General features: G+C 69.6%; 107 protein-coding genes and 1 pseudogene (1 of these 108 cut by a window edge). 74 read left to right on the forward strand and 34 right to left on the reverse strand.

The annotated features are described in order from the left end of the window. Positions 1-207 precede the first annotated feature (207 nt). The 3 genes from ACZ5ZX_RS23820 (at position 208) to ACZ5ZX_RS23830 (ending at position 2,709) form a co-directional block, all read left to right on the forward strand. Positions 208-969, forward strand: a complete 762-nt coding sequence (locus ACZ5ZX_RS23820; protein WP_465504197.1) for an isocitrate lyase/PEP mutase family protein — start codon at positions 208-210, stop codon at positions 967-969. Between the two features lie 11 nt (positions 970-980). Further along, on the forward strand, positions 981-2,000 hold the full coding sequence (locus ACZ5ZX_RS23825) for an aminotransferase class V-fold PLP-dependent enzyme (protein ID WP_465504198.1): 1,020 nt from the start codon (positions 981-983) through the stop codon (positions 1,998-2,000). 88 nt (positions 2,001-2,088) lie between these two features. Beyond that, positions 2,089-2,709 carry a hypothetical protein gene (locus tag ACZ5ZX_RS23830; protein ID WP_465504199.1) on the forward strand — a complete coding sequence of 207 codons (621 nt, stop codon included), beginning with the start codon at positions 2,089-2,091 and terminating at the stop codon, positions 2,707-2,709. Between the two features lie 562 nt (positions 2,710-3,271). Here ACZ5ZX_RS23830 and ACZ5ZX_RS23835 read toward each other — a convergent pair. Next, the gene (locus ACZ5ZX_RS23835; protein ID WP_465504200.1) at positions 3,272-4,210 is read right to left on the reverse strand and encodes a ferritin-like domain-containing protein; all 939 of its coding nucleotides are present in this window, start codon (positions 4,208-4,210) and stop codon (positions 3,272-3,274) included. A 135-nt stretch (positions 4,211-4,345) separates the two neighbouring features. Between ACZ5ZX_RS23835 and rimP the strand changes: the two genes are divergently transcribed. The 8 genes from rimP (at position 4,346) to ACZ5ZX_RS23875 (ending at position 11,411) form a co-directional block, all read left to right on the forward strand. After that, positions 4,346-4,885 (forward strand): ribosome maturation factor RimP, encoded by a 540-nt coding sequence (gene rimP / locus ACZ5ZX_RS23840; RefSeq protein WP_465504201.1) that lies wholly within the window; start codon positions 4,346-4,348, stop codon positions 4,883-4,885. After that, positions 4,882-5,922 (forward strand): transcription termination factor NusA, encoded by a 1,041-nt coding sequence (gene nusA, locus ACZ5ZX_RS23845; RefSeq protein WP_465504202.1) that lies wholly within the window; start codon positions 4,882-4,884, stop codon positions 5,920-5,922. Before rimP ends, nusA begins: the two co-directional genes overlap by 4 nt. 131 nt (positions 5,923-6,053) lie before the next feature. Beyond that, positions 6,054-6,305, forward strand: a complete 252-nt coding sequence (locus ACZ5ZX_RS23850) for a YlxR family protein (protein WP_465504450.1) — start codon at positions 6,054-6,056, stop codon at positions 6,303-6,305. A gap of 86 nt (positions 6,306-6,391) precedes the next feature. Then, complete coding sequence (gene infB, locus ACZ5ZX_RS23855) at positions 6,392-9,418, forward strand: translation initiation factor IF-2 (RefSeq protein ID WP_465504203.1); 3,027 nt, start codon at positions 6,392-6,394, stop codon at positions 9,416-9,418. Between the two features lie 72 nt (positions 9,419-9,490). After that, positions 9,491-9,784 carry a DUF503 domain-containing protein gene (locus ACZ5ZX_RS23860; RefSeq protein ID WP_465497744.1) on the forward strand — a complete coding sequence of 98 codons (294 nt, stop codon included), beginning with the start codon at positions 9,491-9,493 and terminating at the stop codon, positions 9,782-9,784. A gap of 29 nt (positions 9,785-9,813) precedes the next feature. Then, positions 9,814-10,290, forward strand: coding sequence for a 30S ribosome-binding factor RbfA (gene rbfA / locus ACZ5ZX_RS23865; protein WP_465504204.1), 477 nt, complete (start codon positions 9,814-9,816; stop codon positions 10,288-10,290). Further along, entirely contained in the window at positions 10,271-11,137 is an 867-nt protein-coding gene (locus ACZ5ZX_RS23870) for an alpha/beta hydrolase (RefSeq protein WP_465504205.1), read from the forward strand. Before rbfA ends, ACZ5ZX_RS23870 begins: the two co-directional genes overlap by 20 nt. 19 nt (positions 11,138-11,156) lie before the next feature. Continuing rightward, on the forward strand, positions 11,157-11,411 hold the full coding sequence (locus tag ACZ5ZX_RS23875) for a hypothetical protein (protein WP_465504206.1): 255 nt from the start codon (positions 11,157-11,159) through the stop codon (positions 11,409-11,411). Positions 11,412-11,931: 520 nt separating this feature from the next. Here the strand turns inward: ACZ5ZX_RS23875 and ACZ5ZX_RS23880 are convergent. Further along, complete coding sequence (locus ACZ5ZX_RS23880) at positions 11,932-12,975, reverse strand: TRM11 family SAM-dependent methyltransferase (protein ID WP_465504207.1); 1,044 nt, start codon at positions 12,973-12,975, stop codon at positions 11,932-11,934. 40 nt (positions 12,976-13,015) lie between these two features. Between ACZ5ZX_RS23880 and ACZ5ZX_RS23885 the strand changes: the two genes are divergently transcribed. Both ACZ5ZX_RS23885 and ACZ5ZX_RS23890 read left to right on the forward strand, forming a co-directional pair. Next, positions 13,016-14,014: a DHH family phosphoesterase gene (locus ACZ5ZX_RS23885; RefSeq protein ID WP_465504451.1), complete on the forward strand. Its 999-nt coding sequence runs from the start codon at positions 13,016-13,018 to the stop codon at positions 14,012-14,014. 56 nt (positions 14,015-14,070) lie between these two features. Beyond that, positions 14,071-15,261 carry a preprotein translocase subunit SecY gene (locus tag ACZ5ZX_RS23890; protein ID WP_465504208.1) on the forward strand — a complete coding sequence of 397 codons (1,191 nt, stop codon included), beginning with the start codon at positions 14,071-14,073 and terminating at the stop codon, positions 15,259-15,261. A gap of 44 nt (positions 15,262-15,305) precedes the next feature. Here the strand turns inward: ACZ5ZX_RS23890 and ACZ5ZX_RS23895 are convergent, their stop codons facing one another. Continuing rightward, complete coding sequence (locus ACZ5ZX_RS23895; protein ID WP_465504209.1) at positions 15,306-16,646, reverse strand: FG-GAP repeat domain-containing protein; 1,341 nt, start codon at positions 16,644-16,646, stop codon at positions 15,306-15,308. Between the two features lie 36 nt (positions 16,647-16,682). Continuing rightward, on the reverse strand, positions 16,683-17,993 hold the full coding sequence (locus ACZ5ZX_RS23900) for an FG-GAP repeat domain-containing protein (RefSeq protein ID WP_465504210.1): 1,311 nt from the start codon (positions 17,991-17,993) through the stop codon (positions 16,683-16,685). A 126-nt stretch (positions 17,994-18,119) separates the two neighbouring features. Here ACZ5ZX_RS23900 and ACZ5ZX_RS23905 point away from each other — a divergent pair, with 126 nt between their 5' ends. The 13 genes from ACZ5ZX_RS23905 to ACZ5ZX_RS23965 all read left to right on the forward strand — a co-directional run bounded on the left by ACZ5ZX_RS23905 (position 18,120) and on the right by ACZ5ZX_RS23965 (position 33,619). Beyond that, positions 18,120-21,137 carry an AfsR/SARP family transcriptional regulator gene (locus ACZ5ZX_RS23905; RefSeq protein WP_465504211.1) on the forward strand — a complete coding sequence of 1,006 codons (3,018 nt, stop codon included), beginning with the start codon at positions 18,120-18,122 and terminating at the stop codon, positions 21,135-21,137. 25 nt (positions 21,138-21,162) lie between these two features. Continuing rightward, on the forward strand, positions 21,163-21,843 hold the full coding sequence (locus ACZ5ZX_RS23910) for a M15 family metallopeptidase (protein ID WP_465504212.1): 681 nt from the start codon (positions 21,163-21,165) through the stop codon (positions 21,841-21,843). A gap of 10 nt (positions 21,844-21,853) precedes the next feature. Further along, entirely contained in the window at positions 21,854-23,182 is a 1,329-nt protein-coding gene (locus tag ACZ5ZX_RS23915; protein WP_465504213.1) for an MATE family efflux transporter, read from the forward strand. Positions 23,183-23,426: 244 nt separating this feature from the next. Further along, positions 23,427-24,737, forward strand: coding sequence for an MFS transporter (locus ACZ5ZX_RS23920; protein ID WP_465504214.1), 1,311 nt, complete (start codon positions 23,427-23,429; stop codon positions 24,735-24,737). Positions 24,738-24,857: 120 nt separating this feature from the next. Beyond that, complete coding sequence (gene truB / locus ACZ5ZX_RS23925; RefSeq protein WP_465504215.1) at positions 24,858-25,781, forward strand: tRNA pseudouridine(55) synthase TruB; 924 nt, start codon at positions 24,858-24,860, stop codon at positions 25,779-25,781. 215 nt (positions 25,782-25,996) lie between these two features. Continuing rightward, positions 25,997-26,959 carry a bifunctional riboflavin kinase/FAD synthetase gene (locus tag ACZ5ZX_RS23930; protein WP_465504216.1) on the forward strand — a complete coding sequence of 321 codons (963 nt, stop codon included), beginning with the start codon at positions 25,997-25,999 and terminating at the stop codon, positions 26,957-26,959. Between the two features lie 114 nt (positions 26,960-27,073). Beyond that, complete coding sequence (locus ACZ5ZX_RS23935; protein ID WP_037304358.1) at positions 27,074-27,553, forward strand: helix-turn-helix domain-containing protein; 480 nt, start codon at positions 27,074-27,076, stop codon at positions 27,551-27,553. After that, complete coding sequence (thpR, locus tag ACZ5ZX_RS23940) at positions 27,553-28,062, forward strand: RNA 2',3'-cyclic phosphodiesterase (protein ID WP_465504217.1); 510 nt, start codon at positions 27,553-27,555, stop codon at positions 28,060-28,062. Before ACZ5ZX_RS23935 ends, thpR begins: the two co-directional genes overlap by 1 nt. Before the next feature lie 128 nt (positions 28,063-28,190). Continuing rightward, complete coding sequence (rpsO, locus tag ACZ5ZX_RS23945; protein WP_003084034.1) at positions 28,191-28,460, forward strand: 30S ribosomal protein S15; 270 nt, start codon at positions 28,191-28,193, stop codon at positions 28,458-28,460. A 252-nt stretch (positions 28,461-28,712) separates the two neighbouring features. After that, positions 28,713-30,968 carry a polyribonucleotide nucleotidyltransferase gene (locus ACZ5ZX_RS23950; RefSeq protein WP_465504218.1) on the forward strand — a complete coding sequence of 752 codons (2,256 nt, stop codon included), beginning with the start codon at positions 28,713-28,715 and terminating at the stop codon, positions 30,966-30,968. Positions 30,969-31,062: 94 nt separating this feature from the next. After that, entirely contained in the window at positions 31,063-32,430 is a 1,368-nt protein-coding gene (locus ACZ5ZX_RS23955; RefSeq protein WP_044854134.1) for a M16 family metallopeptidase, read from the forward strand. Further along, positions 32,427-33,173, forward strand: a complete 747-nt coding sequence (gene dapB / locus ACZ5ZX_RS23960; protein WP_465504219.1) for a 4-hydroxy-tetrahydrodipicolinate reductase — start codon at positions 32,427-32,429, stop codon at positions 33,171-33,173. The genes ACZ5ZX_RS23955 and dapB overlap by 4 nt, the downstream gene beginning before the upstream one ends. Continuing rightward, entirely contained in the window at positions 33,170-33,619 is a 450-nt protein-coding gene (locus tag ACZ5ZX_RS23965) for a tetratricopeptide repeat protein (RefSeq protein WP_465504220.1), read from the forward strand. The genes dapB and ACZ5ZX_RS23965 overlap by 4 nt, the downstream gene beginning before the upstream one ends. A 346-nt stretch (positions 33,620-33,965) precedes the next feature. Here the strand turns inward: ACZ5ZX_RS23965 and ACZ5ZX_RS23970 are convergent, their stop codons facing one another. Then, positions 33,966-34,619: a GNAT family N-acetyltransferase gene (locus ACZ5ZX_RS23970; protein ID WP_465504221.1), complete on the reverse strand. Its 654-nt coding sequence runs from the start codon at positions 34,617-34,619 to the stop codon at positions 33,966-33,968. A gap of 52 nt (positions 34,620-34,671) precedes the next feature. Beyond that, a complete protein-coding gene (locus ACZ5ZX_RS23975) occupies positions 34,672-35,193 on the reverse strand; it encodes a hypothetical protein (protein ID WP_465504222.1) in 522 nt (173 codons plus the stop codon). 139 nt (positions 35,194-35,332) lie between these two features. On the opposite strand from ACZ5ZX_RS23975, the pseudogene ACZ5ZX_RS23980 reads away from it, so the two are divergent. After that, positions 35,333-35,800 (forward strand): annotated as a pseudogene (locus ACZ5ZX_RS23980) (GtrA family protein); the annotation flags it as partial. 18 nt (positions 35,801-35,818) lie between these two features. Here ACZ5ZX_RS23980 and ACZ5ZX_RS23985 read toward each other — a convergent pair. Beyond that, positions 35,819-36,379 carry a GNAT family N-acetyltransferase gene (locus ACZ5ZX_RS23985; RefSeq protein WP_465504223.1) on the reverse strand — a complete coding sequence of 187 codons (561 nt, stop codon included), beginning with the start codon at positions 36,377-36,379 and terminating at the stop codon, positions 35,819-35,821. Positions 36,380-36,438: 59 nt separating this feature from the next. On the opposite strand from ACZ5ZX_RS23985, the gene ACZ5ZX_RS23990 reads away from it, so the two are divergent. Next, entirely contained in the window at positions 36,439-37,659 is a 1,221-nt protein-coding gene (locus tag ACZ5ZX_RS23990; protein ID WP_465504224.1) for a winged helix-turn-helix domain-containing protein, read from the forward strand. Between the two features lie 272 nt (positions 37,660-37,931). Continuing rightward, complete coding sequence (locus ACZ5ZX_RS23995) at positions 37,932-38,417, forward strand: HAD domain-containing protein (RefSeq protein ID WP_465504225.1); 486 nt, start codon at positions 37,932-37,934, stop codon at positions 38,415-38,417. Between the two features lie 74 nt (positions 38,418-38,491). Here the strand turns inward: ACZ5ZX_RS23995 and ACZ5ZX_RS24000 are convergent, their stop codons facing one another. Together ACZ5ZX_RS24000 and ACZ5ZX_RS24005 are read right to left on the reverse strand one after the other, a co-directional pair. After that, positions 38,492-39,400 carry a DUF4097 family beta strand repeat-containing protein gene (locus tag ACZ5ZX_RS24000; RefSeq protein WP_465504226.1) on the reverse strand — a complete coding sequence of 303 codons (909 nt, stop codon included), beginning with the start codon at positions 39,398-39,400 and terminating at the stop codon, positions 38,492-38,494. Positions 39,401-39,411: 11 nt separating this feature from the next. Beyond that, positions 39,412-39,936 carry a toxin-antitoxin system HicB family antitoxin gene (locus ACZ5ZX_RS24005; protein WP_465504227.1) on the reverse strand — a complete coding sequence of 175 codons (525 nt, stop codon included), beginning with the start codon at positions 39,934-39,936 and terminating at the stop codon, positions 39,412-39,414. A 133-nt stretch (positions 39,937-40,069) separates the two neighbouring features. On the opposite strand from ACZ5ZX_RS24005, the gene thyX reads away from it, so the two are divergent. The 6 genes from thyX to ACZ5ZX_RS24035 all read left to right on the forward strand — a co-directional run bounded on the left by thyX (position 40,070) and on the right by ACZ5ZX_RS24035 (position 46,542). Next, complete coding sequence (thyX, locus tag ACZ5ZX_RS24010) at positions 40,070-40,822, forward strand: FAD-dependent thymidylate synthase (protein ID WP_034312167.1); 753 nt, start codon at positions 40,070-40,072, stop codon at positions 40,820-40,822. Then, positions 40,822-41,214, forward strand: a complete 393-nt coding sequence (locus ACZ5ZX_RS24015; protein ID WP_465504228.1) for an ACT domain-containing protein — start codon at positions 40,822-40,824, stop codon at positions 41,212-41,214. Before thyX ends, ACZ5ZX_RS24015 begins: the two co-directional genes overlap by 1 nt. A gap of 82 nt (positions 41,215-41,296) precedes the next feature. Next, complete coding sequence (locus tag ACZ5ZX_RS24020) at positions 41,297-42,802, forward strand: serine/threonine-protein kinase (RefSeq protein WP_465504229.1); 1,506 nt, start codon at positions 41,297-41,299, stop codon at positions 42,800-42,802. 110 nt (positions 42,803-42,912) lie between these two features. Then, a complete protein-coding gene (gene dapA, locus ACZ5ZX_RS24025) occupies positions 42,913-43,926 on the forward strand; it encodes a 4-hydroxy-tetrahydrodipicolinate synthase (protein WP_465504230.1) in 1,014 nt (337 codons plus the stop codon). A 5-nt stretch (positions 43,927-43,931) separates the two neighbouring features. Then, entirely contained in the window at positions 43,932-45,620 is a 1,689-nt protein-coding gene (locus tag ACZ5ZX_RS24030; protein WP_465504452.1) for a ribonuclease J, read from the forward strand. A gap of 85 nt (positions 45,621-45,705) precedes the next feature. Then, entirely contained in the window at positions 45,706-46,542 is an 837-nt protein-coding gene (locus ACZ5ZX_RS24035) for a pentapeptide repeat-containing protein (protein WP_465504231.1), read from the forward strand. Between the two features lie 449 nt (positions 46,543-46,991). Here ACZ5ZX_RS24035 and ACZ5ZX_RS24040 read toward each other — a convergent pair whose 3' ends face one another. Further along, the gene (locus tag ACZ5ZX_RS24040; RefSeq protein WP_465504232.1) at positions 46,992-48,377 is read right to left on the reverse strand and encodes an amino acid permease; all 1,386 of its coding nucleotides are present in this window, start codon (positions 48,375-48,377) and stop codon (positions 46,992-46,994) included. A 152-nt stretch (positions 48,378-48,529) separates the two neighbouring features. Here ACZ5ZX_RS24040 and ACZ5ZX_RS24045 point away from each other — a divergent pair, with 152 nt between their 5' ends. Next, the gene (locus ACZ5ZX_RS24045) at positions 48,530-49,117 is read left to right on the forward strand and encodes a DUF305 domain-containing protein (RefSeq protein ID WP_465504233.1); all 588 of its coding nucleotides are present in this window, start codon (positions 48,530-48,532) and stop codon (positions 49,115-49,117) included. Here ACZ5ZX_RS24045 and ACZ5ZX_RS24050 read toward each other — a convergent pair. The 7 genes from ACZ5ZX_RS24050 to ACZ5ZX_RS24080 form a co-directional block, all read right to left on the reverse strand. Further along, positions 49,094-50,062: an EamA family transporter gene (locus ACZ5ZX_RS24050; RefSeq protein ID WP_465504234.1), complete on the reverse strand. Its 969-nt coding sequence runs from the start codon at positions 50,060-50,062 to the stop codon at positions 49,094-49,096. The genes ACZ5ZX_RS24045 and ACZ5ZX_RS24050 overlap by 24 nt on opposite strands. 61 nt (positions 50,063-50,123) lie before the next feature. Next, positions 50,124-50,669 carry a hypothetical protein gene (locus ACZ5ZX_RS24055; RefSeq protein WP_465504235.1) on the reverse strand — a complete coding sequence of 182 codons (546 nt, stop codon included), beginning with the start codon at positions 50,667-50,669 and terminating at the stop codon, positions 50,124-50,126. Continuing rightward, entirely contained in the window at positions 50,666-52,204 is a 1,539-nt protein-coding gene (locus ACZ5ZX_RS24060; RefSeq protein ID WP_465504236.1) for an alpha/beta hydrolase, read from the reverse strand. Before ACZ5ZX_RS24060 ends, ACZ5ZX_RS24055 begins: the two co-directional genes overlap by 4 nt. Continuing rightward, a complete protein-coding gene (locus ACZ5ZX_RS24065; RefSeq protein ID WP_465504237.1) occupies positions 52,204-52,509 on the reverse strand; it encodes a hypothetical protein in 306 nt (101 codons plus the stop codon). The genes ACZ5ZX_RS24060 and ACZ5ZX_RS24065 overlap by 1 nt, the downstream gene beginning before the upstream one ends. 70 nt (positions 52,510-52,579) lie before the next feature. Then, on the reverse strand, positions 52,580-53,194 hold the full coding sequence (wrbA, locus tag ACZ5ZX_RS24070; RefSeq protein ID WP_465504238.1) for an NAD(P)H:quinone oxidoreductase: 615 nt from the start codon (positions 53,192-53,194) through the stop codon (positions 52,580-52,582). 48 nt (positions 53,195-53,242) lie between these two features. After that, positions 53,243-54,052, reverse strand: a complete 810-nt coding sequence (locus ACZ5ZX_RS24075) for a lysophospholipid acyltransferase family protein (RefSeq protein ID WP_465504239.1) — start codon at positions 54,050-54,052, stop codon at positions 53,243-53,245. Positions 54,053-54,166: 114 nt separating this feature from the next. Beyond that, positions 54,167-54,361, reverse strand: a complete 195-nt coding sequence (locus tag ACZ5ZX_RS24080; RefSeq protein ID WP_465491065.1) for a hypothetical protein — start codon at positions 54,359-54,361, stop codon at positions 54,167-54,169. On the opposite strand from ACZ5ZX_RS24080, the gene ACZ5ZX_RS24085 reads away from it, so the two are divergent. The 4 genes from ACZ5ZX_RS24085 (at position 54,351) to ACZ5ZX_RS24100 (ending at position 59,099) form a co-directional block, all read left to right on the forward strand. Beyond that, positions 54,351-56,687, forward strand: coding sequence for an FtsK/SpoIIIE family DNA translocase (locus ACZ5ZX_RS24085; RefSeq protein WP_465504240.1), 2,337 nt, complete (start codon positions 54,351-54,353; stop codon positions 56,685-56,687). The genes ACZ5ZX_RS24080 and ACZ5ZX_RS24085 overlap by 11 nt on opposite strands. An 84-nt stretch (positions 56,688-56,771) precedes the next feature. Further along, positions 56,772-58,013 (forward strand): AAA family ATPase, encoded by a 1,242-nt coding sequence (locus tag ACZ5ZX_RS24090; RefSeq protein ID WP_465504241.1) that lies wholly within the window; start codon positions 56,772-56,774, stop codon positions 58,011-58,013. Further along, positions 58,010-58,585, forward strand: a complete 576-nt coding sequence (locus ACZ5ZX_RS24095) for an RloB family protein (protein ID WP_465504242.1) — start codon at positions 58,010-58,012, stop codon at positions 58,583-58,585. Before ACZ5ZX_RS24090 ends, ACZ5ZX_RS24095 begins: the two co-directional genes overlap by 4 nt. A gap of 43 nt (positions 58,586-58,628) precedes the next feature. Continuing rightward, the gene (locus ACZ5ZX_RS24100; RefSeq protein ID WP_465504243.1) at positions 58,629-59,099 is read left to right on the forward strand and encodes a hypothetical protein; all 471 of its coding nucleotides are present in this window, start codon (positions 58,629-58,631) and stop codon (positions 59,097-59,099) included. 202 nt (positions 59,100-59,301) lie between these two features. Here the strand turns inward: ACZ5ZX_RS24100 and ACZ5ZX_RS24105 are convergent, their stop codons facing one another. Together ACZ5ZX_RS24105 and ACZ5ZX_RS24110 are read right to left on the reverse strand one after the other, a co-directional pair. Continuing rightward, positions 59,302-59,943: a nitroreductase family protein gene (locus ACZ5ZX_RS24105; RefSeq protein ID WP_465504244.1), complete on the reverse strand. Its 642-nt coding sequence runs from the start codon at positions 59,941-59,943 to the stop codon at positions 59,302-59,304. 43 nt (positions 59,944-59,986) lie between these two features. Further along, positions 59,987-60,514 carry an amino-acid N-acetyltransferase gene (locus ACZ5ZX_RS24110; RefSeq protein ID WP_465504245.1) on the reverse strand — a complete coding sequence of 176 codons (528 nt, stop codon included), beginning with the start codon at positions 60,512-60,514 and terminating at the stop codon, positions 59,987-59,989. An 88-nt stretch (positions 60,515-60,602) separates the two neighbouring features. On the opposite strand from ACZ5ZX_RS24110, the gene rimO reads away from it, so the two are divergent. The 7 genes from rimO (at position 60,603) to ACZ5ZX_RS24145 (ending at position 68,009) form a co-directional block, all read left to right on the forward strand. Next, positions 60,603-62,051 carry a 30S ribosomal protein S12 methylthiotransferase RimO gene (rimO, locus tag ACZ5ZX_RS24115; RefSeq protein WP_465504246.1) on the forward strand — a complete coding sequence of 483 codons (1,449 nt, stop codon included), beginning with the start codon at positions 60,603-60,605 and terminating at the stop codon, positions 62,049-62,051. After that, entirely contained in the window at positions 62,048-62,695 is a 648-nt protein-coding gene (gene pgsA, locus ACZ5ZX_RS24120; RefSeq protein ID WP_465504247.1) for a CDP-diacylglycerol--glycerol-3-phosphate 3-phosphatidyltransferase, read from the forward strand. Before rimO ends, pgsA begins: the two co-directional genes overlap by 4 nt. A 14-nt stretch (positions 62,696-62,709) precedes the next feature. After that, positions 62,710-63,156 carry a CinA family protein gene (locus tag ACZ5ZX_RS24125; RefSeq protein WP_465504248.1) on the forward strand — a complete coding sequence of 149 codons (447 nt, stop codon included), beginning with the start codon at positions 62,710-62,712 and terminating at the stop codon, positions 63,154-63,156. A gap of 101 nt (positions 63,157-63,257) precedes the next feature. Further along, entirely contained in the window at positions 63,258-63,713 is a 456-nt protein-coding gene (locus tag ACZ5ZX_RS24130) for a helix-turn-helix domain-containing protein (protein WP_465504249.1), read from the forward strand. A 413-nt stretch (positions 63,714-64,126) separates the two neighbouring features. Beyond that, on the forward strand, positions 64,127-64,972 hold the full coding sequence (locus tag ACZ5ZX_RS24135) for a PspA/IM30 family protein (RefSeq protein ID WP_465504250.1): 846 nt from the start codon (positions 64,127-64,129) through the stop codon (positions 64,970-64,972). A 75-nt stretch (positions 64,973-65,047) separates the two neighbouring features. Next, on the forward strand, positions 65,048-66,055 hold the full coding sequence (pspM, locus tag ACZ5ZX_RS24140) for a phage shock envelope stress response protein PspM (protein ID WP_465504251.1): 1,008 nt from the start codon (positions 65,048-65,050) through the stop codon (positions 66,053-66,055). 316 nt (positions 66,056-66,371) lie between these two features. Then, on the forward strand, positions 66,372-68,009 hold the full coding sequence (locus ACZ5ZX_RS24145) for an amidase family protein (RefSeq protein ID WP_465504252.1): 1,638 nt from the start codon (positions 66,372-66,374) through the stop codon (positions 68,007-68,009). Here ACZ5ZX_RS24145 and ACZ5ZX_RS24150 read toward each other — a convergent pair. The 5 genes from ACZ5ZX_RS24150 to ACZ5ZX_RS24170 form a co-directional block, all read right to left on the reverse strand. After that, entirely contained in the window at positions 67,969-69,018 is a 1,050-nt protein-coding gene (locus ACZ5ZX_RS24150; RefSeq protein WP_465504253.1) for a quinone-dependent dihydroorotate dehydrogenase, read from the reverse strand. The genes ACZ5ZX_RS24145 and ACZ5ZX_RS24150 overlap by 41 nt on opposite strands. Before the next feature lie 23 nt (positions 69,019-69,041). After that, positions 69,042-69,602 (reverse strand): GNAT family N-acetyltransferase, encoded by a 561-nt coding sequence (locus ACZ5ZX_RS24155; RefSeq protein WP_465504254.1) that lies wholly within the window; start codon positions 69,600-69,602, stop codon positions 69,042-69,044. 380 nt (positions 69,603-69,982) lie between these two features. Further along, positions 69,983-71,032, reverse strand: a complete 1,050-nt coding sequence (gene add / locus ACZ5ZX_RS24160; protein WP_465504255.1) for an adenosine deaminase — start codon at positions 71,030-71,032, stop codon at positions 69,983-69,985. A gap of 127 nt (positions 71,033-71,159) precedes the next feature. Then, the gene (locus ACZ5ZX_RS24165) at positions 71,160-71,963 is read right to left on the reverse strand and encodes a DNA-formamidopyrimidine glycosylase family protein (protein ID WP_465504256.1); all 804 of its coding nucleotides are present in this window, start codon (positions 71,961-71,963) and stop codon (positions 71,160-71,162) included. Between the two features lie 5 nt (positions 71,964-71,968). After that, a complete protein-coding gene (locus ACZ5ZX_RS24170) occupies positions 71,969-72,832 on the reverse strand; it encodes a ParA family protein (RefSeq protein ID WP_465504257.1) in 864 nt (287 codons plus the stop codon). A gap of 111 nt (positions 72,833-72,943) precedes the next feature. On the opposite strand from ACZ5ZX_RS24170, the gene ACZ5ZX_RS24175 reads away from it, so the two are divergent. The 3 genes from ACZ5ZX_RS24175 to ACZ5ZX_RS24185 all read left to right on the forward strand — a co-directional run bounded on the left by ACZ5ZX_RS24175 (position 72,944) and on the right by ACZ5ZX_RS24185 (position 76,034). After that, positions 72,944-73,675, forward strand: coding sequence for a methyltransferase domain-containing protein (locus ACZ5ZX_RS24175; protein WP_465504258.1), 732 nt, complete (start codon positions 72,944-72,946; stop codon positions 73,673-73,675). A gap of 527 nt (positions 73,676-74,202) precedes the next feature. Next, positions 74,203-75,420 (forward strand): DNA polymerase IV, encoded by a 1,218-nt coding sequence (gene dinB / locus ACZ5ZX_RS24180; RefSeq protein ID WP_465504453.1) that lies wholly within the window; start codon positions 74,203-74,205, stop codon positions 75,418-75,420. A 197-nt stretch (positions 75,421-75,617) separates the two neighbouring features. Beyond that, on the forward strand, positions 75,618-76,034 hold the full coding sequence (locus ACZ5ZX_RS24185) for a DUF3040 domain-containing protein (protein ID WP_465504259.1): 417 nt from the start codon (positions 75,618-75,620) through the stop codon (positions 76,032-76,034). A gap of 804 nt (positions 76,035-76,838) precedes the next feature. On the opposite strand, the gene ACZ5ZX_RS24190 is transcribed toward ACZ5ZX_RS24185, so the two are convergent. The 3 genes from ACZ5ZX_RS24190 to ACZ5ZX_RS24200 are packed head-to-tail and all read right to left on the reverse strand — an operon-like array spanning position 76,839 to position 81,746. Next, a complete protein-coding gene (locus ACZ5ZX_RS24190) occupies positions 76,839-79,361 on the reverse strand; it encodes a transglutaminase TgpA family protein (RefSeq protein WP_465504260.1) in 2,523 nt (840 codons plus the stop codon). Then, positions 79,358-80,632, reverse strand: coding sequence for a DUF58 domain-containing protein (locus ACZ5ZX_RS24195; RefSeq protein ID WP_465504261.1), 1,275 nt, complete (start codon positions 80,630-80,632; stop codon positions 79,358-79,360). Before ACZ5ZX_RS24195 ends, ACZ5ZX_RS24190 begins: the two co-directional genes overlap by 4 nt. A 19-nt stretch (positions 80,633-80,651) precedes the next feature. Then, positions 80,652-81,746, reverse strand: coding sequence for an AAA family ATPase (locus ACZ5ZX_RS24200; protein ID WP_465504262.1), 1,095 nt, complete (start codon positions 81,744-81,746; stop codon positions 80,652-80,654). Positions 81,747-82,030: 284 nt separating this feature from the next. Between ACZ5ZX_RS24200 and ACZ5ZX_RS24205 the strand changes: the two genes are divergently transcribed. From ACZ5ZX_RS24205 to ACZ5ZX_RS24305, 21 genes are all read left to right on the forward strand, one after another. Then, a complete protein-coding gene (locus tag ACZ5ZX_RS24205) occupies positions 82,031-82,384 on the forward strand; it encodes a hypothetical protein (RefSeq protein WP_037304290.1) in 354 nt (117 codons plus the stop codon). A gap of 4 nt (positions 82,385-82,388) precedes the next feature. Beyond that, the gene (locus ACZ5ZX_RS24210) at positions 82,389-82,934 is read left to right on the forward strand and encodes a DUF3558 domain-containing protein (protein WP_465504263.1); all 546 of its coding nucleotides are present in this window, start codon (positions 82,389-82,391) and stop codon (positions 82,932-82,934) included. A gap of 10 nt (positions 82,935-82,944) precedes the next feature. Continuing rightward, positions 82,945-83,523 (forward strand): PPE domain-containing protein, encoded by a 579-nt coding sequence (locus tag ACZ5ZX_RS24215; RefSeq protein WP_465504264.1) that lies wholly within the window; start codon positions 82,945-82,947, stop codon positions 83,521-83,523. Further along, complete coding sequence (locus ACZ5ZX_RS24220) at positions 83,520-84,272, forward strand: ESX secretion-associated protein EspG (RefSeq protein WP_465504265.1); 753 nt, start codon at positions 83,520-83,522, stop codon at positions 84,270-84,272. Before ACZ5ZX_RS24215 ends, ACZ5ZX_RS24220 begins: the two co-directional genes overlap by 4 nt. Before the next feature lie 36 nt (positions 84,273-84,308). After that, positions 84,309-84,848, forward strand: a complete 540-nt coding sequence (locus ACZ5ZX_RS24225; RefSeq protein WP_465504266.1) for a YbaB/EbfC family nucleoid-associated protein — start codon at positions 84,309-84,311, stop codon at positions 84,846-84,848. Then, positions 84,845-85,168 (forward strand): type VII secretion target, encoded by a 324-nt coding sequence (locus ACZ5ZX_RS24230; protein WP_465504267.1) that lies wholly within the window; start codon positions 84,845-84,847, stop codon positions 85,166-85,168. Before ACZ5ZX_RS24225 ends, ACZ5ZX_RS24230 begins: the two co-directional genes overlap by 4 nt. Next, a complete protein-coding gene (locus ACZ5ZX_RS24235; RefSeq protein WP_465504268.1) occupies positions 85,165-86,304 on the forward strand; it encodes a WXG100 family type VII secretion target in 1,140 nt (379 codons plus the stop codon). The genes ACZ5ZX_RS24230 and ACZ5ZX_RS24235 overlap by 4 nt, the downstream gene beginning before the upstream one ends. Next, positions 86,297-86,890, forward strand: coding sequence for a hypothetical protein (locus ACZ5ZX_RS24240; protein ID WP_465504269.1), 594 nt, complete (start codon positions 86,297-86,299; stop codon positions 86,888-86,890). The genes ACZ5ZX_RS24235 and ACZ5ZX_RS24240 overlap by 8 nt, the downstream gene beginning before the upstream one ends. Next, entirely contained in the window at positions 86,890-87,480 is a 591-nt protein-coding gene (locus ACZ5ZX_RS24245) for a hypothetical protein (protein WP_465504270.1), read from the forward strand. The genes ACZ5ZX_RS24240 and ACZ5ZX_RS24245 overlap by 1 nt, the downstream gene beginning before the upstream one ends. 421 nt (positions 87,481-87,901) lie before the next feature. Further along, positions 87,902-88,333, forward strand: a complete 432-nt coding sequence (gene mraZ, locus ACZ5ZX_RS24250; RefSeq protein WP_005156436.1) for a division/cell wall cluster transcriptional repressor MraZ — start codon at positions 87,902-87,904, stop codon at positions 88,331-88,333. Positions 88,334-88,537: 204 nt separating this feature from the next. Then, complete coding sequence (rsmH, locus tag ACZ5ZX_RS24255) at positions 88,538-89,497, forward strand: 16S rRNA (cytosine(1402)-N(4))-methyltransferase RsmH (protein ID WP_465504271.1); 960 nt, start codon at positions 88,538-88,540, stop codon at positions 89,495-89,497. Beyond that, a complete protein-coding gene (gene ftsL, locus ACZ5ZX_RS24260) occupies positions 89,494-90,201 on the forward strand; it encodes a cell division protein FtsL (protein ID WP_465504272.1) in 708 nt (235 codons plus the stop codon). The genes rsmH and ftsL overlap by 4 nt, the downstream gene beginning before the upstream one ends. After that, complete coding sequence (locus ACZ5ZX_RS24265) at positions 90,201-92,129, forward strand: peptidoglycan D,D-transpeptidase FtsI family protein (RefSeq protein ID WP_465504273.1); 1,929 nt, start codon at positions 90,201-90,203, stop codon at positions 92,127-92,129. The genes ftsL and ACZ5ZX_RS24265 overlap by 1 nt, the downstream gene beginning before the upstream one ends. Before the next feature lie 484 nt (positions 92,130-92,613). Beyond that, the gene (locus ACZ5ZX_RS24270) at positions 92,614-94,119 is read left to right on the forward strand and encodes a UDP-N-acetylmuramoyl-L-alanyl-D-glutamate--2,6-diaminopimelate ligase (RefSeq protein WP_465504454.1); all 1,506 of its coding nucleotides are present in this window, start codon (positions 92,614-92,616) and stop codon (positions 94,117-94,119) included. After that, a complete protein-coding gene (locus ACZ5ZX_RS24275; protein WP_465504274.1) occupies positions 94,116-95,648 on the forward strand; it encodes a UDP-N-acetylmuramoyl-tripeptide--D-alanyl-D-alanine ligase in 1,533 nt (510 codons plus the stop codon). Before ACZ5ZX_RS24270 ends, ACZ5ZX_RS24275 begins: the two co-directional genes overlap by 4 nt. Next, entirely contained in the window at positions 95,645-96,730 is a 1,086-nt protein-coding gene (mraY, locus tag ACZ5ZX_RS24280; protein ID WP_037304276.1) for a phospho-N-acetylmuramoyl-pentapeptide-transferase, read from the forward strand. Before ACZ5ZX_RS24275 ends, mraY begins: the two co-directional genes overlap by 4 nt. Positions 96,731-96,733: 3 nt before the next feature. Further along, positions 96,734-98,137 carry a UDP-N-acetylmuramoyl-L-alanine--D-glutamate ligase gene (gene murD / locus ACZ5ZX_RS24285; protein WP_465504275.1) on the forward strand — a complete coding sequence of 468 codons (1,404 nt, stop codon included), beginning with the start codon at positions 96,734-96,736 and terminating at the stop codon, positions 98,135-98,137. Next, positions 98,124-99,605, forward strand: coding sequence for a putative lipid II flippase FtsW (ftsW, locus tag ACZ5ZX_RS24290; protein ID WP_465504276.1), 1,482 nt, complete (start codon positions 98,124-98,126; stop codon positions 99,603-99,605). Before murD ends, ftsW begins: the two co-directional genes overlap by 14 nt. Continuing rightward, positions 99,602-100,726, forward strand: a complete 1,125-nt coding sequence (gene murG / locus ACZ5ZX_RS24295) for an undecaprenyldiphospho-muramoylpentapeptide beta-N-acetylglucosaminyltransferase (protein ID WP_037304270.1) — start codon at positions 99,602-99,604, stop codon at positions 100,724-100,726. Before ftsW ends, murG begins: the two co-directional genes overlap by 4 nt. Then, positions 100,719-102,128 carry a UDP-N-acetylmuramate--L-alanine ligase gene (murC, locus tag ACZ5ZX_RS24300; RefSeq protein WP_465504277.1) on the forward strand — a complete coding sequence of 470 codons (1,410 nt, stop codon included), beginning with the start codon at positions 100,719-100,721 and terminating at the stop codon, positions 102,126-102,128. Before murG ends, murC begins: the two co-directional genes overlap by 8 nt. Before the next feature lie 178 nt (positions 102,129-102,306). After that, complete coding sequence (locus tag ACZ5ZX_RS24305) at positions 102,307-103,134, forward strand: cell division protein FtsQ/DivIB (protein ID WP_465504278.1); 828 nt, start codon at positions 102,307-102,309, stop codon at positions 103,132-103,134. A gap of 13 nt (positions 103,135-103,147) precedes the next feature. On the opposite strand, the gene ACZ5ZX_RS24310 is transcribed toward ACZ5ZX_RS24305, so the two are convergent. Then, the gene (locus ACZ5ZX_RS24310) at positions 103,148-103,891 is read right to left on the reverse strand and encodes a TetR/AcrR family transcriptional regulator (protein WP_465504279.1); all 744 of its coding nucleotides are present in this window, start codon (positions 103,889-103,891) and stop codon (positions 103,148-103,150) included. 95 nt (positions 103,892-103,986) lie between these two features. Between ACZ5ZX_RS24310 and ACZ5ZX_RS24315 the strand changes: the two genes are divergently transcribed. Beyond that, positions 103,987-104,820 carry an NAD(P)H-binding protein gene (locus tag ACZ5ZX_RS24315; protein ID WP_465504280.1) on the forward strand — a complete coding sequence of 278 codons (834 nt, stop codon included), beginning with the start codon at positions 103,987-103,989 and terminating at the stop codon, positions 104,818-104,820. 123 nt (positions 104,821-104,943) lie between these two features. On the opposite strand, the gene ACZ5ZX_RS24320 is transcribed toward ACZ5ZX_RS24315, so the two are convergent. Together ACZ5ZX_RS24320 and pknB are read right to left on the reverse strand one after the other, a co-directional pair. Further along, positions 104,944-105,747 carry a hypothetical protein gene (locus tag ACZ5ZX_RS24320; RefSeq protein WP_465504455.1) on the reverse strand — a complete coding sequence of 268 codons (804 nt, stop codon included), beginning with the start codon at positions 105,745-105,747 and terminating at the stop codon, positions 104,944-104,946. 118 nt (positions 105,748-105,865) lie between these two features. Continuing rightward, on the reverse strand, positions 105,866-107,938 hold the full coding sequence (gene pknB, locus ACZ5ZX_RS24325) for a Stk1 family PASTA domain-containing Ser/Thr kinase (RefSeq protein WP_465504281.1): 2,073 nt from the start codon (positions 107,936-107,938) through the stop codon (positions 105,866-105,868). Between the two features lie 185 nt (positions 107,939-108,123). On the opposite strand from pknB, the gene ACZ5ZX_RS24330 reads away from it, so the two are divergent. Then, positions 108,124-108,492, forward strand: coding sequence for an Rv2175c family DNA-binding protein (locus ACZ5ZX_RS24330; protein ID WP_465504282.1), 369 nt, complete (start codon positions 108,124-108,126; stop codon positions 108,490-108,492). On the opposite strand, the gene ACZ5ZX_RS24335 is transcribed toward ACZ5ZX_RS24330, so the two are convergent. Further along, positions 108,461-109,639: an MFS transporter gene (locus ACZ5ZX_RS24335; RefSeq protein WP_465504283.1), complete on the reverse strand. Its 1,179-nt coding sequence runs from the start codon at positions 109,637-109,639 to the stop codon at positions 108,461-108,463. The two genes, ACZ5ZX_RS24330 and ACZ5ZX_RS24335, sit on opposite strands and share 32 nt — an antisense overlap. A gap of 22 nt (positions 109,640-109,661) precedes the next feature. Between ACZ5ZX_RS24335 and ACZ5ZX_RS24340 the strand changes: the two genes are divergently transcribed. Then, entirely contained in the window at positions 109,662-110,213 is a 552-nt protein-coding gene (locus tag ACZ5ZX_RS24340; protein ID WP_465504284.1) for a CGNR zinc finger domain-containing protein, read from the forward strand. A gap of 68 nt (positions 110,214-110,281) precedes the next feature. Here the strand turns inward: ACZ5ZX_RS24340 and ACZ5ZX_RS24345 are convergent, their stop codons facing one another. The 3 genes in view from ACZ5ZX_RS24345 to crtI are tightly spaced (each overlapping or abutting the next) and all read right to left on the reverse strand, a layout consistent with a single transcriptional unit that may run on beyond the window. Further along, positions 110,282-111,067, reverse strand: coding sequence for an LLM class F420-dependent oxidoreductase (locus tag ACZ5ZX_RS24345; RefSeq protein WP_465504285.1), 786 nt, complete (start codon positions 111,065-111,067; stop codon positions 110,282-110,284). After that, entirely contained in the window at positions 111,064-111,993 is a 930-nt protein-coding gene (locus ACZ5ZX_RS24350) for a phytoene/squalene synthase family protein (RefSeq protein WP_465504286.1), read from the reverse strand. The genes ACZ5ZX_RS24345 and ACZ5ZX_RS24350 overlap by 4 nt, the downstream gene beginning before the upstream one ends. Beyond that, positions 111,990-113,398: the 3' portion of a phytoene desaturase family protein gene (gene crtI, locus ACZ5ZX_RS24355; RefSeq protein ID WP_465504287.1), read on the reverse strand. It continues 67 nt past the right edge of the window; only the last 1,409 of its 1,476 coding nucleotides appear in the window; the start codon falls outside the window, past its right edge — the gene reads right to left on this strand; it ends in the stop codon at positions 111,990-111,992. The genes ACZ5ZX_RS24350 and crtI overlap by 4 nt, the downstream gene beginning before the upstream one ends.

The raw sequence follows: 113,398 nt of genomic DNA on the forward strand, positions 1-113,398 counted from the left end.
GCGGCAAGCTCGTCATACGACGGACGCTCACTCCCGGACACCCGGCAATCATCGCAGAACAACGATCACCGGATGACCAGGACCTGACTAGTTACCCCGAATCGCCACTCACGACCACCTGTACCGAACGGCCACCGGCACCTAGCGCCTTCGGCCGGACCCAACACTTCGGCAGTCACCGAAGCGTCCACTGGCTACCGTCAGGACATGACCGCCTTCGCCGCACTGCACGTCCCCGGTTCCCCGCTGCTCCTGCCGAACGTCTGGGAGTTCGGCGCGGCCGCCTTCCTGGCCGCGCAAGGCTTCCCGGCACTCGGCACGACGAGCCTCGGGGTCTCGGCCGCCGAGGGCGAGCCGGATGGTGCCCCGTCCTCCAAGGACGCCACCGTCCGCCTGGCGCGGCGGCTGACCGCGCTGGACACGCTCATCAGCGTCGACGTCGCCGAAGGCTTCAGTGACGACCCGGGCGAAGTGGGGGCGCTCGCCGCGGAACTCGCCGAAGCGGGCGTCGTGGGCATCAACCTCGAAGACGCCCTGGGCGACCCCGTGCGGCACGCGGCCAAGATCACGGCGGCCAAGGAACGCGCTCCCGGGCTTTTCGTCAACGCGCGTACCGACACCCACTGGCTGGGGCAGCCCGACATCGACGCCGCCATCGGCCGCTGTCAGTCCTATGTGGACGCCGGCGCCGACGGGGTGTTCGTGCCCGGTCTCGCCGGACCCGCCGACGTCGAGCGGCTGGTCGAGGCCGTCGGCGTACCGGTGAACCTGCTGTTCCTTCCCGGCCGGGTCACCGTCGCGGGCCTGGCCGGGCTCGGCGTCGCGCGGATCAGCCTCGGCTCCCTGCCGTATCGGATGGCGTTGGCCGCCACGCTGCGCACCGTGGAAGTCGTCCGCGATGGCGGCGAACTCCCGCTGACGCCGCCGTCCTACGACGATGTCGTGAGGCTGCTCCCGGAAAATCACTAATCTCTCCAGGTATGCAGAGCTTCGGCGCCGAATTCGCCTGTCCTCCCGGATATCTGAACACCCCCAGCATCGGCATCCCGCCGTCGCACGCGGCCGACGCGGTGGCGGAAGCGGTCGAGAAGTGGCGGCGCGGCGAGGCCCGCCCGTCGGACTTCGACGAGCCCGTCGCGCGCACCCGGGCGGGGTTCGGCGCGCTGATCGGGGTCCCGGCGGACCGGGTCGCGATCGGGGCGACGGTCTCGCAGCTGATCGCGAACGTGGCGGCCGGACTGCCCGACGGCGCCGGCGTGCTGGTCGCCGCGAACGATTTCACCAGCGTCACCTTCCCGTTCGCGGCTCAGGCACATCGCGGGGTGAAGGTCACCGAAGTCCCGCTGGCCGAGCTGACCGAGCGCGTCGAGGGGCACGACCTCGTCGCGGTCAGCGTCGTCCAGTCCGCGGACGGCGCCCGGATCGACCTCGACAGGCTCCGCGCCGCGGCCGAGGCGGCGGACACGGCGGTCCTGCTCGACGCCACCCAGGCCGCCGGGTGGCAGCCGCTCGAGCTGGACTGGGCCGACTGGGTCGTCGCCGCCGGTTACAAATGGCTGCTCGCGCCGCGCGGGGCCGCGTGGCTGGCCGCGCATCCGCGGGTGCTGGAGCGGGCGGTGCCGGTCGCCGCGAACTGGTACGCGGGGGAAGACCGCTGGCAGACCGTCTACGGCCTCCCGCTGAGGCTCGCCGAGGGCACTCGGTCACTCGACCTGTCCCCGGCCTGGCTCGCGTTCGTCGGCGCCGCCGTCTCGCTGGACTACCTCGGCACCTTGGACCTCGAAGCCGTCCGCGCGCACTGCGTGGGGCTCGCCGACTCGCTCCTCGAAGCGCTCGGCTCACCCGGTCAGGGGAGTGCGATCGTCTCGCTCGACGCTGACGCCGGCAGGGTGAAGGAAGCCGGCATCGTGGCCGGTACCCGGGCCGGACGGCAGCGATTCGGGTTCCATCTCTACAACACCGCTGACGACGTCGAACAGGTGATAAGCACGTTCAGGTGAACCGCCCGAGGCCGGTGAACTACCGTATGACCCCGTGGTTGGTGCGCAATTTACCCCGGGAGCGACGGAAACGGCCCGGCTTCAGCCGGTGCGACCGGCAGGGCCGGGTGGGCCGCCGCCCGCGCCGAAGCCGCCGAGGGACACCAAGGCCCTGGCGCTGAAGGGCGCCGCGCTGGTCGCGATCGCGGTCGTGTCGTCCCTGCTCTGGTGGCTGATCCGGCACGAGCCGGAGACGACTCCCGTCGCGGATACGCCGGCGAAGAGCGGCCAGTTCCAGTACACGCTGGTCGAGGGCCCGCAGGTCACCACCGACTGCGCGAGCAAGTCCTACGGCGACACCAAGGATTTCTTCACCCAGACGCCCTGCACGCGGCTGTCGCGGGCGCTGTACACGACCGAGACCGGCGGGCAGAAGGCGCTGGTGTCGGTCGTCCTGGTCACCATGCCCGGCGAGGTCACCGCGACCCAGCTCAAGGCGCTCACCGACAAGGACGGCACGGGCAACGTGTCCGACCTGGTGCGCGACGGCACCTTCAAGGGGCAGGGCGCCCCGAAGATCTCGGGACAGGACGCGGCCTACGACTCCCACGTCACCGGGCCGGAGGTGGCCATCGTGCTGGCCGGTTTCTACAACAAGCACAAGGACAAGCCGGTGCTGGAGCGGATCGCGACCGACGCTTTGCGGCTTTCGGGGGACCTGCGCCGCTGAGCCGGTACCTGCGGTGGGTGGGTCCGGCAGCGGTCGGGCCGTGAAGGACTCCTTGAGGGACTCAAAGTCCCTCAAAGTTCCCCTCACCCGCCCCCGGGCGGCCGTCGCGAGCCTCAGCGGCACCACCAGTCACAACGGCTGCGCGTGAAGGCCCCCTTCCCTCGGCTCAGCCGAGGGAAGGGGGCCTTCACGCGCTCCCGCCGCGAGCCAGGCCGCAGGCCACGCGCAGGTACCTGAGAGAGGGTGTCGTTCTAACGACACTTACCGCTCACGGCCAGGTTGACCCCGCTCCCTTGCGACCTGATCAAGCCCCGTCCGCCTTGCCGAAGGGTGAACGCCACCCGCAACCTGGCGCCGGGTGTGAGGGGGCTGAAGGGGCCTTTCCCCTCATCTCACGCGGCGAAGGGCGCTTTCCCCACATGCGACGGGAGGGAAGGCGCCCTTCAACCCCGAGCCATGACCAGGTAGGAAAGGCTGCAATGAAAGGTCCTTTCCTCGCAAATTTTGCAAGGAAAGGACCTTTCATTGCACGCGTGGTGAGCCCGAAGCTGCGCGAAGAGGCTTACGTCGTCTGGCCCGGCATGGCGATCGCCACCGGCTTCGCCCCGAACTCCGCCCGCCAAGCCGTCCCGCGCCGCGCCGACCCGATCAGCGCGTTCAACGCCGTCGCCCGCAGGGTCGTGTCGTCGGTCCGGTCGATCACGCCGAGCCAAGCCGCCGTCGCGTCCGATTCGGCCGTCGCCACCAGCTCCATCGCCGAGTTCGCGTCGGTCACCGGTTTCGGCGGCACGTACGCGGCCTCCGGGCCCGCGGGGGGCTGGCCCGCCGCGGAAAGCATCCGTTCGCAGACGTCCCGCCGCTTGACGTGCTCGGCCGAGCCCCGCGCCACCGCGCCGCTGAAGGCCGCCGGAAGGTACGCGCTCACCAGGCCGTACACCCAGATCGCGGCGTGCTCGGCGGCCAGCGCCTGCTGCACGGCCTCCGTCGCCTCCTGGTTCAGCGGGGGACCGGCGGGCACCGTGACGGGGCCGGCGTCGTCACCCCGGCCGAGCTGGTCCGAACTCTGCTGCAGCGCCGCGCAGCCCGCCGCGATGGAGGCGACCATCCCCGCGCGGTAGCGGGGCAGCGAAGGCACGAGGCCCTCGGCCTGCTTGCGGGCCTGCGCGATCCGTTCCTTGAGCCCGTCCAAGGACGACGGCGCGTTCTCGGCCGGGCCGGACTGCGTCGGCTTCGGCCGGTTGAGCCGGTCCACCTCGGTCTTGAGCGCCGCCGCGTGCGCCGCCCGCGCCGTCGCGACCGCTTCGGCTTCGGCGCCGGTCAGCGCTTTCGCGCCCGCCACGTCGGACTCCGCGGCGCTCAGCAGCGGGGCCAGTGGATCCGGGCTTTCGTCGTACCCTGGGGAGCAGGCGGCCGCCAACGGCACGGCCAGCGCGGCCAGCGCTCCCACGCGCAGGAAAGTACGACGGCTCGGCAAGGTGGGCTCGGTCGGTCTTCCGGTCACGCCGCCCCATCCTGCCAGTACCCCGCGCGGGGCCGCCGCTCGCGCGTCACACCGGGGTCACCAGATAAGCTGGTCCACTACCGAACCCGGATCCACACCGCCGGGTCGCCCACAGCCGAACAGGAGCGCTCCACCGTGCCCAACGACCTCGCCAGCAGGCTGGAGCCCATCGTGGCCGAAGCCGTCAAGGCCGCGGGTTTCGACCTCGATTCCTTCGAGGTCCAGCAAGCAGGCCGCCGTCAGCTGGTGAAGGTCGTGGTCGACGGGGACGACGGCGTCGGGCTGGACGAGGTGGCGAGCGTCAGCCGCGCCGTCTCCGCCGTGCTCGACGAGAACGAGCACGTGCTCGCCAGCGCGTACACCCTCGAAGTGACCTCACCGGGGCTGGACCGGCCGCTGACCCAGCGAAGGCACTGGCGGCGCGCGAAGTTCCGCCTGGTCAAGGTCACCCCCGCCGAGGGCGCTCCGTTCATCGGCCGCGTCGGCCACGCGGGGGAGAAGTCCGCGCGCGTGCTCGTCGACGGCGAGCTCCGGGACGTCGGTTACGCCTCGGTGGCCAAAGCGGTCATCGAGATCGAGTTCAAGCAACCACCTGCCGAGGACCTGAAACTGTTGGAAACCGACGCCGCGGCCCACACCGCCGCCGCTACCGAACCGAAGGAGGAGCCGAAGTGAACGTCGACATCGCCGCGCTGCGCGCGATCGAACGGGACAAGGACATCCCCTTCGAAACGGTCATCGAGGCCATCGAAACCGCGCTTCTCACCGCATACAAGCACACCGAGGGCCACCAGCCGCACGCCCGGATCGACATCGACCACAAGAGCGGGCTGGTGCGCGTCCTCGCGCACACCCTCACCCCGGACGGCCAGGTCGACGAGGAGTGGGACGACACCCCCGAGGGCTTCGGGCGGATCGCCGCGACCACCGCGCGCCAGGTCATCCTGCAGCGCCTGCGCGACGCCGAGCACGAGAAGACCTTCGGCGAGTTCTCCGCCAAGGAGGGCGAGATCGTCGCCGGGGTGGTGCAGCGTGACGCGCGCGCCAACGCCCGCGGCATGGTCGTCATCCAGGTCGGCGACATCGAAGGCGTGCTGCCTTCGGTCGAGCAGGTGCCCGGCGAGTCCTACGAACACGGCAGCCGGATCAAGGCCTTCGTCGTCACCGTTTCGCGCGGTAACCGCGGCCCGCAGATCACGCTGTCGCGGTCGCATCCGAACCTGGTGCGCAAGCTGTTCGCGCTCGAGGTCCCCGAAATCGCCGACGGCACGGTCGAAATCTCCGCCATCGCGCGTGAACCGGGACACCGGACCAAGATCGCGGTCCGCTCGACGGTGCCCGGCGTCAACGCCAAGGGCGCGTGCATCGGCCCGGTCGGCGCGCGCGTGCGCAACGTGATGAGTGAACTCGCGGGTGAGAAGATCGACATCATCGACTTCTCCGACGATCCGGCCAAGTTCGTCGGGAATGCGCTGTCGCCCGCGAAGGTTGTGTCCGTACGGGTCGTCGACGAGCGGGCCAAGACCGCTCGCGTCGTCGTCCCGGACTTCCAGCTTTCACTCGCGATCGGCAAGGAAGGGCAGAACGCCCGCCTCGCCGCCCGCCTGACCGGATGGCGTATCGACATCCGCAGCGACGCCGCCCCTGAGCAGGGTGACGAAGCACACGCCGGGCAGGCGCGGCCCGCCGCGGCAACCGGTTCGGCTGAGTGAAGGTCGAAGCGCTAGACTTACGAGTGGTTCAGAGCCCGCGGACGGCGACCGACACCCAGGATGACCGGAAAACTCCGGTCCGCACCTGTGTGGGATGCCGCCGGCGGGCCTTGATCGGCGAGTTGCTGCGAGTGGTCGCGGCGGACGGGCGGCTGATCGTCGACGAAGGTCGGCGGTTGCCGGGCCGGGGTGCTTGGTTGCACCCCGTGCCGGACTGTCTGGCCAAGGCCGAGCGGCGCAGGGCATTTCCCCGAGCACTTCGTGTTCCGGGGTCGCTCGACGCCCAGGGTGTCCACGAACGCCTGGAGCGCTCGCCGAAGGCTAAGGGCGCCGGGACATCCCCGGTGCCGGATGGAATCAGGAAGCAGGTCGACCCGTCATGAGTCAGCCGTGAAGCTGAATCAATGAACGCGCGACAATAGGACGAGGTCTGCGGGTCTGCCGCCGGCCTCCCCAGATGAGGAGAGCTGTGCCAGGCAAGGCCCGAGTACATGAGCTCGCGAAAGAGCTCGGCATCACCAGCAAGGAAGTTCTCGCCAAATTGAAGGAACAGGGCGAGTTCGTGAAGTCCGCGTCGTCCACCGTCGAGGCGCCGGTCGCCCGCCGTCTCCGTGACGCGTACCCGTCCAAGGACGGCAAGAAGAAGTCTGTTCCGACCCCCGGCCCGCGTCCCTCGCCCGGCCCGCCCGCGAAGCCCGCTGCCCCGGCTCCGGCCGCGAAGCAGGCTCAGCCCGCGCCCGCGGCTCAGACCGAGGCTCCGGCGGCCTCCGCCCCCGCGGCGTCCGCTCCGTCGGCCCCGGCCCAGCAGCCGTCCCGCCCCGCCACCCCGGGTGTCCGCCCGGGTCCGCGCCCCGGCCCCAAGCCGCCGGCGCCCAAGGAAGAGGTGGCTCCGGCGGCGAAGGCCGCTCCGGCCGAGCCGAAGCAGTCCGAAACCAAGGAAACCCCGGCAGCACCGGCCACCCCGCCGTCGTCCTCGGCGCCGTCGCAGGGTTCGGTCGTGCCGCCGAAGCCGCAGGGCCCCAAGCCCGGCGGTCCGAAGCCCGGCCCGCGTACCCCGCGCGTCGGCAACAACCCGTTCGGTGTGGGTTCCGGTTCCCCGGCCCCGCGTCCGTCGGGTCCGCGTCCCGGCGGAAACCAGCAGGGCGGCGACAACCGTCCGCCGCGTCCCGGTGGCGGGCAGGGCGGCGACCGTCCGGCCCCGCGTCCCGGTGGCGGCGCTCCCGGTGGTAACCGGCCGAACCCGGGCAACATGCCCCCGCGCCCGAACCCCGGCATGATGCCGGGCCGTCCGGCCCGTCCGGCCGGTGGTCCCGGTGCCGGCCGCGGTGGTCCCGGTGGCGGAGCCCGTGGTGGCCCCGGTGGCGGCGCTCGTGGCGGTCCCGGTGGTGGCGGCGGAGGTTTCCGCGGCGGTCCCGGTGGTGGCGGTGGCGGTGGCGGTTTCCGTCCCGGCGGCGGCGGTGGCGGCGGTTTCCGTCCCGGTGGCGGTGGCCCCGGTGGCGGCGGCGGTGCCCCGGCCGGTGGCGGCGGTTTCCGTGGCGGCGGTGGCCGTGGTGGCCCCGGTGGCCGTGGCGGTACCGCGGGTGCCTTCGGGCGTCCCGGTGGTCCCTCGCGCAAGGGTCGCAAGTCGAAGCGGCAGAAGCGCCAGGAATACATGGACAACATGCAGGCGCCCAGCGTCGGCGGCGTCCGCCTGCCCAAGGGCCAGGGCGAGACGATCCGGCTTCCGCGCGGTGCCTCGCTGACCGACTTCGCCGAGAAGATCGACGCCAACCCGGCTTCGCTGGTGCAGGTGCTCTTCCACCTCGGTGAAATGGTCACGGCGACGCAGTCGGTGTCCGACGACATCCTGGAACTGCTCGGCGGCGAAATGAACTACAACGTTCAGGTCGTCAGTCCCGAGGAAGAGGACCGGGAGCTGCTGGAGACCTTCGACATCACCTACGGCGAAGACGCGGGTGAAGAAGAGGACCTGCAGGTCAGGCCGCCGGTCGTGACCATCATGGGTCACGTCGACCACGGTAAGACCCGACTGCTCGACACGATCCGCAAGACGAAGGTGCGCGAAGGTGAAGCCGGCGGCATCACCCAGCACATCGGCGCCTACCAGATCGAGACCGAGCTCGAAGGCAACCCGCGTCTGATCACCTTCATCGACACCCCCGGTCACGAGGCGTTCACCGCCATGCGTGCCCGTGGTGCGAACTCGACCGACATCGCGGTGATCGTGGTGGCGGCCGACGACGGTGTGATGCCGCAGACGGTCGAGGCGATCAACCACGCGCAGGCCGCGAAGGCGCCGATCGTGGTCGCGATCAACAAGATCGACAAGGAAGGCTCGAACCCGGACAAGATCCGGCAGCAGCTGACCGAGTACGGCCTGGTCGCCGAGGAGTACGGCGGCGACACGATGTTCGTCGAGATCTCCGCGCGGCAGAACATCAACATCGACGGCCTGCTCGAGGCGATCCTGCTGACCGCCGACGCCGCGCTGGACCTCCGGGCCAACCCGGACATGGAGGCCCAGGGTGTCGCGATCGAGGCCCACCTCGACCGCGGTCGCGGTCCGGTGGCCACGGTGCTGGTGCAGCGAGGCACACTGCGCGTCGGTGACTCGGTCGTGGCGGGTGACGCCTACGGCCGCGTCCGCCGGATGGTCGACGAGCACAACGTCGACGTCACCGAGGCACTGCCGTCGCGTCCCGTCCAGGTCATCGGGTTCACCTCGGTGCCGGGTGCGGGCGACACCTTCCTGGTGGTCGACGAGGACCGCGTCGCCCGGCAGATCGCCGAGCGCCGTTCCGCCCGGACGCGCAACGCCCTCAACGCGTCGCGTCGCAAGCGGGTCAGCCTCGAGGACCTCGACTCCGCCTTGAAGGAGACGAACAGCCTCAACCTGATCATCAAGGGTGACAACTCCGGTACCGTCGAGGCGCTCGAAGCCTCGCTGGTGCAGCTCGAGGTCGGCGACGACGTCGAACTCAACGTCGTCCACCGCGGTGTCGGTGGCGTCACCGAGTCCGACATCGACCTGGCGACCGCGTCCGACGCGATCGTCCTGGGCTTCAACGTCCGTGCGCAGGGCAAGGCGACCGAGCGGGCCACCCGCGAAGGCGTCGACGTCCGGTACTACACGGTCATCTACCAGGCGATCGAAGAGATCGAGCAGGCGCTGAAGGGCATGCTCAAGCCGGAGTACGAAGAGGTCGAGCTCGGCAAGGCGGAGATCCGCGACGTCTTCAAGTCGTCGAAGATCGGCACCATCGCCGGTTGTCTCGTCATCTCGGGTGAGATCCGCCGTAACGCGCGGGCTCGTCTGCTCCGCGACTCGAACGTCATCGCCGAGAACCTGCCGATCAGCTCGCTGCGGCGGTTCAAGGACGACGTGGTCGAGGTTCGCGATGGCTTCGAGTGTGGTCTGACGCTGGGGTCGTACAGCGACCTCAAGGTCGGCGACATCATCGAGACCTACGAACAGCGCGAAAAGCCGCGTGTGTAAGTGACACGGCGGCGCTCCCCCGCATCTGGGCGGGGGAGCGCCGCTTCACCTTCCACCAACCCAGAACCCCGTATGTTCATCGGAGCCTTGGAGCTCGACATCCTGCTGGGCGACGTCCATTCGCTCAAGCAGAAGCGATCCGTGATCAAGCCGGTGCTGGCCGAGGTACGCAGGCGTTTCGACGTCTCCGTCGCCGAAGCGGGTCACCAAGAGTTGCACCGGCGGGCACTGATCGGTGTGGCCGTGGTCGCCGCGACTGGCGAGCACGTCCGGGACGTGCTCGACTCGTGTGAGCGGTTGGTGGCAGGCAGGCCGGAGTTCGAACTGCTCTCCGCCCACCGCCGGCTACTCGGCCCGGACGACTGACGGAAAAACTTTCGAGGAGACGAATCCCCATGGCCGACCCCGCTCGGGCTCGTAAGCTCGCCAAGCGGATCTCACAGATCGTCGCCCACGCGATCGAGCACGACATCAAGGATCCGCGGCTCAACTACGTGACGATCACCGACACGAAGATCACGGCCGACCTGCACGACGCCACGGTCTACTACACGGTGCTGGGTGAAAACCTCGAGTCCACCCCCGACCACACGGGTGCCGCGGCGGCGCTGGAATCCGCCCGCGGTGTCTTGCGGACAAAGGTCGGACAGGGCACCGGGGTTCGCTACACGCCGACGCTCACCTTCGTGGCCGACAGCATTCCTGAGGACGCGAAGCGGATCGAGGATCTCCTCGCGAAGGCCAGGGAAGCCGACGCGGAGGTCGCCCGCCGTGCGACGGGGGCGCAGCACGCCGGCGAACCCGACCCGTACAAGGCGCCACGGGAAGAGGCCGAAGACGATGAGTTCGCCGATGAGGAGAGCCGCAGCTGACGGAGGGGGCCACGCCGTCAGCCGGCGCGGCCTCCTGCTGGGAGCCGCGGCGCTCGGGGGCACGGCGCTGCTTTCCGGCTGCGACGGGGAAAAGCGGCCTCTGGTGGGGCCACCGCCGGTGCCTCCGCCGACCAACCCGACCCCGCTGACCGAGGCGGTCACCGTCCAGCGGATGCGCTCCGCGGCCAGGAACCGGGAAGTCAATCTCGTCATCATCGCCCCCGACAGCGCTTCCCGGGTCGGGCTGCCGGTCTGCGTCGCCCTGCACGGGCGTGGCGCGGACGCCAGAACCTTCCTGGACCTCGGCGTGCAAGACGCGCTGAACCAGGTCGTCGCGGCCGGTCTGCCCGGTTTCGCGGTGGCCGCCGTCGACGGCGACAACTACTGGGTGGACGTCGGCAAGGACGACGACCCGCAGCGGATGCTGTCCGAGGAACTGCCCGGCTGGCTCGCCCAACGTCAATTGCGGCCGCCGTCGGCGATGTTCGGCATCTCGATGGGCGGCTTCGGCGCGCTGCGTTACGCCCGCGAGCACAAGGACCTCAAGGCCCTCGCGGTGGCGGGCGCGGCACTGTTCGTCAGCTGGCCCGATGCCAAGTCCCGCAAGGTCTTCGCCGACCGTGCGCAGTGGGAATCGCATGAACCGCTGCTGCACACCGACGAGCTCAAAGGTATCGAGACCGGGGTGTGGTGCGGTAACTCGGATCCCTTCGCCGGAGCCGACCGCAAACTGATCAGAGCGCTCGATCCCGCCGTCGGGAAGATGACGCCCGGTGAGCACAACGACGACTTCTGGCGAGGCGTCATGCCCGAAGCGATGAAGTTCGTGGGGGAACGCATCGCCTGATCGGGGCCATCCTGGAGACATGAGCATCCAGGAACAGGCCCAGCAGGTGGCCGCGCTCGCCGACCAGGTCCCCACCGGCGTCGCGCTGGCCACCAAGGCCGAACTCGAGGCGATCCAGAACCAGGTGGTGGCGCTGCTGGGGCACACCGCCACCGCGGACACCCTCCAAGGCGCCATCCAGAACGCCGTCGGGTTGGTCGACGACCTGACGGCGGCACTGGAGAACGTCAAGATCCAGCTGAGCGACGTGGCCCAGCACCACCTCGCCGGCTGACCCCGACCACTCGGGTGTTGCGGCTTCAAGCACGCGAGTTCCGGCTCTGGGCACGCGAATGCGGTGCCACCCGGTCACTCGCGGCGGTGTCCTGAAGGCCCCCTTTGCGACGGTGAACGTCTCAAAGGGGAACCCGCATTTGGGTACCTACGCCTGGCCTGGACGAGGGTGGTTCCGCGGGCATCGTTGCCCGGTCTCACCTCTTGATCGTGCCCGACCACGATCGGTGGACCGGCGGCCGAGCGGGGAAGATTCCGGACGCTCAACGTCCGGAATCTTCCCCACCCGGACCACCCCGGCAACCCGCACCCGCTCCACACCAGTAGGTAGACAAATACGAGTCCCCAAGGGAGCCTTCGCGACACCACGCCACCTGGGAGACTCGGATCGCCGAGGCGAAATGCGCAAGTCGGACAGCTGGCCTCCGGGCCGCGCCGGGGCATGCCACGGTTGCCCTGCCTCTCGACGAAGGGCGGTCTTCCAGCGCATTTAGAGGACTGAACGCGGGGTGGTGCGGGAGTCAGGCGGGTTTGGCGGCGACGATCAGGTCCCGCACGATCGCCTGGTCCACCCGGTGTGAGAAGTCCGCGAACGGGCCGTCCTCGCGGACTTCCAGCCCCGCCTTGTCCAGGATCGCGGCGAGTTCCTCACGCGGCGCGACGTTGGTGTTCCACGAGATCCCGAGCGCGCCGCCGGGCCGCAGCACCCTGGTCCACACCGGGACCGCGGCCGCGAGCAGGTCACGCGGGCTGCGTGCGAGCGACGCGTCCTGAGTGCGGTGGCTGCCGTGCTGCACGCCGTACGGGGCGTCGGTGACGATGAGGTCCACCGAGTTCGGCCGCAGCAGTTCGTCCGTGGTGAGCGTGTCGCAGTTGAGGTAGCTCAGCTTGCGGACCTCGCCCGCCTTGTACTGCTCCTTGGTGATCCCGAAACCGATGTCGAGCCGCCTGCCGAGCCGGACCTTGTTGCGGCGCACCTGCCCGGATTCGGCGCTGTGCTTGATCCGCTTCTGCTTCAACCAGGTCTTGATGAACAGCTCGTAGGAGTCGAAATCCTTGCCGTCGACGTCGAGACCGGTCGCGTCGAAGCCGTACATCATCGCCTGGTTCAGCGTGGTACCGCGGCCGCACAGCGGATCCAGCAGGTGGAGCGGCCTCTCCAGCATCGCGGCCGGATCCGCCGTGGACAGCAGGGTGACGTTGACGAGCAGTTTGGTGAACAGCTCGTTCGTCTTGCCCGGATACTTCTGGATGGTCAGCAGGTCCGAGTCGAAGTTCGCCAGCGGGCTGATCGTGACCGGCTTCAGGACACCGTCGCCGAGCTCGAACAGCGCGTACAGCGCGGAAAGGTTCGAGAGGAGCGCCAGGTCGCGTTCGCTCAACGGGGCGGGCGTGGTGAAGGTGACGTAGCCGACGCCGCCGAGTTCCGTCTCGCCGATCTCGGAGACCTCGGTCTCGAGAGCGGACAGACCGAACACCGCCAGCTCGGCGCGCAGCAGGGCCGGAGCGGAGTCGGTGTAGACCCGGTTGGCTGACGGGTAGACCAGGATCGCGTACTCGGACATCCCGCAGAGCGTAGCTTGACTGATTGTGACAGCGACTCCCATCCCGAACCTGAAGGAAGCCGCCGCCCTGCTGGCGCGCGCGAGCGACGTGACCCTGCTCGGCCATGTCCGCCCGGACGCCGACGCGCTCGGCAGCGCGCTGGCGCTGGGCCGGGCGCTGCAGCTGCGCGGCGGCGTCAAGGTCCGCGTCTCGGTCGGTGAACCCGAGGAAATGCCCGAAACCCTGCGAGGCCTGGACGTCGGCGGACTCTACGTCCCCGCGAGCGAGCTTCCGGAGAGTGAGCAGCTGCTGGTCGCGCTCGACACGCCCACGCCGGGCAGGCTCGGGAAACTCGCGCCGCGGGTGGACGCCGTCCGCGCGGCCGGGGGCGAGGTCCTGGTGATCGACCACCACGCGTCCAACGTCTTCTACGGCACGAAACACGTCGTCGACGAGACCGCCGAAGCCACGGCCGTCCTCGTTTTCGCGTTGCTCCAGGAACTCGGCACCGAGATCGACGAGCCGATCGCGCGCTGCCTGTACGCGGGACTGGTCACCGACACGAGCGGGTTCCGCCGGGCCCGGCCGTCCACCCACCTGATGGCCGCGCGGCTGCTCGAAGCCGGCGTCGACCCGGACCAGGTGGTCCGCGAGATCGTCGACGATCACCCCTTCGCGTGGCTGCCGATGCTCTCGGAGGTCCTCGCGGGTGCCCGGCTGGAACCGGACGAGGCACGCGGCTTCGGGCTCGCCTCCGCGGTCGTGACGCGCGATGCCGCGAGGAGCGTGCGCGGGGAGGAGGTCGAAGCGGTCATCGACGTCGTCCGGTCCACCCGGGAGGCCGGGGTCGCCGTGGTGCTGAAGGAAGCCGAACCGATCGGGCCGAAGCAGCGGTGGCAGGTCTCGCTCCGCTCCACGGGCGGTGTCGACGTCTCGGCGGCGGCCGGGGAACTCGGTGGAGGTGGACATCGCCAGGCGGCCGGGTGCACGGCGGAGGGCACGGCGGGTGAGGTCCTCGACAGGCTGAAGGAGGCGCTCTCGCGGGCACCCCTGCTCTGATCCAAAAGCGCGGTGTCATCGGAATTTCATCCGTCGTCCCTAGCGTGATCCTCACGATGAACGACCACGCCTCCCTCCGCCGCCGGATCCTGGTCACGCTGGGCGTGATCGTGCTGTTCCGGCTGGGCCAAAGCCTGCCCGCCCCCTCCGTGACCGTCCGCGCGCCGGAAGCCGATCACCCGTTGCGCTGGATCCTCGACCTCTTCACCGGCGGCGGCTGGTCCAGCCTGCCGGTGTTCGCGTTCGGCGTGCTTCCCTGCCTGGCCGCGCCTTATCTCCTGCGCACGCTGATCGTCCTGGTCCCGCGGCTGGCCGCGCTCCGGGCCGAAGGTGAAGCCGGCGCACGGGTGCTGACGCGGTACCGGCGGCGGCTCACCGTCGTACTCGGCCTGCTGGGTGCGATCGGTGTGCTCGGATTCCGCGGTCAGGAGATTCTCGACGGAGCCGTCGCCGTGGCTTGTCTGACGGCGGGCACGGCGGTGGTCCTGCGGCTGACCGAGGTGATCACCGACCGGGGATTCGGCGACGGCGTCCGGATTCTGCTGCTCGTGCAGATCCTGGCGGTACTGCCGCCGGAGTTCCTGCGGCTGTACGAAAGGACGGGCTGGGCCGCCATCGCGGTCATGGCCGTGGTGACGTTCTCGGTCACGGTGATCACGATCGTCGTCGCGCAGGGACAACGGCGCGTCCCGGTGCAGTACGCCAAGCGGATGATCGGCAGGCGCGCCTTCGGTGGGAGCCCGTCCTATATTCCGCTTCGGTTCCCCCAAACGAACAGTCCGGCCGTCCTCGTCGCGATACTGCTGTCCTTGCCGGTGCTGCTGCCGGACGTGCTCTGGCTGGAGTGGCTGCGCGACGAGGGAAATCCGGGGCGGATCGCGGTCTACTTCGTCCTCGTTTGTCTCTTCGCCTTCAGCAGAGCTGCCCTGACACAGGACATGGACAAGGTGGCCGCCGAGCTGATGCGAGTGGGCGGTTTCGTCCCCGGCATCCGGCCGGGGAACCCGACCGCCGAGTACCTCGACTTCGTGAACCGCCGGATCATCGGCTTCGGAGCGTTCTGCTCAGGAGTGGTGGCGCTGATCCCGGTCACCGGCTTGGCCCTGCTGGACGTGAGCCCGGCGCTGCCCGTCGCCGGGGTGACCCTGCAGGTGGTCCTCGTTTTCCTCGTCAGTGTCTCGCTTGACACCACGCGGCAGATCCAATCGCTGCGTCTGCAACGGCGCTACGAACCGTTCCTCCGCTGAGGGAACGGTCCGCGCCCGGGGTACGGGCGCGGACCGTGACCACCTCAGAAGTGCGGAAGCCAGCCGCCGCCGATCGCTTGAGCGGCGCCGAATTTGTTGCCGCCCTGGCCGTTCCAGAGGTAGAGGGTGCCGGTGTTCTTGTTGACGGCGGCGAGGTCGCTGTGGCCGTCCTTGTTGACGTCGCCGAGTGACATGAGGGTTTGGTGGTAGTCGTTCCAGCCGCCGCCGATGGCGTCGGCGTCACCGAACCTGTTGTCGCCCTTGCCGTTCCAGATGTGGAGGGTGGTGCCGTCCTTGACGGCGGCGAGGTCTGTCTTCCCGTCGTTGTCGAAGTCGCCCGCGACCGGTGTGGTGAACGGCCCCCAGCCGCCGCCGACGACGTCGGCCGCGCCGAAGGTGTTACTGCCCTTGCCGTTCCAGATGGTCAGGGTGGTGCCGTCCTTGAGCGCGGCGAGGTCGCTGATGCCGTCGTTGTCGAAGTCGCCCGCGATCGGCGCGGTGTATGGTCCCCAGCCGCCACCGATGGCGTCGGCGGCGCCGAACTGGTTGCCGCCCTTGCCGTTCCAGATGTAGAGGGTGCCGTCCTTCACCGCGGCGAGGTCGGTCTTGCCGTCCTTGTTGAAGTCACCGGCGGCGGGGCGGCTGAAGCCGTCCCACCCGCCACCGACGGGGTCGGCGGCGGTGAAGTTGTTGCTGCCCTTGCCGTTCCAGATGGTCAGTGTTCCGGTTCCGATGGCGTAGATGTCGCCGACGCCGTTGCCGTCGAAGTCCGCGCCGTCCGCGACCGGGCGCTGCCACAACGCGCTGACGATCTTCTGCGCGTCACCGGCCTCGGTCTGATAGCGGTCCGGATAGGCCGAGACCTGCACCGCCTGGCACACCTCGCCGATCGGCGCCGTGCTCCAGGAGCCGTTCGGATACACGCGGACCATCTTGTCGAGGAAGGCGTTGGTGGCCCAGACGGGGTCGAGCCGGTTTGTCGCGCTGCCCCAGGACGCGCGTTGCTGGAACAGGCCGAGGCTGTCGTGGTCGACCTCCTCACTGATGTTCTGGAGACTGGTCTCCACGATCACCGTGGCTATCGCGATGGCCGCGGCTCGCTGACTCAGGCCGCGATCGCGGACGGCTTCGACGACCATCCGGGCGCACGAAACCCGGTACGCGGTCAGATATCCCCGCATCTTCGCGGTCAGGGTGTCGTTGAGCTGGGTGGCCAGGGCCGCGTCCCGGCTGGTGGTGCCCGAGCGGTCGCACGGGGCGGTGGCGTAGGAGGCGGTCACCAAGCCCGCCGGTTCCTCTTCGGCGTATGCGACGGGGGACAGGGCGGTGATCGCGAAGACGGTCAGGGCTGCCGTGGTCGCACGGCGGGCGAAGTTCTTCGACACTGGTCGACCTCCAAGGTCGGGTGGGGACGGGGACGGTCAGAAGTGCGGGAGCCAGCCGCCGCCGATGGCGTCGGCGGCGCCGAATTTGTTGCCGCCCTGGCCGTTCCAGACGTAGAGGGTGCCGGTGGTCTGGTTGATGGCGCCGAGGTCGGAGTGGCCGTCCTTGTCGACGTCGCCGAGGGACATCAGGGTGCGGTGATAGTCACCCCAGCCGCTGCCGATGGCGTCGGCGTCACCGAATTTGTTGCTGCCTTGGCCGTTCCAGATGTAGAGCGTGGTGGTGTCCCGAATGGCGGCGAGGTCGGTCTTCCCGTCGTTGTTGAAGTCCCCGGCGACGGGTGCGGTGAAGGGTCCCCAGCCGCTGCCGATGACGTCAGCGGGGCTGAAGGTGTTGTTGCCCTTGCCGTTCCAGATGGTCAACGTCGTGCCGTCCTTGACCGCGGCGAGATCACTGACGCCGTCGTTGTCGAAGTCCCCGGCGACCGGTGCGCTGTAGCCGGTCCAGCCGCCACCGATGGCGTCGGCGGCGCCGAACTTGTTGCCTCCCTGGCCGTTCCAGATGTAGAGGGTGCCGTTCTTGACCGCGGCGAGGTCGGTCTTGCCGTCCTTGTTGAAGTCACCGGCAGCCGGTCGGCTGAAGCCGTCCCAGCCACCGCCCACGGGGTCAGCGGCGGCGAAGGTGTTGCCGCCCTTGCCGTTCCAGATGGTCAGCGTTCCGGTGCCGATCGCGTAGATGTCCCCGGCACCGTTGTTGTCGAAGTCCGCGCCGTCCGGAACGACCGATCGCTCGATGACCTTGTCGTAGCGGATGCCGCGGTAGGTGGTCATCTCCGACCAGCTGTTGGTGTTGTGATTGGTCTTCTGGCCGTAGTCGTTCTCCGAGTAGACCCAGGCGCCCTTCGAGTGGTCACTGGAGTCGACCCACTTCTCGAACAGTTCGATGTGCCCGTTCCGCAGCAGGGCGTCACCCGGCAGCAGATCGTGCAGGCTCGGCAGCCAGGACTTCTGCGAGTACGCCTCGAAGTCGCCGGTGTTGAGGTCCCAGCCGTCGGATTTCTTGGGCAGATGCCACGCCATCGCGACGAGGCCGGAGCAGTCAGGCCGGTACTTGCCGCCGGTGCCGTCGGAGATGGCGTCGGACTGGTTCTGGCTGTACCAGGTGTCGCCCCGGTCGTACCAGTACTTGGCGCGGGCGATGATCTCGGCGCGGGTGATCGAGCCACCCACCGTGGACGCCGCACTGGCTTCGTCGGGTGTTCCGAGCGTGAGCAGGCCTGCGACGAGTGTCACGAGGGCCGTGATCGCGGCGGAGAACCGGACCGCCGCCGGAGAACCGGAGCTGTTCATGACGACCTTTCCTGAGCATGATGTGCGTGGACAGCACAGACGCTCCGGGAGGCCGCTGTAGCCACGCTTCAACGCGGGTTACAGCGAGGCGGCGCGCTGTAAGGGATCCGCTCTGGGGAGGGACGGATGAGGTTTTCTCTGCTCGGGCCGATGGAGGTGGCGGGCCCGACGGGGCCGATCGCCCTCCCCGGCACGAAGCCGCGCACGCTGCTCGCCGCCTTGCTGCTGGGGGACGGCCGGACGGTGCCCGCCGAACGGCTGATCGGCGTGGTGTGGGGCGAGGATCCGCCTGCCACCGCCCGCGCGGTGGTGCAGACGTACGTGGCGACGCTGCGCCGCGCGTTCGACACGGCGGGACTGCCGGCGGTCATCGTGTCCGACCGGACCGGCTACCGCGCCGAGATCGACGAGGACGCCCTCGACGTGCGGGTGTTCGAGCGATTCGTGGAGCGGGGACGGCTGGCCGCGCAGAGCGGGGACCACGCCGAGGCGGCGGACCTCTTCCGCACCGGCCTCGCCCTGTGGCGTGGACCCGCGCTCGGCGGAATCGGGGAGTCGTTTCTTCGCGCCGAGGCGAACCGGCTCGACGAGCTGCGGCTGACCGTCACCGAGGAGCGGGTCGACGCGGACCTGGCGACGGGTCAGGGACCGCGGCTGCTCGCGGAGCTCACCGAACTGGTCGCCCTGCATCCCACCCGGGAGCGGCTGCGCGCCGGTCTCATGGTCGCGCTGTACCGGTCCGGGCGGCAGGCAGACGCGCTGGAGACCTACGAACGCGGCCGGAAGGCGTTGATCGACGAACTCGGCATCGACCCAGGCCCGGAGCTGCGTCAGGTGCACGAAGCGATCCTGCGGTGCGACGCGGCGCTGCTGCCGGTGGTCACCTCCCGCACCCCTCGACAGCTGCCTTCACCGCCACCCGACTTCACCGGCCGGGCGCCGGAACTCGCGCGGCTGCGCGAGACCCTGGTGCGGCCCGCCACGATGCCGGTCGCCGTCGTCTCCGGCGCGGGCGGCGTGGGCAAGTCCACTTTGGCGCACCGGATCGCGCACGAACTCGCCGAGCACTTCCCCGACGGTCAGCTGCACCTCGAACTCCACGGCTCCACGGACGGCCCGGCGACCGCCGAAGAAATCCTCGGTCGCGTCCTGCGCGACTTCGACCCCGCGGCGACCGCGCCCGGCTCACTCGAAGAGCGGGTCGCCCGCTACCGGACACTGCTCGCCGGCACCCGCACCCTCGTCGTGCTCGACGACGCCGCGAACGAGGCACAGGTCCGCCCGCTGCTGCCGGGAAGTCCGGGATGCGGGGTGCTCGTCACCTCGCGCAACCGGCTCCCCGCCCTGGCGGGCGCCACCTTCCTGGAACTCGGCGTGCTGCCCGCCGTGGCCGCGCTCGACCTGTTCACCCGGATCGTCGGCGCCGACCGGGCGAGCACCGAGCCCACGTCGGCCGCCGAGATCACCGAGCTGTGCGGGCAGCTGCCGCTCGCCATCCGCGTCGCCGGGGCGCGGCTGGTGTCCCGGCGGCAGTGGTCGCTGTCCCGGCTGGCGGACCGCCTCGCACAGGAACAGCGCCGCCTCGACGAACTGGTGGTCGGCGACCAGGAGGTGCGGGCCAGCATCAACCTGAGCTACACGCTCCTGCCCGCGGCCGTGCGGACGGCGTTGCGAAGACTCGGGCTGCTCGGTCTCGCGCATTTCCCCGCCTGGGTCGCTGCGGCGGCGATGGACACCGATCTCGACGAGGCGGAGCGGGTGCTCGAAGACCTCGTCGACGTGTCCCTGCTCGAAGTGGACGGCGTGGATCCCTTGGGGCTCATGCGCTATCGGCTGCACGACCTCGTCCGGCTGTTCGCGCTGGAACGCGCCGTCGAGGAGGAGCCGCCCGAGGACCGGATCGCCACCGTCGAGCGGGTGCTCGGCGGCTGGATCTGGCTGGTCGAGCGGATCACCGAGACCCTGCCGCCGGTCGTGCCGTCGATCCAGGGCGCTTTCCGGCTGGGCCGCGCGGTCGAGGAGGACATCGCCCGGCGTGTCGTCGCCAAGCCGTACGAGTGGTTCCGCGCCGAGGAAGAGGCGATGACCACCGCCGTCGAGCTGGCGGCTTCACTGGACCTGGTCGACATCGCCGTCGAACTCGCCTCCGCCCTGTGCGGCACCGCTTTCGGCGGGCACAACCGGATCCTCGACGATTCACTTGGCCCCTGGCGCCGCACTCACGACGCGGCGCTCACCGCGGCCCGCCGCACCGAGAACGCGCTGGGCGAGGCGACGCTGCTGGCGGGACTCGGGCAGCTGTACTACGAGCACGACGACTTCCCGCGGTCCCGTGCCCATCTGAGTCAGGCGTTGTCGATGTTCCGCGCCGCCGGTGACGTCCGCGGCGAGGCCACCACCCTCGCCGCGCTCGGCGGTGCCTGCCGTGAGCAGGGCTATCTGCCCGAGGCGCTGCACTTCCTGGACCGGGCCGGGCGGATGTGGTCCGGGCTCGACGATCCGGGGGCGAGGGGCCACGTCCACCGGCTGGCGGGCACGGTGCGCCTGGAGATGGGGGACTATCCGGGAACGCTGGCCGCGTTGACCGAGGCACAGGCGTCGTTCGCGGCGGCGGGCTCGCGGCGCGGGGAAGGGCTGACGCTGCGCAGCCTGTCGCTGTACCACCGCGCCCGCGGTGAGTGGGTGGAAGCCGAAGAGTTCGCACGTGCGGCGCTCGCCGTCTTCGCGGGCACCGAGGACCGGATGCTGATCGCGTACTGCGAACGCGCGCTGGCCAAGGCGCTGCTGCGGCGCGGGGACGCGGTCACGGCGCGACGGCTGGCGGAGAACGCGCTGGAGGTCTGCCGTGAGCTCGGCGACGCCTTCGGCACCGCGTGCACCCTCCACGTCGTCGGCGAGGTGCATCTCGCCGACGGCCGGTTGTACCAGGCGAAGGAGTGCCTTGAGGACGCGCTGGGGCGCTGGACCGAGCTGCGTGCCGAGCTGTTCAGGGCGCGGACCTCGCGCACCCTCGCCGAGGTGCACGACGCGCTCGGCGACACCTCGGCCGGGCAGCGGATGACCACCGAGGCCCTGGAGACCTTCCGTACCTACGGTGCCCGCGAGTACCAGGAACTCTCTGTAACCCGGTTACAGCGTTCCTGAAGCACGCCGGGGGACAGTGGGGCGCATGTCGTCGTTCGTGTCGTTGTCCGATCCTCGTGTCGCAGCCATGCCCGTCCGGGAATGCGGGGAGCCGTTGGTGGACCTGAGAGACACCGGCGCCATCCGGATCGATCCCAGACTCGCCGACGAACCCGGCGCCTACGCGCACGTGCGGCTCAGCGTCGCGGATCGGCTCGTCGCGGCCCAGTGCCAGCTCCCGCGCGGGCTGCGGCTGCTCGTCGTCGAGGGGTTCCGGCCCCGGGAGGTGCAGGAGCGGTACTTCGCGGACAGCAGATCCCGGATCGCGCGGGCGAACCCCGGCTGGGCGGCGGAGCGGGTGGCCGCCGAGGCCGCCACCTACGTGGCCCCGCCCGAAGTCGCGCCGCATGTCGCCGGGGGAGCGGTGGACCTCACCCTGTGCACCGTCGACGGTGTCGAATTGCCGATGGGGACCGACGTGAACGCGACGCCGCCCGAGTACGGGACGGAATGCTTCACCGATTCCGCGCTGATCGGCTCCGAAGCGCGGGCCAACCGGGCAACGCTCATCGACGCGATGACCGCGACCGGTTTCGTGAACTACCCGAGCGAATGGTGGCACTGGTCCTACGGCGACCGGTACTGGGCGATCACCACCGGCGTGAAGCACGCCCGCTTCGGCCCGGCGGGTTTCCCGTCGACTGGGACTGTCGTACCAGACCATTAGTCTCCGTAGCGTGTCTGAAGCTTCCGAAGTCGACGAACGCGTCCCGCCGAGACGCGTTCTCGGGCTCGCCGTACCCGCCCTCGGTGTGCTCGCGGCCGAGCCGTTGTACGTCCTGGTGGACACGGCCGTCGTGGGACATCTCGGCGCACTGCCGCTGGCCGGGCTCGCCGTCGGCGGTGTCGTGCTGTCGCAGGTTTCGAGTCAGCTGACGTTCCTCTCCTACGGCACCACGTCGCGGACGGCGCGGCTGCACGGCGCGGGACGTCGTGGCGAGGCGGTCAGCGAAGGTGTCCAGGCGACCTGGCTGGCGGTGATCGTCGGGCTGGTCGTGATCGTCGCCGGACAGGTGCTGGCCGCGCCGATCGCCCGGGTCCTCTCGGGGGACGCCGCGATCACTGACGCCGCCGTCTCGTGGTTGCGGATCGCGCTGTTCGGCACGCCGTTCATCCTGATCACGATGGCGGGCAACGGCTGGATGCGCGGGGTGCAGGATTCCGCGAAACCGTTGCGCTATGTCCTGGCGGGCAACGGGATCTCCGCCGTGCTGTGCCCGGTGCTGGTGTACGGCGCGGACTGGGGGCTGGAAGGTTCGGCGATCGCGAACGTCGTCGCGCAGGTGATCTCGGCGTCGCTGTTCCTCGCGGCACTGGTGCGCGAGCGGGTCCCGCTGCGGCCGGAGCCGAAGGTGATGCGCGCCCAGCTGGGTCTCGGCCGGGATCTGGTCCTGCGCAGTCTCGCGTTCCAGGCGTGTTTCGTCTCCGCCGCCGCGGTCGCCGCCCGGACCTCCACCGGGGCGGTCGGCGCGCACCAGGTCGTCCTGCAGCTGTGGACGTTCCTGGCGCTCGTGCTGGACTCACTGGCGATTGCCGCGCAGTCGCTCGTGGGAGCCGCCCTCGGTGCCGGGGCGAGCAAGCGGGCGCGGGGCGTGTCGAGTCAGATCACCGTCTACGGCCTGGTTTTCGGCTGCTTCCTCGGGGTCGTGTTCGCGTCGCTGGCCGGGGTGCTGCCACAGGTGTTCACCTCGGACGCGACCGTGCTCGGCGAGATCCCGCACGCGTGGTGGTTCTTCGTCGCGCTGCAACCGATAGCCGGGGTGGTGTTCGCGCTGGACGGCGTCCTGCTCGGCGCGGGCGACGCCGCGTTCCTGCGCAACGCGACACTGCTCAGCGCGGCGCTGGGCTTCCTGCCGCTGATCTGGCTTTCGCTCGCGTTCGGGTGGGGTTTGGCCGGGATCTGGACCGGGCTCTCGCTGTTCATGGTGCTGCGGCTGGCGACCTTGCTGGTGCGGTGGCGCTCGGGCCGCTGGGCCGTGGTCGGCGCCGTCCGCACTGCCTCATGACACGCGGCACCGGACGTGCAGCCATCAATCGGACACCGCGAGAGGGTCGCGAGCGCCACGCTTGAGACGCCGATCGTCCCAGGCGAGGCGCATGGGACACCCGTAGATGCCGGGTGGAGCGGCGCGTGTGGCGAAAAGCACCTGGGTAACGGGTATGTTTCGCCGTTGCTTAGGCGATACAACCAGTGAGGCGGCAGCGCGGGCGCCCGTTCTTGCCCGAAAGCCCTTCCGAGGAGGAAACACCGTGACAGGCCGAGCCACCCGCCGGTCCTGGTTCATCTGGCTGGCCGCCGTCACCGTCTACCTGTTCGCCGTCTTCCACCGCACGTCGTTCGGCGTCGCCGGGCTGCAGGCCGCCGACCGCTTCGGCGTCGGCGCGGCCGCGCTCGGCACCTTCACCGTCCTGCAGGTCGGCGTGTACGCCGCGATGCAGATCCCCACCGGCGTCCTGGTCGACCGCTACGGCCCGCGCCGTGTGCTCACCGGCGCCGTGTTCTTCCTCGGGCTCGGCCAGATCCTGCTCGCGGTCGCCGATTCCTACCCGCTCGGCCTGCTCGCCCGCGGCGTCCTCGGCTTCGGTGACGCGCTGACCTTCGTGAGCGTCCTGCGGCTGATCGCCGCGCATTTCCCCGGTCGCCACTACGCCCTGATCGCCACGCTGACCTCGGCCATCGGGTACGTCGGCAACCTCGCCGCGACCCTCCCGCTCAGCCTGCTGCTCGACGGGGCAGGCTGGACACCGACGTTCCTCGTCGTCGGTGTCGTGACCGTGCTGTACACCACCGTCGTCGCGCTCCGCGTCGAAGACCACCCGCGCGGCGAGCCGGAGCCCGAGCGCGAAAAGGTGCATCCGAAGGTGCTCGGGCGTCAGGTCGCCGAGGCATGGCGCACGCCGGGGACCCGGCTCGGCTTCTGGGTCCACTTCAGCACGATGTTCGCGCCCAACGTGCTGACCATGCTGTGGGGCGTCCCGTTCCTGGTGCAGGGACAGGGCATCCCGAAGGCCACCGCGAGTTCGCTGCTGATCGTGTTCGTCTTCGGTTCGATGATCGGCGGCCCGGTCGTCGGCGGCCTGATCGGACGGCGTCCGTCACTGCGGATGCCGCTGGTCGGCGGGTACATCGCCGGTGCCGCGGTGATGTGGGCGATCCTGCTCGGCTGGAGCGGCACGATCCCGGTCACGGTCCTGGTCCCCGTGTTCGCGTTCCTCTCCCTCGGCGGCCCCGCCTCGATGATCGGTTTCGCGCTGGCGCGGGACTACAACCCGCTCGCGCGCGTCGGCACCGCGACCGGTGTCGTGAACGTCGGCGGGTTCGTGGCGACGACGGTCTCGGCGCTCGCGGTCGGGGTTCTGCTGGAATGGACCGGCGGCGCGTTCCGGCTCGCGCTGCTGTCGGTCGTGGCGGTGCTTGCGCTGGGCACCTTCCGGATGCTCGTGTGGTGGCGGCGCACCCGCGCCACCCTCTTCGAGGCCGAAGCCCGCGGCGAGGAGATCCCGGTGCAGATCCGGCGACGGCGTTGGGACGCCGAAGCCTCAGTGCCTGTCTCGTCCTAGGCGAAGGCGGCTGAAGGACGCTTTCCCCGCATGCCATGAGGCGAAAGCGCCCTTCGCCGCGTGAGACGCGGGGAAAGTCCCCTTCAGCTCCGCCTGACACCGAAAGATAGGGTTCGGCGCGTGTCGCGCCCCAATCAGGCTCAGGCCAAGAAACGTCCCGCTCCGCCGCCCGGTCTCGTCATCGTCGACAAGCCGTCCGGGATGACCTCCCACGACGTCGTCTCCAGGGCGCGTCGCTTCATGGGCACCCGCAAGGTCGGGCACGCCGGCACCCTGGATCCGATGGCCACCGGTGTCCTGGTGCTCGGCATCGAACGCGCGACGAAACTCCTGGGCCATCTGGCGCTGGACCGCAAGACCTATCTCGCGACCCTCTCCTTGGGACTGTCCACCACGACCGACGACGCCGAGGGCGAGCCGATCGCCGAAGCCGCCCCGGAAGCCGTCGAGAAGATCACCGACGACGCGATCGCCGCCGGGATCGCCGCGTTGTCCGGCGACATCCAGCAGGTGCCGAGCGCGGTCAGCGCCGTCAAGATCGACGGGAAGCGCGCCTACGCCAGGGTCCGCGCCGGCGAAGAGGTCGTCATCCCGCCGCGTCCGGTCACCGTGCACCGGTTCGATCTGCTCGCCACCCGCCGCGAGGCCGGCCGGATCGAACTCGACGCCATCGTCGAATGTTCGTCCGGGACCTACGTGCGGGCGCTGGCCCGCGATCTCGGCGCCGGGCTCGGCGTCGGCGGGCATCTGCTCGCGTTGCGGCGCACCACGGTCGGGCCGTTCACCCTCGCCAAGGCGCGCACCCTCGACCAGCTCGAGGAGCAGCCGGAGCTGTCACTGGACCTCGACGCCGCCGTCGCCGCCGCGTTCCCGCGCCGCGATCTGGACGCCCGCGCGGCCCAGGCGGTCCGATATGGACAGAGGGTGCCCGCGGCCGGGATCGAGGGCACGTACGGCATGTTCGGACCGGACGGCCGGGTGCTCGCGCTCGCCGCGGACGAAGGTCAGCTGGCCCGCTCGGTGGTCGTGTTGCTGCCCGCTTGATGCCCGGCGGTGAACCCGCGTCCGCGATCGACGTCGGCGGGACGCATTCTGGGCGGCCACGTCACGACGGCCGGTGAGGCGTCCTGCCACCGCGATAGCGGGGCCTTCGGCCGGGGCGGGTTCACGCGTTCGTCCCTTTCCGGGGTACCTCCTCAGCTCCGCCAACAGGCACTTAGGGTGGTGCACGAAGCAGGCCTGGAGGAGACGGGGCACAAGTGCAGCGTTGGCGTGGTTTGGGTGACCTTCCCGGGAGCTGGGGACGGTGCGTGGTGACGATCGGCGTCTTCGACGGCGTGCACCGCGGGCATCAGGAGCTGATCTCGAGGACGGTCCGTGCCGCCGCCGAACGCGGCGTCCCGAGCGTGGTGCTGACCTTCGACCCGCATCCGTCCGAGGTGATCCGGCCGGGCAGCCATCCGGCGCAGCTGACCACGTTGCGCCGCAAGGCGGAACTGGTCGAGGGCCTCGGCGTCGACGTCTTCTGCGTACTGCCGTTCACCCTGGAACTGTCGCGCCTGACCGCGCACGAGTTCGTGCACGAGGTGCTGGTGGACAAGCTGCACGCGGCGGCGGTCATCGTGGGGGAGAACTTCACCTTCGGCGCCAAGGCCGCCGGTGACGTCAACCTCCTGCGCACACTGGGGAAGCGGTTCGGGTTCGTCGCGCACGGCGCGGAACTGCAAGGACTGCTCGCGCAACAGCAGACGGAGAACGAGATCACCTTCTCCTCGACCTACGTCCGCTCGTGCATCGACGCGGGCGACGTCGTCGCGGCGGCCGAGGCGCTCGGCAGGCCGCACCGGCTGGAGGGCATCGTCGTCCGGGGCGACGGCCGCGGCCACGATCTCGGCTATCCGACGGCGAACCTGTCGACGCCGCGGTTCGCCGCGGTGCCCGCTGACGGGGTCTACGGCGCTTGGTTCACCCGTTCGTCGGATCCTGACCGCCGGCTGCGCGCCGCCGTGTCGGTCGGGACCAATCCGACGTTCTCGGGGCGGGAGCGCACTGTCGAGGCCTTCGTCCTCGACATCGACGAGGACTTCTACGGGCAGCACGTTTCGCTCGATTTCGTCGCCAAGCTGCGGGATCAGGTCCGGTTCCCGACGTCGGAAGGTCTGGTGAAGCAGATCGACGACGACGTCGTCCGTACCAGGGAACTGCTGGGCGGGCAGGACTGACCGGAGCCGGCCGGGGCCGGTGAGAATGTACGAACACGCCCGTCACGGTGCGTCCCGGTGGCAAGATGTCACAGACCGCAGGTGGCGTTGGATGGGGTTAGGGGAGCGGACCAGGTGGAGGACCACAAGATCGTCCAGCGGAACATCGCGCTGCAGAGGGAGTGGTACGGGGAGCCGCTCGGCGATCGCGTGCGGAGACTGGTCGTCGCGTTCGACATCTCCCAGGCCTTCCTCGCCGAGGTGCTCGGGATCAGCGCGCCCATGCTCAGCCAGGTGATGAGCGGGCGCCGCGCGAAGATCGGCAACCCGGTCGTACTCGCGAAGATGATCATGCTGGAGCGCAAGGTGCTGGTCCCGGCGGTCGCCGCGGGGGACCGCAAGGCCATGCAGGAAGCGCTGGAGGACGTCCGCGACTCACGGCCGACGGTGGGCCGCGACAGCATCCCGGTCGGCGCCGTCGCCGACGACCAGGGCGTGCTCGTGGCGCTGCGGGACATCGGCGAAGACGAAGACCTCACCGAAGCCGCGAAGCTACTCGACGACGATTTCCCCGCTCTGGCGGACCTCCTGCGCCGGGCGGCCAAGAACTCCTGATGAACCTCTTCAGTGCCTTGGTCCCGCCTGACGACGTCCTCGACGAGGTCGCGGCGGCGCTGGGCGCACCCGAAGAAGGCGATTTCCGCTGGTCACGGCGGGAACACTGGCATGTCACCCTCGGTTTCTACGGCGAGGACGACCCCGGGGAACGCGATGGATGGCTCGCCGGACGGCTGGCGGAGGCGACCGCGATCGACGTCCGGCTGGAAAAGGCCGCGACATTCCCCGGGGTGCTGTGGTTGAGTGTCACCGGAACCGGGCTCCACGAGCTGGCCGTCAAGGCAGGCGCGGAGGACGAGGGCAGGCCGTACACGGCCCACCTGACACTGGCCCGCTTCCCCCGCGACCGGCCGATGGCCGCGAGCGCGTGGGAGGAGCGGCTGGCCGGGTTCACCAGCAGAACTTGGACGGCCACCGAAGCCGTCTTGATTCGCAGTGACCGTGAGCAGGGCGCGTCGCACTACCGGGTGATCCGGTCGTACGAGCTGAAGCGCGCCCGCGCCTGAAGCCGCTGATCACGAGGCTGGTAACCTCGATGATTGGGTCCGGCTGCAGTCCGTGGCGGCCGCGACCGTCTCACCCGGCGTGAAGCAGCGTCCGGGCCGCACGGCACAGAGTATCTAGGAGCACCACAGTGGCGTTGTCCACCGAAGAAAAGAAGTCGATCCTTGCCGAGTACGGCGTGCACGACTCGGACACCGGATCCCCCGAGGCCCAGGTCGCGCTGCTGACCAAGCGCATCGTCGGCCTCACCGAGCACCTCAAGGCTCACAAGCACGACCACCACTCCCGTCGCGGGCTTCTGCTGCTGGTCGGCCGCCGCCGCCGGCTGCTGAACTACGTGATGAAGGTGGACATCGAGCGATACCGTGCGCTGATCCAGCGTCTCGGCCTCCGCCGATAGCTTGAACCCGAGGGGGAGTGGCCACAGCGGTCGCTCCCCCTCGGCTTAAGAACAGAACGCCCTCTCCACGTGAGGGGCATGGCGCGAGCGCGCACGAGGATCCGTCCGCCGGTCCTCGGTAGTGGTTCCCGGGTAACGGCCCGGGGGCTTCGATCGAAGACCGGCCTCACTCCTCGAGCGTCCGCAGGCGAAACAGGTCCCAGGGTGGGAGACTCGCGCCATTACAGAGGAACAAAAGAGGAGATACACCCTATGACCGACTCCACCGGAGTCACCGTGCACGAAACCGAAGCCGTCATCGACAACGGCCGTTTCGGCACCCGCACCGTCCGCTTCGAGACCGGCCGTCTGGCCCGTCAGGCCGCCGGCTCCGTCGTCGCGTACCTCGACGAAGAGACCATGCTGCTCTCGGCGACCACCGCGTCGAAGCACCCGAAGGACCACTTCGACTTCTTCCCGCTGACCGTGGACGTCGAGGAGCGGATGTATGCCGCCGGACGCATCCCCGGCGCGTTCTTCCGCCGTGAGGGCCGCCCGTCGACCGACGCGATCCTCACCTGCCGCCTGATCGACCGGCCGCTGCGCCCGTCGTTCGCCGACGGTCTCCGCAACGAGATCCAGGTCGTCATCACCGTCCAGAGCCTCAACCCGGACGACCCGTACGACGTGCTCGCGATCAACGCGGCTTCGGCCTCGACCCAGATCGCCGGCCTGCCGTTCTCCGGTCCGGTCGGCGGCGTCCGCGTCGCGCTGATCGAGGGCCAGTGGGTCGCGTTCCCGACCTGGAAGCAGCTGGAAGAGGCCACCTTCAACATGGTGGTCGCCGGCCGTATCGTCGGTGACGACGTCGCCATCATGATGGTCGAGGCCGAGGGCACCGAGCACACGCTCGACCTGATCGCCGCCGGTGGCAAGGCGCCCGACGAGATCGCCGTCGCCGAGGGCCTCGAGGCCTCGAAGCCGTTCATCAAGGTGCTGTGCGAGGCCCAGCAGCAGCTGGCCGAGCTGGCCGCCAAGCCGACCGGCGAGTTCCCGGTCTTCCTCGCCTACGAGCAGGACGCCTTCGACGCCGTCGCCGCGATCGCGACCGACGACCTCGCGAACGCGCTGACCATCGCGGGCAAGCAGGATCGCGACAACGCGACCGACGAGGTCAAGGCCGCGGTGCTGGAGAAGATCGGCCTTGGCGAGGGCGAAGCCTTCCAGGGCCGTGAGAAGGAGATCGGCGCGGCGTTCAAGGCCCTGTCGAAGAAGATCATGCGCAAGCGCGTCCTCACGGACAAGATCCGCATGGACGGCCGCGGCCTGACCGACATCCGGTCGCTCGCCGCCGAGGTCGCCGTGATCCCGCGGGCGCACGGTTCCGCGCTGTTCGAGCGCGGGGAGACCCAGATCCTGGGCGTCACCACGTTGAACATGCTCCGCATGGAGCAGCAGATCGACTCGCTCTCCCCGGAGACCACGAAGCGATACCTGCACCACTACAACTTCCCGCCGTTCTCCACCGGCGAGACCGGCCGCGTCGGTTCGCCGAAGCGGCGCGAGATCGGCCACGGCATGCTCGCCGAGCGCGCCCTGGTCCCGGTCCTGCCGAAGCGGGACGAGTTCCCGTACGCGATCCGCCAGGTCTCCGAGGCGCTGGGCTCCAACGGCTCGACCTCGATGGGCTCGGTCTGTGCTTCGACCATGGCGCTGCTGAACGCGGGTGTCCCGCTGAAGGCGCCGGTCGCCGGTATCGCCATGGGCCTCATCTCCGACGAGGTCGACGGCGAGACCCGCTACGTCGCGCTGACCGACATCCTCGGTGCCGAGGACGCCATGGGCGACATGGACTTCAAGGTCGCCGGCACCAAGGACATCATCACCGCGCTGCAGCTCGACACGAAGCTCGACGGCATCCCGTCGGAGGTCCTCGGCGCCGCGCTGAAGCAGGCCAAGGACGCTCGTCTCACCATCCTCGAGGTCATCGCCGAGGCGATCGACGCCCCGGACGAGATGAGCCCGTTCGCCCCGCGCGTCACCAGCGTGAAGATCCCGGTGGACAAGATCGGCGAGGTCATCGGCCCGAAGGGCAAGATGATCAACTCGATCACCGAGGAGACCGGCGCCGACATCTCCATCGAGGACGACGGCACGATCTACGTGGGCGCGGCCGACGGCCCGTCGGCGGAGGCGGCGATCGACAAGATCAACGCCATCGCCAACCCGCAGCTGCCCAAGGTCGGCGAGCGCTTCCTCGGCACCGTGGTGAAGACGGCCGCGTTCGGCGCGTTCGTCTCGCTGCTGCCGGGCAAGGACGGCCTGGTGCACATCTCGAAGCTGGGCAACGGCAAGCGGATCGCCAAGGTCGAAGACGTGGTCAACGTGGGCGACAAGCTCCGCGTCGAGATCGCCGACATCGACAACCGCGGCAAGATCAGCCTGATCGTGGTCCAGGAAGAGGACACGGCGGACGCCAAGGCCGCCGAAGGCGAGAAGGCCGACGCTCCGAAGGCCGACGCCAAGTAGGTCCGGCCAGATCGATGTGAAACGTCGTGAAAGGGTCGTTCGGGACGCGAGTCGTCCTGAACGACCCTTTCATGACAGGTGAGTAAGGGATCCGTTGGCGCGATCAAGCACAGCCGGGCACGAGCAGCCCGTCGGCAGCACCCGTACGCTCGAGTCCACTTCGGACGGTGCGGTGGTCAAACGCAGCGTGCTGGCCGGTGGCCTCCGGGTGATCACCGAGCACGTGCCCGCGTCCCGGTCGGTGACGGTCGGACTGTGGGTCGGTGTCGGATCGCGCGACGAGCCGTCGTCGGTCGAAGGCGCCGCGCATTACCTGGAACACCTGCTGTTCAAGGGCACCACGAACCGCGACGCCACCCAGATCGCCGAGGAGATCGACGCGGTCGGCGGCGAGTTCAACGCCTTCACCGCGAAGGAGCACACCTGCTACTACGCGCAGGTGCTCGACGAGGACCTGCCGCTCGCGATGGACCTCGTGACCGACGTGGTGTTCGAGGCCCTGTGCACGGACAAGGACGTCGAGACCGAGCGCAGTGTCGTGCTCGAAGAGATCTCGATGCGCGACGACGACCCCGAGGACCTGCTGCACGAGACGTTCGTCGGCGCGATCCTCGGCGAGCACCCGCTGGGCCGTCCCGTCCTCGGCAGCGAGAAGTCCATCGTGGAGATGTCCGCCTCGGCGCTGCGCGGGTTCTACCGGCGCCGCTACACGCTGCCACGGATGGTGCTCGCCGTCGCCGGGAACATTGAGCACGGCCAGGTGCTCCGCCTGGTCCGCAAGGCCCTGCGGAACCGCCTCACCGGGACGGCCACCCCGGTGCCGCCGCGGTCGGGCCGCGCGCGGATCGCGATGGTGCCGAAGCTCGCCCTGCACACCGACGACACCGAGCAGGCCCACGTCATGCTCGGTCTGCGTTCGCTGTCACGGCACGACGACCGGCGGTTCGCGCAGTCGGTGCTCAACGCCGCGCTCGGCGGCGGGATGAGTTCACGCCTGTTCCAGGAAGTCCGCGAAAAGCGCGGGCTGGCGTACCAGGTGTATTCGTCCGTCGCGAGCTACGCCGACGCCGGGCACATGGCCGTGTACGCGGGCTGCCAGCCCGAGAAGCTCGGCGAGGTCGCCGGCGTGATCCGCGAGGTACTCGAACTCGTCGGCAAGGACGGACTGAGCGAAGCCGAGGTCGCGCGCGCGAAGGGGCAGCTGCGGGGCGGGCTCGTGCTCGGCCTGGAGGACACCTCGTCGCGGATGTCGCGGATCGGCAAGAACGAACTGAACTACGGCCGGTATCTCGGCGTCGACGACACGGTGGCGCGGATCGACGCCGTCACCACCGAAGAGGTCTGTGCGCTCGCTCGCACTCTGCTGCACCGCCCTGGTGGCGTGTCGGCGGCGGCGGTGGTCGGGCCGTACGCTCACGCCGACGACCTGCCGGACGATCTGCACGAGGTGATCGCATCATGACCGCTGGGATTCGCGTCGGCGTGCTGGGCGCACGCGGCCGGATGGGCCAGGAAGTGGTCGGGGCCGTGAACGGCGCCGAGGACATGGAACTCGTCGCCGCGCTCGACGCCGGTGACGATTTCTCGGCGCTCAAGCAGGCAGAGGTCGTCGTCGACTTCACCCATCCCGACGCGGTGATGGGCAACCTGGAATTCCTGACGGGCAACGGGATCCACGCCGTCGTCGGCACCACCGGCTTCAGCGAGGAGCGGCTGGGGAAGCTGCGCTCGTGGCTCGCCGCCGACCCGTCGATCGGCGTGCTCATCGCGCCGAACTTCGCCCTCGGCGCGGTGCTGGCCATGCGGTTCGCCCAGCAGGCGGCGCGGTTCTACAACTCGGCCGAGGTCATCGAACTGCACCACAACCGCAAGGCCGACGCACCGTCCGGAACGGCGGCGCACACCGCACGGCTGATCGGCGAGGCCCGCACGGCGGCCGGACTCGAACCGGGCGACGACGCGACGACGTCCGAACTGGACGGCGCCCGCGGCGCGCTCGTCGAAGGCGTCCGCGTGCACTCCGTCCGGCTGCCAGGGCTGGTGGCGCACGAGGAGATCCTGTTCGGCGGCGAAGGGGAGACCCTGACCATCCGGCACGACTCGCTGCACCGCACGTCGTTCATGCCGGGGGTGCTGCTCGGGGTGCGTTCGGTGCGCACGCGGCCCGGCCTTACGGTCGGTCTCGAGAACATCCTCGACCTGTGAGGGCCCGCAACTTCGCGCTGGTGATGACGGCGGCGCTCGCCGTCTACGTCGTCCTGCTGGCGGGCCGGGGCATCGCGTTGCTGCGCACCGGCGAGACGGTGCCGGTGCTCTTCGGTGTCGGCGTGCTGCTGCTGCCGTTGCTCGGGATCTGGATCATCGTCACCACCTGGCGTTCCGGCGTCCAGATCCAGCGGCTTTCGCGGCGGCTGGACGAAGAAGGCGGCCTGCCCGACGTCTCCGACCTGCCCCGGCGACCTTCCGGCCGGGTGGATCGTGACGCCGCGGACGCGTGGTTCGACGAACGCCGCGCCGAGGTCGAGGCGGATCAGGACAACTGGCGCGTCTGGTACCGGCTGGCTTACGCGTACGAGATCGCGGGGGACCGGAAGCGAGCCCGCGCCACGATGCGGCGCGCTGTGGAACTCGAAGCCGCCTCCCGCATTTAGTGAGAGGTAAGGCAAACCTGGCGTAATCGGCTCGCTGCCTGGTGGCAGGCGAGGAGCTCACCGTTGAGGCGGAGGGCGCGACTGTCTACAAGGGACAGCTTTTCGGAGATTTGGTGTCCGATTGATGACGCTATGTGCGGTTCCGCAGGGGGTCGTGAGTGGCGAATAGGGTTAGAACCCTCATTGCCACTCACGACCCCCGCCCGAAACCGCACAAACCACCCAAGCCGGACAGCCCTCTTGGGAAAAGTGTCCTTTGTGGACGCTGGGGCGCGGCCCGGCTTCCGTCAGTCAGCCCGGTCCCGCGCTGGAGCACGCCATGTTCGCCTTGCCTCTCAATAGTCCGCTAAACGCGTGACTCGATCCCGAGGACCGGCAGGCATTCGCGGACGGCGACCAGTTCGATGTCGTCCCGGCGCCGCCAGTGGTCGCGGGTCAACCGCCATTGCTTGATCTGGGCGGGTTCGCCGCGCCGGGTGTCCCAGGTGACGCCGTTCGGCACGTAACCGAGAGCTTGGGAGACGCGGTTCGAGGCCTGGTTGTCGAAGAAGGCGTCGCTGCCCGCCTCGCGGGCGCCGAGCCCTTCGAAGGCCAGCTGCAGCACGGCTTGGCGCATCTCCTTGCCCAGACCGCGGCCTCGCAGGTCCGGGCCGAGCCAGGAGAACGTGGTGACCGTGCCGAACGTGGCGAAGTCGGTGCCGATCAGATCCTGCATGCCCACCGGCTGACCGTCGACGACCACGACGAAGTACAGGCGCCAATCGCTCGCGCTGACCCGGCCCCGGCCCACCCAGATCCCGCGTAGCCAGCGCCACTCGCGCTCCGGGCTGTCCGCGTAGAGCGACGCCGGATCGTCGAAGGGCCACGGCGGTTCGGTGACCACGCCCTTGCGGACCGTCGGGATCAACCGTTCCAGGAGTTCGTCCGTCGCCCCCAGCAAGGACAAACGGGGGGTGTGCACCTGCACGTTCAACGGCGGATACGCGGACGACGTCGGCATGGGCGGAAACCTTAGGGTCCGGCCGCCCCGGCGCGCACCACAATATTCGTGCTCAGAAGTGGAACCAGCCCGCGAACAACGCCGGTGACGCGGCCAGCAGGCTGAACCGCAGCCAACGGCCGACGAACCCGGTGGCCAGGAAGCTCGCCAGCGGCATGTTCACCAAGCCCGCCAGCACACTCGTCGCCATGTACGGCGGCAAGCCGATGACCGAACTGACGCCGTAGGTGCCCGCCATCCAATGTGGATGCCGGTGACAGCGTTCGCGGAGGGCGTCGAGCCGGGCGCGCATCTTCTTGGTCCGTGCCCGCCATCGTTCGCGACGAGGGGTGGGCGGGCGTTCCCGGTGCAGCCGGTCGTGCAGCGGCTTCGGCAGTTTGATGGTGCCCTTGGCGGCGAGGTAGTAGAGCGTCTTCCCGCCGACCTGACCCGCGGCGACGACGGCGCCGAGCAGCAGCCACGGCAAGGTCGGTTCGCTCGCGCAGAGGCCGATGAGGAACATTTCGACGCTGACGACGGGAAGGATCGCGGAGCCGAAGGCGACACCGAACGACAGGAGCAACCAGCCCGCCATCGTTGCCTCCCCGTTATCTTTCGTTCTCTCCAAGCTATCAGCTGAAAATCACGACGCACTGGGGATAACCCCCGTTCCCGGCTTCCAGGGCGTACCAGAAGATCACCTGTTCGTCGGCTCGTGGCCACCTGCCGCTGCCATGCTGGGCTTCGTGGCCGACGTGCACGACGCGGTCCGCGGCAAGGGTTTCGCGGATCGCTTCGCCGATTTCTGCGCGGCCGTGGTCCGGCGCCTCCCCTTCGGGCTTTCCCGGCTGGTGGCGCCGAGTTTCCTCGGTTTCGCGCTCATCAACGGGTTCACCTTCGGGGTCGACCTGCTCCTGCTGACCCTGCTGCGCGGCTGGCTCGGCCTGCCGGTGTGGCTGGCGATCACGCTCGCGTACGCGACCGCGTTCGGGCTGAGCTTCGTGCTGAACCGCAGCATGAACTTCCGCTCGCACGCGCCCGTTGGCAGGCAGGCGGTGCTGTACGTCGTCGCGATCATCGTCAACTACGTGGCGTTCCTGCTCGGCGTCGGCGCAGGACTGGCCGCGCTGGGCGTCGACTATCGCCTGTCCCGGCTCATCGCCGGGGCGTGCGAAGGCGTCTTCATGTACTCGGTGATGCGCTGGGTGGTGTTCGCGAAGTCAGGGAGCGAGCTCGAGGTCGAGTCCGCCGGTGAGCCGGACTTCGCGCACGCTCGTGCTTCCGGTGTCGAGGATGCGGACGGTCCCGTCGGGGGACCAGCCCGCGCGGCGGAAGAATCCCAGTGACGGATGATCAGTCTGGGCCACCCAGCTGATCCCGCGGGTGGCGCCGTCCTCGCGCAGCCACGCGGACGCGTTCGCCAGCAGCCGTCCCGCGTGCCCGCGCCGTCCCCAGCGTGGCTCGACCAGGAGCGAGGCGATGAGCGCCGTCGTCGAGGCGTCGTCGGGCAGCGAACCGTCCGCGGCGGCCACCTCGCTCTCCGGAGCCCGGCCGGCGACGCAGAAACCGACGGTGAACTCGCCTTCGACGGCGAGGAAGACCCGCGTGCCCGGGTACTCGATCGTTTCGGCCCAGGTCTTTTCGAGCTCCACGGCGTCGAGTTCGGCGACGGCCGCTTCGCCGAGCAGTTCCGTGTAGGCGCTTCGCCAGGTATCGCGTTGGATGCGGGCGATCTCGGCGGCGTCGGAAACGACGGCGGGGCGGACTTCGGCGACGGCCATGGTGCGCAGGTTATCGGTGCCGCGGAAAACTGTCGGTGGTGGATGGCACCATTCGGATGATGAGCACTCCGACCATCAGCGGGCCGGTCGCGCGCCGGATCGCACTGGCCGCACAGGGGTTCGCCGACGCGCGACCGAGCGGAACGGTGACCAGACGGCATCTGCAGCGCGTGCTGTCGCGGATCCAGTTGCTGCAGCTGGATTCGGTGAACGTCGCGGTCCGCGCGCACTACATGCCGCTGTTCTCCCGGCTCGGAGCGTACGAGCCCACGCTGGTGGACGACGCGGCCTGGTCCCACTCCGCGCGCAAACCCCGGATGCTGGTCGAATCCTGGGCGCACGAAGCGAGCCTGCTGCCGGTGGCGGACTGGCCGCTGCTGCGGTCCGGGGCGAAACGCATGGGCTGGTGGACGAACTACGCACGCGTGCTGGAGCAGACGCCCGGTCTGGTGGACGACATCCTCGCCGTGGTCAAGGAACAGGGACCGATCGGCGCGGGCGGTATCGAGCGGGCCCTGGAAAGTGACGGCGCGCGCCGTAAACCCGGCTCGTGGTGGGAGCGTTCCGAGGTCAAGAAGGCCTGCGAATGGCTGTTCGGTGTGGGACAGCTGACGACAGGCACACGCCGGTCGTTCGAGCGGCTGTACGACCTGACCGAACGCGTGGTGCCGCCGGAGATCCTGTCGCGGCGGGTGACCCCCGAAGAGGGCGCGCGCGAACTGATCACCCGCTCGGCCGTCGCGCTGGGCATCGGCACCGAACCGGACCTGCGGGACTACTACCGGCTCGGCCCGGACGTCAGCAAACGGGCGGTGGCCGAACTGGTCGAAGCGGGCGTACTGGAGCCGGTGAACGTGGAGGGCTGGCCGGCGGTGGCGTACCGGCACGTCGCGGCGAAGGCGCCGAGGTCGGTCACCGGCCGCGCGCTGCTGTCGCCGTTCGACCCGCTGATCTGGGAACGCGCCCGTACCGAGCGCATCTTCGACTTCTTCTACCGCATCGAGATCTACGTGCCCGAGCCGAAGCGGATCTACGGCTACTACGTGTTCCCGTTCCTGCTCGACGGAGAGCTCGTCGGCCGGGTCGATCTCAAGGCCGATCGCGCCGCTGGGCTGCTTCGCGTCCAGGGCGCCTTCGCCGAACCCGGGGTGGACGTCGCGCGGGTCGCGAGCGAGCTGGCGGGTGAGCTGCGGCTGATGGCGGACTGGCAGGGACTGGACGGGGTCGCGGTGGGGAAGCGGGGCGACCTCGCTCCGGTGCTTTCGCGGCTCGTGCGCTGACGTGTCCCCAATGTGGCATTGGGGACACTCAACGTCCCGGATCTTCCGTTGATCAAGCTCGTGGTCGAGCACGACCGGTGGACCGGTGATCGAGCGGGGAAGATTCCGGACGCTCAACGTCCGGAATCTTCCCCACCCGGACCACCCCGGCAACCCGCACAAGCTCCACACCAGGAGGTAGACAAATACGAGTCCCTCAATGCCACATTGGGGACACCTGCTTACCTCTCGACAGAACCGTTATCACCACTCGCTGAGGCATCATGAACGCCATGCGGCCGGTCCTGTTCCTCGACGTCGACGGCCCGCTGAACCCGTTCGCCGCCAAGCCCAAACCGCCGGGATTCGTCGAGCACAAGTTCCGGATCCGGGGCTGGAGCCGACGGCATCCACTGCGGATGTGGCTCAACCCCGGCCACGGGAGGGCACTGCTCGACGCGGCCGGGGACGCGGAGCTGGTTTGGGCGACCACATGGGGCCATCAGGCGAACATCATGGTGGGCCCGGCCATCGGTCTGCCCACGCTCCCCGCGGTCGACTGTGCGAACGTCGACAGTGGCTGGAAGTTCGAAGCCGTTACCCGCTATGCCGGGCCGCGACCCCTCGTCTGGCTCGATGACGACTTCGACCTGTATCCCACCGCCAGGGACGCGTTCCTGGCGGGACGGGAGGGGAAGGTCACCGGTTTGGTGCGCGTCGATCCGCGTACGGGGATCACCGACACCCACCTGTCGGCCGTCCGGGAGCTCCTGAAATGAGCGAGGGACCTTCGCTCCCACCCCCGTGGAAAAGTGAGAGCAAAGGTCCCTCGATCCCCCTGCGGTCCGCGACCTCAGCTGGCCGCGCTGGTCACCACCGCGTCGCCGGTGCCGGTCCGCGCCCGCACCTTCAGCGAGACCTCCGAAGGGGCGCTTTCCGCGACCTCCAGCTCGCTCGACACCGAACCGGTCGTCGACGAAAGGTCGATCTCGGCGCGCACGCCGCCGCGGATCGCGACCCGGACCGCGCCCGACCCGGTGGTCAGTTCCAGCGCCCCGGAGGCGGCGTCCGTCACCGAGAGGTCGCCGCTGCCGGTGCGCGCCAGTACCTCGCCCGCGATCTCGCCGAGCCAGACGTCACCCGTACCGGTCGCGATCGTGGCCGAACCGCCCAGCGAGGACGCCTCGACGGAGCCGCTGCCGGTGCGCAGCTGCAGACCGGACAGCGTCGCGCCGAGCTTGATGTCGCCGGTGCCGGTGCGGACGATCGCCGAACCGTCGGCCCGCTCCAGGCCGACCTTCCCCGCCCCTGTCATGACGTCGGCTCGCCCGGCGACACCGGACACGGTGACGTCGGCCGCCCCGGCCCGCACCTCCAGATGTGAACCGGCGGGTGCCCGGACGGTCACCGCGAGCGGGACGTTCTTCAGTTGCCAGGCCTTCGGCGCCTGGACGACGAGCCGGTTGCCGACCTTCTCGACCCGTGTCTGCGCCACGGCGTCCTCCGCCGACGACCCCGGCGAGCCGCCGAGCTGGTCGCCGAAGCGTTCCCCGACCCAGCTGAGCAGGCTCGTCATGCCGTCCACCCACGGCTGCTGCTCGCCGCCGTCGCGGCGGACCTCGGCGTGGACACCGGGTTCGTCGGTCAGTTCGATCCTCACCCGGCCGATGGCCACGCTCACGTCGATTTCGATCGGGCCCTCGGCCTCGAAGTCCTCGACGCGCACGGTCTCTTCACCCGCGGGAGTGTTTTCCTCGGTCATTTTCCGTCCCCTCAGCCCTGGACCCAGCCGTGCAGGTGGGAACCGGCACCGCCGCCCGGCTTCTGCTTGTCGTGCCAGTGCTCGCCGCCGCCCTTGCCCAGTGCGCCCTGGACGGCCTGCGAGACGAACGTGTTCAGCGAGACGCCTTGAGAGGCGGCCGCGGCTTCCGCCTGGCCCTTGACCTGCTCGAACAGGCGTAGCGTGATGCGGGTGATGTCGCCCGTGTCCACCTTGGGCGCGCGCGGGGTCTCCCGTGGCGCTTCCTGGCGGGGCGGGGTCTGCTCGGTGCTCTCGGCGGAGCCGGTGACGACGACGCGCACGTCGCGGCCGTCGAGCCGGACGTCGACGACGTGCCCCGGCAGCGCCGAGGTCACTTCGGCGGCCAGGTCCGCGAGGGCGTTCATGATGGTCAGCCGGGCGGCGGGCTCCAGCGCCGACGACAGCAGCGCGGCAGCGCGCCGCGTCTGCTCGTCGCCGGCCGAAGCCGTGTTCGCGAGGTCCTCGCGAAGGCTTGTGATGTACGGCGTCAGATCCATGACACCACTATGACGTCACTTGTGATGTCAGTCAAGGAGCCGATGACGTCACCATGATGTCTCCCCGCCGTCAAACCGGGGTGCGGTTACGCTGCCCGGAGTCGTGGAGCAGGGGTCGAAAAGGAGTGCGAACGTGGCCGAGACCGTGTCACCCAAGGTTCAACTGATCGCGAAGACGGAGTTCTTCCCTCCGTCGGACGTACCGTGGTCGACCGATGCCGACGGTGGTGAGGCGCTGGCCGAATTCGCGGGCCGGGCCTGCTACCAGTCCTGGAAGAAGCCGAACCCGAAGACGGCCACCAACGCCGGCTACCTCGAGCACATCATCGACGTGGGCCACCTGTCGGTGCTGGAGCACGGGTCCGTCAGCTTCTACATCACCGGGATCTCCCGGTCGCTGACGCACGAGCTGATCCGCCACCGGCACTTCTCCTACTCGCAGCTCTCCCAGCGCTACGTCCCGGAGCGCGACGCCGCCTTCGTCGAGCCCGACGTCATCGCGCAGGACCCGGAGCTGCACGCGAAGTTCCTCGCCGCCTCCCAGGCCGCCGTCGACGCCTACACCGAGCTGCTCGCCGGGCTGGAGGAGAAGTTCGCCGACGTGCCGAGCGCGACCCTGCGCCGCAAGCAGGCCCGCCAGGCCGCGCGCGCCGTGCTGCCGAACGCGACCGAGACCCGCATCGTGGTCACCGGCAACTACCGCGCCTGGCGGCACTTCATCGCGATGCGTGCCACCGAGCACGCCGACGTCGAGATCCGCGCCCTGGCCATCGAGTGCCTGCGCGAGCTGCAGAAGGCTTCGGGCAACGTGTTCGCGGACTTCACCATCTCCGCGCTGCCCGACGGCACCGAGGTCGCCTCCAGCCCGAAGGTTCTCGAGGGCTGATGCGACGACTCGCGATCGACGTCCGGCCTGGTGAGTACGCGGTCGCCCGCCTCGCCCCGGACGCGCCGGTTCCGGCGAATCTGCTCGACCCCGGCGAGCCGGTGCTGATCTCCATCACGCGGACGCCCGAAGAGCTGTCGGTGATCTGCCCGGCCGGTCTCGCACCGGCCGGGGTCACGGTCGAGGACGGCTGGCGGCTGCTGTCGGTCCGCGGGCCGCTGGCGTTCACGCTGACCGGCGTCATCGCGGCGCTGTCGAGTGAATTGGCCGCCGCCGGGGTGGCGCTGTTCTCGATATCCACCTTCGACACCGACCACGTGCTGGTCCGGGCGGCCGAGCTGGAGCGCGCGGTGAAGGCGCTCCGGGAATCCGGCCACGAGGTCACGGTCTGATTCACGAGCTCGGCGAAGGAACCTTTCGGAGCGCGAACGGGTCCGAGTCAGCGTCCTGCGCGAACCGAAGGAGCATCGAACCTTGACCGACGAACAGACCCGTCCGTATGGGCCGCCACAGCAGACGCAGCAGGCCGCCGGCGCTCGGCTCATCGCCGGCCGATACGCCCTGCTGGGCGAGCTCGGCCGCGGCGGGATGGGCATCGTGTGGCGCGCGCAGGATCAGGTGATCGGCCGCCAGGTGGCGATCAAGGAGCTGAAGTTCCCGAACGCCCCCGAGGACGCTTCGGTGCTGACGGAGCGGATGTTGCGCGAAGTCCGCTCCGCCGGGCGCCTCAACGACCCGGCCGTCGTCACCGTGTACGACGTCGTCACCGAGAACAGCGCCACCTACATCGTGATGGAGCTGGTCGAGGCGCCGACGCTGGCCGACCTGGTACGCGACCGCGGCCCCCTGCCCGCCCAGCAGATCGCGCTGGTGGGGGAGCGGGTGCTGTCCGCTTTGCGGGCCGCGCACGCCGCCGGGATCGTGCACCGTGACGTCAAACCCGCGAACATCATGGTCTCGCCGGACGGCCGGGTGAAGCTCACCGACTTCGGCATCGCGCACGCCGCCGACGACCCGCGCCTGACCACCAGCGGCATGATCGTCGGCTCGCCCGCGTTCATGGCGCCGGAGCGGGTCGAAGGCCGGGACGCGATGCCCGAGTCAGACCTCTGGTCGCTGGGCACGACGTTGTTCTTCGCCGCCGAGGGCATCGTCGCCTTCGAACGGTCGACCACCGCGGCCACGCTGCACGCGATCATGACCGAGGCGCCGTACCTGACCAGGGTCCAGGGCCCGCTGGCCGCCGCGATCCTCGGGCTGCTGGTCGCCAAACCCGAGGCGCGGATGTCGTACGACCAGGTGCGCAGCCTGCTTTCGGCCGCGCAGGGCGTACAGGCCCAGCCGACCCCGCCTTCGGGTGGGACGGCGATGCTGCACCCCGGCCAGCCGATGACCCGGCTCGCTCCTGCCCCGCCGAAGCGCAATCTGCGTCCACTGTGGCTCAGCCTGGCCGCGGTCGCCGTGATCGGCGCGCTGGTCGGCGGGATCTTCCTCGGCCGCTGGATGGCCGCGCCCGCCGGGAACGCGCAGGCCCAGCCCACCCTGACCTACGGCATCAACGGCCAGCTCAAGATCGACCTCTCCGGTGACTGCTACAACGTCCCGCTCGCGGACAACGTCACGATGAACAGCGAGACCAGCGGGAACTGCGCCAAGAATCACCTGGTCGAGGTCTACGCCAAGGGTGACCTGCTCGACGTCGAGTCGGCGAGCGACAAGGACGCCGCGGTCGCCGCCTATCCCGGGGCCGAGGTGGTGAACCGTATCGCCGAGGCGATCTGTTCGGCGACGTTCAACTCGGGCGTGGTGCCGTCGCAGCAGCGGAGCGGGCTCCAGTGGCGGGCCGTCGTCCCGACCGAGGCGGAGTGGAACCGGCCGCTGAACGAGGAGAACACCGACTACTCGCGCGAGTATCTGTGCTTGCTCGCCAAGGCTGACGGCGGGCAGCTCACCTCGCAGATCACCACCAAGGTCAAATAGCTCACACAGAGTTTGCGCCGAGTTCGGCCTCGCCACGGAAAATCTCCCGCATCGGCGGGAATGACCACGTCGGCAAGGGGTCGGGCGGCCGCAGGAGGTACCTTCACAGCATGTCCACTCCACCTACCGCAGCGCCGGGAAGACCGTTCGGGCGCGTGCTCACCGCGATGGCCACCCCCTTCGACGCCGACGGCGCGCTGGACCTGAAGCGGGCGCAGGAGCTGGCCGAACACCTCGTGGAACTGGGCAACGACGGTCTCGTCGTGAACGGCACGACCGGGGAAAGCCCCACCACGACCGACGCCGAGAAGACCGAGCTGGTCCGCGCCGTCGTCGAGGCCGTCGGCGATCGCGCGACGATCGTCGCCGGGGCGGGCACGAACAACACCGCGCACAGCATCGAGCAGGCGAAGCAGGCCGAAGCGGCGGGCGCCCACGGCATCCTCGTGGTCACGCCGTACTACTCGCGGCCCACCCAGGCCGGGCTCTACGCGCACTTCACCACGGTCGCGGACGCCACCGGCCTGCCGGTGATGCTCTACGACATTCCGCCGCGCTCGATCGTCCCCATCGAGGTCGACACGCTGCTGAGGCTCGCCGAGCACCCGCGTATCCTCGCGGTCAAGGACGCCAAGGGCGACCTGATCGCCGGCTCCGAAGTCATCGCGAACACCCAGCTCGCTTACTACTCCGGTGACGACGGCCTCAACCTCCCGTGGATCTCCGTCGGCGGCACGGGCGTGGTCAGCGTGATCGGGCACGTCGTCGCGGGCCGGATCCGCGGCATGCTGGACGCCTACGAATCCGGCGACACCTCCACCGCCCGCACCAACCACCGCGGCATGCTGCCCGTCCTGCGGGCGATGTCCCGTGTCGGCGGCGTCGCGTTCTCGAAGGCGGCACTGCGGTTGCGCGGATTCGACATCGGCGACCCGAGGCTGCCCATCGTGGCCGCGAGCGACGAGCAGCTCCAGGCGATTTCCGCCGATCTCGCCCAGGGTGGCGTGCCGCTCGGCGACAGCGCCGTCAGCGACTGGCATGGTGCTCGGGTGGCACAAGCAGATTCAGCGGCGGCCTATACGGCGCCGACCTCACATACCAGCGTAGGGACCATGCCTCGGTGAGTTCATTGTCAACCGGACCCGGACCGACCACCCCGCCGCCCGCGCTGCCCGAAGGCGCCCTGCGCGTGGTCGCGCTCGGCGGAATCGGCGAAGTCGGCCGCAACATGACCGTCTTCGAATTCGGCGGCCGTCTGCTGATCGTCGACTGCGGGGTCCTCTTCCCCGAAGACGACCAGCCGGGCGTCGACCTGATCCTGCCCGACTTCCGCGCGATCGAAGACCGCTTGGAGGACATCGACGGCCTCGTCCTCACCCACGGGCACGAGGACCACATCGGCGCCGTCCCGTTCCTCCTGCGGCTCGTCCCCGACCTCAAGATCTACGGTTCGCGGTTCACGAACGCGCTGCTCGCGGCCAAGGCCAAGGAGCATCGCCAGCGGCCGAACCTGATCGAGGTCCGCGAGGGCGAGCGACGCAAGGTCGGCGACTTCGACCTGGAGTTCTTCGCGGTCAACCACTCGATCCCGGACGCGCTCGCGGTCGCCATCCGCACCCCGGCGGGTGTCGTGCTGCACACCGGCGACATCAAGCTCGACCAGCTCCCGCTCGACGGGCGGCTGACCGACCTCGCCGGATTCTCCCGGCTCGGCGACGAGGGCGTGGACCTGTTCTGCGTCGACTCGACCAACGCCGAGGTCCCCGGGTTCGTCATGCCGGAGCGCGACATCGGCCCGGTGCTCGACGACGTCGTCCGCAAGGTCGGCCAGCGCGTCATCGTGGCCTGTTTCGCGAGCCACGTGCACCGCGTGCAGCAGGTGCTCGACGCCGCCGTGCGGCACGGCCGCCGCGTCGCGTTCGTCGGCCGGTCGATGGTCCGGAACATGGGCATCGCCGCCGACCTCGGCCTGCTGAACGTGCCGGACGGTCTCCTGGTCAACCTCGACCAGGCCAGCGACCTGCCCGAGAGCAAGGTGCTGTTCGTGTCGACCGGTTCGCAGGGCGAGCCGCTGTCGGCGCTGTCGCGGATGGCACGCGGCGAGCACCGGCAGATCTCGATCCGCGCGGGGGACACCGTCGTGCTGGCCAGCTCGATGATCCCGGGCAACGAGACCGCCGTCTTCGGCGTCGTCAACGGCCTCACCCGGCTCGGCGCGAACGTCGTCCACCAGGGCAACGCCAAGGTGCACGTCTCCGGCCACGCGTCGGCGGGCGAGCTGCTGTACCTGTACAACGCGGTGCGCCCCAGCAACGTCATGCCGGTGCACGGCGAGTGGAAGCACCTGCGCGCCAACGGTGAACTGGCCGTGCGCACCGGTGTCGCCCCGGAGAACGTGGTCATCGCCGAAGACGGCGTCGTGGTCGACCTCGTCGACGGCAAGGCCTCGCGGACCGGCCGGGTCGAGGTCGGGCACGTGTACGTCGACGGCCTGTCGGTCGGCGACGTCGGCGAGTCGACCCTGTCCGACAGGCTCGTGCTCGGTGAGGGTGGCTTCATCGCGATCACGGTCGCCGTGGACACCAGCACCGGTCGCGCGGTGACCAAGCCGACCGTGTCCGGTCGCGGGTTCTCCGACGATCCGAAGGCGCTCGACGCCGTACTCCCGATGGTGGAGATGGAGCTCGCGCGGACCGAAGCCGAGGGCATCACCGACACGCATCGCATCGCGCAGGCCGTGCGCCGTGTCGTCGGCCGCTGGGTCGCCGACACCTATCGGCGCCGTCCGATGATCGTGCCGACGGTCATCCCCGTCTAGTTTCGACGCGCGTGAAGGCCCGCTTCCCTCGGTTCAGCCGAGGGAAGCGGGCCTTCACGCGCATAATCTGCGCATGATGATGGTCATGGTGGGCTTACACGTCATAGGCGCGCTGGCGGGGGTGGCACTCGGGATCGGCGCGGTCTATCTCGTCCGCATGTTCATCGAGGGCGTCCGCCGTGACCGGCGAATCCAGCCCGCGCTGGTGGATCAAGGACTCAGGCTGGACCGTTGGGAACACGCCCTCGAGCTGATGGACAGTGAGGACGCCGCGGAGCGCCTCGAATGCTTCGCGGCCCTGGAGCGCTACGGGCGGGAAGAACCCGACGCCAGGCAAGACGTTGTCGAGCTGATCTGCGCCTACCTGCGCAAACCTTTCGCGTACCCGGTCGAAGACGAGGAGGAACTCGAAGTCCGGCTCGCCGCGCAGAGGCTTCTTACGCAGCACTTCAGGTGGCCTGCCGGGGAGGCCAGACCTTTCGAGTTCTGGGAGGTCGAAGAGCTGGGACTGCGGGACGCGGTGCTCGTCGAACCCGATTTCGCGGACACCCTCCTCGTACGCGCCGAACTCGAGGACAGCCTGATCGTCCGCGGAAACTTCCGCCGGACCCGGTTCTCGCCCTCCGTGAACTTCGAAAGGGCGCACTTCACCGGCGACACCGACTTCCGCGGCGCGTCCTTTCCCGCGCACGCCTCCTTCGTCGACGCGATGTTCAGCGGGACGACCACGTTCGCCGACGCCGAGTTCGCCCAAGACGCCGACTTCACCGGCGCGCGGGTGGAACAGCCCGACGCCGCGCACTCGTGGCCGTCGTCGTGGCGTGCTTGGGCGACCTCGCCGGTCGCTCAGGCGCGGCTCATCCCGACGGCGACCGACCCGCGACCACCAGATTCGGGGCAGACCCGAGAAGTCACCGGGTAGTGCAGGCCATCTTGAGGGATCAGCCTCAGCACACCACCAGCCATAGTGGCGCGCGTGAAGGACCCGACTGGCCGCATGGGGTCGTGAGTGGCGATTCGGGTTCTCTTTGAGGGGTAAGTCAAACCTGGCGTAATCGGCTCGCCTGGCGGCCAGCGAGGAGCTCCCGTTGAGGCGGGGAGCGACTGTCCACAAGGGACACCTTTCGGGGAATCGGCGTCCGATTGATGACACTATGTGCGGTTCCGCGTGGGGGTCGTGAGTGGCGAATAGGGTTAGAACCCTCATTGCCACTCACGACCCCCACGCGGAACCGCGCAAACCGCCCAAGTCGGACAGGTTTCTTTCGGAAAGTGTCCTTTGTGGACGCTGGAGCGCGGCCCGGCTTCCGTCGGTCATCCCGGTCCCCCGCCGGGGCACGCCATGTTTGCCTTACCCCTCAAGAAGAACCCTCACGACGCCGAGCGGGATCGCCGCCGCTGGAGGAAGTAGACGCCGAGGATCACCGCGAGGCTGATCAAGCTCAGGTACAGCTGGGCCCGCGTGTCCGCGTCCACGAACAGCATCGACGCCACCACGGCCAGCGTCCCGGCCAACGTGAGCCAGCTCAGCCACGGGTAGCCCCACATGCGCAGCTTCAGCCGTTCCGGTGCCTCGGCTTCCAGACGGCGCCGCATCCGCAGTTGTGACCCGGCGATGATCGCGTAGACGAACAACGCGACCGCGCCGGCGGAGTTGATGATGAAGTAGAAGATCTTGTCGGGGGACACGAAGTTCATCACCACGGCGACGTAACCGACCGAAGTGGACACCAGGATCGCCTTCCACGGCACCCCGCGCCGGTTCGTGTCCGCGATCCATTTCGGCGCCCAGCCGTTGCCGCGCAACGCGAACAGCATGCGGGAAGCGGTGTACAGCCCGGAATTCAGCACCGACAGCACGGCGGTCAGCACCACCGCGCTGACCACGGTCTCGGCGGCGGGGATGCCGAAGCGGCCGAACGCGGCGGCGAACGGGCTCGTCGTGGTCGGGATGTCGCGCCAGCCGGTGATCATCACCAGCAGTGTCACCGAACCGACGTAGAACACGATCACGCGCCACACGATCGACGACGTCGCCTTGCGCACGGCCGCTTCGGGCTCCCGGGATTCGGCGGCCGCGATGGTGACGATCTCCGCGCCGAAATAGGAGAAGATCACGATCACCACACCGTGCACCACCGAGAACGGGCCGTTGGCGAGGAAGCCGTCCTGCGCGATGTTGCCGACCGAGAACGATCCGCCGGGCCAGAGCCCGAGCACGAACAGGATGCCGACGACCAGGAACACCACGATCGTGGCGATCTTGACCGACGCGAGCCAGAACTCCGTCTCCCCGAACGAACGCGCCGAGGCGAGGTTGGTCGCGGTGAGCAGCAGCATCAGCACCAGCGAGAAGATCCATTGCGGCACAACGGGAATCCAGGCTTGCAGGATCTTCGCCCCGGCGACGGCCTCGAACGCGACCACGCCGACCCAGAAGTACCAGTACAGCCAGCCGACGGTGAAGCCCGCCCAGCCGCCGAGCGACGTCCGCGCGTACTCCATGAAGGAGCCTTGGGACGGCGCGGCCGTCGCCATTTCGCCGAGCATCCGCATCACCAGGACGACGATCAGGCCGCCGATGGCGTAGGACAGCACGGCCGCCGGGCCGACGGTGTGGATGACGGCGCTGCTGCCGATGAACAGGCTCGCGCCGATGATGCCACCGAGCGCGATCATCCGGACGTGGCGTTGCCGCAGGTCCGGGCGGAGGCCGTCGCGTTCGGCTGTCCGCTCTGGAGAGGTTTCGGCGTCCATTCGCGGGTTGCCTCCTATCGGGGTGGCGGCGGATCGCGGGATTCTCGCACCGCGGGGCCCGGAGGAAAAGTATTTGCGCAACCCCGGTGAACGGACCGATGTGGACTCTGCGAACCTAGGCACCTCCACCGCGCGTTCCGAGGAGCACTTCGATGCCGCACGCCGTCCTCCGGTTCCTGCCCGCCGTCGCACTGGCCGCCGTGCTGACCGGCTGCTCGGGCGAGGCACCTCAGCCGCAGACCGCGCCGCCGGGGTCGTCGCCGATGGCGCAGCAGGCCGCCGTTCCGTTCAACGACGCCGATGTGGCCTTCGCGCGGCAGGCGCTCGCGCATCACCAGCAGGGTGTGGATCTGGCTTCCCTGGCCGAAACGCGCGCGGAGAACGCGGAGCTGAAGGCGCTCGCGATGCGGATCATCGACACGCACGAACCGGAGATCGCGCGGCTTTCCGCGCTCATCGAGTCCTGGGCCCAGCCCGCGCCGGACGATCCGAACCTCGAACACGTCCAGCGCGACGGGTACATCAGCCCGGCAGACCTGGCGGCACTGGCCGGACTGTCCGGAAAGGACTTCGACCGCCAGTTCGTCTCGCGGCTGCAGAAGCAACGGGAGGCGGGCGTCCGCATCGCCGAGGCGGAAACCCAGCACGGCCGCAATCCCGACGCCCGCGACCTCGCCGCGACGACGGCGCGTTCGCAGCAGCAGGAGATCAGCGCGCTACGGGGCTTCCAGCAGGGTTGAGTCCGTCTGGACCACGTTCGAGTTCGACTGGACGATGTACGCGCCGGTCAGCAGGACCACCGCGCCGACGGCCTGGATCCAGCTGAGCGCCTCGCCGAGCAGCACCCAGGCCGCGGCCGCCGCGATCAGCGGCTCCACCAGTCCCACGACGCTCGCCACCGACGCCGGGAGATGACGCAGCGCCGTCATGCCGGTGGCGTAGGCGAGCACCGTCGCGATCAGCACGAGCGCGACCAGCAGTGACCACACTGGCGGATGCCACGGTCCGAAAGCGATCGGCGCGGCGACGGCACCCCACGGAATCGTCCACGGCGGGGCGACCGCGCAGACCAGGACCGCGCCGATCGTCATCCCCCAGGTGACCATGCCGAGTGGGTCCCGGTTCGCGACCCCGCGCTCGCCGAGCAGGAAATAGCCCGCCGAACAGACGGCCGCGCCCAGTCCGGCGAGCAGCCCGACGACGTCGAGGCTGAGGCCTTCCCAGACCTGCGCGACCAGGATCAGCCCGGTCATCGCGAGCGCGATACCCGTCCACATCGCCCTCGGCAGCCGCACCCGCCGCACGAACCGCACCCACAGCGCGATCAGCACCGGCGAGGTGAACTCGAGCAGGATCGCGATGCCGACCGGGATCCGGCCCGCCGCGAGGAAGTACATGAGCTGGACACCGGCGACCCCGAGCGAGCCGTACGCCACCAGCAGCGGCCACTCGTGTTTCCGCACCCGCAGGAGCGTCGGGCGGAAGACCGCGACCAGGCAGAGCAGCACGATCGCCGACAGTCCGATGCGGATCGCCGCGACCTGTTCCGGCGACAGTCCCGCCTGCATCGCCGGTTTGCCCAGCACACCCGAGGTCCCGAAGAAGAGCGCGGCGAGCAGGACGAGCAGGACGCCCCGGCCGCGGTGCGCGACGTGCTGGGCGGGGGTGGCGAGTTCGGCGGTCACGGCCGGAGGGTAGAGGCCGGGTGGGAGCGGGGCGAACGGTTTTCCCAGCGGCTGGGCGGTGTCAGAAGGAAGTGCCGCCGTCGGTCCAGTCGGTCTGGGCGAAGTCCTCGTCGTCCACCGGGGCGCGGCGCGGTTTGCGGGCGGGGGCGGCTTCCTGGTCCTGTTCCGGGGGAGCGGCGACGGGCTGTTCGGGTGTCCGGGGTTCGGGCGTGCCGTTCGGCCAGACACACGGTGAGGTGGCGCCGAGGTAGAACTTGCCCAGATCGTTCGCCTGAACCGACATGTCGAAGGCGTCGCCGGTGTGGCGCGCGAAAAGATACTGATCTGTCGGGCGGGCGTCGGTCAGCACCTCGAAGGAGTTCGATTCCCACCAGTGGATGATCGCCGCGAAGTGTTCGGGGAACCGTGCGGAATCCAAGCCGACGATCTCGTAGGTCGCGGAGATCTCGAAACGGCCTTCCGGCCCGTTGTCGGTGGGGTCCGCGCACTCGGAGCGGTTCCGGGTGAACAACTTCAACTCGGCAGGGGCGGGCAACACGGAGAACGCGCCCTGAAGGTAGTGCTCGACCTTGTCACGGGCCTGCTGTTCGGTGATCGTCGATTTCATGTCGTCGGCTTTCCGGCGATGATCAGGCCGATGTTCCGTAGCGAGGGATTGTTGTCTTCCCAGTACTCACTGTGCGCCTCCTGGCTGTACCCGCCGAACCCGTCCGTGCCCGGCGCCGACGTGAACACCCGTCCGCCGAAGTCCGCGTCGGTCGGATCCTGTCCGAGTACCAGGTCGTACCCGGCGATCTCCAGATTGGCCAGATTGATCATGTCGTGTTCGGCCACCGTCGCGTGCACATGTCCGCCGATCCGGCCCGGATCCACCCCATCGAGGTGCAACTGGCTCACGTCGTGCGCGCCGACGCCCGGGCTCGCCACGAAAACGAGTTCGTCCGCGGCGAGGCCGCCATCGCGGGCGGCATGGCCCACGACCGTCGTGCCGTAACTGTGTCCCAGCACCGTGTTGTGCGACGGTGCCCCTTGATGCGTTTCCCGCAGGCCGTCTTGGAATCCGGCCAGCGCCTCTTTGCCGCCATCGGCGTACTTCTCCTTCGCGGCGTCGGTGAGACCGTCCGGCGCGTCGTAACCCAGCCAGGTGATCACGGCCGTCGAGGGGGAGCCGGCGGTCGTCGCCACGGCCCACATCTTGTCCGAGCGGTTGAGATCACCGCCGATCTTCCTCAGTTCCGCCCCGGTCCCCGGTACGTATGTCGCCACATTCGCCGCCGTGTCCGGATTACCCGCGGAAACGATCGCCTTGCCGTCCCCGCTGGTGTCCAGCCCGAGCAGAAACGCCCGCGGTTTACCGGGTTCCGTGTTCTCGAGCCGGTCCCTGATGGCTTCCAAACCCTTGAGCTTGGGATCGCCTTGGAGCCGTTCGATCTCCCTGGCGAGGACAGCGCGGTTCGCGGCGTCGCGGTCGGCGGCCGGGATGCCGTCGAGATTCCCGACCAGCCCCGGATTTCCTTGCAGCAAAGCAACTTTCGCGGTGTCCGACAGGCTGTCCCACCACGCCTTGTTGTCACCGGGGGACCCGTGCTCCGGCGGGCCGATGATCGACAGACCGCTTTGCGCGGCTCCGACGTCGGCGGCTTGGGCGAGGGTGCCGCCGCCTTGTCCGGTGAGCTCGCCTCGAAGAGCGCGCCGCATGATGGCCGCGAAGTCGGCGTCGACGTCGGTGGCGCGGCGCAGGATCTGCTCGATCCGGTCGGCGAGTTCCGCCAGCACACGCGGTTCCGAAGGCCCGCCGGACGAAGTGAGCTCTCCACCCTGGCCGATGGTCAGTCCGTGCCGGGACGCGAGTTCGTCGGTCTCCCGCACGAACGCCACGATCCGGTCCAGCGCGATCTGCACCTCGTGCGCACCTCGCCGGACCGCGGACGCTTCGGCCACCAGTTGCTCCACAGTGGACGCCAGCGACTCGCCTCGCGTCGACGCGGCGAGAGCGGCCTCACCGGACCAGCCGGGAAACCGGGCCATGGACTCGACGTCGTCGGCGGCGGCGAGGATCCGGCCGCAGCCGTCGTTGAGCGCGTCGGCGACCTTGCCGATCGCGGCCGGATCCCACCGGCGCACGTCGCCCCAGGTGAGCATCAGACGGAAGTTCCCGTGGCGCGCAGATCCCGCGACGCTTCCAGCTCGTTCGAGCGATACCGCCCGGCCGCTTCGTCCAGCTGAGCCGCGTAGGAGGAGACGTTCCGCGCCCAGCCGGGAACCGCGCGACCCCAGGCGTCCGCGAGCAGCCGGGCCGCCTCCCCGGACACGCCGCCCGGCAGGCCTGCCGCGACACCGGTGAGCGTGGCCGCGAGATCCACCCGCCCGACGTCGTCCGAAGCCCGTTTCGCCGCTTCAGACGCGGCTCCGATCGCCCCCAGGACCACCTCGTACCCGCCGGTCATCCCGCCGCCTCCCCCTAGCGTGACGCTGTGTGACGGCACTACGACGCGGGAGGCGGACGCTCGGTTCCCTTCATCCGTCCTTGACGAGGCCGTCGGCGACATAGCGCGAGACGGTGGCGAGGCGGCGCCCCTGCAGGCGGAGGGCCTCCAGCGCGAGGCCGTCGGGTTCGGCGGACTTGCGCGAGACGAACGAGCCGCCGTACGGGTTGCCCGATTCGAGCAGGTGAGGGTCGGTGTAGCCGAGCGGCAGGACGATGGCGCCCCAGTGGTAGAAGATGTTGTTCGTCGCCAGCACGGTCGATTCGAGCCCGCCGTGCGCTGTCGACGCGGTGGTGAACGACGTCGCGACCTTGTTCACCAGCTTTCCCTTGGCCCACAGGCCACCGGTACTGTCCAAAAAGGACTTCAGCTGGGCGGCGGGGCCGCCGAACCGGGTCGGGCTGCCTGCCGCGAAACCGTCCGCCCATTCCAGGTCTTCCAAGGTCGCGAACTCGTGATGCGGGCCCGCGTCCACCCACGCCTGCCAGCGCGGATTGCTCGAGACGGCACCGGGCGGGGCCGTCTCGGGAACCGTGCGGACACGGACTTCGGCGTCGGTCTCGCGTGCGCCGTCGGCCAGCGCCGACGCCAGTTTCGCGGTGTTGCCGGTCGCGCTGTAGTAGACGACGAGGATGCGGGTGCTCACGTCCGCCGACCCTAGGCGAGGGTGAGCACCCGTCTCAGGATCCGGAACTCAGTACTTCTTCCACGGGCTGACGGTGTCGGTCGGCCGCGTCGGGTCGTGGAAGCGCGGCTTGTCCAGTTCGCCGCGGCGCAGCGGCACCAGGCCGTCGGTGATCGCCTGCATGATCTTGGCGTGCGCGCGGACCCCGGCGCCCGGCCGCTCCGGCTCGACCTCCGACAGGTCCACCGGGTCACCGAAATGCACCTGGAAACGGGGTCGCCGCATCGGCGCGCTCAGGCCGGATTTGGCGAGTGGAACCAGATCGGCGGGGCCGTTGACGGTCTCCGTCCCCCAATAGACGGCTTCGTGCGCGCCCCATTGGCTGATCGGGATCACCGGTACCCCGGCCGCCAGCGCGAGCCGCGCGGCGCCGGTCTTGCCGCGTTCGGGCCACAGGCCGGGATCGTGACTGATCCGGCCCTCGGGGTAGACGATCAGCGGGTCACGGGTGGTGCGCAACGCCTCGGTCGCTTCGGCGAACTGGCCGACGGCCGTCGTGGCCTGTTTGCGGTCGACCCGCAGGTGACCGCTGGCCCGCAGCGCCGGGCCGATGACGGGTGCGTCGAGGATGCCGCCCGCCAGCATGAACCGCGGGTTGATGCCGATCCGTTTGCACGCGGCCATCAGCACGAACGCGTCGAACACGCCGATGTGGTTGGCCGTCATGAGCAGCGGCTTCCGGCGCAGTTCCGCCGGGACACCGCCGGTCACGGTGAGTTTGCCGACGACGTTGACCAGCCCTCGGTCGATGTTCAGCATCGTGCGCCAGATGGCGGGGGCGCGGCGAGCCGAATTCTCATCCTGATGCAGCGCGAACATGGGGCAGAGCATGTCATGAAGCCCTTTTCACCCGGATGGCCGCTCAAGCTGTGACCTGAGACGAATGTTCTCCGTGTGCTCCGAGTGGCACCCGGGGCTGAAGGGCCGAGGCGGTTACCGTGGAGACATGGCTAGCGGGTCGACGACCAGGAAACGGAGTACGGCGCGAAGCGGCGGCAGCAAGGGGCCGGCGCGGAAGCCGCGTACCCCGGCGAAGCCCAGGTCAACGGCGGCGAGGAAGCCCGCTCCACGGCGTCCGGCGGCCAGGAAGAAGTCTTCCGGCACGTTCGCCAAAGGCGTGCGCGGCACCTGGAACCTGCTCGCCAAGGGGCTCGGTACCCTGGCGAGGACGGTCGGCCGCAGCCGTGAACTCGAACCCGAGCACCGCCGCGATGGTCTCGCACTCGGGCTGATCGCGCTCGCGCTGGTGATCGCGTTCGGCGTCTGGTGGCGGGCCGCGGGTCCGATCGGCGGCTGGGTGGAGGTCGCCACCCGCTCGCTGCTCGGCGCGGGTGCGGTGACCCTGCCCCTGGTCCTGATCGTGGTGGCCGTGGCGCTGATGCGGTCCGAACCGATGCCGGAGGCCCGGCCGAGGATGGTCATCGGCACCCTCCTGGTCATCCTGTCCGTGCTGGGCCTGCTGCACATCTTCACCGCGCTGCCGGAGACCAACGACGGGCGGATGTACGCCGGTGGCGTGATCGGCGCGTTCTCCGGCGGCCTGCTGACCATGGGCGTCACCACCTGGGTCGCCGTGCCGCTGCTGGTGCTGGCATTGCTGTTCGGCACGCTGGTGTTCACCGGGACCCCGGTCCGCGAGATCCCGCACCGGCTGCGCACCTGGGGTCTCGACCCCGAAGAGATCGAAGAGGCCGAGGCCGAGCGCCGGGCCATCCACGACGAACGCGACGCCGTCACCGAAGCCGATCCGAAGTCGGTCCGCCTGCGGAAGCCGTCACGGCGCCGCCAGGGCGCCGGTGACCACACGGGGGAGCAGCTCGACATCGACGCCGCGCTGGCCGAACCGCCGACGCCGCTGCGCCCGCCGAAACCCGCGGTCAAACCGGTCGAAGTGCCGGAGAAGAAGCCGAAGAAGGCCGAGCAGCCGCTGGCGGTCACCAGGACCGTGGAAGGCGACTACAAGCTCCCGCCGCCGGACCTGCTGAAGCTCGGCGACGCGCCGAAGTCCCGCAGCAAGGCCAACGACGCCATGATCGAGGCGATCACCGGCGTGCTGGACCAGTTCAACGTCGACGCGCAGGTCACCGGGTTCACCCGGGGCCCGACGGTCACCCGGTACGAGGTCGAACTCGGCCCCGGCGTGAAGGTCGAGAAGATCACCGCGCTGACCAAGAACATCGCCTACGCGGTGGCCACCGACAACGTCCGGCTGCTCGCCCCGATCCCCGGCAAGTCCGCGGTCGGCATCGAGGTGCCGAACTCCGACCGCGAGATGGTGCGCCTCGGTGACGTGCTGCGCGCGCCGTCGACGGTCAAGGACAACCATCCGATGGTGATCGGCCTCGGCAAGGACATCGAAGGCCATTTCGTCACCGCGAACCTGACGAAGATGCCGCACCTGCTGGTGGCGGGGTCCACCGGTTCCGGTAAGTCGAGCTTCGTGAACTCGATGCTGGTGTCGCTGCTCGCGCGGGCGACGCCGGACGAGTGCCGGATGATCCTGATCGACCCGAAGATGGTCGAGCTGACCCCGTACGAGGGCATCCCGCATCTGATCACGCCCATCATCACCCAGCCGAAGAAGGCCGCCGCGGCGCTGGCCTGGCTGGTGGAGGAGATGGAGCAGCGGTATCAGGACATGCAGGTCAACAAGGTCCGGCACATCGACGACTACAACAAGAAGGTGCGCTCGGGCGAGATCACCGCGCCGCCGGGCAGCGAGCGCGTCTACCAGCCGTACCCGTACATCATGGCGATCGTCGACGAGCTCGCCGACCTGATGATGACCGCCCCGCGCGACGTCGAGGACGCCATCGTCCGGATCACCCAGAAGGCGCGTGCCGCCGGGATCCACCTGGTACTGGCGACCCAGCGCCCGTCCGTCGACGTCGTGACCGGCCTGATCAAGACCAACGTGCCCTCGCGGCTGGCGTTCGCGACCTCGTCGCTCACCGACTCGCGGGTCATCCTCGACCAGCCGGGTGCGGAGAAGCTCATCGGTATGGGTGACGCCCTGTACCTGCCGATGGGCGCCGGGAAACCCGTCCGTATCCAGGGCGCCTTCGTCGGCGACGAAGAGATCTCCGCGGTGGTGAACTTCGCCAAGGAGCAGGCGCAGCCGGACTACCAGGACGGCGTCACCGCGGCGAAGGCCGGCGAGAAGAAGGAGATCGACTCCGACATCGGCGACGACCTCGACGTCCTGCTGCAGGCCGCCGAGCTGATCGTCACCTCGCAGTTCGGCTCGACGTCGATGCTGCAGCGGAAGCTGCGGGTCGGCTTCGCCAAGGCCGGACGCCTGATGGACCTGCTGGAAAGCCGCGGCGTCGTCGGGCCTTCGGAGGGCTCGAAGGCGCGGGACGTGCTGATCAAGCCGGAGGAGCTGGAGTCGGTGCTGTTCATGATCCGCGGTGGCGGGGACGCCGGAGGAGGGGACGTCTCCGACGACGACTGACCGGGCCCTGGGTGATGCTCCGGGCCGTTCTGTGCGGTTTACTGGTACAGAATGGCCTGAGACTTCGCCAGGGAGGTGGCCAGAGTGCTCCGCAGCTTCCGGTTGGGCAACCATCGCTCGTTTCGTGACGAGCAGGAACTGCTCTTGATGCCCGCCATGCCCGGGGACGACCGTCCGGCCGTCCCGGTGGCAGCCATCTACGGAGCGAACGCTTCCGGCAAGTCGAACCTGTTGGACGGGCTCGCGTTCATGCACGGACTCGTCGTCGCGCCGGAGTCGTGTGGTGTCGCCGACCGAGAAGGCTTCCGGCTGGGCGGTCACGACACAGAGCCGCCATCGACGTTCGTGGTCGAACTCGTGGCAGAAGGAGTTCGGTACACCTACGGCTTTACGATCGACGACGACGCGATCTCGGAAGAATGGCTCTACTCCTATCCGGAGAAGCGTCGGCGGGTGGTGTTCGAGCGGCTCCGCGAAGGCGTCAAGTTCGGCTCCACCACGACCGAACTGGCGAGCAAACTGGGGGCCTTGGAAGAACTCATCCGCCCGAGCGTGCTCCTGCTGAGCTTCGGTTCCAGTCTGGACTTGGGACCGCTGATGCCCGTTTTCCGTTGGTTCGAGTCGGAATTGTGGATCATGCAGGCCGATCTGTCCTGGTCGACCGACGGCCTCGCGGATCGGGTCGGCGAGTATCTGCGGCGTGATCCGCGCAATGCCCGGCGGCTGGTGACGTTGTTGTCGGCCGCGGATGTCGGGATCACGGACGTCTCCGCCGAACTGATCCAGGGCGGTATCCGTGGCGAGTTCCAGCTGCGCCGGGGAAGGCCCGTCCTCCGCCGCCCGTCTCAACCTCCACGGGGGAAGCGGTGGCGGTTGATGTTCCAGCACCACGGCGCCCGCACTCTGTTCGAACTGAGTGACGAGTCCTCGGGCACGCGTAACTGGCTCGAACTCATCCCGACCGTCCTGGACGTCCTCGACGGAGGTCAGGTGCTCTTGGTCGACGAGATCGACTCGAGCCTGCACCCGATGCTGACCGCGAAGCTCGTCGGTCTCTTCCAATCCGAAGAGACCAATCCCAGCGGTGCCCAGCTGATCTTCACCACGCACGACACGAGCCTCCTGGGCACCATGCTGGGCGACAGCGTGCTGGATCGAGACCAGGTCTGGTTCGTCGACAAGAACTCCGAAGGGGCTAGCGAGCTCTATCCACTCACCGACTTCAAACCGCGCAAGGACCAGAACACCGAGCGTCGCTATCTCGCCGGTAGCTATGGAGCTGTTCCCGTGCTGGGCGACTTCGCCGAGGCAGTGCTCGGCAAATGACCCGCAGGGAGAACAGCGGCCGGAGACGACCGGCGTTCCGGGAGCAGCGAACGTCGATCCTCGTCGTCTGCGGTGCGGAGGCCACTGAGCCCGCGTACTTCGAAGGTCTCAAACGGGCTCGCCGGAACCCGGCCGTCACGATCAAGATCAAGGCGAAGCGGGGCGACCCGGAAGCTGTGGTCAAGTACGCGGCGGGGATGCGCGACCGTGCCGAGGGGACGCACGACGAAGTGTGGTGTGTGGTCGACGTCGACGAGTTCGACCTCGACAAGGCGGCGGCGACCGCTCGTCGGCTCCGCGTCGACCTGGCGATCTCGAATCCCTGTTTCGAGTTCTGGCTGTTACTGCATTTCGAGGCCTGTTCGGCGCCGTTGCCGTGTTATGGCGACGTGGCGAAACGCCTGCTCAAACACGTGCCGGGTTTCAGCAAGTCGGCGTTGCGGTTCGCGGATTACGAGAGCGGGATCGGCTCCGCTGTCTTGCGCGCGAAGAAGCACAACGTCGAGCTGGGTTTCGAGCACGGTCGTAACCCCTCCACCGGAGTCTGGGCCCTGGTCGAAAAGATCACCTGAAACCCGATGCAACGGACCGGCGGCTCCGTTCCGTCCAGAAGACGTGGACCCCAAGAAGCTGCTCGTCGTCCTCTGCGCCCTGGCCGGTCTCGCCTGCGGAGCGGGCAGCTCCACCGCGCGCGAACAACCTCCGGCGGTCCAGCCCGCACCGGCCGCTCAACCGGCGCCGGCGGCCGAGCAGGCTCGGCCGCCCAAGGGCACCGTGGAGCTCGGGGACACCATCACCCTCAAGGCCGGTGAAACCGCCGAGGTCGCGTCGAAGGACATCAGCGTCCGGTTCTCCCAGCTGGTGTCCGATTCCCGCTGTGCACAGGGCATGGTCTGCGTCTGGGAAGGGGAGGCCGTGGTCGCGGTGACCCTGGCCGAACCGGGACGCGGCGAGCGGAAGAGTGCGGAGCTGGCGTCCACCGGACGGGGTGGCAGGCAGTCCGTCGAGTTCGCCGCCTGCCGGGTGGACCTGGTCGCCGTGAGTTCGGGGGGCGACCAGGTCACCCTGCGGGTGTCGAAGGCATAGGCGCGGTCTGCCGGGAAGGCCATCCCGGGCCGCAACAGCACCACCAGTCACATCGGCTGCGCGTGAAGGCCCCCTTCCCTCGGCTCAGCCGAGGGAACTCGACCTTCACACCCTTCCCAGTACGTGAGCCAGGCCGCAGCCCACGAGCAGGCTCGCGGTTGGTACTGAGCCCTGAGCGGACCGGTCATGCGACCGGCGCCGCCTACAGCGCGTTGCCCCATCCGTCGAGGTACGCGACTTCCGACAGCGGCACGCGCGCGGCGGGTTTGAAGTCCGGCACCGTCGTGTAGGCCACCGGCAGCAACCCCACCTGCGTGACGTCGGAGGGGATGCCGAGGATCTCGGCCGCCTCCGCCTCATGCGTCAGGTGGTACGTCGTGAGCGTCGAGCCCAGGCCGCGCGAGCGCAGCGCCAGCTGGAAGTTCCACACCGCCGGGAAGATCCCGCCGTAGAACGCGGCATCGGTCGCGTTGTCGCCGCTCGGCCTGCCGGTCAGGCACGGGATGACATAGACCGGGACCCGGTCGATCACGTCGATCAGATGCTGCCCCGAGGCGAACGCCCGCGCCACGGACGGCTCGGTGATCGCCTGCCCCAACGCGGCCGCGTTGGCCTCCAGGTACGCCTTCCCCACCCGGCGGAACAATTCCGACAGCCGGTCTTTGACGTCCTGATCCCGCACCACGAGCCAGCGCCACGCCTGCTGATTGCCCGGTGTCGGTGCCTGGAGCGCGAGCCGCAGGCACTCTTCGAGCACTTCCGGCTCGACCGGACGGTCCAGGTCGAGTTTGCGCCGGACCGCCCGCGTCGTGCTGAGCAGATGGTCGGTGACCGAGGTGTCCATGTCCCGCCTTCCCTGATGCCGAAGATCGCTTCGCCACCCGAAGCTACAGCTCCAGCAGCATCCGGCTGTTGCCGAGCGTGTTGGGCTTCACGTACGGCAGGTCGAGGAACTCCGCGACACCCGGGTCGGCCGAGCGCCGCATCTCCTCGTAGACCTCCTGGGTGACCGGGGTGCCGTCGATCTCGACGAAGCCGTGCCCGGCGAAGAAATGGGTTTCGAAGGTCAGCACGAACAGCCGCTTCAGCCCGATCTCCCTGGCGAAGTCGATCAGCTTCCCCACCAGCGCGTGCCCGATGCCGCGGCCTCGGGAGTCCTTGTCGACGGCGATGGTGCGCAGCTCGCCGATGTCCTCCCACAGCACGTGGAGGGCGCCACAGCCGAGCACGTCGTCCCCGTCTCCGACCACCCAGAACTCCTGGACGCTCTCGTAGAGGGTGACGAGTTCCTTCTCCAGCAGCACCGTCCCCGCGTCGGAGTCGACCAGCGCCTTGATCTTGCGGACGTCCGCGATCCGCGCCCGGCGAACGGTGGGGCGGCGGTGGAGTAGGGGGTCTGAGGGCACGTCCACCATTAAGCCATCCGCGAGGCCATGCCCGGCCGGAGGCTCGCCCGAGCAAGCGATCGCCGACCCCGGGAGCAGGCCAGCTACCCTAAGGCACGTGCCTTCTCCCACCACTGATCCTGTCGCCACCCGTCGCGTGTCCTTGCTGACCCTCGGTTGCGCCCGCAACGAGGTCGATTCCGAGGAACTCGCCGGACGACTGGCGGCGGGCGGCTGGGAGCTCACCGCCGAGCCCGAAGACTCCGACGTCGTCGTCGTCAACACCTGCGGCTTCGTCGAGTCCGCCAAGAAGGATTCGGTCGACACCCTGCTCGCCGCGTCCGACACCGGCAAAAAGGTCGTCGCCGTCGGCTGCATGGCCGAGCGCTACGGCAACGAGCTGGCCGAAAACCTGCCCGAGGCCGACGCGGTCCTGGGCTTCGACCACTACGCGGACCTCTCCGACCGGCTCGACGACGTCGTGGCTGGCCGCAAGGTCGAGTCCCACACCCCGTCCGACCGCCGCAAGCTGCTGCCGATCAGCCCGGTCCAGCGTCCGACGGCCGCCGAGTCGGTCGAGGTGCCAGGGCACGCGCAGCACGGCTGGGGCCCGCGGGTGCTGCGGACCCGGCTCGACGACTCCCCGGTGGCCGCGCTGAAGATCGCCTCCGGCTGCGACCGCCGCTGCTCGTTCTGCGCGATCCCGTCGTTCCGGGGTTCCTTCGTGTCCCGGCAGCCGGACGAGATCGTCGCCGAGGCGATGTGGCTCGCGGAGAACGGCGTCAAGGAGGTCTTCCTCGTCTCGGAGAACTCCACCTCCTACGGCAAGGACTTCGGCCGTGACGGCGCCCGCGCGCTGGAACTGCTGGTGCCGCGACTGGCCGCGGTGCCCGGGATCGAACGCGTCCGCGTCTCGTACCTGCAGCCCGCCGAAACGCGTCCTGGCCTGGTCAAGGCCATCGCGACCACGCCGGGTGTCGCCGACTACTTCGACCTGTCCTTCCAGCACTCCAGCGAGACCGTGCTGCGCCGCATGCGCCGCTTCGGCTCCACGGACTCGTTCCTCGCGCTGTGCGACCAGATCCGGGAGTACTCGCCCAACGCCGGCATCCGCACCAACGTCATCGTCGGATTCCCCGGCGAGACCGAGGAGGACGTCGCCGAGCTGGAGCGGTTCCTGACCGGCGCGCGGCTGGACGCCGTCGGCGTCTTCGGCTACTCGGACGAAGACGGCACCGAGGCCGAGACCTTCGACGGCAAACTCGACGAGTCCGTCGTCGCCGAACGGGTTTCGCGGATCTCCGCGCTGGTCGAGGAGCTGACCTCGCAGCGGGCCGAGGAGCGGATCGGCGACTTCGTCGACGTGCTGATCGAGCAGGCCGAGGACGGCGAGGACCCGATCGGCCGCGCCGCGCACCAGGCCCCCGAGGTCGACGGCGAATGCGTCCTGATCGAGACGGACGATCTGCCCTCGCTGGCGGTCGGTGACTTCGTGCGCTGCGAGGTCGTCGACTCCGAGGGCGTCGACCTGATCGTGCGGCCCGCGCCGCCCGAGGCCGACCGGTGAATGCCGCCCCGAGCGACGCCGGAGCCGGTGAGGGAACGGGCGGTGAGCACGCCCGGGTCCCCGAGGCCACTCCGGTCCCGACGCTGAACCTGGCGAACCTGCTCACGATGTCGCGGCTGGTACTGGTGCCGTTGTTCGTGATGGCGCTGTTCGCGGGCGACGGGGACGACACCTTCTGGCGCGCGATGGCCACCGCGTTGTTCGCGATCGCGTCGTTCACCGACCAGGTCGACGGCTGGGTCGCGCGCAAGTACGGGCTGATCACCGATTTCGGCAAGATCGCCGACCCGATCGCGGACAAGGCGCTGATCGGCGCCGCGCTGATCGGGCTGAGCGTGCTGGGCGAACTGGGCTGGTGGGTCACCATCGTCATCGCGATCCGCGAGATCGGCGTGACGCTGCTGCGGTTCTGGGTGATCCGGCACGGCGTCATCCCGGCCAGCCGCGGCGGCAAGGCCAAGACGCTCACGCAGGTCGCGGCCATCACCGCGTACCTGCTGCCCCTGCCGGCCGCCGCCGAACCGGTCCGCTGGGTGCTGATGGGGCTGGCGCTGATCCTGACCGTCGTGACCGGCCTCGACTACGTCGTGCGCGCGGTGCGGCTGCGGGCCGCCGGACAGCGGGCGACGGGCACCGCGTCGTGACAACCGGTGAGACGTTGGTCACTCACCTGATAGAGCGTGGGGAGACGGTGGCGACCGCCGAGTCGCTGACCGCCGGGCTGGTCTGCGCGACGCTGACCGAGATCCCCGGATCGAGTGCCGTCGTCCGGGGCGGGCTGATCGTCTACGCCACCGATCTCAAGGCTTCGCTCGCCGGGGTGGACGAGGACCTCCTAGCCGCCCACGGCGCCGTTCATCCCGAGGTCGCGGCGCAATTGGCGACCGGGGCGATGGATCGCTGCGGCGCCACCTGGGGCCTCGGCCTCACCGGTGTCGCGGGCCCGGCGGGACAGGACGGTGTCGCACCCGGCACCGTCCATGTCGGCCTCGCCGGTCCGGGCGTGCTCACCGTCCGTACGCTGGACTTGAGCGGTGATCGAGGCTCGGTCAGGGCCGGTGCCGTGCGCGGCGCGTTCGCCCTGCTGGGGGAACATCTCACATGATCTCCGCGTTCGCCCTTGGCGTATTGCCGTGTCAACACCTGCGCCCAGGGCACCGCACTGGGTAACGTAGGGGACAGTCAGTCCTGGAAGGGAGGCGCGTGATGACCGTGCTGTTGCGCGAGGCGATCGGCGACCGGCTCCGACACGCCCGCACGAACCAGCGTCGAACCCTGCGGGACATCTCCCGCGCCGCCAGGGTGAGCCTCGGCTACCTCTCGGAGGTCGAGCGCGGGCAGAAGGAGGCGTCCAGCGAGCTGCTGGCGTCCATTTGCGAGGCCTTGGACCTTCCGCTGGGCGAACTCCTGCACAAGGTCGCGGCGGACGTCTCGGCGATGGACAACGTCGAGGTCGCCCCGGTGGACGAGAAGGTCGAAGCAGGGAAGCGGCGTGCTCAGGAGCGCGAGGGCGCCGAGGCCGCGACGGGCGGGCTCGAAGGAGGCCGCCTGGTGTCCGAACTGATCGGCAACGATCTGGCCGATCTGCGGATCTCGCCGCCGCCGAGGATGAGTCCCGCACTGCGGACGACCATCGCCGCACCGAAGATGGTCGCCGCTTAGCAAGGTTGTGAACGGAAGAGGCCCCAGGCAGTCCGCCTGGGGCCTCTTCCGTCGTTTCGCGGCGTTGATCACCGCGACCAGGTTGACCTGGACCACCCCACGGTGACGTGACGTACGCCACGGTCCGGCGCCGACCGTGCGCAACCCCGAGAAGTTGTCACGGATGGACCAGGCGAGCGTCCTGCGGGACTGAACCCGCCCGTTTTCACCCACGGTCACCACCCGGTGAACCCGAAAGGTCGTGGACATCACAGTCAGGGGTATCCCTGAATTCCGTCGGGGTCACCTGGAACGCGGGACGACGACCTGACACGATGGAACTCAACGCCGGGGTCGGGACGTTGCAACATCACAGAGGGGACGCCCCACCTCGAGGTAACAGCCCGTGGGATGCGAGAAGGCAGGCGGAGGAGATGGCCAACCCGTTCGTGAAGTTCTGGAAGTACATGATGGCGGCGTTCTCGTCGAAGATCGACGAGCACGCCGACCCGAAGGTACAGATCCAGCAGGCCATCGAGGAGGCGCAGCGCAATCACCAGGCGCTGACCCAGCAGGCCGCCTCGGTGATCGGTAACCAGCGTCAGCTGGAGATGAAGCTGAACCGCCAGCTCGGCGAAGTGGAGAAGCTGCAGGCTTCGACCCGCCAGGCGCTGGTGCTCGCCGACGAGGCGCGCGCCAAGGGCGACGAGCAGAAGGCGACCGAGTTCGAGAACGCGGCGGAGAGTTTCGCCGCGCAGCTCGTCACCGCCGAGCAGAGCATCGAGGACCTGAAGACCCTGCACGACCAGTCGCTTCAGGCTGCGGAGCAGGCGAAGAAGGCCGTCGAGCGCAACGCGACCATGCTGCAGCAGAAGCTGGCTGAGCGCACCAAGCTGCTTTCGCAGCTGGAGCAGGCGAAGATGCAGGAGCAGGTTTCCGCTTCGCTGAACCAGATGAGTCAGCTGGCCGCGCCGGGCAACACCCCGTCGCTGGAAGACGTTCGCGACAAGATCGAGAAGCGGTACACCACCGCGCTCGGCTCTGCCGAACTCGCCCAGAACTCCGTCCAGGGCCGGATGATGGAAGTCCAGGCCTCGACGACGCAGCTCGCGGGACACTCGCGGTTGGAGCAGATTCGCGCTTCCATGAAGGGTGACTCCGTCGCGCAGGTGACCGACGGCAAGACCGCGGCCGCCGCGCCGAAGGCGTCGAGCGGTGCGGACATCCAGCGTGAGATCCAGGCACGGGTTCAGGCCGAACAGGGCAAGAACCCCGCCTGACACACCACCTAGAGCCGGTCTCGCGTCCCCGCGGGGACGCGAGACCGGACTCACCGAAGACAGGGGCGAGGGCAAATGGGGCAGGGCAGGCGCAAGGACTTCGGGGAGTTCACCGCCAAGCTTGAAAAGCACATCGAAAAGCTGCCCGACTACGCCCAGCGCGCGCAGGAGAAGCTGCAGCGCTACATCCCGCCCTCCGAGCAGGGCTCCCGGCCGTCCGCGCCGACGGCGGCCCAGCCCCCGCGGCCGGTTCAGCCGTCGCGGCCCCGGCCGCAGATGCCGCCGATGCCCGCCATGCCGAAGATCTCGCAGCAGCTGACGTCGATGGCGGCGGGCCAGATCCCGGTCGTCGCCGACGCGAAGGCCAAATGGGCCCGCTGGAACGAACCGGCCGCCAAACTGGAGCGTCGCAAGCGCCGGACCTCGCGCGCGATGACCTTCTGGTTCCTCCTCACCATCCTTTGTGGACTCTTCGCTGTCGTCGCGGGCACCGGCCTGCTGAAGAACGGCCAGGCCGACGTCTTCCAGGCCATCGCGGGCAGCGCGTTCACCATCGTCTTCGGCACCTTCGGCGTCCGGTCGGGACTGCGCCTGCGGACGCTCAACCGCACCGTGCTCCCCGCCGCGCCCGCCGCTCCGCCTCCGCTGCCTCCGGCGCGTTCCGTCGCGCGGGAGCCGATGGAACGTCTCGTCGAGAGCGAGGCTTCGCTGGCGGAGCTGCTTCGCCAGCTTTCGCAGCCGACGTCGCTCGGCACCATGCCGGTCTCGGAGATCGCCGTGGCGGACGCCCGGACCACCGCGGCGGAGGCCGCGCAGGCCCTGCGCGGCCTGGCGAGCCGGATCCAGGCCATCGAACGCGGCCGTGACGCCGCGCCCGAGCGGGAACGCGGCGCCCTCGACGCCGCCATCAAGCAACTGCGCGAGCAGCTCGACGACGGCCTCGACGGTTACGGCGGTCTCGTCGCGGCCGCCGGCCACACCGTCGCCGCGAGTTCGGACGGGATGACGTCGTCCAAGGAGTCGCTCTCCGACGCGACCGACAAGCTCGCCGGTCTCGCGATGGCGATGCGCGAACTCTCCTGACTACGGCACGGACGCCCGTCGCCTTCACGCGCGGGCTTCCCTGAGCAGGCGCTTTCCTGGACAATCGTCCCATTCGTCGTCGCTAATACTCCATTGCGTAACGACTCGCTCACTGTGTGGTACCGAAACGCTCGCGTAACCCGAATCCGCTGGTGGCGGAAACGCGCGATGCCTAACGTTTCTCTCATGCACGCAGTGCTTTTCCCAGCTCGGGCCTGAACCCAGCCCGCGTGAGCGGGCGTCCCAGGGTGGCGGACCGGACACAGTGGATCTCGCGCAGTGGTCTTTCTCGTCCCCACCGAGGAAAGGACGCCCAGTGACGACGCTACCCCCGGAACCAGAGCCGATCCCGACCCCGCCTCCCAGCTCTTACCAGCGCGTCAAAGCGGCTTACGACCGGATCGCCGAGGTCGACCGGCCCGACGTCTGGATCACCCTCCGTCCCTTGGAGGACGCCCTCGTGGACGCGAAGGCGGTCGATGAACGCCTCCGCGCCGGCGCGGACCTCCCGCTCGCCGGAACCCTGTTGGCGGTCGCCGACGTCATCGACGTCGCCGGTCTTCCCACCGCGGGGGAGGACGTCTGCTGTGTCGGCGCCACCTCGGTGTCCCGGCTGACCGCCGCGGGAGCGGTGGTCCTCGGCAAGACCAACTGCGACCGGTTCGGCAGTGATCTCGAAAACACCCACAGCCCGTACGGCGCGGTGAGCGCCGCGCTGAACACCGCCCGGGTCTCCGGCAGTGCGAGCAGTGGCGCGGCCGTGGCGGTGGCACTCGGCCTTGTCGATCTGGCGGTCGGCACGGACACCGCCGGAGCGGGCCGGATTCCCGCGTCCCTCAACGGGATCGTCGGAATGAAGCCGACACTGGGCCTGGTGCCCAAGACCGGCGTCGTCGCTCCCTGCGCCGGCGTGGCCTTGTTCGCGCGCAGCCTGACACTGGGGCAGCGCGCACTGGGCCTGATGACCGGCCCGGACGGGATCGACCCGCTGGCGCGAGACTGGCCCGCCGACGTCCGCCTCGGCGCGGGAGACCGGCCCCGGGTCGCGATCCCGGGCTCCGGAACGCTCACCGGCCTGTCGCTGCAATCCCGTTCCGCCTTCCTCGGCGCGGTTTCGGCGCTGCGCGCGTCCGGCGCCGTCGTGGAGACGGTGGAGGTGTCGGCCCTGCTGGCGGTGGGCGAACTGATCCACGACGAGGACTTCACCGCCGACAGGCAGCGGGTCGCCGAGGCCGGGATGCTCGCGCTCCGGACACTGTCGGAGTACGACGCCCTGGTCCTGCCGACCGTCACGGACCATCCCGAGGTCGCCGAGGCGCTGTCCGATCCGGACGGGGTCGCCAAGCGGCTGGAGCGGTTCACGGCGTTCGTCAACCTGCTCGACCTCGCCGCGGTCACGGTGCCGTCGTCGCCGTCGGATCTCGGGCCGTACGGGGTTTCGGTGGTGGTGCGGCCGTTCGACGACCAGGTCGCCATCGACCTCGCCGCCGTCCTCACCGACGAACAGGCCGATTTCCCTTATCCCGCACCGGGTGCGGATCTCGTGGTGTTCGGCGCGCATCTGCGCGGGCAGCCGCTGAACGAGCGGCTGGTCGCCGCGGGGGCGCGATTCTCCGGGCTGGTCAAGACCGGCGAGGGCTATCGGATGCTGTTGCTGCCGACCGAACCGCCGCAGCCGGGTGTCGTACCGGTGAGCGCGGCGGGTGAGCACACGATGCTGGCGGGGGAGCGATGGCGGCTCTCACCCGCCGCCCTCGGCGCGTTCGCCGCGGCGCTGCCCGCCCCGTTCGTCCTCGGCCGGATCCGGCTGGAGAACGGGGACACGCCGCTGGCCGTCCTCTGTGACCAGGCGGCCACGGCGACGGCGACGGAGCTCACGCGGTACCAGTGCTGGCGGGCCTACTTGCGGTTCGTCAGCACGGCCGGGCCGCGAGACCTCGGGCGACCCGCTTGACCAGACCGGGACCGTGCAGGGCGAAACCGCTGTAGAGCTGGACGAGACCGGCGCCGGCGTCGAGCATCCGGGCGGCGGCGCCGGCGTCGAAGATGCCGCCGACGCCGATGATCGGCAGCTCGCCGCCGGTTTCGGCGTGCACGAACCGCACCACCTCGACCGCACGCGCGGTGAGCGGGCGGCCGGAAAGCCCGCCCGCCTGCTCACCGATGGCGGCCTCGGTCGGCGCGATCCCTTCGCGGGACAGGGTCGTGTTGGTCGCGATCAGCCCTGCGACACCGTGTTCGAGGCAGACCTCCAGCAGTTCCGCGAGCGCTTCGTCGGTGAGGTCGGGGGCGACCTTCACCAGCACCGGCGTCGGCGCGGCGTCACCCGCGAGCTCGGCCGAGGTCTTCCGGAGTTCGGCGAGCAGCTCGGCCAGCGCCGTCTTGTCCTGCAGCGCCCGCAGCCCCGGCGTATTGGGCGAGCTGACGTTGATCGCGAAGTAGTCGGCGTACGGGTACAGCGCCCGCAGCGAGAACCGGTAGTCCTCGACGGCCTCGTCGAGCGGGGTCACCTTGGACTTGCCGATGCTGACGCCGAGCGGCACCGGCGGCTTCCCGCCGGCGGCGAGGCGGGCGGCGAGCGCTTCCGCGCCTTCGTTGTTGAAGCCCATCCGGTTGATCACCGCGTCGGTCTCGGCGAGGGTGAACAGCCGCGGTTTGGCGTTGCCCGGCTGCGGATGCCGGGTGACCGTGCCGACTTCGACGAAACCGAAGCCGAGTGACGGCCAGGCGTGCAGCGCGCGGCCGTTCTTGTCCATCCCGGCGGCGAGGCCAACGTGGTTCGGGAAGCGGAGCCCGAGGAAGGTGACCGGATCGTCCGTCCGGTAGACGCGGCCGAGCGCGGCGAGCGCGGGTGAGAACCGGCTCAGCCTGGCGAGGCTGCCGATGGTGCGTTCGTGCACGGTTTCGGGGTCACCGCCGGAGACCCGGTACAGCGCGGGGCGGACGATCTTGTCGAAGAACACGCGCCCATCATGCCTGGTCGCCGCTAGCGGCTCGCCTTCCACTCGTCTTCGAGCATCGCGAAGACGAGTTCGTCACACCACTCGCCCTTGACGATCTCGTTCTCCCGCAGATGAGCTTCCTTCCGCATCCCGAGGCGTTCCATCAGCGCGGCGGAAGCGGTGTTGCGGCCGTCACAGCGGCCGATGATCCGGTGCAGCCCGAGGTCTTCGAAGCCGAGCCGGAGCAGTTCGACGGCGGCCTCGGCGGCGAGCCCCTTGCCGTGGTGATCGGGATGGAAGACGAAACCGATCTCGCCCTGCCGGTGCTCGCTGCTGAGGTATTCGAGGTTCAGGTCGCCGATGAGCTGCCCGGTCTCGGTCAGTTCCGCGGCCACCGCGAGGAACTGCCCCTCCTTCGAGAGGGTGGCGCTGTGCACCCGTTTCGCGAGCGCGGCGGCGGATTCGGCCCGGCTGCGCGGACCCCAGTACAGGTAGCGGGCGACGTCGGCGCGGGACTGGAAGGAGTTAAGTTCGTCGAGATCCGCCGGGGTGAAGGCGCGGAGTGTCAGTCGCGGCGTGGTGATCGGGAAATCGGGCCTCAACATGGGCGTCAGGCTATCCAGTCTGCGGGGTTCCGGGAGCGGAACAGCGGCGGACGGTCCTCCAGTGCGACGGGTGGTCCCCTGCGTACTCGCAAATGGGCCATATCCCGGAAATAAGGGTACCCCCGAGGCGGCTCCCGGACGCCGGAATCGGCGGCCGGGCCCGAGCCGGACCGGTGCTCGGGAACCTCGGGGGCCCGGTGACTGCCTGGTATTCGCTATCAGGCACCACGCGAAGCAGAGACGACGAGCCGAAGGTGGCTCCAACTTGCGTTGTATCGCTGCTCATAAGTCCTACGCGTGCGGTCCGCTAGCGGACAGTCACCTCACGAGTCCTGTTGGAATACAACTTTGGACCACCTCCTCTCTCGTGTACCGCCACGCTAGGCGAGGAGTTCGGGGTCCTGCAACAAGATTTCTTCGATCTCCGTCACCAGCGCGGCCTTGTCCGCCGAAGGCAGAAAAGACGCTTCCGCGGCGTTCTTCGCGAACAGGGCGATCTCGGTCGCCTTCAGGCCCAGTGTTTCGGCGACCGCGACGTACTCGCCGTCGAGGGTGGCGCCGAACATCGGCGGATCGTCGGTGTTGAGCGTGACCACCACGCCGTGGTCGAGCAGCCGCCGCACGGGATGCGCCGCGACCGAGGGGAACTGGCCCGTCCGGATATTCGACGTGGGGCACACCTCCAGCGGGATCCGTTGCACCGCAAGGTATTCCAGTAACGCCGGATCGGTGTACGCGCCGACGCCGTGGCCGATCCGCTCGGCGCCCAGATCGTGCACCGCCGACCAGACGGTGGCGGGCCCGGTGGTCTCACCCGCGTGCGGGACGCTGTGCAGCCCGGCCTCGCGGGCGGTGGTGAAGAACGGGGCGAACTGCGCGCGGCCGACGCCGACCTCGGGTCCGCCGAGACCGAAGGACACCAGGCCGTCGGGGCGTTCGCGGAGCGCGAACACGACTGTTTCGCGCCCGGCGGCGACCCCCTTCTCCCCGGGAATGTCGAAGCACCAGGCCAGTTCCACCCCGTGGTCCGCTCGTGCGGCCGCCCGTCCGGTGGCGAGGCCGGTGAGAAGATCGTCACCGGTCATGCCGTCCAGAAGGTGGTTGTACGGGGTCACGGTGACCTCGGCGTACCGGGCGTTCTGCGCGGCCAGATCGGCCGCCAGCCCGGTGACGAGGGTGTGGATGTCGCGGGCGTCGCGCACCAGCGATGTCACGGCCAGGTAGTTGCGGAGGAAATGCGGGAAATCACGGAAGGTGAAGAACTCGGCGAGCGCTTCGGGCTCTGTCGGCACCCCGGCGGACGGGCGGCGGCGGGCCAGTTCCAGCACGGTGGGCAGGCTCGCCGAACCGACGAGGTGGACGTGGAGTTCGACCTTGGGCAGGGCGTGCACGAACGCGCGCAGCGCCTCGCCCGTGAGGAATCCGGGCATGACGAAAGCTCCCTGAAATGGGGTGAAGGGTGACGTGCGGGGTGGATCGGGCGGCTCAGGGAGCGAGGTCGCCGCGTTCGGTGTCGGCCCCGTAGAGCGGGAGCTTGAACAGCGTCACCAGGTCAGCTTAGCCGCCGGGAGCGGGCCCTGACTGGCAGTTCGGGCAGAACCAGGTCGGCCTCGCCTGGTGGCCGGTGCCCTGTGCGGCGACCCGGAGCCGTCCGCCGCACCGGAAACAGCCCTGCTTGGTCCGCTCGTAAACCCAATGCTCGCGGCCGCGCCGCTGGTCCCCGGTGGTGGTCTGCGAGGTGTGCCAGGCGTTCGCCTTCAGCAGTTTGCGGCCGAGCGCGACGGCCTTCGCGGGATCCACTTCGGAAACCGGGGTCCACGGCGTGACGCCGAGCAGGAAGCACATCTCGACCTTGTACATGTTCCCGATCCCGGCCATGATCCGCTGATCCAGCAGGGCGTCACCCAGTTCTCGGTCCGGGTCCGCGGCCAGCGCGGCGGCCGCCCGTTCCGCGAGCTCGTCCGTCCACTGTGGATCGAGGAGATCCGGGCCGAGATGGCCGACCAACCGGTCTTCTTCACCTGTGGGCAAGAGTTCGAGATCGTGCACGCGGAAACCGATCGCCTGGACGTCCTCGGTCACCAGGATGGCGCGCGCGTGATGGGCCGGATGGCGCCAGCGGGCGCCCGCCGTATAGACCGCCCACTTGCCGTCCATCCGCAGATGGCTGTGCAGGGTGAGGTCGTCGGAGAAACGCGTCAGGAGGTGTTTGCCGACCGTGCCGACGCTGAGCACCTCCCGGCCGGCGAGATCCGCCGTGGCCAGCCGGGGGACCCTGAACTCACTTTTGCGCAGTGTCTTCCCGGCCAGTGCCTTGTCGAGGACCTTGCCGGCGAGGAAGACGGTGTCGCCTTCGGGCATCGGCGCTAACCCGTGCCGGTGTCGCTCAGCTTGGCCGGCTCTTCGGTGGGCTCAGGCTCGTCGCCGCGGACGCGATGCCGTCCGGCGCGGTTCGAGCGGAGGACCTTGGCCAGCACCATGTTGAAGGTGAGCGCGATCTCCTGGGCGCCGGGGGAGTGCCATTCGTGGATCGGGCTGCACGCGCCCTGTGCCTGCTGCACCGCGAGCCTGTCCGGGATGGCCGTCGGCATCACCAGCGGTCCGAAGTTCTCCCGCAGTTCGGCCACCCGGAACTGGTGCTCGTAGGAGCGCACGCGGAGCTTGTTGACGACGACGCCGATCGGCCGTAGCCCCGGGTTCTGCTCCTCGCGGATCTTCTCGATCGCTTCGAGCGCGCGGCGGGCACCGGAGACGGCGTACATCGTCGGCTCGGTGACGATCAGGGCGCTGTCCGCGGCCACCAGCGCCGAGCGGGTCAGCCTGCCGAGCGACGGCGGGCAGTCGAGGATCACCAGTTCGTAGGGTTCCTCGCGCAACGGGTTGGTGTGCAGCTCGTCGAGCGCGCGGGAGAGGTTCTCCAGCCGTCGGCTGTCGGCGTCGGGCTCGTTGAGCATCTCCAGCTCTTCGGCACCGACGAGGACGTCGATCCGGTCGCTCCACACGCTGGGCGCGATCGCGCGTTCGAGCACCGGACGCGTCGGTGTCTCGAGGACATCGGCCAGCGTGCGGTCGGTGAGGGGCGGATCCAGCGAGGTGGTGGCGTTGCCCTGCGGGTCCAGGTCGGCCACGAGGGTCCGCGCGCCCCGGCGCAGGGCGGCGGACGCGACACCGAGGGCGACCGTCGTTTTACCGACGCCACCCTTCAGGCTGAGTACAGCGACCGTGTGCACTCGATACAGCCTACGGGCCCTCGGCGGGGTGGCTCCCCGGCAAGGTGTCGAACACCGCATCGGACTACACAGGTAATGCCTGCCGGGAGGCGGGCATTACCCTGTGCGCTTATGAAGACGGACACCGTGGCCACGCGGGGATCGGGCGCGGTTCGCCGGGTTCTCGAGGCAGAACTCAAGGCCGCACGGGCGCGAGGCGCGCACCAGCCGAACGTCGTCGACGTCGGCGGCGGCAGCGGCGGCTGGGCGGTGCCACTGGCTTCGGCGGGCTGCCTGGTGACCGTCGTCGAGCCGAACCCCAACGCGCTGGCGACCCTGCGCCGCCGCGCCGAGGAGGAGGGCGTCTCCGGCAGCATCACGGTGATCGCCGACGACTCCGACGCGCTCGGCGCCCACGTCGCGGCGGGATCCGCCGACCTGGTGCTCGCGCACGGCCTGCTCGAGGTCGTCGACGATCCGGCGACGGTGCTCGCCGCGCTGGCCGCCGCGGTCAAACCCGGCGGCGCGGTCTCGGTGCTGGTGGCGAACCGCCACGCCGCGATCCTGCAGCGCGCGCTGGCCGGACGGCTCGGGGAGGCACGGGAGCTGCTCGGGTCCGAGAGCGGCGTGCTGGGCGGCGGACGGGAGACCGTGCTGCGGCGCTTCGACGCCGAGGCGTTGCGGGCGCAGCTCGTCGCGGTGGGGCTCGAGGTGACCTCCCTGCAGGGTGACGGCGTCGTGGCGGACTTCGTGCCGGGAGGGGTGCGGGAAGAGGACCTGGCGGAGTTCGAGCTGGCGGCCGCGTCGGTGTCTCCGCTGCGGGACATCTCCAGCAGGCTGCACGTCCTGGCCCGCCGCCCTTGAACCTCGCCTCGTGAGCGGTCTGCCGGTGTCAGGCCTTCACGGACTTGCATTTTGCTTACCCGCTGGTGTGGAGCTTGCACGGGTTGCCGGGGCGGTCGGGTGGGGAAGATTCCGGCCGTTGAGCGTCCGGAATCTTCCCCACCCGGTCTCCGGTCCACCAGTCGTGAGTGAGCGCGAGCTTGATCAACGGAAGATCCGGGACGTTGAGTGTCCCGGATCTTCCGTTGATCAAGGTGTGAGACGGGCGACGATGCCTGCGGAACCACCCTCGTCCAGGTCAGGCCCAAGCCCGGTCCGTGAAGGCCTCCTTCACTACCTTCAGGGTAGGGAAGGGGCCCTTCACGGACTTGATGATCGCCATAAGCGGCCCACCAGCAGCCACTGCGGCTGCGCGTGAAGGCCCCCTTCCCTCGGCTCAGCCGAGGAAAGTCGACCTTCACCCCTTCCCCAGTGCATGAAGGCCCGAGACTGTCGGTGCTCCGGGCTAGGTTCTGCCCGTGGGACGAAATGCCGAGCTGCCCGGCGGGATGGCCCGTTACCGGGTGACGACCGGGGCCACCACCTGGCCCGACGACACCGGTTGCGGCCTGCTGCACGTCGACATGGACGCCTTCTTCGTGTCCTGCGAGCTGCGCACGCGTCCCGAATTGGCAGGCAAGCCGGTGGTGGTCTCGGGTGGCGGTCCGAGGTCGGTCGTGGCGGCCGCGAGTTACGCGGCGCGCGAGTTCGGCGTCCGGTCGGCCATGCCGTTCTCGACCGCGAAGCGGCTCTGTCCGCAGCTGATCTGCATCACCCCGACACCCGGGCTCTACGGTGAGGTGTCGAAGGGGGTCATGGGGATCTTCCGCGAGCTGACGCCGCTGGTGGAGCCGCTGAGCCTGGACGAGGCCTTCCTCGACGTCAGCGGAGCGCTCAAGCGGCTGGATTCCTCGCCCGCGCGGCTCGGTGCCTGGATCCGGGAGCGGGTGGCCGCCGACTTCGACATCAGCTGCTCGGTCGGCGTCGCGAAGGTCAAGTTCGTCGCGAAGCTGGCGTCCGGGATGGCGAAACCGGACGGCATGGTCGTCGTCCCGGCGGCCGAGACGCTCGCGTTCCTGCATCCGTTGCCCGTGTCGGCGCTGTGGGGTGTCGGGAAACGCACCGAGGAGCAGTTGCGGCAGCAGGGCCTCGACACGATCGCCGACGTCGCCGCGGCGCCGCTGTCCCGGCTGCGGCGCTCGCTCGGGCGGGCGCTGGGGGACCATCTGTACGCGCTCGCGAACGGGCACGACGAACGTGCGGTCGTGCCGGAGACGCCCGACAAGTCGATCGGTGCCGAAGTGACCTTCGACGTCGATCTCCACGACCGCTCGGCACTCGGCCTGGAACTGCTCCGGCTGTCGGAACGCGTCGCCGCCACTCTGCGCCGCCGGGGGCTGCGCGGGCGGACGGTGTCGATCAAGGTCCGGTTCGCGGATTTCAAGACGATCACCCGGGCCAGGACAACCGCCGTCGGAGTGGATGTGGCCCGCGATATCCACCGCACCGCCGTCGAGCTCCTCACCGAGCATGCGCCGACGGGCGCAGTCCGCCTGATCGGCGTAAGAGTCGAGGGCCTGGACACGGAGAGTGATGGAGAACAGCTGCTTTTCGACTCACCCGAGCCCCGTTGGCGGGACGCGGAAGTGGCCGCCGACGTCGCGAGGTCGAAGTTCGGCGCCGCCGCGGTGCGGCCCGCGTCACTGCTGACCCCTCGTGACCAGTGACATCGGCCGCTCGATTGTCTTCGAGAGAGCCGAGTCGGGTGGTTTCGGCCAATTCGATCCCTTCTGGATACGGGATCGGGTAGTCGGACGAGCGCGGGGCTCGTATCCTGGACAGAGACACCCCGCCTGGGGTTGTCTGTTGGGTCCATGACGTTGCGCGGCCCGGCGCCCGCGACAGCTGTGCCGGAGGAGGAAAGATGCCACTCTCCGAGCATGAGCAGCGGCTGCTCGATCAGATCGAGCGCGAGCTCTATGCCGAGGACCCCAAGTTCGCATCCACGGTGCGAGGCACCCGGTTGCGCCGCCCCGCCCGCCGACGGCGTATCCAGGGCGTTGCCCTGTTCGTAGTGGGCGTCGCACTGTTGATGCTCGGCGTGGTGGTCAACATCCGGGTCGCCGAGATCCCAGTGATCAGCGTGCTCGGGTTCCTCGTGATGTTCTTCGGAGTCATGATGGCCGTCACATCGATTCGGCACGGAGCCGAAGCGGAAGGCGGTAAGGACAGCGGTGGCCCGGGTGCCGGCGGAGGTGGCGGCGGCAAGTCGTCCCCGCGCCGAAGCTCGTTCACCCAGCGCATGGAAGAGCGCTTCCGCCAGCGCTTCGAGGAGCAATAGCTCTCACACACGCGAACATGCCGACGGGGCGCTGCCTCGTCGGCATGTTCGCGTTGTCGTGGCCCAGCTCGGCCTGTCCGTGAAGGCCTCCTTCCCTACTCTCAAGGTCAGGGTTCCGGCAAAGTCGCATAAGTGCTGGTTGGCTGCACTTCTAGAGCGGGACAAGACGAACGCGTCGTGGTGGACACGGCGGGAGCGGGCCCACGCAAGGGGCCTCACCCGGGTCCGGACTGTCCATAAGGGGCACTTTTCGAGACAGAAATGCCCGATTTGGGTATCTTGCACGGTTTTGCGAGGGGGTCGTGAGTGGTGTTTCGTGTTCTAGCCCGAATCGCCACTCACGACCCGGGCCGAGTGGGTGGTTTCGCGTGGCTGGATGGATGGCGCGTGTGATCAGACGGAGGACACGTGTGACTGGATGGATGACACGCGGGAGCGGCAGGTTTCGACACGTGTGTTCTCCGTTCACTCACGCGTGCTCTCCGTCGGATCACGCGTGTCGCCCGAGGTAGGTACCTAAGACACCAGTGGCCCTCACCTGAATCGCCACTCACGCCATTCCTCCGAAACCGCACCTATAGCCCCGCGGCATCCAGAATCAGGCCTGCCCTACCTCGGCTCGCCCTCGATCAACGGAAGATCAGGGACGTTGAGTGTCCCCGATCTTCCGTTGATCAAGCTCTACCTCGACTTTGCCGGGACCCTGCTCTCAAGGTAGGGAAGGAGGCCTTCACGGAAGCGGCCGGGCCGAAGCGGTCGTGCCGGGGACCATCATGTACTTAAGGCCGCGGGCGAGCCCAGGCCTTACTTGCCTCGCCTCAACGACCGCGGGAACAGGCGGCCCTTCCACGACATGGGCGCGTTCCGCTTCAGGCTCTTGCGGACCTCGGCGAAGGCCGGTCCCAGTTCGTCGTCGCTCACCTTCCGGTCGGAGTACCAGGACGTCTCCACGACGCCGATGACCGTCCGCAGGCTGGAGCGGCCCTCCTCGTCCAGACGGTGCTTCTCGGCGACCTTCCGGCCCGCCACACGCACCGTGTCGCCGTCCGAGAGCGGCAGGCCCCGGTCCGCGCATTCGTCCATCAGTTCGCGCCAGGCCGCGTCGGCCGCGTCGGGGGAGTGGGACGCGATCTTCTGCAGCCGCAGCCGTCGTTTGATCTCCCGGATCGCCGTCGGCGTGCCCAGCCCGCCGAGGACGACCACCAAGACCAGCGCGAACCACCACGACACCCACGCCGCCAGGAACGCGAACGCCGCCACCCACAGCCCGATCGCGATCAGCGGCAGCCAGTTCGCCACGTTCGGGTTGTCGAGGAACCCGCCGTCCGCACGAGCCGGGGCGGGCTGGTCAGGGGATCCGGACGGCGCCGAGCGCATGAGTGCCCGGTACCTCAAGCGGGAGCGCACGATCACGACCACGCTGAGCGCGGCCGCCAGCCCGCCGAGGATTCCGGCGAGGATGGCGGGCCACAGCGGCTCCTCCTCCTGCTGACCGCCGGTGTCACCCGCGCCCTGGTCCGCGCCAGGGTCACGCGGGGTGCCGGTGGCGGGGGCACTCGACGCCGGCGCTGTCGGTACTTCCTGGGTGTCGTTGGTGGTGGAGCTGCTGGTGTCGGTCTGCAGGTACGGCGGGACGACCGCGCGGCCGTCGACCAGCGGGGTCGGGTCGAAACTGACCCAGCCCTTCTGCTGGAAGTAGACCTCGACCCACGCGTGGGCGTCCTCGGAGCTGATCGAGAGGTGATCGCCCTTCTGCGTGCCGGAGGTGAAGCCGATGGCGACCCGCGAGGGGATGCCGACCGACCGCAGCATCACGGCCATCGCGGACGCGAACTGCTCACAGAACCCGCGTTTGCCGTTGAGAATGAAATCGGCGAGCGCGTCGGGGTCTTTGGCGTCGGCGGTCTTGGTGTCGTACACGAAGCCGTTCTGCGCGGTGAAGAACGACCAGATGGCCTGTGCCTTGTCGAAGTTGTTGGACTCGTTCTCGGTCAGCTGCTTGGCCTTGGCCGCGACTCGGGGGTCGACCCGATCGATCTGCATGTACTGCGGCGGTACCTCGGTGAGGGGTGCGTCGTCGAGCCGGAGTTCCTCTTTCGAGGGTTCCTTGATCGACGCCGTCTCGGTGTAGGCGGGCGCGTTCTGCTTGGTCGTGGTGAACACGGCGCCGCCGACCGAGTCGTACAGCCAGTTGTCGGCGAGTCCGGTGAGCGCCCTGGGCGCGCCGTAGATCGGCAGCCAGTTGTCGACCCAGTTGGTGGGCTCGATCCGGATTTCGCGCGCGGGTCCGGCGCCGTCGTCGCCCGGCGCGGGCGGGAGCACCTGGTTGGCCTGGACGCCCTGCTGGGCGCGGCCGTTCTGAGCCAGGCCCCAGCCCTTGTTCGGGGTATAGGTGTCGAGGGTGAAGGCACGCAGCAGCCGCTTGTCCGCGCCCATCCCGTAGACCTTGAACAGCTCCACGTTCTCGCCCTGGTCGAGCAGGCCGCGCAGCTGCGTGAACGGCTCGACGCCGAATCCGCCCGCTCCGCCGCGGCCCGAACCGGTTCCGCCGGGGAGGCTGCCGACCGTGCCGATGCCGGTGACCGCCGTGCCGATGACCAGCCCCATCGCGATCGCCGCGGCCACCACGCCGACGGGGGCGGACAGCGTGCTCGCCGAGTTGCCCAGTCCTGGCGCGTCCCGGTTGCGCCAGCGGCGATGCCGGTGGTTGCCGTCGACGGCGAGCAGCGCGGCGAACGCGGCCGCGCCGAGCAGGAACGTCCACCACGGCAGCATGTCCTCGGCCAGCGCGGCGGGCACGGCGTAGACACACAGCAGCACCAGGCCGGTCGCGGCGGGCGCGGCGGCGGCCACCGCGAGCGTGTCGACCAGCACCGCGACCAGGCCGATCGCGATGGTGATCAGGCAGAGGATCGGCGGCGTGCCTTCGACCGGCGGCAGGCCGACGCGGATCTGTTCGGCCGACGCGGCGAGTACGCCGCGCAGTTCTTCGAGCGCGTCCGGGCCGGGGATGATCTTCAGGATGCCGCTGGTGGTGAACGCCCCGGTGATCAGGAACAGCAGCACCAGCAGCTGCGCGAGCCCGACGACGATGGTCGGCGCGCGCAGCGAGCGCAAAGCGAGTCCGGTGGAGGCGATCAGGACCACCGCGACCAGCAGATAGCCGAACCACGCCCAGCCGCTGACGACGCCGGTGAGCGAGGTCGAGGCGAACAAGGTGGCGAGGCCGGCGGCGACCGGAGCGAGCACACTGCTCGTCCAGACCGGCGGTGGTGCCTCCGGACGGGGCTTCGGAGTGTGCTGGCGGGGCGGCGCGGTCGTGGTCACAGGCCACCTCCGATCAGCGTGCCCCGGCGGGCGGCCGTCTGGCACAGCTCGGCCCAGACCTGCGGCATGGGCGATCCGGGTCCGGCGATGACGACGCCCCAGCCCGCGGCGCGCAGCAGTGCCGCCGATTCCTCGGTGGCGGCGGCACGGGCGTCGGGCCGGTTGACACCCGAGGACCAGCCCGGGGTGTCGAGCAGTACGGCGAGGCTCCGGATCCCGCGAGGGCGGTACCGGGACAGCTCGAGCACGGATTCGTTGCTGACGGTGCCGAGCACGGCGATGAGTTCCTGCCCTTCGGCCGGGTCGTGGCCGAGGGTGATGTCGCGCTGGTGCGCGGGCTGGAGCGCGGCGAGGACGTCGAGGACGACGTTGTCGTAGTGCTCGCCACCCTCGCCGGGGGTGTCGGCCAGGGTCTGGCCGTGTTCGGTGATCAGCCGGACGCGGTGACCGGAGCGGCGCAGGTGCAACCCCACGGAGGCGGCGAACGAGACGGCCCATTCGAGGCTCGCGGCGGGTCCGGTGCCGTGGTGCGCGGCCGCGCGGTGGTCCAGCAGCACCGTGGTGCCGCCGCGCCACGGCCGTTCCTCGACGCGGACCATGATCTCGTCGCGGCGGGCGGTCGAACGCCAGTGGACCTTCCGCAGGTCGTCGCCCTGACGGTACTGCCGCACGATCACGTCGGCCTCGCCCTGCCCGGCGTGCAGGCGGATGCTGCCGTCGTCGCCGGCGCCGATGCCCGCCCCGCTGGGGAGACCCCACAGGGCGGCCACCTTCGGCACGACGACCAGCCGCGAATGCCCGATCAGTTCCCGTTCGAACTCGCACAGCCCGAACGGATCGGTGATCGTCGCCCGCAGCGGGCCGACCTGCTGGATCCCGCGCAGCACCGGCTGCAGCGGGTACCGCAGCGCGACGCGCCGGTCGTGGGGAAGCCGTTCGACGACGAACCGCGGCCGCGAACCCAGCGCGTAGGGCACGCCGTCTTCGAGGAGCACTTCCCCCGCCGGAAGCCTGCCGTCACGCCAGAGTTCGAGCTGGACCTCGCCGGGCGAGCCGACCGAGACCCGCTCCGGGCGCAGTGCGCGCGCCGCGCCCAGCCGCAGCCGGGTCGCCGAGATGAAGAAGGCGACCAGGAGCGGCAGGGCGATGACGAACACCGCGACCCGCAGCAGATCCCGTTCGTTGAGCACGAACGAGCACACCGCGGCGGCGACGCCGGCGGCGAGGAGGCAGCGGCCGCGTGTGGTCAGGCCGGACAGAGCACGCAGCATGGCCCCGTTTTCTTTCTACTCAGCGGTGGTTCGAGCCCTGCGGAACGGGGACACGGTGCAGGATCGCGCGGACCACGTCGGTGGCCGAACGGCGGGCGGCGTGCGCCTCGGTGGTGAGCACCAGGCGGTGCGCCAGCACCGGGACCGCGACCGTGTGCAGATCGTCCGGGACGACGAACTCACGGCCCGAAAGCGCGGCCTGCGCACGGGCGGCGCGGACCAGCTGCAGGGTCGCCCTCGGCGACGCGCCGAGGCGGATCTCCGGCACCTGCCGGGTCGCCGACACCAGTTCGACGGCGTACCGGCGGACCTCCGGCGACATGTGCACCGACCGCACCGTCTCGATCAGCCGCTGCACCGAGTCGCGGTCGGAGACCGGCTCGAGATCGGCCAGCGGGTTGTGCCCGGCGTGCTCGTCGACCATGGCCAGTTCGGCCTGCTGATCGGGATAGCCGATGGACACCCGCGCGGTGAACCGGTCCCGCTGGGCCTCGGGCAGCGCGTAGGTGCCCTCCATCTCGATCGGGTTCTGGGTCGCGATCACCATGAACGGCTCTTCCAGGTGGTACGTCGAGGTGTCGACGGTGACCTGGTGCTCTTCCATGCATTCGAGCAGCGCCGACTGCGTCTTCGGCGAGGCGCGGTTGATCTCGTCGCCGACCACGATGTTCGCGAACACCGGGCCGGGCCGGAACTCGAACCCGCCGCTCTGCCGGTTGTAGATGGACACCCCGGTGACGTCGCTGGGCAACAGGTCGGGGGTGAACTGGATGCGGCTCACGGTGCAGTCGATCGAGCGGGCCAGCGCCTTCGCCAGCGAGGTCTTGCCGACCCCGGGGACGTCCTCGACCAGGAGGTGGCCTTCGGCGAGCAGGGTCACGAGCGCGATGCGGATGACTTCGGGTTTGCCGACCAGTACCCGCTCGACGTTGGCGGCGATCCGCCGCGCCGTCTCGTGCAGTTCGTCCAGCGACGCGGTGTTTCCACCAGCCCTGCCTTCACGGCCGTTCTGGCGGCCGCTCACCGAGCCGGCGGCCGTGGGGTACGGCTCGTGCCCGGTTGCCTGCGCGCCCTGCTGTTCGCCGGGCGTCGCAGACTGGATTCTCGACGTCACTCGACCTCCTGATGCCACGTGGCTGGATGTCCGCTGGGTCTGCTGAAGGCAGCTTTTCCTCACCCGAGTAGTCCCCCGAGCAGCGGTCAGCCTCCCACGAAGTGTGTCAAACTCGGGCGAACTCGTGGGGGGAACCCCGCCAACCCCAGTCGATGACTCTGTGCAACCAGAGACCTTACCTCGATCGGGTGAGGTGAGCGCGTTTTTGGGTGCTCCCGCTGACGCCGGGTTTTGTCGTATGCTCCGATGCGAGGTCGCTCGACTACGGAGAGGCGTAACCGCATATGAGCGAGGTGAGTACCGCCAAACCCAGGTTCGATCTGAGCGGGTTCGCGGTCGCCCCGGAGCTGGCGGCCGACGCCCACGTGAAGATCTCCGCTCTGCAGGACGTGGTCGGCCAGATGGTCCGCGAGGCCAAGGTGCTCGGCCGCACCGTTCCCCTCGGCGGGGGATACGCGGACGAGGTCGGCCGGTTCATGGCGCAGTACGGGATCGGCGCCGACGGCTCGGCGGTCGAGGCGCTCACGGCGTTCGGCAAGGAACTCGAGGCGCTCAAGAACCGGATAGAGAAGGCGCTGGCGCGCTACACCCGTCAGGATGAACAAGCGGCGGCGGATGTGGACTGTGTCGGCGGCTGAACCCATGAGTCCCCGCCTCCTCGGCTTCGGTGCCCTCGGTGCGCTCATCGTCCTCGCTGTGTCCGCGTGCGGGCAAGGGGCCGCAGGCCAGGCGCAGGTTCCAGCCACTCGGCAGGTGGTGGTCGGCGGCGCTTCGACCGCCGCCACCCTTCCACCCGCCAAGCTGGATCCCTGCGCGCTGCTCGGTCCCGCGGACCGGTCGAGCGCCGGGGTGAACGTGCTCGGCGTCCCGAAGGAGATCAACGGCGCCCGCGCCTGCGACTGGACGGTGCCCGCGACCTTCGGCGTCACCATCACCGTGGACGAGCGGAACGGCCTGGCCGACCTCGAGATCGCGCGCAAGACCGCCACCAAGACCAAGATCGGCGACCGGGACGCGCTCAAGGTCGCCGACAAGAAGGCCGCCGACGGGACCTGCGCGATCCTGCTCGGCATGGGGGAGAAGGCGAGCGTCCAGATCGACGTGAGCAACACGAACTTCACCGACACCCCGCTCGCCTGCGAGCGCGCGGTGACGGTGGCGGGACTGGCCGAACCCAAGCTGCCTTAGGAGAACTGTCGTGCCTGAAGGAGAGACGCCGGGACGCGAGGTCCCGGTCGCGGCCACGCGGTACGAGGCCTACAGCCACGAGGCGCTGGCCGCCGAGGTCGAGGCAGGCAACGATCCCGAAGCGGCGGGCGGTATCGGCGCCGCTTGGGACGCGCTCGCGCGGCGTATGAACGACGCGACGGCCGAGCTGGCCGGGCTGATCGGCAGCAGCGAGGAGAACTGGCGCGGGGAAGCGGGTGACGCGCTCCGCGGCGTGCTGGCCACGGCGTCCGGCTGGCTGACCTGGTCCGCCGATCTCTCGTCCGCGCTCGGGCAGGCGATCTCCGGGCAGGCCGAGGTCGCGGCGCGAGCCCGTGCGGACATGCCACCGCCGGTGGACTTCGATCCGGGCGCGATGATCCGCGGCGCCGCCGCCGGCGGGAACCTGCTGGCGCTCGCGGCGCTCGCCGACGAGATGGAGGCGCGCCGCGCGGAGGCCGAGGAGGCCAGGCGCAAGGCCGTCGACGTGATGAACAATCGCGACGCCTCACTGCATTCGCTGACCCCGCGAATCTCGTTCGGGAAGCCGCCCGAGCTGGGGCGGTCTTGATCCGCGTTTCCGCGTCGGCGTTCGACGTCCTCTGGTCCGACCTCGGCCACGCGGCTCCGCCGTGGCCGCTGTCCGTCCGCAGCGTCGGCGGCACGGAAGCGGAACGCGCCGAGATCCGCGGCGCGGTCTACGAAAACCTTGCCGAACGAGGCCTTTATGACGGGGATCGGCTCGACGCCGCCCTGGAAGCGCGACTGGACCTGCTCGCACGTGCCGAGGTCTACGTCGAATGTGAAGCCCTGGCCGATATGACGGCCGAAGCCCCGTTCCGCGCGGTCGCGGCCGCGCGCGGGCGGCACGGCGTACTGGCCACCCAGCCTGAGCAGACCATCGCGCTTTCCGGGATCGGCGACGGCGAGGTGTTCGCCGCGATCGTCGACGTCCTGCCGGAGCTACGGCCAGGCCCCGGCTACGGGATCAGCCTGCCCGCGGCGCGCTTCGACGGTGAGCTGGACGATCCGCTTTTCGGCGACGGTCAACGATCGTCGGCTTCGGACACTCAGCTGCGCGAGGTGCTCGCCATCCAGGCACGGCCGGTCTACAGCGCCGGCCAGTTCACCGTGCGGACCCGCGGCCGTGATGGCCGGACACACCGGGCGGGCGGGCTGACCTGGTTCGACACCGACGTCGGCGCGTACTGCGCGGCGCGGTCCGAGGGACGCGGCGGACAGGCGTGGGTGAACGTATCCCCTGTGGACGGTCCGCGCCTGGCGACGCGATTGGCTTCGCTGCTGGATCCCGACCGCTAGGTTGTGACGGGTCGACGACCCGAGGGGGGTTTCGGAATGACCGTGCCATTCGGTGGCCAGGTGCGCGATCCGCAGGAATGGATGCGCGAACAGGAACAACGCAGTGCGGCTCTGCTCGCCAAGGCGGAACAGGCGAAGGCCGATCTGGAGAACAACGTCGTCACCATGAGCAGCCCGGACCGGCTGGTCACCTTGACGGTCAACCCCGGCGGCGGCCTGACGTCGCTCGCCCTTTCCCCGCAGGCGCAGGAACGGCCACCGGCCCAGCTCGCGTCGCTGATCATGAGCACCTATCGCAAGGCGACCACGAGGGCCGCGGACCGGACCCTGGAGATCATGGCCGGGCTGACCGGCGAGGACTCCGACGCGGTGGACTTCATCAAGAGCACCCTGCCGCCGAGGGAAGAACCGCAACCCACCGCGGAACCGGACGACTCCGCGCGGTTCGGCGTCCCAGCCGAGCCACCCTCTGGGCCACCTTCTGGGCCGCCCGCGAAACCCCGGCCGCCCCGTCCCGCCTCCGATGAGGACGACGGCGAAGACTTCCAGCACGTCGACTGGACCGGCCGCTCGTGAGTGGGCCGGGATACGGCGTCTCGCCGGAACGCCTCAAGGCACACGCGGACCAGGTCTCCGATCTCGCCGACCGCATCCGGGGCGCGGCCTCGGCGGCGACCCAGGTCGGCATGGGCGGTTTCCAGGGCTACGGCCTGCTCTGCGCGGTGCCCGTCGGCGGCGTCCTGCAGCTGGCCCAAGGCGACGCGGACGAACTGATGACCAGCGCGGCGAACCTCGGCGACGCGTTGTCCGAGGCACTGAAGAAGGCGGCGACGGACTACACGAAGATCGACGACGACGCGGCGCAGCTCAGCCGGGACCTGGGGAAGAAGCTGTGAGCGAAGGACCGGTCGCGCGGCCGAGTGAACAGAACCTCGTCGCGCAGAAGGAAGCGAAGTCCGAGCCATTCAAGGGCGGCGGAGCCTTCGAAAGTGGCTCGAGCCTGGGCGGCGACATCTATAAGGCCTTCAAGGGTGACGATGTCGACGCGTTCGCGTTCGCGATGGATGGCGTCTCATTCGGCCTGGACGCGCTGTCGATGATCTTGAACCCGCTCGGAGAACTGGTCAAGGCCGGTGTCGGCTGGCTGATGGAGCACCTCGACTTCATCCGGGAGCCGTTGGAACTGCTCACCGGGGATCCGGAGCTGGTCCAGCAGGCGGCCCAGACCTGGAACAACATCGCGGCGGAACTCGAAGCCGTGGCGGGGGACTACGAGGGAGCACTCTCGACGACGTCCGGGTGGGACGGTGATGCTGCGATCGCGTACCGTCGCGTCGCTTTGCAGTACACGCAGTCCTTGCGCGATGTAGCGGCCGACGCGAAGGACTCAGCTCATTGGATCACCACGGGGGGCATGGTAGTGGCCACCGCGCGTGCGCTGGTCTTTGACATCATTGCCACTTTCATCAGCGACGTGATCACCCGGGCCTTACTGGCTCTCGCCAGCTCGTGGTTCACCTTGGGCGGTTCGGTCGCGGCTTTCACCGCGAGCATCTTCGCCGACGCGGTCAAGGTCATGGCGAAGATCCAGAAAAAGCTCGGCAAGCTGCTCAGCGCCATCCAGAAATTCGTGAAGCGGTTCGAAGGTTCGAGCGAGCGGGCCCGAGAGGCGGCGCGGGCGTTGGGACGTAAGGCTTCGGATCTCGGGCAAGAGGCCAACCGGGCGATCAAGGCCAGTGACAAGACATTGGACACGTTCAAGGCCGACAATCTCAAGCTCGCGAAGAAGGCCCTGGATTCCGACGCGACGGGTGCCGAGCGCCTGCTCAAGCACACGCGTGGCGGAATGGACCGCATGGAGAACACCGTCGCGGGCAAGATCGCCGACAACACTGGCTTGAAGATCGGGAAGGAAGCCGGGAAGGCGGCCGCCGCGGATTACAATCAGTACGACGGCGGCTCAGTCGAACGCGGCAGGACGACGCCACCGAACAGTGGCAGGATCAGCGGTTCGCTCGACGACGATGACTGACCAGAACAGAGAAGATGAGCGAGCGGTCCGGAGCCGTCGAGGGCGATACAGCCTGCGGGTGCTCTCCGGCGTCGTCTTCGTGGTGCTGGGCGCATGGGTGATGTTCTCGTTCGGTGCCTCACTGGGGATCGGTGCCGCGGGGACGGTGGACCGGTTCGGTGTCGCGCAAATCCGCGAGTGCCATCGCAGCCCGGTGCGACTCTGGATGATCCACGTTTGCGAGGCCGACGTGACGTGGGACCGGAAAACGCCGGGAAGACCACAGGTCACGTCTTCGGCGATCGGTTCTGTCGCGGATCTGTCGGGTGAGGTGAACGTCGTGTCCTATAAGTCGGTAGGCCGCTACGGGCTTCTTCACTACAACATCGTCCCCGTGGACCGCCCGCGGCCGATGTTCTCCACCGGGTGGTGGTTCTTCTTCGTGCTCGTGGGCACGATCCCCAGCTACATCGTCGGCTGGTTCGCGGGCAAGGGCATCGATCGGCTCTTGCCCGAACCAGCGGAGAAACCCAAGGATTGGCGCGGTGTCAGCCGTCGTGCCGCGCCGGGTATGAACGGACGCCGTCGCAAACGTGGTCGCCGGTGATGGGCGAACAGACCGAGCGGCCGACGCGGACCGCCCGGACCCGATGGTGGCCTCGAAGTGTCATGGGCGGACTCGGCGTGCTGCTCACGTTGTGGCTGATGCTCTCTTCGCAGTGGGTGGTCGGTTTCCAGCCGTGGGGCACCCTGAGCAGGACCGGTACCGCCCAGGTCGAGCAGTGCCAGAGGAACGCGATCCACACCTGGATGACGTATTCGTGCCAGGCGGAAATCCGGTGGGACAACGTTTCTCCAGGAGGAGAACAGGTCTCGACCGCTGCGGTCACCGCGGTTTCCGCGCTTTCGGGCAGCGTTCCGGTGGAGGAGTACAAGTACCGGAAGAAGAACAGTTCGCGAGGGGGGTCTTCCGTCGTCCCGATGGATCGGCCGGTGTGGCCGGTCGCCGACGGCTGGTGGATCCTTCTCGTCTTCGTCAGCGTGATCCCCGGCTGGATCGCGGGCTTCTGGCTGGGGGGCCGTCTCGGCCGGTTGCTTCCTGAACCGAAGGAGAAACCCAAGGATTGGCGCGGCGTCAGCCGTCGCGCCACCCCAGGGATGAACGGACGCCGCCGCAAGCGCGGACGCCGACGGTGAGCGTGGAAGATCCGGGACACTGAACGTCCCGGATCTTCCACGCTCGGAGCGAAGCAGTCCTTTGTCGACATGTCGTCGGATGAACCGACGTCACCCTCCACAGTGTCTCCACCGGATTCCCCACTTTCACCCCCACTCCGCCCCACAACAGGGTTCCGGCTGCCGATAACCGGACGCATCAGGCATGGATGAGGTTGCTTCGATACCCGCCCAGGGGGATCTTGGCCACCGTCCCCCACCGAGCCCCCACCTGGCCCCACCTGGCTGACCAGCGAAAACGCCTGACACGACGGAGTGGTGGCGGCTTTTGTCGCGTTGACTGTGGTGAAAAGTGGGGTACGGTGGTGCGCAGTGGGGCAGAAGGGAGCCCCGTGGCCGACCCTGGTTGTCAGCAGCCGGGATCGGTAGGGAGGTGGAGCCGATGTTCCTCGGCACCCACACCCCGAAACTGGATGACAAAGGGCGGCTCACGCTGCCCGCGAAGTTCCGCGACGCGCTCGCCGGTGGGCTGATGGTCACCAAGGGACAGGATCACTGTCTCTTCGTCTTTCCCCGGGCCGAGTTCGAGCAGATGGCGAGGAAGGTCGCCGACGCCCCGTTCACGAACGAGGCGGTCCGGGCCTATCAGCGTTATCTCTTCGCCGGGACGGACGAACAACGCCCGGACGGGCAAGGACGTATCGCGATCGCGTCCGAGCTCAGGCGGTACGCCGGGTTGAACAAGGAGTGCGTGGTGATCGGGGCGATCACCAGGTTGGAGATCTGGGATGCCCAGGCGTGGCAGGGCTACCTGGACGAACACGAGGACAGCTACGCGAAGGCTCGAGAGGAAGTTCTGCCGGGCGTCTTCTAGACGTGACCGAAGAAGCACCCACGCCGTCGGGGGGCGCGGGTTCCTGCTTCGGACACGCGGGAAACCGTCCACACGGATGCCGTGAGGCCTCTGTCCGCTCAGTGGCCCTGGTACACCTTCCCCGGTACCAGGTCAGCAGGCGGGCGGACAGGGACCTGACGGCATCCGGCATCTTCCCCGGCACGACACGAAAGGGGGGAAGACATGGCAGACGAACACGAGCACGTTCCAGTGCTGCTCAAGCGTATCGTCGAACTGTTCGCGCCGGTCTTCTCCGACCGCGAGGCCGTGCTGGTCGACGCGACCGTCGGATTGGGCGGTCATTCCGACGCGCTCCTCACCGAATTCCCCGCACTGCGCCTGGTCGCGCTCGACCGTGACCCCAACGCGCTGGAACTCTCCGCGAAACGGCTCGCGAAGCACGGCGATCGCGTCGACTTCGTGCACGCCGTCTACGACGAGATGCCGTCCGCGCTGCAGAGCCTCGGACTGTCCAGAGTGGACGGAATCCTCTTCGACCTCGGTGTCTCCTCGATGCAGCTGGACCGGGCCGAACGCGGTTTCGCCTACTCCAAGGATTCCCCGCTCGACATGCGGATGGACCCGACCACCGGGATCACCGCCGCCGACGTGCTCAACACCTACGCCCCCGGCGAGCTGATCCGGATCCTGCGCGACTACGGCGAGGAACGATTCGCCCAGCGGATCGTCAAAGCCGTTATGGCGGAACGGGAGAAGGAACCCTTCACCCGGAGCGGGCGGTTGGTGGAACTGCTGTACGACGCGGTCCCCGCGGCGAGCAGGCGCACCGGCGGCCATCCGGCGAAGCGCACTTTCCAGGCGCTGCGGATCGAGGTCAACGGCGAACTGGAAGTGCTGCGGCGGGCGATGCCGCGGGCGCTGTCCTCACTTGCCGTCGGCGGCCGCATCGTCGTGGAGTCCTATCAGTCCCTCGAGGACAGGCTGGTCAAGCAGGCCTTCGCGGAACTGGCGAAATCCCGGACGCCCGAAGGGCTTCCGGTGGAACTACCGGGCCACGGCCCGGAACTGAAACTGCTCACCAGAGGGGCCGAGAAGGCCGGCGAGGCGGAGACCGAACAGAACCCACGGGCCGCCTCCGTGCGGCTGCGAGCCGCCGAACGGATCGGAGACCGAGCACGATGACCGCTCCCGCGAAGTCCCGCGGCCGCCGGGGTGCACCGGCGCCCAAACGGCGTGCCCGCGCGACCAGCACGGTCGACGAGACGCCGGAAACCGCCGCACCGGGCACCACTCGCGCCTCCCGCGGCCGGACGTCGGCGGCCGAACGCGCCTACGCCCGCCGTGCCCAGCGCGCCGATCTGCTGCAGCGCGATCAGCGGCGCAACCGTCCCGACGCCGAAGGCGGTGCGGGCAAGGAAGAGCCGAAGAAGAAGCTCAAGCTGCGGTGGCCACGCTCGCGCGCGTCGTTCGTGCTGATGATGATGGGCATGCTGGCCGTCGGCGTGGCGTGCACGCTGTGGCTGACCACGCAGGCCATCGCCGATTCGTACCGGCTCGAACAACTGCGCACGGCCAACGCCGGACTCGCCGAGGCGAAGGAACGGCTGCAGCGCGAGGTCGCGAAGGCCGAGTCGCCCGCTTCGCTGGCACCCAAGGCCAGGGAACTGGGCATGGTTCCCGGCGGCGACCCCGCCCATATCGTGGTCGGCCCGGACGGACAGTCCACTGTGGTCGGTGAGCCGAAGAAGGCACAAGGGGAGGCGCCCCCGGTCCCGGCCGCACCGCCGCCGCCCCCCGCCGAGGGCACCCAGCAGGGCGTGATCGAGGGCGACCAGCCCGCTGTCCCCCAGGAGAACGCGGAACCCCAGGCGCAAGGAGGTCAGTGATGTCACCCGGCCGTCCGGCACAGGCCAGGACCCGGTCGGCGGGCAGCGCGCGGCGGACCTACGCCGCGGGGACCCGCCGTGCCACCGCTCGGCGGGGCAACGGAGGACATCCGAGCCGGTTCACCGGGGTGCGGATCCTGCTGATCGTCGTGATGGTGCTCGCCGGTCTCAAACTGGTGCAGGTGCAGTGGTTCGAGGCGGGCGCGCTGTCCGAGGCGGCGGAACGGCAACGGGCATCGGTGATCGAAAGTCCCGCGCAGCGCGGGTCCATCATGGACCGCAACGGGACGAAGATCGCGTTCAGTATCGAGGTGCGGACGCTCGCGGTCAGCCTGAACTGGCTGCACAAGAAAATGGACGAGTACGCCGCGGCGAACCCGGCCAAGGGCAAGAACTTCGAGACCGAGGTCGCGGGCGCGGCGAAGCTGATCGCGGCCAAACTGCCGGGCGTGATCACCGAGCAGGAACTGCTGGACAAGTTCCACAAGCAGGAGCCGTTCACCTACCTCGTCCATGACATCGAACCGTCGGTCGCCGACGCGATTGTCAAGGAATACCCGTGGATCAGCGTCGAGAAGCGCTCGAAGCGGGAGTACCCCGGCGACTCGGTGGGAGCGAACATCATCGGCTACGCGAACTGGCGTACCGACGACAAGGACGTTTCCAAACACAACCTGCACGGCGGCTACGGCCTCGAGGCCTCGCGGGACAACGACCTGGCCGGAACACCGGGCCGCAAGATCGTCAACACCCGGAACGGCAACGACAACCTGGTCATCCCCGGTACCGAGCGGGACATCCAGAACGCCGTCCCCGGTTCGGATCTGCAGCTGACCATCGACACCGACCTGCAGTACGAACTGCAGCGGCAGCTGAGCGAATACGTCGCCAAGTCGCGCGCCAAGGGCGGCCAGGCGGTCATCATGGACTCGAAGACCGGCGAGGTCTACGCGCTGGCCAACGACAAGACGGTCAACCTCAACGACCCGGCTTCGCGCAGCGAGACCGAGAACCTGAACAACCGCGCGGTGACCACGCCGTTCGAACCCGGTTCGGTGAACAAGATCGTCACCGCCGCCGGCGCGATCGACGACGGCATCACCACCCCGGAGGCGTCGATCCCGGTGCCGGGTTCGCTGCAGGTCGCGGACAAGGTCGTCAAGGACGCCTGGATCCACGGCACGCAGCAGTTCACCACCACTGGCATCTTCGCGAAGTCGTCGAACGTCGGGACCCTGTTGCTGGCGCAGAAACTCGGCGAAGACCGCTACGCCGACCTGCTCAAGAAGTTCGGTCTCGGCCAGCGCACCGGTCTCGGTCTCCCCGGTGAGAGCCCAGGCGTCGTACCGCCGCGCAACCAGTGGTACGCCACGACCTTCGGCAACCTGCCGATCGGGCAGGGGCTTTCGATGACCGTCGTGCAGATGGCCGGGATGTACCAGGCCATCGCGAACGACGGGCTGCGCGTGGAACCGCGGGTCGTCAAGGCGAAGGTCAACCCCGACGGGACCGTCGTCCCCGAACCGGCGCCGAAGACCGTGCAGGTCATCAGCCCGCAGGCGGCGAAGACCGTGCGCGAGATGATGCGCGCCGTGGTGCAGAGCGGCAGGGGGCTGCAGAGCGGCACCGGGCCGAAGGCGGCGTTGGAGGGCTACCAGGTCTCGGGTAAGACGGGCACCGGCCAGCAGGTCGATCCGCAGACGAAGACGTACAGCAATCACCTGTACAACATCACCTTCGCCGGGATCCTGCCCGCCGACAAGCCGCGGTTCGTGGTCGGCATCCGGCTCGACGCGCCGGAAGCCTCGCTGCCGGGCGGGGGCTCGGCCGCGCCGCTGTTCCACTCGATCGCCGCCTACCTGACGCAGCGGTTCCAGATCCCGCTTTCGGACGGTCCGGCGCCTCAGGTCCCGCTGATCCTTTCCTGAGCGCTGTCGAAGGGACGCTTCTTCTCCGTTCACGTGCCATGAAAGGTCCTTTCCTCGCAAATTTTGCAAGGAAAGGACCTTTCATGGCGTTCGACGAGGGTGCCGCAGGACCGTGAAGACTCCCTTCGCGTGGCCACCGCCACGGCGCTCGTAGCTGTCCGTGAACGGGCCCCTGCCCTAGGGCACCGCCCGAAAAGCATCCCGCGTACCGCCGCGAAGTCCTCAAGCGACAGTCGGAAGCCCTTGTGCGCCAAGGAGAGCTCGCGAAACCCATTACCACGAGCATGATCACCGCGCTCACACCCCGCACCGCTTCGGTCACCCGAATGCCACGCCGGTAACCTCCTTTGCTGTGTCGGTGCCTACTTCAGATCCCCGCAGCGGTCCCGCCGTCGAAAGCGGGTCCGGCGCGACGGCTGCCCAGGTCCCGGACAGCCCGGTCAAGGCCGTCTCCGCACCCCCTCGTCCGGCCAGGATCGAGCCGATGCCGCTGGGCACGCTGCTCGCCAGGGCGGGCGCGCGGCTCGTGGTGGGCGGTGACGACTACCCGGCCGCGGCCGAGCTGACGGTCACGGGCAGCACGCTGCGCGCGCAGCACGTCCTCCCCGGAGACCTCTTCGCCGCGCTTCCCGGTGCCCGTGCCCACGGCGCGGACTTCAGCGACCAGGCCATCGCCGCCGGAGCGGCCGCCGTGCTCACCGACGAGGCCGGTGCCGAGCGCCCGGTGCTCCGTGACGCGGGCGTGCCGATCCTCGTGCACCCCGACCCGCGCGCCGCCCTCGGCGAGATCGCGGCCTGGATCTACGGCGAGCCGTCGCTGGAGCTGTCGGTCCTCGGGATCACCGGGACGTCCGGCAAGACCACGACGTCGTATCTGGTCGACGCCGGGCTCAAGGCGGCCGGGCTCACCACCGGCCTGATCGGCACGGTCGAGACCCGGATCGCGGGCGAGCGGCTGGCCAGCGGCTTCACCACCCCCGAGGCGCCGGATCTGCAGGCGCTCCTCGCCGTCATGGTGGAGCGCGGCGTCACGCACGTCCCGATGGAGGTCTCCAGCCACGCGCTGGCGCTGGGCCGGGTCAACGGCACGCGTTTCGCGGTCGGGGCCTTCACCAACCTCTCCCAGGACCACCTGGACTTCCACAAGGACATGGAGGAGTACTTCGCCGCCAAGTCGCTGCTGTTCGACGGCCGCTCCACCGCCGAGGTGGTCGTCGTCGACAGCGCGTGGGGGCACGCCCTCCTGACCCCGCACACGGTGACCGTCTCCACCGAGCCGGGCTCGGACGCGCAGTGGCGCGCCACCGACCTCACGCCCACCCCGGCGGGGGAACAGACCTTCACTCTCCACGGACCCGACGGCCTCGCCGCTTCGGCGAAGATCCCGCTGCCGGGTGAGTTCAACGTGGCGAACGCGGTGCTCGCGGCCGCGATCCTCGCCACCGCCGGTGTCCCGCTCGACGCCATCGTCGCCGGGCTCGCCGCGGTCGAGGTGCCGGGCCGGATGGAGCGGGTCTACCTCGGCCAGCCGTTCACCGCGGTGGTCGACTACGCGCACAAGCCCGCCGCGGTCGCGCAGGGGCTCGACGCGCTGCGTGCCCGCACGGAGGGCCGGATCATCACCGTCCTCGGCTGCGGCGGTGACCGCGACACCGCGAAGCGCCCGATGATGGGCGAGGCGGCGGTCCGGCGCAGCGAGGTGCTGATCGTGACCGACGACAACCCGCGTTCGGAGGATCCGGCCGCGATCCGGGCGGCCATGCTGGCCGGGGCCCGCAACGCCGGTCCGGCGCTGGGCGGCGAGATCCTCGAGATCGCCGACCGTCGCGAGGCCATCATCCACGCCGTCGAGCTCGCCAAGCCCGGCGACATCGTGCTCATCGCGGGCAAGGGCCATGAGACCGGCCAGGAGGTCCAGGGTGTCGTGCACCCGTTCTCCGACCGGGACGAACTCGCCTCCGCCATCCGCAGACGTCTGGAGACATCGTGATCGTGCTCAGCCTGGCCGAGATCGCCGACATCGTCGGCGGCAGGCTGCACCGGACCGACGGCACCGCCGAGGTCACCGGGAGCGTCGAATTCGACACCCGCGAGCTGACCCCCGGTGGCCTGTTCGTCGCGCTGCCCGGCGCGAGGGTCGACGGCCATGACCTCGCCGCGAAGGCCGTCGAGGCCGGCGCCGTCGCGGTGCTCGCGGGCCGCGAGGTCGACGCCCCGGCCGTGATCGTGCCGCCGCTGCCCGCCGGTACCGCGCACGATCGCGCGTTCGCGCTGGTCGCCGACAAGGACGGGGCGGGCGCCGCGGTACTGGCCGCGCTGGCCAAGCTCGCCCGGCACGTGGTCGAGAAGCTGTCCGGCGAGCACCTGACCGTCGTCGGCGTCACCGGCTCGTCGGGCAAGACCTCCACCAAGGACGTCATCGCCCAGCTGCTGGAGCCGCTCGGCCCGACGGTCGCGCCGCCGGGGTCGTTCAACAACGAGCTGGGCCACCCCTGGACGGCGCTGCGGGCCGACGCCTCGACCCGGCACCTGGTGCTGGAGCTGTCCACCCGCGGGCCCGGCCACATCGCCGAGCTGGCCGCCATCGCGCCGCCGCGGATCGGGGCCGTGCTCAACGTCGGCACCGCGCACGTCGGCGAGTTCGGCTCGCGTGAGGGCATCGCCAAGGCCAAGGGCGAACTGGTCGAGGCACTGCCGAGCGCCGAAGACGGCGGCGTCGCGATCCTGAACATCGACGACCCGCTGGTCGCCGCCATGGCGAGCCGCACGAACGCGCGCGTGGTGTACGTCGGCGAGAGCGCGTCCGCGCACGTCCGCGCCGTGGACGTCACCCTCGACGAGGAAGCGCGGGCGTCGTTCCGGCTGGTGACCCCGTCCGGCGAGGCCCCGGTGAAGCTCCCGCTGTACGGCGAGCACCACGTCGGCAACGTGCTCAGCGCCGCCGCGGTCGCGCTGGAACTGGGTTCGACGACCGAGGAGATCGCGGCCCGTCTGTCGGGCCTCGAGCAGCGCTCGGGACGCCGGATGGAGGTCACCACCCGGCCCGACGGCGTCACGGTGCTCAACGACTCGTTCAACGCCAACCCCGAGTCGGTGCGCGCCGCGCTCAAGGCGCTCGCGTCGATGAGCACGGAGCGCCGGTCTTGGGCCGTGCTCGGCGTGATGGCCGACCTCGGCGACGACGCGGTCGAGGCGCACGACGGCATCGGCAGGCTCGTCGTCCGGCTCAACATCGACAAGCTCGTGGTCGTCGGAGAGGCCGCCGCGGCCATGCACCAGGGCGCGCACCAGGAGGGTTCCTGGGGCGAGGAGTCGGTACTGGTACCCGACGTCGAGGCCGCCATCGCCCTGCTGCATGATCAGCTCCGCGCGGGCGACATCGTGCTGGTGAAGGCGTCCAAGTCCGCCGCGCTGTGGCGGGTGGCCGATGCCCTGCTCGCCTCCCCCGAAACGAACGCTGAATCCCCTGTAGTACCCCCTTCCCCCTCTCAAGAACGCTCGAACGGTGGTGACGCGTGATCAGCATCCTGATCGCGGCCGCGGCGGGCCTGCTGGTCTCCATCCTCCTCACTCCCTATCTGATCCGGGTCTTCTCCCGGCAGGGCTTCGGCCAGGAGATCAGGGAGGAAGGACCGCAGGGACACAAATCCAAGCGCGGTACCCCGACGATGGGTGGTGTCGCGATCATCGTCGCGATGGTCGTCGGGTATTTCGTGGCCCATCTGATCAGCTCGCTCAGCGGCGGCAACGGCACCGGCGGCCCGTCCGCTTCGGGGCTGCTGGTGCTGGGGCTGGCCGTCGGCCTCGGGATCGTCGGGTTCCTCGACGACTTCATCAAGATCCGCAAACAGCGCAACCTCGGGCTGAACAAGACCGCGAAGCTGGTCGGCCAGCTGGTGGTCACGATCGGCTTCGCGATCCTGGCGCTGCAGTTCGCCGACGAACGCGGGCTCACCCCGGCGTCGGAGAGCCTCTCCTACGTGCGTGACCTCGCGCTGATCACCTTCCCGTCGGTGTTCTTCGTGATCTTCTGCTACGTCGTCATCTCGGGCTGGTCGAACGCGGTGAACTTCACCGACGGCCTCGACGGTCTCGCCGGCGGCACCGCGGCGATGGTGCTGGCGACCTACGTCGTCATCGCCTTCTGGCAGACCCGCCTCTCGTGCGCGGTCACCCCGCAGGCCGCCTGCTACGACGTCCGTGACCCGCTGGACCTCGCCGTGGTGGCCGCCGCGGCGACCGGCGCCTGCGTCGGTTTCCTCTGGTGGAACGCGGCACCGGCGAAGATCTTCATGGGCGACACCGGTTCGCTCGCGCTCGGTGGCCTCGTCGCCGGGCTGTCGATGACCACCCGCACCGAACTGCTCGCCATCGTCATCGGCGGTCTGTTCATGGTCGAGATGATCTCGGTGGTCGCGCAGATCGCGGTGTTCCGCACGACCAGGCGACGGCTGTTCCGGATGGCCCCGTTCCATCACCACTTCGAACTCGCGGGCTGGGCGGAGACCACGGTCATCATCCGGTTCTGGCTGCTTTCGGCCATCTGCTGCATGTTCGGTCTCGGGCTGTTCTACAGCGAGCAACTCGGTCTCGGGGGTTAAGCGGTGGAACTGGCCGGTCGTCACGTCCTCGTGGCCGGAGCCGGGGTCACCGGCAAATCCATCGTCCCCGTCCTGCGGGAGCAGGGGGCGCGGGTCACCGTCACCGACGGCAACGCCGAACGGCTGGCGGAACTCGAAGGGCTCGGCGCGGAACTCGTGCCGGGCCTGACGGACCCGCCCGAAGGCGTCGAGCTGGTCGTGACCAGCCCAGGCTGGCGGCCCACGTCGCCACTGCTGGTGGCCGCTGCCGAAGCGGGTATCGAGGTGATCGGCGACGTCGAACTGGCGTGGCGCGTCGGGCAGCTGCGCGACAAACCGCCGGTGTGGCTCGCGATCACGGGCACCAACGGCAAGACCACCACGGTCGGGATGCTGGAGTCGATCCTGCGCACCGCCGGGGTCGACGCCGTGGCCTGCGGGAACGTCGGATTCGCGGTACTCGACGCCGTCCGGGCCGGGCACGAGGTGCTCGCCGTGGAGCTGTCGAGCTACCAGCTGCACTGGTCGTCCACGCTCGCCCCGCACGCCTCCGTGGTGCTGAACCTGGCCGAGGACCACCTCGACTGGCACGGCTCGATGGAGGAATACGCTGCCGCGAAGGGCCGGATCCACGCCCACTCGCGGAACGTGGTGCACAACCTGCACGAGGAGTGGTCCATCCGGCTCGCCGAGGAGCACGCGCCCGCCGGCGCCCGCCGCGTCGCCTTCGGGATGGACACCCCGCGCCCCGGCGAACTCGGCATCGTGGAAGACCTGCTGGTCGACCGCGCCTTCGTCGCCGACCCGGCGACCAGCGCCGACGAACTCGGCACGCTGGCCGACGTCCGGCCCGCCGGTCCTCACAACGTGTCCAACGCGCTCGCCGCGGCGGCGCTGGCCCGCGCCTACGGCGTCAGCGGCGAGGACGTCGCCAAGGGCTTGCGCGAGTACCGCCCCGCCCCGCACCGGGCCGAGGAGGTCGCCGAGGTCGACGGTGTCCGGTACATCGACGACTCCAAGGCGACCAATCCGCACGCGGCGAGTGGTTCGCTGCGCGCGCACCTGTCCGTCGTCTGGATCGCCGGTGGCCAGCTCAAGGGCGCGTCGGTGGACGAACTGGTCGGTTCGATCGCGGGCAGGCTCCGCGGAGTCGTGCTCCTCGGCGTGGATTCACCCGCGATCGCCGCCGCTGTTGCGCGACACGCGCCGGATGTCCCGGTGAACAGCCTCCTTCCGGGTGACGATGACCCCATGACTGCGGCGGTGAAGGCGGCCCGCGCCCTGGCGCGGCCCGGAGATGTGGTGCTGCTGGCCCCCGCCGCGGCGTCGTTGGACATGTTCTCGAGCTACGGCGCGCGCGGCGACGCGTTCGCGCGTGCGGTCCGTGTCCTGCGCGACGGTGCGGGGGAGACCAGTGACGGCGGTTGAGGAAAGAAAGCGCCAGCCCGGCCAGCCACGTAAGCCACGGGAACGCAAGGAAAGCACGTTCGTCGCGTTCCGCACCGCGCTGACGGCGTGGCTTTCGCGGCCGCTCGCCTCGTTCCACCTGGTACTGGCGCTCACCGGCGTGCTGACCGTGATCGGCATCGTGATGGTGCTTTCGGCGTCTTCGGTCGCTTCGTACAACCCGAAGACCGGCAGCGGGGTCTACGCGCAGTTCAGCAAGCACATCCTGTTCGTCGCCATCGGCTCGGTGGTGTTCTGGATCGGACTGCGGATCCCGCTGGAACGCGTCCGGCGTCTTTCGGCGACGATGACCGTGGTCTGCCTCGGCCTGCTCACGCTGGTGCTCACCCCGCTGGGCTCGACCGTCAACGGTTCGCAGGGCTGGTTCATGTTCGGCGGGTTCGCCTTCCAGCCGGTCGAGGCGGCCAAGCTCGCGCTCGCCTTCTGGGGCGCCCACATCCTGGTGATCAAGTACAACATCATCAACCAGTGGCGGCATCTGCTCGTCCCGGTGGTGCCGATCGCGCTGCTGATGTTCGCGCTGGTCATGATGCAGCCCGACCTCGGCGGCACGATCACGCTCGCGGTGGTGCTGCTGGCCCTGCTGTGGTTCGCGGGCGCGCCGAAACGGCTGTTCGGCGTGATCCTCGCCGGCGGGCTCGTCGGGGTGCTGGTGCTCGCCATCATCGCCCCGTACCGGCTGCGGCGGGTCATGTCGTTCGTCTCCGGCGACCCGGACACCAGCGCCGACGGCTTCCAGGCCAACCAGGCGAAACTCGCGCTCGCCGACGGCGGGCTCTTCGGCAAGGGGCTCGGACAGGGCCAGTCCAACTGGGGCTACCTGCCGAACGTGCAGAACGACTTCATCTTCGCCCTGATCGGCGAGGAACTCGGCTTCATCGGCTGCGTGGTGGTGCTGGCGCTGTTCGCCGGGGTCGCCATCGTGGGCCTGCGCATCGCGGCCCGCAACCTCGACCCGTGGATCCGTATCGTGTCCGGCACGCTGACCGTCTTCCTGGTCGCGCAGGCGGGGATCAACATCGGCTACGTCGTCGGCCTGCTGCCGGTCACCGGGGTCACCCTGCCGTTGATCTCCTACGGCGGGACGTCGCTGGTGATCACCATGCTCATCATGGGGGTCCTCGCCAACGCCGCCCGGCACGAACCGGAGGCGGTGGCCGCACTGCGTTCGCAGGGGCCGGGTAAATTCGGACGCCTGCTGAGGCTTCCCGCGCCCGACCCGTACCGCCCGCCCGCCAAGCGCAAGGGCGCCGCGGCCAGGGGAGGCGCCACCAAGGCGGCGAGGCCCGCGCCGAGGACGGCGAGGCCATCGCCCGCACAGGAGCGGCGCCGCTCGGTGCGGGAACCCGGCAGAAGGACGGCCGCACGTACGGCGGTGAACCGCGGTACCGCGAAACGGGGTACCGCAAACCGGAGAGGTCATAGGTGAGTAACCCCGTTAAGGGAGCCGAGAGATCCGCCGCGGGCAAGGCGCCGGTGGTCGTGGTCGCCGGGGGCGGCACCGCAGGACATATCGAACCAGCACTCGCGCTCGCCGACGCCGTGATGCGCCTGCGTCCCGACGCGAAGGTGATCGCGCTGGGGACCGAGCGCGGTCTGGAGACCAAACTCGTCCCGGCGCGCGGCTACCCGCTGGAGCTGATCCCGCCGGTGCCGATGCCGCGCAAGCCGACGCCTGAGCTGCTGAAGATGCCGTTGAAGGTCCGCGACGCGGTCAAGCGCACCCGTGCCGTCCTGGACCGGGTCGGCGCGGACGTCGTCGTCGGCTTCGGCGGCTATGTCGCGCTCCCGGCGTACCTCGCCGCGCGTGGCCGCACCCCGATCGTGGTCCACGAGGCCAACAAGGCGGCCGGGCTGGCGAACCGGGTCGGCGCGCGATTCGCCGCCCGCGTCGCCGTCGCCGTCCCGGGGACGCCGCTGCCGAAGGCCGAGGTCGTCGGCATCCCGCTGCGTCACTCCATCACCTCGCTCGACCGGGCCGCGCTGCGTGCCGAAGCCCGTGAGTTCTTCGGGCTCGACCCGGACGTCCCGACACTGCTGGTCTTCGGCGGTTCGCAGGGCGCGGTGTCGATCAACGGCGCGGTCTCGGCCGCGGCCAAGGAGTTCGCGGACGCCGGGGTCGGCGTCCTGCACGCACACGGACCGAAGAACACACTGGTCGTCCAGGAGTTCCCCGGCAGGCCCGCGTACGTCCCGGTGCCGTACCTGGAGCGGATGGACCTCGCCTACGCCGCCGCCGACGCGGTGCTGTGCCGCTCCGGCGCGATGACCGTCGCCGAGGTCACCTCCGTGGGGCTGCCCGCGGTGTTCGTCCCGCTGCCCTACGGCAACGGCGAACAGGCGAGCAACGCCCAGCCCGCGGTCGACGCGGGTGCCGCGCTGATGGTGACCGACGCCGACCTCACCGCCGCCAAGATCGCCGAGCTGGTGATCCCGCTGGTCGCCGACGCCGACCGGGTCGCGAAGATGAGTGCGGCCGCGGTCGGTCTCGGCCACCGCCAGGCCGACGAGACCCTTGCCAAGATCGTGCTGGAGGTAGCCGGTGCCTGACAACCTCCCGGACACGCTCACGCGTGCCCACCTGATCGGGATCGGCGGCGCCGGGATGAGCGGCATCGCCCGTATCCTGCTGGCCCGCGGGGCCCAGGTCTCGGGGTCCGACGCGAAGGAGTCGCGCGCGTTCCTGTCGCTGCGGGCACAGGGCGCCGAGATCGCCATCGGCCAGCGTGCCGAGAACCTCGACGCGTTCGCCGAAGGCCCGTCGTCGGTGGTCGTGTCGACCGCGATCAAGGAGAGCAACCCGGAACTGATGGCCGCGCGGGAACGCGGGATCACCGTCCTGCACCGCGCGCAGGCGCTGGCCGGGCTGATGGGTGGCCACCGCGTCGCGTGCATCGCCGGGACGCACGGCAAGACGTCGACGACGTCGATGCTGACCGTCGCGCTGCAGCACTGCCGCCTCGACCCGTCGTTCGCCATCGGCGGCGACCTCAACGAGTCGGGCGCGAACGCCCACCACGGCGAGGGTGGCGTCTTCGTCGCCGAAGCCGACGAGAGCGACGGGTCGTTCCTGGCCTACTCGCCGACGGTCGCCGTGGTGACCAACGTCGAGCCGGACCACCTCGATCACCACGGCACGGCCGAGGCGTACGTCTCGGTCTTCACCGACTTCCTCGGCCGGATCGAACCGGGCGGGCTGCTCGTCGTCTGCGGTGACGACGAGGGAGCGGACAAGCTCGGCTCGCAGGCGGAGGAACGCGGCATCCGCGTCCGCCGCTACGGGCGTTCGGTCACCGGCGCGGACGACGCGAAGGTGCTGGACTACACGCCTGCCCCCGAAGGCGGCGTCGTGCGTATCTCCTTGCAGGGCAAGGAAATCGACCTCCGCGTCGCGGTGCCGGGTGAGCATATGGCGCTGAACGCGATCGCCGCGCTGCTGGCCGGGATCGAACTCGGCGCACCGGTCGAGGGCCTCGCCGAAGGGCTCGCCGCGTTCGGCGGCGTCCGGCGCCGGTTCGAGTTCAAGGGCCGCTCCGGCGACGTCCGGGTGTACGACGACTACGCGCATCACCCGACCGAGGTCGACGCGCAGCTGCGCGCGGTGCGGACGGCGGCCGGTTCCGGCCGGGTCATCGTGGTCTTCCAGCCGCATCTGTACTCGCGCACGAAGACGTTCGCGAAGGAGTTCGCGGCGGCCTTGTCGCTGGCCGACGAGGTCATCGTGCTGGACGTGTTCGGTGCCCGCGAGGAGCCGGAACCCGGCGTGACCGGCGCGCTCATCGCCGACCAGATCTCCGGCGCCACCGTGCACTACCAGCCGGCGTTCGACGTCGCGGCGAAGCTCGCCGCGGATCTGGTCAAACCCGGCGACCTGCTGGTGACCATGGGCGCCGGTGACGTCACTCAGATCGGCCCGGAGATCCTGGCCGAACTGGACCGGCGGGCGGGCTAGCCATGTCTCTCAAGGCGCGCTTTCGGATTCCCGTAGCCGGGCCGCGGCATCGCCTGTCCGCTCACCCGGCCAGGCCGGCGGCCCGCCTCCGCGAAGCCGAGGCCTCCGGCCGAAAAGAAACGCGCGCGCGTACCCTCACCCAACCTGTCCACCTCAGTTCGGGAGACACGCTTCAGCCATGACGCAGACCGGGGAACGCCGCCGCCCGGCCGAACCCGGTCGGCGTCCGCGTACCGAACGAGCCAAGCGGGTCAAGCGGGTTCAGGGCGCGGAAGCGAGGCGCGGCAGGCGGTCCGTCCAGGATCGTCGCCGGACCACCCGGCCGATCCGGCGCAAGGAACTGCGGCGGCGCTGGGTCGCGCTGCTCTCGGTGCTGACCGTCGTCGCCGTCGTCTACCTGCTGTGGTTCAGCTCGATGCTGGGCGTGCAGCAGGTGGACGTCGTCGGCGCCAACTCCGTCCCCGCGGAGCAGATCCGCGCCACGGCGGCGGTACCGGACCAGAAGCCGATGCTGCGCCTGGACACCGACGAGATCCGCGACCGGGTGGCGCAGATGCCCGGTATCGCCACCGTCGACGTCTCCCGGTCCTGGCCGAGCACGCTCGAGATCACCGTGACCGAACGGGCGGCCATCGCGTTCTTCGACAGCGGCCCCGGCGGCGACGGGGTGCACCTCGTCGACGGCGGGGGAGTGGTGTTCAAGACACTCAAGGAGCGGCCCGCTGGGCTGCCCGAGTTGAAGCTGCCGTCGGTGTCGGCCGACGACCCGGTGACCCGTGCGGTGACCGGCGTCCTCGGCGTGATCCCGCAGCAGCTGCTGAAGCAGGTCACGACCGCGACGGCGAAGACGCCCGGCAGCGTCGAGTTCGCGCTGGCCGACGGGAAGACCGTGCGGTGGGGGACCTCGGCCGACACCGAGCGCAAGGCGAAGGTGCTCGCCGCGTTGCTCACCCGCGAGGGCAAGGTCTTCGACGTCTCGGCGCCGGACCTGCCCACCGTCTCCTGACGCGTTCCGTCCTCTAAACGCGGGCTTCGATGCCGTCCAGCAGGCGTTCCAGGCCGAACGTGAAGGTCTCGTCGGCGGCTTCGCAGCTGTCGGAGTCGTAGCCGCCGCTTTCCCACATCCGGGTCATCGCCGGATGCCGTTCGACGTCGAAGTACTTCTCCCAGAACACCGACCGCTGCCCCCACCAGGCGTCGGTCGACTCGCCGGTCCGCTGTTCGAGCTGGGCCGTCTCCGCCGAAAGCGCCGCGTTCGCCTGGACGTACACCTCGATGCTCTGCGCGGCCGCGGTCACCTCGCGCGGCGGCAAGCCGATGTCCGCGACGGCCGCGATCAGGTACTCCTGGCCCGCCATCAGCCCCGGCCCGAGCACCGGCCGCACCGACGACGCCGACCGTAGCCACGGGTGCTCGCGGTACACGGCCAGGGTGCGTTCGGCGTAGAGGCGTACCCGCTCGCGCCAGCCGTCCGGCCGGGGATCGCCTGGGCCGGGGAGATCCCGTTCGGCGAGCACCGAGTCCACCATGAGGTCGAGCAGTTCCGTCTTGCCGGGGACGTAGGTGTAGAGCGTCATCGTGCCGACGTCGAGTTCCTTGGCGATCTGGCTCATCGACACGGTCGCTTCGCCCGCACCGTCGGCGAGGGCCACGGCGGTGGCGACCACCCGGTCGAGGGTGAGTTTCGGTTTCCGTCCCCTGGTCGGCTGCCGGGCCTCACCGCGGTCGCGCCACAACAGCTCGAGACTGCGCTCGAAGTCCATCCACACTCCACTCGGCCGTGAAGCTGGATTCTACATTCTCGTATGCGGTACGGTTGAATCATTCCCGTAGGGCGTACGAAAAGGAGTGGGGCATCGTGACGATCCTGGTGACCGGTGCGACCGGAAACGTCGGCAGGCTGGTGGTCGACGAACTGGTGGAGGCCGGAGCGCCGGTGCGGGCGTTGACCGTGAATCCGGCGAAGGCGGCACTGCCGGAGCAGGTGGAGGTCGCCAAGGGCTATCTGGGGAAGCCGGAGACCCTGCCGGAGGCGCTGAAGGGCGTCGAGACCGTGTACCTGGCACCGCTGGCGGACACGGTGGACGACTTCGTGAAGCTCGCGAAGGAGGCGGGAGTCCGCCGGGTGGTGGCGCTGTCGGGCAGCAACGCCGACGACCCGCCCGAGAACTCGAGCGGCGTGGCCTTCGCCATCGTCGAAAAGGCGGTCCGGGAGGCCGGTTTCGACTGGACGTTCCTGCGCCCTGGCGCGTTCATGAACAACACGTTCGGCTGGGCGGCGACGATCAAGGCCGAACGGGTGGTCCGCGAGGCCTACCCCGAAGCCCGGATGACGCCGATCGACCTCGGGGACATCGCGGCCGTGGCGGCGCACGTCATCCTGACCGAGGGGCACGTCGGCAAGAAGTACACCCTGAGCGGACCGACGGCGATCAGCCAGCGCGAACAGGTCGCAGCCCTCTCGGCCGCGCTCGGCGAGGAAGTCACCTTCCAGGAGCTCACCCGCGAGGAAGCGGACAAGCAGTGGACCGACGCCGGGATCCCGGCGGGAGTCGCGAAGTGGCTGCTCGACGGCTTCGCGTACTTCACCGAGCACCCCGACACACCGACGGGCGTGGTCGAGGACCTCACCGGACGGCCCGGTGTCACCTACGAGCAGTGGGCCTTGGCGAACGTCGAAGCGTTCCGCTGAGGGTCGCTTCCTGCTCGGCAAGGAGCTGAAGGGCGCTTTCCCCGCATGCGATGCGGGGAAAGCGCCCTTCACCGCGTGAGATGCGAGGAAGGCGTCCTTCAGCCCCTTGCCGGTGAAGGGGGGTCAGCGGGCCCGGCGGGGCAGGCGGGTCGGCAGCGGCGCGCCCCGCCGCGGCCGGTCCGCTGTCGCCTGAGCGGGCGTCTGGGCAGGTGGTGGGGCCGGCTGGGACAGCCGCTGAGGCTGGGGCAGCGGAGGCGGCGCCTGCGACTCGCGCGGCCAGGCGGGGGTGATCATCGCCTGCGCCCCGACCCGGCGGACCGGCAGTCCGTGCGCCTCGCGGGCGGGCAGGCCGGGCCAGATCTCGCCCGCCTCCTTGGCGGCGTCGCGGATCGCGGTGCCGTCGAGTGACGTCCGTGTCTCTTCGATGTCGCGGTCGAGCCACTGGACGACGAACTCCAGCGGCCCGGCCGGCGGCAGGGGCCACAGGAAGATCTCGTGGTCGACGTGGAACGACGTACCGCCGAGCCCCTGCGCGCGCAGCACCGGCTGGTCCGGTTTCGAAGCCGACGGCACGGAGATGGTCTCCGAGCTGGCGCGGCGGCCGTCGGGGAAGAGCACCCCGACGAGCAGCGCGTTGTAGTCCGGCACGCGGCGGTGGTCGATCAGGCCCTCGGCTGGTTCGTCCAGCAGCAGGTCACGCGCGTACACCGACAGCTGGAAGGTCACCGACTCCGGCCACACCTCGATACCGCGCAGCGCCACGATGGTCCGCTCGGCACGGCCCAGCGGCATCGACCAGGGCAGGATCGCCGGGACGATGTACTCGCGCGGCGGATCCACCCACGGGCGGCCGTTGTAGCCGAACAGCTCCTGTTCCGGCACCGGGAACAGGGGACGGCCGCGCGGGCCGTCCGTGAAGAAGCTCATCGCGGACCGGGTGGGGCGCACCTGGCAGACACGCCGCTCACGCCGTCGAAGACCACCATGCGGTTCACGGTATCCGATGACCGTGCCGGTACTGAACGGTTTCACCGCACCTTTCGCGTCACCCGAAGCCTCTGATCCGCACCTTTGACCCCTTCGGGACCTTGGTGCCCGGCTGCGGATCCTGCTGCAGGACGAAGTCGAAACCGCCGTTTCCGCCGCCGTGGCCGTTGCCGTTTCCTCGACCCTCACGGTCGGCTTCCAGTCCGGCCTGGCGCAGGATCTGGATCGCCTCCTCCATCCGCTTGAAGGTCACGTTCGGTACTTCGACGGCGTTCGAAACGAACACCCCGATGCGGCGGTTGCTCGCCTTCCCGCCGCCCTTCGGATCGGTGCGGACCACCTGGCCGGCGGCGAACTGGTCGGAGAACTCCTCGCCTGCCTGGAACGGCTGGAAACCGGCCTGCTGGAGGATCGCGAACGCGGCGTCCTTGCTCTGGCCCGTGACGTCGGGAACCGGCGGCAGCGGCTCGGGGCCCTTCGACAGGATGATCGTGACCTGCCCGCCGATGTTCAGCTGCGAACCCGGGCTCGGATCGACGCGGATCACCTTGTTCTTGGCGACGTCGCTGAACTCCTGCTCGCCCTGCACCGGGGTCAGCTGTGCGGCCTTGATCGCCGTCTCGGCGTCCTGCTGGCTGGTCCCGGCCTGGATGTCCGGCACGATCGGGCGGCCCTTCGACAGCACGACGTTGACCGTGGTGCCCGGCGCGACCGACGCGCCCGCCGCCGGATCGGACCGGATCACCGTGTGCTGCGCCGCGGTGTCGCTGTACTCCTCCGTGTAGGCCGGGGTCAGCTTCGCCGAACGGAGCGCGTCACCGGCGGCGGCCTGGTTCATCCCGGCCAGCTTCGGCACCGAGGACGACGTCGGGCCGGAGTCGTTGAGGATGAAGGCGAACGCGCCGATGAGGCCTCCGAGGACCAGGACGGCGGCCGCGATCATCACGTAGAGACGTTTGCGCGACCGAGGCTGCTCTTCGTCGTCCGCGGGCGGCTTGGGCCGAGGGGGAGGCGTTCGCGGCGGCTGGGTGCCGGGCGGCGGGGTGGGCGGGAACTGCGGCTCCCGGTGCAGCGCCTGCGTCCCGCGCGGGCCGGTGACCGGCAAGGTCGCCTCGGCGACGGGGGCCAGCACCGTGGTCGCCATGGCGGGGTTCACCGCCGGGACGGCCGGGATACCGGGGGTGGTGCGCTCCGCGTCGGTCTCCCGGTCGGCGTCGGCGGGCAGCGGCACGGGCACCGGGACCGCCGGGATGCCGAGGACGGTGCGCAGATGGTTCAGCTCGGCGAGGAACACCGCCGCGTCGGACGGGCGCTGTTCGGGGTCGCGGCGGGTGGCGCGCAGGATCAGCTCGTCCAGCGCGGGCGGGATCCCCGGCCGTAGTTCGCTCGGGCGCGGGACGTCGTCGTTGACGTGCCGGTACGCCACCGAGATGGCGGTGTCGCCGGTGTAGGGCGCCCGCCCGGTGAGCATTTCGTACAGCAGGATCCCGGCGGAGTAGACGTCGCCGCTGGAATTGGTCGCGCCGGTGGCGACCTGTTCGGGCGAGACGTAGGCGACGGTGCCGAGGATGACGCTCGAACTCGTGGTCCCCGCGCTCGCGATCGCGCGGACCAGGCCGAAGTCGCCCACCTTGACCACGCCGCCCGAAAGCGCCGTGCCGCCGCGGCCGATGAGCACGTTCTCCGGTTTGACGTCGCGGTGCACCAGTCCGGCCGCGTGGGCCGCGGCGAGTGCGGACAGCACCGGTTCGGCGATGCTCAGCGCGAGCGCGACGTCGAGCGGGCCGCGTTCGGCGAGCAGTTCGCGCAGGGTTCCGCCGTCGACGAGTTCCATGACCAGGAACGCGCGACCGGACTCCTCCCCGCCTGGGGTGTCGAAGCCCTGGTCGTGCACCGCCACCACGTGCGGATGGTGCAGCCGGGCCGCCGAGCGGGCCTCCCGTTCGAAGCGCTCGACGAACGACCTGTCGTCGGCGAAGCGCGGGTCCATGATCTTGATGGCGACCTGGCGGTCCAGGCGGGTGTCGACGCCGCGGTACACCGACGACATCCCGCCGCGCGCGAGCAGCTTGTCCACCCGGTAACGGCCCTCGAGCAGAGTGCCCACCAGAGTGGGGTCCGTGCGTGTCACGGCTATGGATCGTACGGAAGTGCCCATGTTCTGGTGTACGGGACCTGGCCCGGCAAGGATCACGATTTCCGGCATTTCGTCGAAACGGCGGTATGCGTCACCGAACGGGCACTTTCCGTCACGGTGGAGGCCGTCACCCGTGCGCAGTAACGGGACACGAGACGGAATGTGGCACAGTGTCACCTGTGAGTGGTATTCCCGTCGCCGACGACGTTCTCGGTGCAGATGTGGCCGTTCTCCCGATTTCGGAGGTCGCGACCGCGCTGAACGTTTCGGCCAACAAGGTCCGCCAGATGTTGCGTGACGGTCATCTGATCGCTGTCCGGCGCAAGGGTGAGCTGTACGTCCCCGGCGCGTTCCTGGTGAAGGACGGCGTGGTCAAGGGCCTGGCAGGCACCATCACGGTGCTCGCGGACTCCGGTTTCAGCCGGACCGAGATGCTGCGCTGGCTCTTCGCCGAGGACGACACCCTGCCGGGGGCGACGCCGGTCAACGCGCTCCGGACCAGCCATGGCACCGAGGTCAAACGGCGCGCGCAGGCGATGGCGTTCTAGTCCGTCCGGATGTTCTGACCAGGACATACGTCGCGGCCGCGAGCAGCTGGCACCCCGCCGCGGCGCTCAGCCCGGCGGTTACGGAGAGTGCGCTCAACGGCCCTGCCGCCGCGGCACCCGCCGCGAGTCCGGTGATCTTCACGCTCGCCGCCGTCGTGAAAACCTGCGCCCGTACCCCTGCGGGCGCTTCGCGATGCCGGATGGCGAACAGCGCCGAAAGCTGTGGTCCTTCGGCGAATCCGGCGAGCACGGCGGCGGCCAGCAGGGTCGCCACGTCGTGCCCGGCGGCCGCGAGCAGGAAGCTCGCGCCCAGCAGGACGGTGCTGGCTAGCACCGTCCGATCCGGCGGTGGCGGCTTGCGGGCCAGCACGGCGTTCGCGACCAGTGACGCGGCGGCCAGCACGGTGAGCAGGAACGCGCCGAATCCCGCGTTCCCCAGCCGGTGGGCGCCGAGCAGCGGGTAGCAGACCACGGCGATCCCGATGCCGACGAAGGACACCGTGGACGTCGCGGTCGCCCGCAGCAGCGAGCGATTGCGGAAGAGGACGGAGAACCCCTCGGCGAGCCGTCGGCGGATCGGTTTCGCGGGCTGAGCCTCGGCGGCGGGCAGCGACCACGCGGCCGGGAAAGCCGCCGCGACCAGGGTGATCGCGACGGCGACCGCGGCCGGGGCGCCCGCGTAGGCGGTCACGAGCCCGGCCAGTCCCGGCCCGATGAGGCTCGCCGCGGTGAACGTCATCGCGTCCAGCGCGCTCGCCCGCGGCAACGATGTCCGGCCGCGGACGTGGGGCAGTTGAGCCGTCCAGCCGCCTGCCAGCGCCGGGTTGAGCAGTCCTGCCGCGACGGCGACCGCGATCGCCGCGGGGACTTCGACGAGCGCGAGTACCGCGCCGAGCCCGCCCGCGTAGGCGAGCAGCGCCCACGCCAGCAGCCGTCCCGGCCGGGGACTGCGGTCGAGCAGCGCACCGAGCAGCGGCCCGCCCGCCGCCGCGGCGATCGTCAGGCCCGCGAGCAGCGCGGACCCGGTGGCGGCCGAGCCGTCGACACTGAGACCGAGCAGCAGCAACGCCGGTCCGGACAGCTCGTCGCCGGTTCTGGCGATCGTCGCCCCGGCCAGGTAGACGAGGAGTCTGTAACGGCCTCTCATGAAAAAGACGTTACAGTGGGATATGACTTCAGCGCAGCGGGATTTCCTGCCGGGCCGCTCGGCGCGGACGGCGGCGCAGCGGGCGGTGGATCTCCTGGAGGTCCTGCTCTCGCCCGAACCCTCGGTTTCTTCGGTCCGTTCCGTCCTGGCGGCGCACGGTGAGACCGACGTGGAGCTGAGCCCTTCGGACCTGACGTCGTTGCGCGAGGCGGCATGGGAGCTGCGTGAGGTGTTCGCGGCGCGGGATGCCGCGGAGGCGGCCGGGGTGCTCAACCGGCTGCTGACCCGGTACGCGCATCCGCCGCGGCTGACCGATCACGCCGACGGGTTCGGCTGGCATCTGCACGTGGACGCCGACGACGACGGGCCGTGGGGTGCGTGGCTGGTGACGTCGTCCGCGCTGGCGCTCGCGGTACTGCTGGCGGATCGCCAGGCGCCGCCGGGCGGGCTGTGTGCGGCTTCGGGCTGTGGGAAGCCCTTCGCGCACTTGGGGGGAGGGAGCCCGCGCCGGTACTGCTCGACGCGGTGCGCGACCCGGGAGCGGGTGGCGGCTCACCGGCGTGGTCGGTCCTGAACGCCAGGAAAGGTCCTTTCCTCGCAAATTTTGCAAGGAAAGGACCTTTCATTGCACGCGAAAGAACCTCAGGACTGCTTGTCCCGCCACTGCGTCCACGCGCGCAGCTTGTCGAGGTTGTAGTCCGGGCCACCGGTCGCCACGGTGAACAGCGAGACACCCAGCTCCAGCAGCTTCGGGCCCAGTTCCTCGGGGTCGCCGTCGACGGCGACCGAACGCTCGATCTCCTTCGGGTCCCGGCCGACGTCGGCGCAGTGCTGGTCGAGGATCTTGACCTTGCGCTCGACGACCTCCGGGTCGCCGAAGCCGTGCCAGATGTCGGCGTGCTTCGCGACCAGGCGCAGTGTCTTCTTCTCGCCGCCGCCACCGATCAGCACCGGGATCTTGCGGGTCGGCGCCGGGTTCAGTTTGCCGAGCCTGCTCTCGATCCGCGGGAGCGCCTCGGCGAGGTTGTCGAGCCGTCCGCCCGCGGTGCCGAACTCGTAGCCGTACTCGTCGTAGTCCTTCTCGAACCAGCCGGAGCCGATGCCGAGGATGAGCCGTCCGTCGGAGATGTGGTCGACGGTGCGGGCCATGTCGGCCAGCAGTTCGGGGTTGCGGTAGCTGTTGCATGTCACCAGCGCGCCGATCTCGACCCGCGACGTGGATTCCGCCCAGGCACCCAGCATCGTCCAGCATTCGTAGTGCAGGCCGTCGGGATCGCCGAACAGCGGGTAGAAGTGGTCCCAGTTGAACACGATGTCCACACCGAGGTCTTCGGCCTCCGAGGCCGCCCGGCGGATCGCCTTGTACTCGGCGTGCTGCGGCTGCAGCTGGACGCCGATCCGGATCTTCCTGTTCGCAGCAGTGGTCATGACCGCACCCTAAGCCTGGAGTTGCTCCACGCGCTCGTCAGTAGACCCGGCAAGGCGACCCCCGCCCGGCGGCGGCGCGGCACGACCGCGCGGGTGTTCAGCACGGCGTAATCGAGCGCCACGATCTCGTCGAGGATGCCTTCGTAGAGAACGAGCGCGGTCCGCACGCAGGCCCGGGATTCCTCGCGCAGCAACGGGATTCCCGCTTCCGCGCGGCGGTACACCGCCCGGTTGCGCGCCACCGCCACGGCGAGCGCGCGCCGCACCCGCCGATCCGGCAGCCCTCGGGAACGCGACCACTCGAGCAGTTCGCGGTCGACGCCGAACGCGGCCAGCTCCTTGGTGGGCAGGTAAAGCCTGCCCCGGTCGAGGTCCTCGCCGATGTCACGCAGGAAATTGGTCAGCTGGAACGCCTCGCCCAGTGCGGCGGCGGCGGGCTCGGCCTCGGCGATCGGGACGACGGTGCCCAAAACCGGCAGCATCTGCAGGCCGATCACTTCGGCCGAACCGTGGATGTACTCCTTGAGATCGGCGTAGGTCGCGTATTCGGTGATCTTGAGGTCCATCGCCATGGACCGCAGGAACGCGTCGAACAGGCCGCGGTCCAGCTCGTGGCGGCGCACGGTGTCGGCGAACGCGGCCGGCACCGGATCGGCGGGAGCGGCACCGTCGAAGACCCGCACCGCGATATCGGCGATCTCATCCAGCGCGGCCGCGGGATCGGTGCCGGGAGCGGGATTGTCGACCAGGTCGTCCGTCATCCGCGCGAAGCCGTACAGCGCGTGCGCGAACGGCCGCGCCCGCGGTGGCAGCAGCCGGGTCGCGAGGAAGAAGGTGCGGCCATGGCGCGCGTTGATCCGGCGGCACGCGGTGTACGCGGCCCGCAACGCCGGTCCGGTGATCCCCGCGGCGTCGAGTTCGTTCATCGCCCGGTGACCCGTTCCGCCGCGAGCCTGCCGGAGATCACCACCGGCGGGATGCCGACGCCCGGGGTGGTCCCGCATCCGGCGAGTACGACGTTTTCCGCCGCCCGCACCAGATTCCCCGGCCGGAACGGACCGGTCTGGGCGAAAGTGTGTGCGAGCGAGAACGGGGTGCCCGCGGTGAGCCCGCGCTCCGCCCAGCCCGCCGGGGTGATCATCTCGTCGACGGCGAACTCGTCCGCGAAGCCGATGAGGCCGCGCTTTTCCAGCGTGCGCAGCAGTTCCGTGCGATAAGCGGGCCCGACCCGGTCCCAGTCGATCTTGCCGCGGCGCAGGTTCGGCGCCGGTGCCAGCACCGAGATCACCTGATCGCCACCGGGGGCGAGTCCGGGTTCGGTCGCGGTCGGCCGGGTCACCAGCAGGGAAGGGTCGCTCATCAGCTTGCCCTCGCGGATGATCTCCGAAAACGTCTTTTCCCAGGCGTGGCCGAAGAAGATGGTGTGGTGGCCCAAATCCGGCCACGATTTCGGCGCGTGCCCGTGCAGGACGACGGCCGAAGGCGAGTACCGCAGCGGCAGCGGGCGCCGGGGGCGGGCGCCGAGCAACCGGTACGCGGTGCCGAGTTCGGTCGCGAGAACCACGGTGTCACAAGGGATCCGCTCACCCGAGCGGGTCCGCACCGCGCGCACCCGCGAGGAAACCCGTTCCAGCCAGGCGGCTTCGGTGCCGAACCGCACGTCCGCACCGGCCCGTTCGGCGGCACCCGTCAGCGCCCGCGCGACCTCGCCCATCCCGCCCGCCGGGTAGTAGACACCGCCGACGGTGTCCATGAAGGAGATGACGCCGTACGCGCCGATCGCGCGGGCCGGGTCGAGGCCCGCGTAGAGCGCCTGGAAGGAGAACAGGCGGCGCACCCGGTCGTCGCGCAGGAAACCGCCGATCTTCGGGCCGAGCCTGCCGAATCCGCCCAGCGCGGCCAGCTTCGCCAGTTCCGGGCGCACGAGATCGAGCGGGGAGTCGAAGTTCGCGCCGATGAAGTGGTCCTTCTGCACCGCGTACAGCTCGGTCAGCCAGCGCCTCAAACGGCGGTAACCCTCGGCTTCGGCCGGGCCGGCGGCCGCGCGGATCTCGGCCTCCATGGCGGCCGCGTCGGTGTGCACGGCGATCGTGCTGCCGTCGGCGAACCGGGCGCGATAGGCCGGGTCGAGCCGGGTCAGCGTCAGGTTGTCCGTCAGTGATTCGCCGACCGCCGCGAAGGCCTCGTCGAGCAGCTCCGGCATGGTCAGCACGCTGGCGCCGGTGTCGACGGTGTTGCCGCCGAAGTTCGCTTGCCCGGCGCGGCCGCCGGGGGCCTTGTCCTGCTCCAGCAGCGTCACCCGGCGTCCGGCGCCGAGCAGGTGCAGCGTCG

It is taken from the genome of Amycolatopsis sp. NPDC033938 (genome assembly GCF_055575975.1).

Coding starts and splice junctions, on each gene's coding strand:
- ACZ5ZX_RS23950 (WP_465504218.1), top strand. CDS start 28,713: ATGACCGACTCCACCGGAGTCACCGTGCACGAAACCGAAGCCGTCATC.
- thpR (WP_465504217.1), top strand. CDS start 27,553: ATGAACCTCTTCAGTGCCTTGGTCCCGCCTGACGACGTCCTCGACGAG.
- ACZ5ZX_RS24055 (WP_465504235.1), bottom strand. CDS start 50,669: ATGAAATCGACGATCACCGAACAGCAGGCCCGTGACAAGGTCGAGCAC.
- ACZ5ZX_RS24060 (WP_465504236.1), bottom strand. CDS start 52,204: ATGCTCACCTGGGGCGACGTGCGCCGGTGGGATCCGGCCGCGATCGGC.
- ACZ5ZX_RS23870 (WP_465504205.1), top strand. CDS start 10,271: ATGAGGAGAGCCGCAGCTGACGGAGGGGGCCACGCCGTCAGCCGGCGC.
- ACZ5ZX_RS23990 (WP_465504224.1), top strand. CDS start 36,439: ATGAGCACTCCGACCATCAGCGGGCCGGTCGCGCGCCGGATCGCACTG.
- ACZ5ZX_RS24095 (WP_465504242.1), top strand. CDS start 58,010: ATGACCCGCAGGGAGAACAGCGGCCGGAGACGACCGGCGTTCCGGGAG.
- ACZ5ZX_RS24155 (WP_465504254.1), bottom strand. CDS start 69,602: ATGTTGAGGCCCGATTTCCCGATCACCACGCCGCGACTGACACTCCGC.
- ACZ5ZX_RS24265 (WP_465504273.1), top strand. CDS start 90,201: ATGTCACCCGGCCGTCCGGCACAGGCCAGGACCCGGTCGGCGGGCAGC.
- ACZ5ZX_RS24270 (WP_465504454.1), top strand. CDS start 92,614: ATGCCGCTGGGCACGCTGCTCGCCAGGGCGGGCGCGCGGCTCGTGGTG.
- ACZ5ZX_RS23910 (WP_465504212.1), top strand. CDS start 21,163: ATGTCGTCGTTCGTGTCGTTGTCCGATCCTCGTGTCGCAGCCATGCCC.
- ACZ5ZX_RS23890 (WP_465504208.1), top strand. CDS start 14,071: ATGAACGACCACGCCTCCCTCCGCCGCCGGATCCTGGTCACGCTGGGC.
- ACZ5ZX_RS23905 (WP_465504211.1), top strand. CDS start 18,120: ATGAGGTTTTCTCTGCTCGGGCCGATGGAGGTGGCGGGCCCGACGGGG.
- rsmH (WP_465504271.1), top strand. CDS start 88,538: ATGGCAGACGAACACGAGCACGTTCCAGTGCTGCTCAAGCGTATCGTC.
- ACZ5ZX_RS23875 (WP_465504206.1), top strand. CDS start 11,157: ATGAGCATCCAGGAACAGGCCCAGCAGGTGGCCGCGCTCGCCGACCAG.
- ACZ5ZX_RS23860 (WP_465497744.1), top strand. CDS start 9,491: ATGTTCATCGGAGCCTTGGAGCTCGACATCCTGCTGGGCGACGTCCAT.
- ACZ5ZX_RS24195 (WP_465504261.1), bottom strand. CDS start 80,632: ATGCTGCGTGCTCTGTCCGGCCTGACCACACGCGGCCGCTGCCTCCTC.
- ACZ5ZX_RS24340 (WP_465504284.1), top strand. CDS start 109,662: ATGACTTCAGCGCAGCGGGATTTCCTGCCGGGCCGCTCGGCGCGGACG.
- ACZ5ZX_RS24245 (WP_465504270.1), top strand. CDS start 86,890: ATGGGCGAACAGACCGAGCGGCCGACGCGGACCGCCCGGACCCGATGG.
- ACZ5ZX_RS23900 (WP_465504210.1), bottom strand. CDS start 17,993: ATGAACAGCTCCGGTTCTCCGGCGGCGGTCCGGTTCTCCGCCGCGATC.
- ACZ5ZX_RS23995 (WP_465504225.1), top strand. CDS start 37,932: ATGCGGCCGGTCCTGTTCCTCGACGTCGACGGCCCGCTGAACCCGTTC.
- ACZ5ZX_RS23820 (WP_465504197.1), top strand. CDS start 208: ATGACCGCCTTCGCCGCACTGCACGTCCCCGGTTCCCCGCTGCTCCTG.
- ACZ5ZX_RS24335 (WP_465504283.1), bottom strand. CDS start 109,639: ATGAGAGGCCGTTACAGACTCCTCGTCTACCTGGCCGGGGCGACGATC.
- ACZ5ZX_RS24110 (WP_465504245.1), bottom strand. CDS start 60,514: ATGGTGGACGTGCCCTCAGACCCCCTACTCCACCGCCGCCCCACCGTT.
- ACZ5ZX_RS24015 (WP_465504228.1), top strand. CDS start 40,822: ATGCGACGACTCGCGATCGACGTCCGGCCTGGTGAGTACGCGGTCGCC.
- ACZ5ZX_RS23970 (WP_465504221.1), bottom strand. CDS start 34,619: ATGCCGACGTCGTCCGCGTATCCGCCGTTGAACGTGCAGGTGCACACC.
- ACZ5ZX_RS24130 (WP_465504249.1), top strand. CDS start 63,258: ATGACCGTGCTGTTGCGCGAGGCGATCGGCGACCGGCTCCGACACGCC.
- ftsL (WP_465504272.1), top strand. CDS start 89,494: ATGACCGCTCCCGCGAAGTCCCGCGGCCGCCGGGGTGCACCGGCGCCC.
- ACZ5ZX_RS24040 (WP_465504232.1), bottom strand. CDS start 48,377: ATGGACGCCGAAACCTCTCCAGAGCGGACAGCCGAACGCGACGGCCTC.
- ACZ5ZX_RS24005 (WP_465504227.1), bottom strand. CDS start 39,936: ATGGATCTGACGCCGTACATCACAAGCCTTCGCGAGGACCTCGCGAAC.
- ACZ5ZX_RS24350 (WP_465504286.1), bottom strand. CDS start 111,993: ATGAACGAACTCGACGCCGCGGGGATCACCGGACCGGCGTTGCGGGCC.
- mraZ (WP_005156436.1), top strand. CDS start 87,902: ATGTTCCTCGGCACCCACACCCCGAAACTGGATGACAAAGGGCGGCTC.
- ACZ5ZX_RS24205 (WP_037304290.1), top strand. CDS start 82,031: ATGAGCGAGGTGAGTACCGCCAAACCCAGGTTCGATCTGAGCGGGTTC.
- ACZ5ZX_RS24345 (WP_465504285.1), bottom strand. CDS start 111,067: ATGACCACTGCTGCGAACAGGAAGATCCGGATCGGCGTCCAGCTGCAG.
- ACZ5ZX_RS24000 (WP_465504226.1), bottom strand. CDS start 39,400: ATGACCGAGGAAAACACTCCCGCGGGTGAAGAGACCGTGCGCGTCGAG.
- ACZ5ZX_RS24065 (WP_465504237.1), bottom strand. CDS start 52,509: ATGACCGGCGGGTACGAGGTGGTCCTGGGGGCGATCGGAGCCGCGTCT.
- ACZ5ZX_RS24045 (WP_465504233.1), top strand. CDS start 48,530: ATGCCGCACGCCGTCCTCCGGTTCCTGCCCGCCGTCGCACTGGCCGCC.
- ACZ5ZX_RS24175 (WP_465504258.1), top strand. CDS start 72,944: ATGAAGACGGACACCGTGGCCACGCGGGGATCGGGCGCGGTTCGCCGG.
- add (WP_465504255.1), bottom strand. CDS start 71,032: ATGCCCGGATTCCTCACGGGCGAGGCGCTGCGCGCGTTCGTGCACGCC.
- ACZ5ZX_RS23825 (WP_465504198.1), top strand. CDS start 981: ATGCAGAGCTTCGGCGCCGAATTCGCCTGTCCTCCCGGATATCTGAAC.
- dinB (WP_465504453.1), top strand. CDS start 74,203: ATGGCCCGTTACCGGGTGACGACCGGGGCCACCACCTGGCCCGACGAC.
- ACZ5ZX_RS24240 (WP_465504269.1), top strand. CDS start 86,297: ATGACTGACCAGAACAGAGAAGATGAGCGAGCGGTCCGGAGCCGTCGA.
- ACZ5ZX_RS24185 (WP_465504259.1), top strand. CDS start 75,618: ATGCCACTCTCCGAGCATGAGCAGCGGCTGCTCGATCAGATCGAGCGC.
- ACZ5ZX_RS24165 (WP_465504256.1), bottom strand. CDS start 71,963: ATGCCCGAAGGCGACACCGTCTTCCTCGCCGGCAAGGTCCTCGACAAG.
- dapA (WP_465504230.1), top strand. CDS start 42,913: ATGTCCACTCCACCTACCGCAGCGCCGGGAAGACCGTTCGGGCGCGTG.
- ACZ5ZX_RS24225 (WP_465504266.1), top strand. CDS start 84,309: ATGACCGTGCCATTCGGTGGCCAGGTGCGCGATCCGCAGGAATGGATG.
- ACZ5ZX_RS24075 (WP_465504239.1), bottom strand. CDS start 54,052: ATGTTCGCGCTGCATCAGGATGAGAATTCGGCTCGCCGCGCCCCCGCC.
- pspM (WP_465504251.1), top strand. CDS start 65,048: ATGGGGCAGGGCAGGCGCAAGGACTTCGGGGAGTTCACCGCCAAGCTT.
- ACZ5ZX_RS24135 (WP_465504250.1), top strand. CDS start 64,127: ATGGCCAACCCGTTCGTGAAGTTCTGGAAGTACATGATGGCGGCGTTC.
- ACZ5ZX_RS24310 (WP_465504279.1), bottom strand. CDS start 103,891: ATGGACTTCGAGCGCAGTCTCGAGCTGTTGTGGCGCGACCGCGGTGAG.
- ACZ5ZX_RS24105 (WP_465504244.1), bottom strand. CDS start 59,943: ATGGACACCTCGGTCACCGACCATCTGCTCAGCACGACGCGGGCGGTC.
- rbfA (WP_465504204.1), top strand. CDS start 9,814: ATGGCCGACCCCGCTCGGGCTCGTAAGCTCGCCAAGCGGATCTCACAG.
- ACZ5ZX_RS24035 (WP_465504231.1), top strand. CDS start 45,706: ATGGTGGGCTTACACGTCATAGGCGCGCTGGCGGGGGTGGCACTCGGG.
- ACZ5ZX_RS23975 (WP_465504222.1), bottom strand. CDS start 35,193: ATGGCGGGCTGGTTGCTCCTGTCGTTCGGTGTCGCCTTCGGCTCCGCG.
- ACZ5ZX_RS23880 (WP_465504207.1), bottom strand. CDS start 12,975: ATGTCCGAGTACGCGATCCTGGTCTACCCGTCAGCCAACCGGGTCTAC.
- ACZ5ZX_RS24305 (WP_465504278.1), top strand. CDS start 102,307: ATGACGCAGACCGGGGAACGCCGCCGCCCGGCCGAACCCGGTCGGCGT.
- ACZ5ZX_RS24210 (WP_465504263.1), top strand. CDS start 82,389: ATGAGTCCCCGCCTCCTCGGCTTCGGTGCCCTCGGTGCGCTCATCGTC.
- ACZ5ZX_RS24320 (WP_465504455.1), bottom strand. CDS start 105,747: ATGAGCTTCTTCACGGACGGCCCGCGCGGCCGTCCCCTGTTCCCGGTG.
- ACZ5ZX_RS23985 (WP_465504223.1), bottom strand. CDS start 36,379: ATGGCCGTCGCCGAAGTCCGCCCCGCCGTCGTTTCCGACGCCGCCGAG.
- dapB (WP_465504219.1), top strand. CDS start 32,427: ATGACCGCTGGGATTCGCGTCGGCGTGCTGGGCGCACGCGGCCGGATG.